This window comes from Haloechinothrix halophila YIM 93223 (assembly GCF_000504245.1).
GTDB lineage: Bacteria > Actinomycetota > Actinomycetes > Mycobacteriales > Pseudonocardiaceae > Haloechinothrix_A > Haloechinothrix_A halophila.
In genome coordinates, this window is sequence record NZ_KI632509.1 from 1,795,660 (window position 1) to 1,911,002 (window position 115,343).

The 115,343-nt window shown below is 64.7% G+C and carries 94 protein-coding genes (2 of these 94 only partly in view); 73 read left to right on the plus strand and 21 right to left on the minus strand.

Annotated features, from left to right (window positions below; all coding sequences use genetic code 11):
• The 3 genes from AMYHA_RS08270 to AMYHA_RS28175 form a co-directional block, all read left to right on the plus strand.
• Positions 1 to 308 carry the final stretch of a response regulator transcription factor gene (locus AMYHA_RS08270; RefSeq protein ID WP_034269666.1) on the plus strand. Its footprint begins 391 nt before the window's first position, so 308 of the gene's 699 nt are visible here — the last part of the coding sequence; its start codon lies off the left edge, out of view; the stop codon is at positions 306 to 308.
• Positions 289 to 1,383, plus strand: a complete 1,095-nt coding sequence (locus AMYHA_RS28275; RefSeq protein WP_084036955.1) for a sensor histidine kinase — start codon at positions 289 to 291, stop codon at positions 1,381 to 1,383. Before AMYHA_RS08270 ends, AMYHA_RS28275 begins: the two co-directional genes overlap by 20 nt.
• Before the next feature lie 165 nt (positions 1,384 to 1,548).
• Positions 1,549 to 1,680, plus strand: coding sequence for a hypothetical protein (locus tag AMYHA_RS28175; protein ID WP_269189744.1), 132 nt, complete (start codon positions 1,549 to 1,551; stop codon positions 1,678 to 1,680).
• A 796-nt stretch (positions 1,681 to 2,476) separates the two neighbouring features.
• Here AMYHA_RS28175 and AMYHA_RS08280 read toward each other — a convergent pair.
• The 3 genes from AMYHA_RS08280 to AMYHA_RS27825 form a co-directional block, all read right to left on the minus strand.
• Positions 2,477 to 3,844: a class II 3-deoxy-7-phosphoheptulonate synthase gene (locus AMYHA_RS08280; RefSeq protein WP_084036957.1), complete on the minus strand. Its 1,368-nt coding sequence runs from the start codon at positions 3,842 to 3,844 to the stop codon at positions 2,477 to 2,479.
• Positions 3,845 to 4,024: 180 nt separating this feature from the next.
• On the minus strand, positions 4,025 to 4,999 hold the full coding sequence (locus AMYHA_RS08285; RefSeq protein ID WP_034269672.1) for an NAD-dependent epimerase/dehydratase family protein: 975 nt from the start codon (positions 4,997 to 4,999) through the stop codon (positions 4,025 to 4,027).
• Between the two features lie 387 nt (positions 5,000 to 5,386).
• On the minus strand, positions 5,387 to 5,665 hold the full coding sequence (locus tag AMYHA_RS27825) for a hypothetical protein (protein ID WP_051399671.1): 279 nt from the start codon (positions 5,663 to 5,665) through the stop codon (positions 5,387 to 5,389).
• A gap of 783 nt (positions 5,666 to 6,448) precedes the next feature.
• Here AMYHA_RS27825 and AMYHA_RS26920 point away from each other — a divergent pair.
• The 27 genes from AMYHA_RS26920 (at position 6,449) to AMYHA_RS08415 (ending at position 50,748) form a co-directional block, all read left to right on the plus strand.
• Positions 6,449 to 7,633 (plus strand): hypothetical protein, encoded by a 1,185-nt coding sequence (locus AMYHA_RS26920; protein WP_157361940.1) that lies wholly within the window; start codon positions 6,449 to 6,451, stop codon positions 7,631 to 7,633.
• 327 nt (positions 7,634 to 7,960) lie between these two features.
• Positions 7,961 to 9,208 (plus strand): helix-turn-helix domain-containing protein, encoded by a 1,248-nt coding sequence (locus tag AMYHA_RS08295; RefSeq protein WP_034269675.1) that lies wholly within the window; start codon positions 7,961 to 7,963, stop codon positions 9,206 to 9,208.
• Between the two features lie 856 nt (positions 9,209 to 10,064).
• Complete coding sequence (locus tag AMYHA_RS27830; protein ID WP_051399672.1) at positions 10,065 to 10,412, plus strand: LuxR C-terminal-related transcriptional regulator; 348 nt, start codon at positions 10,065 to 10,067, stop codon at positions 10,410 to 10,412.
• 126 nt (positions 10,413 to 10,538) lie between these two features.
• Positions 10,539 to 11,795 (plus strand): beta-ketoacyl-[acyl-carrier-protein] synthase family protein, encoded by a 1,257-nt coding sequence (locus AMYHA_RS08305; protein ID WP_034269678.1) that lies wholly within the window; start codon positions 10,539 to 10,541, stop codon positions 11,793 to 11,795.
• Positions 11,792 to 12,937 (plus strand): beta-ketoacyl-[acyl-carrier-protein] synthase family protein, encoded by a 1,146-nt coding sequence (locus AMYHA_RS08310; RefSeq protein WP_034269682.1) that lies wholly within the window; start codon positions 11,792 to 11,794, stop codon positions 12,935 to 12,937. The genes AMYHA_RS08305 and AMYHA_RS08310 overlap by 4 nt, the downstream gene beginning before the upstream one ends.
• A 200-nt stretch (positions 12,938 to 13,137) precedes the next feature.
• On the plus strand, positions 13,138 to 13,893 hold the full coding sequence (locus AMYHA_RS28365) for a beta-ketoacyl synthase N-terminal-like domain-containing protein (RefSeq protein WP_407919905.1): 756 nt from the start codon (positions 13,138 to 13,140) through the stop codon (positions 13,891 to 13,893).
• Complete coding sequence (locus tag AMYHA_RS08320; protein ID WP_157361945.1) at positions 13,890 to 14,723, plus strand: alpha/beta fold hydrolase; 834 nt, start codon at positions 13,890 to 13,892, stop codon at positions 14,721 to 14,723. The genes AMYHA_RS28365 and AMYHA_RS08320 overlap by 4 nt, the downstream gene beginning before the upstream one ends.
• Positions 14,720 to 15,730 (plus strand): thioesterase family protein, encoded by a 1,011-nt coding sequence (locus AMYHA_RS08325; protein ID WP_034269687.1) that lies wholly within the window; start codon positions 14,720 to 14,722, stop codon positions 15,728 to 15,730. Before AMYHA_RS08320 ends, AMYHA_RS08325 begins: the two co-directional genes overlap by 4 nt.
• Before the next feature lie 3 nt (positions 15,731 to 15,733).
• Positions 15,734 to 16,066, plus strand: a complete 333-nt coding sequence (locus tag AMYHA_RS08330) for a DsrE family protein (RefSeq protein ID WP_084036965.1) — start codon at positions 15,734 to 15,736, stop codon at positions 16,064 to 16,066.
• The gene (locus AMYHA_RS08335) at positions 16,066 to 16,473 is read left to right on the plus strand and encodes a hypothetical protein (protein ID WP_034276378.1); all 408 of its coding nucleotides are present in this window, start codon (positions 16,066 to 16,068) and stop codon (positions 16,471 to 16,473) included. The genes AMYHA_RS08330 and AMYHA_RS08335 overlap by 1 nt, the downstream gene beginning before the upstream one ends.
• Position 16,474: 1 nt before the next feature.
• Positions 16,475 to 16,864 (plus strand): hypothetical protein, encoded by a 390-nt coding sequence (locus AMYHA_RS08340; protein WP_034269693.1) that lies wholly within the window; start codon positions 16,475 to 16,477, stop codon positions 16,862 to 16,864.
• A 34-nt stretch (positions 16,865 to 16,898) separates the two neighbouring features.
• Entirely contained in the window at positions 16,899 to 17,975 is a 1,077-nt protein-coding gene (locus AMYHA_RS08345; protein ID WP_034269695.1) for a beta-ketoacyl synthase N-terminal-like domain-containing protein, read from the plus strand.
• A 43-nt stretch (positions 17,976 to 18,018) separates the two neighbouring features.
• A complete protein-coding gene (locus AMYHA_RS08350; RefSeq protein ID WP_034269698.1) occupies positions 18,019 to 18,285 on the plus strand; it encodes an acyl carrier protein in 267 nt (88 codons plus the stop codon).
• Between the two features lie 59 nt (positions 18,286 to 18,344).
• Positions 18,345 to 18,659: a 3-hydroxyacyl-ACP dehydratase FabZ family protein gene (locus AMYHA_RS28370; protein WP_407919906.1), complete on the plus strand. Its 315-nt coding sequence runs from the start codon at positions 18,345 to 18,347 to the stop codon at positions 18,657 to 18,659.
• A gap of 11 nt (positions 18,660 to 18,670) precedes the next feature.
• On the plus strand, positions 18,671 to 19,183 hold the full coding sequence (locus tag AMYHA_RS08360) for a 3-hydroxyacyl-ACP dehydratase FabZ family protein (RefSeq protein WP_034276380.1): 513 nt from the start codon (positions 18,671 to 18,673) through the stop codon (positions 19,181 to 19,183).
• A complete protein-coding gene (fabG, locus tag AMYHA_RS08365; protein WP_034269705.1) occupies positions 19,176 to 19,916 on the plus strand; it encodes a 3-oxoacyl-[acyl-carrier-protein] reductase in 741 nt (246 codons plus the stop codon). The genes AMYHA_RS08360 and fabG overlap by 8 nt, the downstream gene beginning before the upstream one ends.
• 18 nt (positions 19,917 to 19,934) lie before the next feature.
• Entirely contained in the window at positions 19,935 to 20,636 is a 702-nt protein-coding gene (locus AMYHA_RS08370) for a 2-hydroxychromene-2-carboxylate isomerase (protein WP_034269708.1), read from the plus strand.
• An 18-nt stretch (positions 20,637 to 20,654) separates the two neighbouring features.
• Positions 20,655 to 24,599, plus strand: coding sequence for a non-ribosomal peptide synthetase (locus AMYHA_RS08375; protein ID WP_034269711.1), 3,945 nt, complete (start codon positions 20,655 to 20,657; stop codon positions 24,597 to 24,599).
• 4 nt (positions 24,600 to 24,603) lie between these two features.
• Positions 24,604 to 24,807 carry an MbtH family protein gene (locus AMYHA_RS26340; RefSeq protein WP_084036967.1) on the plus strand — a complete coding sequence of 68 codons (204 nt, stop codon included), beginning with the start codon at positions 24,604 to 24,606 and terminating at the stop codon, positions 24,805 to 24,807.
• Between the two features lie 159 nt (positions 24,808 to 24,966).
• Positions 24,967 to 25,218 (plus strand): acyl carrier protein, encoded by a 252-nt coding sequence (locus AMYHA_RS08380; protein WP_034269714.1) that lies wholly within the window; start codon positions 24,967 to 24,969, stop codon positions 25,216 to 25,218.
• A 126-nt stretch (positions 25,219 to 25,344) separates the two neighbouring features.
• On the plus strand, positions 25,345 to 32,181 hold the full coding sequence (locus tag AMYHA_RS08385; RefSeq protein ID WP_169732910.1) for a non-ribosomal peptide synthetase: 6,837 nt from the start codon (positions 25,345 to 25,347) through the stop codon (positions 32,179 to 32,181).
• Position 32,182: 1 nt separating this feature from the next.
• Positions 32,183 to 40,159, plus strand: a complete 7,977-nt coding sequence (locus tag AMYHA_RS08390) for a non-ribosomal peptide synthetase (RefSeq protein ID WP_051399676.1) — start codon at positions 32,183 to 32,185, stop codon at positions 40,157 to 40,159.
• Positions 40,156 to 47,208 (plus strand): amino acid adenylation domain-containing protein, encoded by a 7,053-nt coding sequence (locus tag AMYHA_RS08395; protein WP_051399677.1) that lies wholly within the window; start codon positions 40,156 to 40,158, stop codon positions 47,206 to 47,208. The genes AMYHA_RS08390 and AMYHA_RS08395 overlap by 4 nt, the downstream gene beginning before the upstream one ends.
• A 16-nt stretch (positions 47,209 to 47,224) precedes the next feature.
• Complete coding sequence (locus AMYHA_RS08400) at positions 47,225 to 48,184, plus strand: daunorubicin resistance protein DrrA family ABC transporter ATP-binding protein (RefSeq protein WP_034269717.1); 960 nt, start codon at positions 47,225 to 47,227, stop codon at positions 48,182 to 48,184.
• Positions 48,181 to 49,017 (plus strand): ABC transporter permease, encoded by an 837-nt coding sequence (locus tag AMYHA_RS08405; protein ID WP_051399678.1) that lies wholly within the window; start codon positions 48,181 to 48,183, stop codon positions 49,015 to 49,017. The genes AMYHA_RS08400 and AMYHA_RS08405 overlap by 4 nt, the downstream gene beginning before the upstream one ends.
• A gap of 19 nt (positions 49,018 to 49,036) precedes the next feature.
• Positions 49,037 to 49,480, plus strand: coding sequence for a cobalamin B12-binding domain-containing protein (locus AMYHA_RS08410; RefSeq protein WP_034269722.1), 444 nt, complete (start codon positions 49,037 to 49,039; stop codon positions 49,478 to 49,480).
• Between the two features lie 20 nt (positions 49,481 to 49,500).
• Positions 49,501 to 50,748, plus strand: a complete 1,248-nt coding sequence (locus AMYHA_RS08415; protein WP_034269724.1) for a methylaspartate mutase — start codon at positions 49,501 to 49,503, stop codon at positions 50,746 to 50,748.
• Here AMYHA_RS08415 and AMYHA_RS08420 read toward each other — a convergent pair.
• The 4 genes from AMYHA_RS08420 to AMYHA_RS08435 all read right to left on the minus strand — a co-directional run bounded on the left by AMYHA_RS08420 (position 50,721) and on the right by AMYHA_RS08435 (position 54,582).
• A complete protein-coding gene (locus AMYHA_RS08420) occupies positions 50,721 to 51,494 on the minus strand; it encodes a thioesterase II family protein (protein WP_034269727.1) in 774 nt (257 codons plus the stop codon). The genes AMYHA_RS08415 and AMYHA_RS08420 overlap by 28 nt on opposite strands.
• Before the next feature lie 64 nt (positions 51,495 to 51,558).
• Entirely contained in the window at positions 51,559 to 53,505 is a 1,947-nt protein-coding gene (locus AMYHA_RS08425; protein ID WP_084036971.1) for an ABC1 kinase family protein, read from the minus strand.
• Positions 53,506 to 53,521: 16 nt separating this feature from the next.
• Entirely contained in the window at positions 53,522 to 54,079 is a 558-nt protein-coding gene (locus tag AMYHA_RS08430; protein ID WP_231104663.1) for a hypothetical protein, read from the minus strand.
• 2 nt (positions 54,080 to 54,081) lie between these two features.
• Positions 54,082 to 54,582 carry a DUF3995 domain-containing protein gene (locus tag AMYHA_RS08435; protein ID WP_051400360.1) on the minus strand — a complete coding sequence of 167 codons (501 nt, stop codon included), beginning with the start codon at positions 54,580 to 54,582 and terminating at the stop codon, positions 54,082 to 54,084.
• Between the two features lie 547 nt (positions 54,583 to 55,129).
• Between AMYHA_RS08435 and AMYHA_RS26345 the strand changes: the two genes are divergently transcribed.
• The 13 genes from AMYHA_RS26345 (at position 55,130) to AMYHA_RS08490 (ending at position 68,235) form a co-directional block, all read left to right on the plus strand.
• Positions 55,130 to 56,140, plus strand: coding sequence for a peptidoglycan recognition protein family protein (locus AMYHA_RS26345; protein ID WP_231104665.1), 1,011 nt, complete (start codon positions 55,130 to 55,132; stop codon positions 56,138 to 56,140).
• A 168-nt stretch (positions 56,141 to 56,308) separates the two neighbouring features.
• A complete protein-coding gene (locus AMYHA_RS26350) occupies positions 56,309 to 56,983 on the plus strand; it encodes a M15 family metallopeptidase (RefSeq protein WP_330760648.1) in 675 nt (224 codons plus the stop codon).
• A 321-nt stretch (positions 56,984 to 57,304) separates the two neighbouring features.
• On the plus strand, positions 57,305 to 57,829 hold the full coding sequence (locus tag AMYHA_RS26925; protein ID WP_157361946.1) for an SRPBCC family protein: 525 nt from the start codon (positions 57,305 to 57,307) through the stop codon (positions 57,827 to 57,829).
• 218 nt (positions 57,830 to 58,047) lie between these two features.
• A complete protein-coding gene (locus AMYHA_RS08445) occupies positions 58,048 to 58,827 on the plus strand; it encodes an IclR family transcriptional regulator (RefSeq protein WP_034269733.1) in 780 nt (259 codons plus the stop codon).
• A gap of 24 nt (positions 58,828 to 58,851) precedes the next feature.
• Complete coding sequence (locus AMYHA_RS08450; protein WP_034269736.1) at positions 58,852 to 59,760, plus strand: alpha/beta hydrolase; 909 nt, start codon at positions 58,852 to 58,854, stop codon at positions 59,758 to 59,760.
• A gap of 22 nt (positions 59,761 to 59,782) precedes the next feature.
• Positions 59,783 to 60,430, plus strand: coding sequence for an ABC transporter permease (locus AMYHA_RS08455; protein WP_034269739.1), 648 nt, complete (start codon positions 59,783 to 59,785; stop codon positions 60,428 to 60,430).
• A gap of 34 nt (positions 60,431 to 60,464) precedes the next feature.
• The gene (locus tag AMYHA_RS08460) at positions 60,465 to 61,421 is read left to right on the plus strand and encodes an ABC transporter ATP-binding protein (protein ID WP_157361948.1); all 957 of its coding nucleotides are present in this window, start codon (positions 60,465 to 60,467) and stop codon (positions 61,419 to 61,421) included.
• Entirely contained in the window at positions 61,418 to 62,179 is a 762-nt protein-coding gene (locus tag AMYHA_RS08465; RefSeq protein ID WP_196776866.1) for an ABC transporter permease, read from the plus strand. The genes AMYHA_RS08460 and AMYHA_RS08465 overlap by 4 nt, the downstream gene beginning before the upstream one ends.
• A 28-nt stretch (positions 62,180 to 62,207) precedes the next feature.
• A complete protein-coding gene (locus AMYHA_RS08470) occupies positions 62,208 to 63,176 on the plus strand; it encodes a glycine betaine ABC transporter substrate-binding protein (protein ID WP_034269742.1) in 969 nt (322 codons plus the stop codon).
• The gene (locus AMYHA_RS08475) at positions 63,169 to 64,017 is read left to right on the plus strand and encodes a nitrilase-related carbon-nitrogen hydrolase (protein ID WP_051399680.1); all 849 of its coding nucleotides are present in this window, start codon (positions 63,169 to 63,171) and stop codon (positions 64,015 to 64,017) included. Before AMYHA_RS08470 ends, AMYHA_RS08475 begins: the two co-directional genes overlap by 8 nt.
• A gap of 2 nt (positions 64,018 to 64,019) precedes the next feature.
• The gene (locus AMYHA_RS08480; RefSeq protein ID WP_051399681.1) at positions 64,020 to 64,847 is read left to right on the plus strand and encodes a DUF6282 family protein; all 828 of its coding nucleotides are present in this window, start codon (positions 64,020 to 64,022) and stop codon (positions 64,845 to 64,847) included.
• Between the two features lie 5 nt (positions 64,848 to 64,852).
• The gene (locus AMYHA_RS08485; protein WP_084036979.1) at positions 64,853 to 67,711 is read left to right on the plus strand and encodes an FAD-binding and (Fe-S)-binding domain-containing protein; all 2,859 of its coding nucleotides are present in this window, start codon (positions 64,853 to 64,855) and stop codon (positions 67,709 to 67,711) included.
• Positions 67,712 to 68,034: 323 nt separating this feature from the next.
• Positions 68,035 to 68,235, plus strand: a complete 201-nt coding sequence (locus AMYHA_RS08490) for a hypothetical protein (protein ID WP_034269745.1) — start codon at positions 68,035 to 68,037, stop codon at positions 68,233 to 68,235.
• Between the two features lie 8 nt (positions 68,236 to 68,243).
• On the opposite strand, the gene AMYHA_RS26930 is transcribed toward AMYHA_RS08490, so the two are convergent.
• From AMYHA_RS26930 to AMYHA_RS08520, 7 genes are all read right to left on the minus strand, one after another.
• Positions 68,244 to 68,558 (minus strand): hypothetical protein, encoded by a 315-nt coding sequence (locus tag AMYHA_RS26930; protein ID WP_157361951.1) that lies wholly within the window; start codon positions 68,556 to 68,558, stop codon positions 68,244 to 68,246.
• A gap of 218 nt (positions 68,559 to 68,776) precedes the next feature.
• Positions 68,777 to 69,070, minus strand: coding sequence for a hypothetical protein (locus tag AMYHA_RS08495; protein WP_051399682.1), 294 nt, complete (start codon positions 69,068 to 69,070; stop codon positions 68,777 to 68,779).
• 138 nt (positions 69,071 to 69,208) lie between these two features.
• A complete protein-coding gene (locus AMYHA_RS08500) occupies positions 69,209 to 69,658 on the minus strand; it encodes a helix-turn-helix domain containing protein (protein WP_196776867.1) in 450 nt (149 codons plus the stop codon).
• 220 nt (positions 69,659 to 69,878) lie between these two features.
• Positions 69,879 to 71,066 (minus strand): TIGR03857 family LLM class F420-dependent oxidoreductase, encoded by a 1,188-nt coding sequence (locus AMYHA_RS08505; protein WP_231104666.1) that lies wholly within the window; start codon positions 71,064 to 71,066, stop codon positions 69,879 to 69,881.
• Positions 70,972 to 72,048 carry a phosphotransferase family protein gene (locus AMYHA_RS08510; protein WP_034269751.1) on the minus strand — a complete coding sequence of 359 codons (1,077 nt, stop codon included), beginning with the start codon at positions 72,046 to 72,048 and terminating at the stop codon, positions 70,972 to 70,974. Before AMYHA_RS08510 ends, AMYHA_RS08505 begins: the two co-directional genes overlap by 95 nt.
• Before the next feature lie 43 nt (positions 72,049 to 72,091).
• Positions 72,092 to 72,658 carry a nuclear transport factor 2-like protein gene (locus AMYHA_RS08515; RefSeq protein WP_157361952.1) on the minus strand — a complete coding sequence of 189 codons (567 nt, stop codon included), beginning with the start codon at positions 72,656 to 72,658 and terminating at the stop codon, positions 72,092 to 72,094.
• A gap of 66 nt (positions 72,659 to 72,724) precedes the next feature.
• The gene (locus AMYHA_RS08520) at positions 72,725 to 73,765 is read right to left on the minus strand and encodes an NAD-dependent epimerase/dehydratase family protein (protein WP_196776868.1); all 1,041 of its coding nucleotides are present in this window, start codon (positions 73,763 to 73,765) and stop codon (positions 72,725 to 72,727) included.
• A 334-nt stretch (positions 73,766 to 74,099) separates the two neighbouring features.
• Here AMYHA_RS08520 and AMYHA_RS08525 point away from each other — a divergent pair, with 334 nt between their 5' ends.
• From AMYHA_RS08525 to AMYHA_RS25610, 7 genes are all read left to right on the plus strand, one after another.
• Positions 74,100 to 74,681, plus strand: coding sequence for a TetR/AcrR family transcriptional regulator (locus tag AMYHA_RS08525; RefSeq protein WP_034276409.1), 582 nt, complete (start codon positions 74,100 to 74,102; stop codon positions 74,679 to 74,681).
• Between the two features lie 354 nt (positions 74,682 to 75,035).
• Positions 75,036 to 75,656, plus strand: a complete 621-nt coding sequence (locus AMYHA_RS08530; RefSeq protein WP_231104667.1) for a superoxide dismutase family protein — start codon at positions 75,036 to 75,038, stop codon at positions 75,654 to 75,656.
• A gap of 204 nt (positions 75,657 to 75,860) precedes the next feature.
• A complete protein-coding gene (locus AMYHA_RS08535) occupies positions 75,861 to 76,568 on the plus strand; it encodes a hypothetical protein (protein ID WP_051399686.1) in 708 nt (235 codons plus the stop codon).
• 23 nt (positions 76,569 to 76,591) lie between these two features.
• Positions 76,592 to 77,149 (plus strand): DUF6529 family protein, encoded by a 558-nt coding sequence (locus AMYHA_RS08540; RefSeq protein ID WP_034269763.1) that lies wholly within the window; start codon positions 76,592 to 76,594, stop codon positions 77,147 to 77,149.
• 28 nt (positions 77,150 to 77,177) lie between these two features.
• Entirely contained in the window at positions 77,178 to 77,651 is a 474-nt protein-coding gene (locus AMYHA_RS08545; protein ID WP_034269766.1) for a Rieske (2Fe-2S) protein, read from the plus strand.
• Between the two features lie 156 nt (positions 77,652 to 77,807).
• On the plus strand, positions 77,808 to 77,993 hold the full coding sequence (locus AMYHA_RS25605; protein WP_051399687.1) for a hypothetical protein: 186 nt from the start codon (positions 77,808 to 77,810) through the stop codon (positions 77,991 to 77,993).
• On the plus strand, positions 77,981 to 78,319 hold the full coding sequence (locus AMYHA_RS25610) for a pyridoxamine 5'-phosphate oxidase family protein (RefSeq protein ID WP_269189745.1): 339 nt from the start codon (positions 77,981 to 77,983) through the stop codon (positions 78,317 to 78,319). The genes AMYHA_RS25605 and AMYHA_RS25610 overlap by 13 nt, the downstream gene beginning before the upstream one ends.
• Positions 78,320 to 78,436: 117 nt before the next feature.
• Here AMYHA_RS25610 and AMYHA_RS08555 read toward each other — a convergent pair whose 3' ends face one another.
• The gene (locus AMYHA_RS08555) at positions 78,437 to 79,612 is read right to left on the minus strand and encodes an ROK family transcriptional regulator (protein WP_034269769.1); all 1,176 of its coding nucleotides are present in this window, start codon (positions 79,610 to 79,612) and stop codon (positions 78,437 to 78,439) included.
• A 150-nt stretch (positions 79,613 to 79,762) separates the two neighbouring features.
• On the opposite strand from AMYHA_RS08555, the gene AMYHA_RS08560 reads away from it, so the two are divergent.
• The 18 genes from AMYHA_RS08560 (at position 79,763) to AMYHA_RS08640 (ending at position 100,194) form a co-directional block, all read left to right on the plus strand.
• Entirely contained in the window at positions 79,763 to 81,304 is a 1,542-nt protein-coding gene (locus AMYHA_RS08560; RefSeq protein WP_231104668.1) for a sugar ABC transporter ATP-binding protein, read from the plus strand.
• Positions 81,301 to 82,344: an ABC transporter permease gene (locus AMYHA_RS08565; RefSeq protein WP_034269775.1), complete on the plus strand. Its 1,044-nt coding sequence runs from the start codon at positions 81,301 to 81,303 to the stop codon at positions 82,342 to 82,344. The genes AMYHA_RS08560 and AMYHA_RS08565 overlap by 4 nt, the downstream gene beginning before the upstream one ends.
• Positions 82,345 to 82,390: 46 nt before the next feature.
• Positions 82,391 to 83,431 carry a substrate-binding domain-containing protein gene (locus AMYHA_RS08570; RefSeq protein ID WP_034269778.1) on the plus strand — a complete coding sequence of 347 codons (1,041 nt, stop codon included), beginning with the start codon at positions 82,391 to 82,393 and terminating at the stop codon, positions 83,429 to 83,431.
• Between the two features lie 34 nt (positions 83,432 to 83,465).
• Positions 83,466 to 84,686, plus strand: coding sequence for a Gfo/Idh/MocA family protein (locus AMYHA_RS08575; RefSeq protein WP_084036985.1), 1,221 nt, complete (start codon positions 83,466 to 83,468; stop codon positions 84,684 to 84,686).
• Positions 84,686 to 85,693 carry a sugar phosphate isomerase/epimerase family protein gene (locus tag AMYHA_RS08580; protein ID WP_034269781.1) on the plus strand — a complete coding sequence of 336 codons (1,008 nt, stop codon included), beginning with the start codon at positions 84,686 to 84,688 and terminating at the stop codon, positions 85,691 to 85,693. The genes AMYHA_RS08575 and AMYHA_RS08580 overlap by 1 nt, the downstream gene beginning before the upstream one ends.
• Positions 85,694 to 85,711: 18 nt before the next feature.
• The gene (locus AMYHA_RS08585) at positions 85,712 to 86,671 is read left to right on the plus strand and encodes a sugar phosphate isomerase/epimerase family protein (RefSeq protein WP_034269784.1); all 960 of its coding nucleotides are present in this window, start codon (positions 85,712 to 85,714) and stop codon (positions 86,669 to 86,671) included.
• Positions 86,672 to 86,851: 180 nt separating this feature from the next.
• Entirely contained in the window at positions 86,852 to 88,972 is a 2,121-nt protein-coding gene (locus tag AMYHA_RS08590) for a PQQ-dependent sugar dehydrogenase (RefSeq protein WP_034269789.1), read from the plus strand.
• Between the two features lie 152 nt (positions 88,973 to 89,124).
• Entirely contained in the window at positions 89,125 to 90,285 is a 1,161-nt protein-coding gene (locus tag AMYHA_RS08595; protein ID WP_034269792.1) for an inositol-3-phosphate synthase, read from the plus strand.
• 2 nt (positions 90,286 to 90,287) lie between these two features.
• Positions 90,288 to 91,223, plus strand: a complete 936-nt coding sequence (locus AMYHA_RS08600) for an SCO3242 family prenyltransferase (protein WP_196776989.1) — start codon at positions 90,288 to 90,290, stop codon at positions 91,221 to 91,223.
• Entirely contained in the window at positions 91,220 to 92,080 is an 861-nt protein-coding gene (locus AMYHA_RS08605) for a sugar phosphate isomerase/epimerase family protein (RefSeq protein ID WP_034269797.1), read from the plus strand. Before AMYHA_RS08600 ends, AMYHA_RS08605 begins: the two co-directional genes overlap by 4 nt.
• Complete coding sequence (locus tag AMYHA_RS08610; protein ID WP_157361955.1) at positions 92,077 to 92,757, plus strand: EboA domain-containing protein; 681 nt, start codon at positions 92,077 to 92,079, stop codon at positions 92,755 to 92,757. Before AMYHA_RS08605 ends, AMYHA_RS08610 begins: the two co-directional genes overlap by 4 nt.
• 8 nt (positions 92,758 to 92,765) lie before the next feature.
• Positions 92,766 to 93,635, plus strand: coding sequence for a TatD family hydrolase (locus AMYHA_RS08615; RefSeq protein WP_034269799.1), 870 nt, complete (start codon positions 92,766 to 92,768; stop codon positions 93,633 to 93,635).
• A 45-nt stretch (positions 93,636 to 93,680) separates the two neighbouring features.
• Positions 93,681 to 94,847, plus strand: a complete 1,167-nt coding sequence (gene eboE / locus AMYHA_RS08620) for a metabolite traffic protein EboE (RefSeq protein ID WP_034269801.1) — start codon at positions 93,681 to 93,683, stop codon at positions 94,845 to 94,847.
• The gene (locus AMYHA_RS08625) at positions 94,847 to 96,256 is read left to right on the plus strand and encodes an alkaline phosphatase family protein (RefSeq protein ID WP_034269803.1); all 1,410 of its coding nucleotides are present in this window, start codon (positions 94,847 to 94,849) and stop codon (positions 96,254 to 96,256) included. Before eboE ends, AMYHA_RS08625 begins: the two co-directional genes overlap by 1 nt.
• Positions 96,257 to 96,430: 174 nt before the next feature.
• Positions 96,431 to 97,006 carry a hypothetical protein gene (locus AMYHA_RS08630; protein ID WP_051399689.1) on the plus strand — a complete coding sequence of 192 codons (576 nt, stop codon included), beginning with the start codon at positions 96,431 to 96,433 and terminating at the stop codon, positions 97,004 to 97,006.
• On the plus strand, positions 96,993 to 97,142 hold the full coding sequence (locus tag AMYHA_RS26935; RefSeq protein WP_157361956.1) for a hypothetical protein: 150 nt from the start codon (positions 96,993 to 96,995) through the stop codon (positions 97,140 to 97,142). Before AMYHA_RS08630 ends, AMYHA_RS26935 begins: the two co-directional genes overlap by 14 nt.
• Before the next feature lie 213 nt (positions 97,143 to 97,355).
• A complete protein-coding gene (locus AMYHA_RS08635; RefSeq protein WP_034269805.1) occupies positions 97,356 to 98,738 on the plus strand; it encodes an LVIVD repeat-containing protein in 1,383 nt (460 codons plus the stop codon).
• Positions 98,739 to 98,763: 25 nt separating this feature from the next.
• Positions 98,764 to 100,194 carry an LVIVD repeat-containing protein gene (locus tag AMYHA_RS08640; protein WP_034269808.1) on the plus strand — a complete coding sequence of 477 codons (1,431 nt, stop codon included), beginning with the start codon at positions 98,764 to 98,766 and terminating at the stop codon, positions 100,192 to 100,194.
• 221 nt (positions 100,195 to 100,415) lie between these two features.
• Here the strand turns inward: AMYHA_RS08640 and AMYHA_RS08645 are convergent, their stop codons facing one another.
• A complete protein-coding gene (locus AMYHA_RS08645) occupies positions 100,416 to 102,014 on the minus strand; it encodes a beta-N-acetylhexosaminidase (protein ID WP_231104669.1) in 1,599 nt (532 codons plus the stop codon).
• A gap of 191 nt (positions 102,015 to 102,205) precedes the next feature.
• Between AMYHA_RS08645 and AMYHA_RS08650 the strand changes: the two genes are divergently transcribed.
• Positions 102,206 to 103,927, plus strand: a complete 1,722-nt coding sequence (locus AMYHA_RS08650; RefSeq protein WP_231104670.1) for a serine/threonine-protein kinase — start codon at positions 102,206 to 102,208, stop codon at positions 103,925 to 103,927.
• A 17-nt stretch (positions 103,928 to 103,944) separates the two neighbouring features.
• Here AMYHA_RS08650 and AMYHA_RS08655 read toward each other — a convergent pair whose 3' ends face one another.
• From AMYHA_RS08655 to AMYHA_RS08665, 3 genes are all read right to left on the minus strand, one after another.
• Complete coding sequence (locus AMYHA_RS08655) at positions 103,945 to 104,613, minus strand: potassium channel family protein (RefSeq protein ID WP_231104672.1); 669 nt, start codon at positions 104,611 to 104,613, stop codon at positions 103,945 to 103,947.
• A complete protein-coding gene (locus AMYHA_RS08660) occupies positions 104,606 to 105,946 on the minus strand; it encodes a TrkH family potassium uptake protein (protein ID WP_034269814.1) in 1,341 nt (446 codons plus the stop codon). The genes AMYHA_RS08655 and AMYHA_RS08660 overlap by 8 nt, the downstream gene beginning before the upstream one ends.
• Positions 105,947 to 106,187: 241 nt before the next feature.
• Positions 106,188 to 107,705, minus strand: coding sequence for a dolichyl-phosphate-mannose--protein mannosyltransferase (locus AMYHA_RS08665; protein WP_157362489.1), 1,518 nt, complete (start codon positions 107,703 to 107,705; stop codon positions 106,188 to 106,190).
• Positions 107,706 to 107,984: 279 nt separating this feature from the next.
• Between AMYHA_RS08665 and rsmI the strand changes: the two genes are divergently transcribed.
• A complete protein-coding gene (rsmI, locus tag AMYHA_RS08670) occupies positions 107,985 to 108,839 on the plus strand; it encodes a 16S rRNA (cytidine(1402)-2'-O)-methyltransferase (protein WP_034269820.1) in 855 nt (284 codons plus the stop codon).
• A gap of 107 nt (positions 108,840 to 108,946) precedes the next feature.
• Here the strand turns inward: rsmI and AMYHA_RS08675 are convergent, their stop codons facing one another.
• The gene (locus tag AMYHA_RS08675) at positions 108,947 to 110,236 is read right to left on the minus strand and encodes an MFS transporter (protein ID WP_330759602.1); all 1,290 of its coding nucleotides are present in this window, start codon (positions 110,234 to 110,236) and stop codon (positions 108,947 to 108,949) included.
• Positions 110,237 to 110,317: 81 nt separating this feature from the next.
• Positions 110,318 to 111,652, minus strand: coding sequence for an aminodeoxychorismate synthase component I (locus AMYHA_RS08680; RefSeq protein ID WP_034269823.1), 1,335 nt, complete (start codon positions 111,650 to 111,652; stop codon positions 110,318 to 110,320).
• 94 nt (positions 111,653 to 111,746) lie between these two features.
• Between AMYHA_RS08680 and metG the strand changes: the two genes are divergently transcribed.
• From metG to AMYHA_RS08695, 3 genes are all read left to right on the plus strand, one after another.
• On the plus strand, positions 111,747 to 113,549 hold the full coding sequence (gene metG / locus AMYHA_RS08685) for a methionine--tRNA ligase (RefSeq protein WP_034269826.1): 1,803 nt from the start codon (positions 111,747 to 111,749) through the stop codon (positions 113,547 to 113,549).
• Complete coding sequence (locus tag AMYHA_RS08690) at positions 113,542 to 114,396, plus strand: TatD family hydrolase (protein ID WP_034269828.1); 855 nt, start codon at positions 113,542 to 113,544, stop codon at positions 114,394 to 114,396. The genes metG and AMYHA_RS08690 overlap by 8 nt, the downstream gene beginning before the upstream one ends.
• Positions 114,397 to 114,728: 332 nt before the next feature.
• On the plus strand, positions 114,729 to 115,343 hold the 5' end (the start) of the coding sequence (locus AMYHA_RS08695) for a transglycosylase family protein (protein WP_407919907.1). Its footprint extends 795 nt past the window's final position; 615 of the gene's 1,410 nt are visible here — the first part of the coding sequence; its start codon is at positions 114,729 to 114,731; its stop codon lies off the right edge, out of view.

Below are 115,343 nucleotides of genomic sequence, written 5' to 3' on the forward strand. Positions count from 1 at the left end.
ATTTGCGGCTGGACCCGGCCGCGCATCGCGCCTGGCGCGGCGATACCGAGATCTCGCTGAGCAACCGAGAATTCGTGCTGCTGGAAACCTTGATGCGCCGTCCCGGCATGGTGTACACCCGCGACCAACTGCTTGACCGGTGCTGGGACACCGCCTTCGACACCACCTCGAATCTGGTCGATGTCTACGTCCGCTACCTGCGGCAGAAAATCGACCGGCCCTTCGGCGTGCGCTCCATCGAAACCGTGCGCGGCGCCGGATATCGACTCCGCACCGACGGAGGCCACCATGCGCCCACCACTGGCTAGACTGCCCATCCGCTGGCGGCTGACGATCCTGTTCGCCGCCGTCATGGCGCTCGTGCTAGCCGGGGCGGGCACCGCGACCGTGCTGCAGTTCCGCGACGCCGTGAACGAAGGCGACCCCACCGGCGTCCTGCAACAGCACGCCAACGCCATCGTCGCCGACCTCATCCGTGAACTACTCATCGTGCTCCCGCTAGTGCTGCTCGTGGCCGTGCTTGCCGCCTACACCCTCAGCGGCGCCGCTCTACGGCCAGTCGAAGCCATGCGCAGCCGCGCAGCCACCATCGACGCCGACCAACCCGAACACCACCTCCCCGTCCCCGACACCGGCGACGAAATCGCCCGCCTCGGGCGGACCCTCAACGCCATGCTCACCCGGCTACATACCGCCCTGACCCGCGAACGCCAGTTCATCGCCGACGCCAGCCACGAACTGCGCACCCCACTGAGCCTGCTGACCACCGAACTCGAACTCGCCCTGCGCCGCCCCCGCAGCCACGATGAACTCACCAAAGCCCTGCACTCAGCGCTAGACGAAACCCAACGCCTGTCCCGCCTGGCAGAAGACCTGCTCACCCTCAGCCGCACCGACCGCCAGCAAGCCGGGCCATCGTCCACAGTTGTCGAACTTGGCCCCGTGCTCGAAGCCGTCGCCGACCGCTTCCGCCCTGCGCTTGAGCACCAGCATCGTCACGTCACCGTCGAGGCCCCCGCCGGGCTCACCGCACTGGCCAACGCCGACCACCTCGACCGCGCACTCGCCAACCTCGTCGACAACGCGCTACGGCACGCCACCGGTGACATTCACCTCACCGCCGCACGCACCAACGGCCACGTAGAGGTCCACGTCCTCGACCACGGCCCCGGCCTGCCCAACGACTTCCTGCCCTACGCCTTCGACCGCTTCAGCCGCCCCGACACCGCCCGCACCCGCCCCGGAAGCGGCCTCGGACTCGCCATCACCGCCGCCTTGATCAACGCCAACGGCGGCCACACCCAACTGACCAACCACTCCGATACCGGAGCCGACGCCTCCATCACCCTCCCCACGCCACACGACCAGCGACCACACAGATGAGCTACCAACGCCAGACACCTCATCGGCCGACCGAAAGCGAGATTTCTGTCCAATGTGGATATAGCCCTTCGCATCATCGAACTGGATCGGGAGGAGGGGCCTCGGCTGCGCAATCTCGTGTCGGTCCCGCTGTTCCGCGTCAATGGCTGAAACAGCCAGCTACTCGTGCGGCTCGCGATCGGCGGCACCACGGTGATCCTGCCGACCTTCGACGTACAGACGTTCCTGCGTGCCATCGACGACGAGCCGATCGTCATCCTCCCGAGCGTGCCCGCGATCTACGCCCCGGGATCTTGATCGACTTCGCCGAGGCAGTAGGAGCGATTGACTCGGATGACAAAGGACTGGTTGAAGGGCGCGTGGTCCACACAGAAATAATGCCCGTGTAAGTGCGTGGCACTACCGAAGTTGATGTCCAGCACCCTTGCAACAAGCTGTCAGAGTTATTGTGCATCTCTGGCCGTGATCTAAGATCTACCCTGTAGGTCAGACAAGCCTTCCTTGGCCGATCCCCCGATAGGGAAAGCCCCGGCGTTTATCCCCCTCCCCCTCGCGCCGGGGCTTTCCCATCTCTTGCGCAAAGGGTGCCATGGCCTCGCCTATGTTCAGCGGCAAACGTTTGCTCAACCAGCGTGCTGACCGGACAGCTACCACATAGCATCGCGTCACTCAGTTCGAATAGCGCCTCGGCGCCGCGAGATCATCGAGACTCGCCAGGCACGTCTGCGCACCTAACCCTAGCTATGCTGCGCGCTGAGTTTCGAGTAGGCCCAGTCCGTCAATTTCCAATCGCTGTTGCAGCAAGTTGCCAGGATTGTTGTGCGCGTCAAGTAGCAAGCAAATAATTAGCATGTTGGGTAGGTGGATGGCCTGCTCAATTGTCCATGGTTGAAAGCCCCGGCGCACGTCCCCTCGCGCCGGGGCTTTCCCTTTCGACTGCGCTGCCGCAACTTGTGTGGAACTGGCTGGAGACCAAGGTGACGCAGGTGGACGCGTTGGCTATCGCCTGCTGAGCGACGTGTGCAAACCGTGCAGTGTTAGTTTGCGAGCCCTGGTCAGAACGACCGAGTGGAGGCGCTCGGGATTTGTTGTCTCAGCTGCGTAGCATTTCCGCGACGAGGAATGCTAGCTCGAGTGACTGTTGGGTGTTGAGTCTCGGGTCGCAGGCGGTTTCGTAGCGGCCGGAGAGGTCCAGGTCGGAGATGTCCTGCGCGCCACCGAGGCATTCGGTGACGTCCTCGCCGGTCAGTTCGACGTGGATGCCGCCGGGGTAGCTGCCGAGTGCGCGGTGCACCTCGAAGAAGCCCTGCACCTCGTCGACGACGCGGTCGAAGTGGCGGGTCTTGTAACCATTGGACGACTCGTGTGTGTTGCCGTGCATCGGGTCGCACTGCCAGATGACCTTGTGGCCGGAGGCCTCGACCTTCTCCACGATCGCGGGCAGCACCTCGCGCACTTTGCCGTTGCCCATCCGCGCGATCAGCGTGAGCCTGCCCGGCTGGTTGTGCGGGTCGAGCCGTTCGACGTATTCCACCGCCTGCTCCGGCGTGGTGGTCGGGCCGATCTTGACGCCGATCGGGTTGGCCATGATCTCGGCGAACGCGATGTGCGCGCCGTCGAGCTGGCGGGTGCGCTCACCGATCCACAGGAAGTGCGAGGACAGGTTGTAGAGCTGGGCGTCGCTCGACTCCGGATCGTCGAGCCGGAGCATGGCGCGCTCGTAGTCGAGCAGCAGCGCCTCGTGGCTGGCGTAGATCTCGGTGGTGTGCAGCGAGGAGTCGTTGACACCGCAGGCCGACATGAACCGCAGACCCCGATCGATCTCGCTGGCAAGGGCCTCATAACGCTCCCCGGCTGGCGAGTTCATCACGAAGTCCTTGTTCCAGTCGTGCAGATGCGCCAGATCGGCCATGCCCGCCGCGGTCAGCGCGCGCACCAGGTTCATCGCCGCACCGGAATTGGCGTAGGCACGGATCATGCGGGCAGGGTCAGGCACCCGCATCTCGGGCGACGCCGCGAGCGAGTTGACGATGTCGCCCCGATAGACCGGCAGCCCGAGCGCGTCCGTCGAGTTGGACCGCGGCTTGGCATACTGGCCCGCGATCCGGCTGACCTTGATCACCGGCAGGCTCGCGCCGTACGTCAGCACCACCGCCATCTGCAACAGCGTGCGCAGGTTGGCACGGATGTGCGGCTCGGTGTTGGACTCGAACGTCTCCGCGCAGTCACCCCCCTGCAGCAGGAAAGCCTCGCCGTTGGCAACACTCGCCAGCCGCTGAGTGAGCCGATCGACCTCGGCGGGCACCGTGATCGGCGGAACCGACTCCAGCACACCGCGCACATGCAGCAGGTTCTCGTCGTCCGGCCACTCCGGCTGCTGGGCCGCCGGCAACGCGAGCGCGTCGTTCAACCGCTCACGCAACTCAGTAGGCAACGGCGGCAGCGGCGGCAGCGTGTTCATGGGGACGTCAACTGTCCAATTCACGAACCCCACAGTACGAGCAGAAGCGACACATACCGCGTTACTATGCACCAACTGGCAGACACCCACCCGAGATGCTTGCGATGGGCGTAACGTTTCTAGGTTGGGTGGTTTAGAACGGACAGTCCAGAAGCTGGGTCGTGTGGGGTTGGAACCAGGTCACCCTCGGTGCGCAGTGAGTTGGCGAAGCCCCTCGTCACGGGTGATGACGGGGCGGTAGCCGAGCTCGCGGTAGGCGAGGCCGTCATCCACGGTCATTTCCTGGCCGGAGAGGGCGAGGAACGTACGGGTGACCGGCGGAGTCCCCGGCATATGCAGAGGCCGCCAGATCGCCTCACCTATCGCACTGACGGCTGCGAGTAGCCAGCGCGGTACCGAACGGTCTGGTAGCTCGATTCCGGCGGTCGCGGCCAACTCGGTAAGAAAGGTGCGAAACTCGACCTTCTCCCCATCTGTGATGAAGTACGCTTGCCCACCGCGCCCGTGCTCCAACGCGCACAGAATACCTTCGCACGCGTTGGTGACGTGGCACGTCGACGTTGCGTAACGACCACCGTCGACCCACGCGAACCGGTTCTTCTCTACTGCCTCGATGATCGCTGGCAGCACCGTCGTGTCGCCGGGCCCCCAAATAAATCGCGGCCGCACCGCGACCGTTGTAAGTTTCGGTGAGTTCGCTTCGAGCGTGATCTTCTCGGCCATGGCCTTGGTACGGGCGTATTCCCCAACCGGACGCCGTGATCGGGAATAACTCTCGTCCACCTGTACTAGCGGTCGCCCAGTGGCAAGCACCGCCTCCGTGCTGACGAGTACGAGCCGGGGCACGCCCTGCCGGCGTGCGGCGTCCAGCACCGCGTTTGTCCCCTCGACATTGACTTGATCGAAACGGCGCCGCGGTCCCCATTGGTCGGTCAGCGCCGCCGCATGTACTACTGCGTCACAGCCCGTCATGCCTTCACGTAGCGCGTGATGGTCAGCTAGGTCACCGTGTATCGCGACGGCCCCGCATTCTTCGACCGCCCGCGTCGTCGCGTCAGACCGGACCAGCGCCCGTGTCTTATGGCCTGCGTTGACGAGGGCGCGCAGCAGGTGCCCGCCGAGGAAACCGGAACCACCGGTCACGAAGATGTTCATGCTTCACCGTAAGTGCTTGAAGTGTCGGACATGGCTTCTGCGCATTCGCCTCGCCGAAGAGGGGTGAGCGTAGTGTACGCATCCGGGCAGGCCACATCCGTGTCCTTGCCACCATGCGTCGCAACCCGTTGAGCGCTGGACACGAGTCGTTCTCCGGCTGTCGTTAGCAATTGTTGTCGTCAGGAGGCCCGAGTGAGAAGACCTCTATACGGTCGTGGGTCTATAGATCTGATACGAACCTGAAGGTACTGGCGCTAACGGAGGCGCGGAGTCGGGGTACGAGGCCCGCCAGGGTTGGCTTCAGATTCGCAGCGCGCCGGTCGTCGAGACGCAGCGAAACAAGGCCCATGGCAATGCCAGCGGCTTTACCCGGTGGAAGATTCCGCGTCATGCTACGGCTGTGTCCGAGGCATCGTTGGCCACTCCCAGTATCGTGTGTGCGACTTCGGTAAGCAGCGCGGGCACTCGTTCACCGGTTCGGCCAGCGCGCAGCGGAACTATCAGACGCAAGTGGGCCAGGCGGTGTGCGGTGGCTTGGTCACAGCATGCCAAGCCGTCGATGAACAGGTCAGGCTCGGCACTGCACGTGATCTCCGCGCGCCCGAGGGCGACAGCACGCAGCGTAGCTCGTTCACGATTATTCAACCGCACGAAATCGCTGTTCATGGGGCACCTCCCGAGTTCGTGCCTCCTAATGACTCGACTGTGGCACGCGGGTGAGCACCGATCTTGAAGCGTTGCATCATGTTGCATAACTGCTTACTGGTCGACCGATCACCGGTCCCAACTCACGCCGGATGTGTTCACGCGTCGGGTACGACTCGCTGATGGTGGCCGATATGGATGGTGCATTTCGGAGAACGGCGAGCCTGTTGCCTATAGGTGTCGAGGCGCGGTGTTCGAGGGCTGCTGAACGGGCGGTTGCGGGGATACCGACACAACGGACGGTCCGTCCGGGTCACGAAGGCAGGCTCGGCCGTACGGCTCAGCTAGGCGCCCTAATCACTAGCCCCACGAGTTAACTGAACACAGTCCCGGTTTGGGCGAGACCACCTATTGAGTGCCTGCGACACCAACGAAATCTGAATCGGATTCGACTTTGCGATGGAAGCTTCGCCGTCACTCGAATGGCGGTACATACCCGGAGGGCTAGTCACAGTCGGCGACGCTGCGGCCACCAGTAGTCGACCTGGGTGTTCCACCTAAGATGGGCGCTCTACCTTGATCTATGGCGCCCATGGTGTTTTCGATCGCTGTGATGCAGACTACAAGGCGCTGAATCGAATCTGACCACGACCGGATGAAACGCGTGTAGTGCTCATGTTTTTGTATACGAAGGGTTGTCGTTCAACGGAACCGTTCATCCTTGTCTAAGGTCGGACTCTACGTGGAGCTTGACGCCAGACGAGAGGGGGCCAAATGACTCAGCGTGCTGTCACGCGGTGGTCTGTGCCTGACGTGACTTTTTCGGAATCGCAGCTGGCGGTTGCTCGTTCTGTGCTCGAATGCGACATGGGTGGCTCCGCGCAAGTGGAGCTGGCGTTCCTTGGCGGCAGCCTCGCGGCCGGGCTCGGACACGCGACTTCGGATGTGAATTTGTACGCTGTCGGTCAGGCGCCGGCGGGTACCGCTGCGGTCTTTCGTTCGGGAGGTGTCGTAGTACGGGCACTCGCCTTGCGCTCATGTGCGGTACACGCGCGATTGCAGCTCGCAGACGCATACCGGATGACAGACGCGAAGCACCCGCAGGCGACCGCTTCATGGGGTGACCTATCGGCACTTGTGGACATGACACTCGGACGTGTTCTGTATGCTTCACCGCAGTGGCGGCAGCTGATGGCGGATCTGCGCACCAATGCCGTACGCGAACTGCTGATCGCCCGGCATGCCGCAGATGGTGCCGCTGCTGTGTCCGAAGCCTTCGGCGCCCTGATATCTGGTGATCTTTACACTGCGTACAGCGTGTCTGAGATGGCGCTCGTCTCCGCTTGTGAGGCTATGTTGTGCGCGGCGGGTGATCTGTACTTCGGTCGCAAGTACCTCTCACGCCGACTGTCGCGGGTGCCCATGGAGCAACAATGCCGGGATGAATTGACGCGCTTGCTCAACTTCCCATGGCTGGTCGCTGACGGCCAGGATTCGCAGGCTGTGCGCAGGCTGGTTGACGACCGGTTACTTGCTGCGAACATGTTGCTGGCATCGGCCGTGCTCGAAGGCTGGGAGTCAGACTCCGGACAGCCTGTGCACGCCGTACCAGCCGCGGGTTCCAGTGGTGGTCCGCGCCGCAGCCCGTACTTCGCTCCGGTGCGCTACGCAGACGGCTTCACGCTGGCTGGACCCGGCGCGGCGTATGACGTTTCTGAACCTACGCTTCGCCTCTGGCGCCGTCTAGACGGTCGGCCGCTCGGTGAACTGATGTGTGTGCTGGCCAAACACGAGCCACAACTCGCTGTGCTGGGGCTTGATGACATTGATCAAGCAGTACAAACCCTTCGACGAATTGGTGCCGTCGAGTCAACTCCTTCGCCACCAGGGATGCCTCAACTCGGCGCATGGATCGAGCAGGCTCCGTCACTTCGGACTGGTGCGCTCTCGGTCGCGTGCAGCGCGCGTCTCCCATTCTTTTCGTCATGACACATGGTGTTTTCTGAGGTAATGAGCATGAGCGCTTGAAGGTGTGAACGGTAACGAGTTATAGTTACTATACCTTTACCTTGGTAAACAGCCAGCGGATAGAGTGTAGTCGCGCGGACGTGGCTTGATCGGCTACGGCGCGGTGACTGATGTGGCCACGATGGGAGCAAGACGACGACGAGTCTGGCTGGCACGGCTACACTGAGCCAGTCCCAGGTAGCGAGGGCCGACGAGCGGTCTCTTTGGGCTGTGGGGTGACCTGTGCGTTGGCTACAGTTGAAAAGGGGAGCCTGATCCTCGGCCGAGTGTGGTAAGGAGATCCCCGAGGTGAGCGTCGTCCAGCAGCCCGACTTCGGGCAGCGGCTGAAGCAGTTGCGCAAGGAGCGTGGGCTGTCTCAGCGTGACGTCGCCGGTAGTGTAGTCAACCCGAGCTATATTTCCCTGCTCGAGACGGGTGTGAGGGTTCCTACGCTCGAAGTGGTGGTGCGGCTCGCGGAGGTTCTCAACGTCCCACCAGACTCGCTGATTGGATCCACGGTCGCAACGGACGGTGGCAAACCGAAGCGGCCTTGCCGCTTGGTTAATGACCTGATCGCACGGAGTTCGTTGGACTACGGTGACACCGCCGAGGCGCAGCAGCGTTACCAGGAGGCGTACCAGGCCGCGCTGCGCGATGAGTCCGTGGCGGATGTCGTTGAGTATGGCTTGGCACTGCACAACATATTCGAAGCGCAGGCGCGACATGAGGACCGTTACCAGCTGTTGGCAGAGCTCGAGGCCGTGGCTGCCAAGCTCGACGCTCCTGAACTACTCGTTAAGGTCGACTTCGAACGCGCTTCGGCCGCCCGTGAAACTGGGAGATCAACTGAGGCCGTCGAATTAGCTGAGCGGGCGGCTAGCCGTGTGACAGGTACCGCACTGGAAGGGACATCGGAACACGTTCGCTTGCTTGGGGTGTTGATCTCCGTTCGGTGTGAGTTCGGCGACGTCACGGAGGTGCCTACGCTGGTAGGTCGGATCGTCGAGGTTGCCGATGAGATCGGGCGTGACGGCGTCTGCGGGCGCGCGCACTGGGCTGCGGCTGCCGCCTACGCACAGATCGGCCATCCGGGGCTCGCTGAGGAGCACATCCGGCTAGCCAAAGGAATGCTGGGAACACCGGAGACGCCACTACGTGAGTGGGCGCGGTTCTCCCGTGCGGCTGCGGCCACGTTGCTTGATGCTGGCTCGGACTTCAATGAAGTCACACAGTACCTCCGGGTTGCCAAGACTACGCACGAGATGGTTGCCGTTCCGGGGGAAGCGGGCCTGGTCGCTGTGCTCGAGGTGCGGCACGCGCTCGCGACAGGAGCCCCGGCGAGGGCGCTGGAGCTCGCTGAATCCGTTCCCGACGACTTGCCAGAGCCGGAGCGAGTCCGACTGCATATCGATGTTGGTCGGGCTCGCCGCGCTCTCGGTGACAGCGATGGTGCGATCACGGAGCTGCGCTCAGCCGCGTCGATGGCTGAGGACCACGCACAATTCCGCCTTGCTACGAAGATCTGGCGGGAGATCGACGAGATCCGCTCGCAGTAGTTGGTGTCGGCAGACCACAAACATTACTTCGGTAAAGTTTTTGTGTACAGCTGGTGCTCAAGTGGCAACAACTAGTAATAACACCTGGTCAGACCGTTTCTTGTAGAGTCAGCAAGCATGTTTGCAGCAAGTTGCAGCGCTGACTCAACTGTTGACTCGATCATTACTCGCGGTTCTATAATCAGCTTTCTCCAGAAATGACCGAACGCGCTGAGTTAGGCACTGCACCGAGGGGTAGTGAATCGTGAGAAGGCGCTGGATCGGCTGCGACGAGCGAGCCGAGGTTCTTTACGAGACAATGTTGCGGCGACCGCGCTGGCTTGTTGATGATGTCGCGATGTCGCTGGGGTGGAACGAGTCAGAGGTACGGCGGATTCTTACATGTCTCGAGGCTGAGCGTCTGGTGACGCGGTCGACTGTGGACGCGCGAAGTTTCCGAGCAGTTGAACCCGCGCTTGGGCTTCCGTCGCTTGTGGCGAGCAAGCTCAAGCATGGATCACGCAGGTCGGAACTTCCCACTGTCGTCGCCATTGAGTCGTTTGTCTCGACGCATGAACGAATGGTGGGACAGTTCGGTGAACGTGAGACGCTTGATGATGCGGACGAACTGGCGGCTGCTACGGAACGTGTGGCCACCAAGGCACGCACCGAAGTAATGTTCTCTCTGCGGAGCTACATCCCAGGGGCTTTCGAGTTTTCTCGTCAGCTCGTGGAGTACTTGCTTCGGCGTGGAGTGCGAGTACGTGCGGTGTGGGCTGGCGAGATCTCCCGCTTGCCACCGGTGCGGCAGCACGTAGCGTGGCTCCGTGCTCGTGACATCCGGCCCCGAGTGGCGCCTGCTGTGCCCTGCCGGACGGTGATCGTGGACGGCCTTGTTGCTCTCGTGTTGGATGATGCGGGTAACGGCCGCATTGAGCGGCGCCCCGATGTCGTGCGAAGCCTGTTGTCGAACACCCAGCAGCAGTGGACTTCCGGCTGTGAGTTACAAGAAGCCGATCCTGTCCCGTCGACTGAGTTCGCGCAACGCCGCTACGAACTGGTGCTACGCATGCTTGCCGATGGGATGACCGATGACGCTGTCGCCCGCAAGCTCGGTGTCAGCGTGCGCACGGTGCGCAACGATGTGGCTTCCGCGATGAGTGCCCTTGATGCGGGAAGCCGGTTCCAGGCTGGTGCCCGTGCGGCACAGCTCGGTCTGATCTGACGCTGTTTGCAGTTTCGTGCACTGATCATTGCCTGCTTATCCACGATCGAGTGAAACTGTATCGGCTCGAATCGGCGGTTGCGAGAGATGAGTACTGACCGGTAGCAGGGAATGTGAGGCCGAAGTATGTCGTCAGAATCCCATAACCGTGGGAAGCGTAGCGCTTCGCAGCGGGTCGTTATCAGCGGTCTCGGAGTTGTTTCCAGTATCGGCATTGGAATTGGGCGATTTGCTGAGGGATTGCAGCAGGGAAAGGTCGGTGCGCGGCCCATTACGGCCTTCGATACCACCGGGTTCTCCCACGCGCTGGGATGCGAGATTGTTGATTTCGAACCGGATAGATGGATCACCGCGCTCGATCCAGCCGAGCTCGGCCGCGCTAGTCAGTTTTCTGTTGCCGCGGCCGCGATGGCGATCGCTGATGCCGGACTCGACGCTGACGTGCTGCGGGACACCCACAACGTCATCTCCATCGGTACCACCGATGGCGAGTCACGAGATCTCGATGCCCTTGTGGAAGCGGAGCTCCGCGATGGCCCCGAACACATGGATCCCAGACTCGCTAGGCACGTTCCCGCTGGCCGGTTGTCGACATCAGTTGCCAATGAACTCGGGTTAACCGATGTCGAGGCGATCACCATCCCTACCGCCTGCGCCGCGGGCAACTATGCCATCGGGTATGGGTTTGACGCTGTACGGGAGGGATCAGCGCGTTTCGCTTTGTGCGGTGGTGCTGACGCCATGTGCCGGAAGACTTTCACTGGCTTCTATCGTCTCGGCACTATCGCACCCGAGGCGTGTCAGCCGTTCGATGTCAATCGAAAGGGCATCCTCACCGGCGAAGGTGCGGGCGTACTAGTGCTGGAGAGTCTTGATTCCGCGGTGAGTCGAGGTGCGCGGATCTACGCTGAGGTCCTCGGTTACGGCATCAATTGCGACGCGCATCATCAGGTCGCACCGAATCAGGCGAGCGTTGGTCGTTGTATGCAGCTGGCGCTAGAGGATGCCGGAGTCAAGCCAGCCGAGGTGGATCTGATCTCCGCGCACGGCACCGGCACGAAGGCGAACGACATCACCGAAGCCGGAGCTATCCACGACCTCTTCGGCGAGGACGTGCCGCCAGTGGTATCCGTCAAGTCGATGATCGGCCATACCATGGGCGCGGCGAGCGCACTGGCCGCTATCGCTTGCGCGATCGCAATCGATCGTGGCTTTATTCCGCCGACCGCGAACCACGTCGAGACCGATCCGGAGTGCGGCGTGGACTGTGTTCCTAATCAGGCTATCAATGCGGATCTTCATGTCGTGCAGAACAACGGACTCGCATTTGGCGGAAACAATTCCGTTGTTATTCTCGGTAAGCATGGAGAGGCGGCGTCATGAGTCCGGTCATTACAGGGGCGAGTGCGATTACCTCAGTCGGCACGAATGTGGATGAATTTTTTTCCGCTCTTTGTTCCGGAAATACGGGTTTGCATGAGTTGCGGGGGTTCGATAAAGGGCACTTCCGGGCGACCCACGCCTATGAGATTGATGACCGACCCGCCCAGGGAGTGGATGTCCCTGGGCGGGCGAGTAAGTGGCTCTCTGAGGCTATCGCTCAGGCCGTCGCGCAGGCGGGCATCGGTGAAGATCTCTCTGATGTGCCGGTTCTGATTGGAACGGGTCTGCGTGAACTGCGTTCGCTCGAGCTGTGGTGGCGCGGCGGAGGGACGTTGACGGAAGACGACCTGCATTTTGGGCCGGTATTGCGTGAGCGGTTCGGGGTGACTGATACCCATACATTTTCGAACGCCTGCTCAGCCTCTGTTTACGCGCTGGCGATGGGTGCTGACTTGTTGGCAACAGGGCAAGCCGACACGGTGATCGTCGCTGGAGTCGACGTACTCACCGAGAGCATGCATGGGTTGCTGGAGCGAGTGCACCCCTCACCTCCCGAGCGGGTTCGCCCATTCGACCGGAACCGGACTGGGGTGTTGATGGGCGACGGTGCCGCCGCGGTCGTGCTGCGCACGACGTCACCTGGCGCTCTTGGTGCCCTGCGCGCGGTCGGTGTGAACTGCGATGCTTATCATGCGACCGCGCCCGACGCCGCTGGAATCGCCGCGGCGATGCGGGAGGCTCATCGGCTGGCCGGCGTCAAGCCCGCTGACGTCGATCTTGTGATGATGCATGGCACAGGGACCCTGCTCAATGACGAGGTCGAGGCGATAGCCACTCGTGAGGTGTTCGCCGATTGGGTGGATGTACCTCTGATGACCGCGATCAAGTCCATGACCGGGCACACGTCGGGCGCGTCTGGCCTGCTGAACTTGGTGAGCGCTTTGCAGTCGTTCGCCACAGGGCGAGTCCCGGTAACGGTCGGCTTAGTTGAACCTGTGGCGGAGGCCAGTTCATTCCGGTTGGTCACGGGGGAGACAGAACACGCGGACATCGCAGTGGCGCAGATTAACGCCTTCGGCTTCGGCGGAATTAACGCTGTGGCGATTGTTGAGGCAACGACCCAGCGGGAGGTCTCATCGTGAGAACAAAGGTCGCCACCCCACCGAGCGTAGCCGTGACAGGAACCGGTGTAGTGCTGCCCGGCGCCAGTAACGCCAGCGCGTTACTGGCCGATCCGCCGCAGTCCGCTGAGCCAGTCGATCCTGCCGCGCTTGTCGGACGAAAGGGCCTCCGTTACAAGGACCGTGCCACCAGGCTCGCCTACTGTGCGGCCGATGTGGCGTTGCGTGACGCCGGGCTTACGGCCGAGCGCGGCCTCGCCGTCGACTCCGACACGGTCGGTGTCGTCGCGAGTTCGAACTTCGGCAACGTCGACACGGTCGTTTCTGTGCTCGATACGATCCATGCCGAGACCGTTGCTGGCACATCCCCGATGGACCTGCCGAACGCATCGAGCAATGTGATCGCGTCCTCGGTGGCGATCAGGTTTGGGTTGCGTGGCCCCAACCTCATGGTGTGCAACGGTGCGACGGGCGGACTCGACGCTGTGCGGTGGGCGGTCACCATGATCGCAACCGGCAGGGTTGAGCGCGTGCTCGTTGTCGGGACAGAACCAGCCACTGAGCCTGTTCGCCGGATCCTCCACGGCGGACGACCACTTGATGGAGCGGCGGCACTCGTTGTGGAGTCTTCGCAATCTGTGGCCGAGCGTGGAGTTCCGGCACAGGCCTGGCTTGGCCACTTCGTACGCACGGCCAGCCTCGTTGAGTGTGTACTCCAGCTGGCCGAGGCAGACAGAGGGACGCAACCTTCTTCGTGGCAGGTACCACCAGGTGGTGCGCCAGGGGACTTGCTCCCCGGTGTGCCGCGCATTGATCTCACCAGCAGTTGGGGTCAATGTTCAGGGGCGCTTGGTGTTCTGCAGTGCGCCGCGGCCGTGGGCTGGTTCTCTGATCACGACACAGGAACGGTATATGCCACGGCGGGCACACCCGCTGAGTCAACTGCCGGTCTTGCTTTGACTGGAGGAGCCACGTGAAGTCTAACGTTGTGTCCGATGGGGTCGTGCTCAATTCGCACGGACCACAGGAGCGTCCATATCGGATGTTGCTGCTACACGGGTTGGCCAATTCCGCATCAGTTTGGGAGAACTATCTGGCCCAGGTGCCCGCCACACATTGTGCCTTGACGGCGGAGCTGCCGTGGCGAGCCGAAACGATCGTCTCGTTCGCGTCATCGTACGACCATACGATTGATGCCGTTAAGGCAGCGCTACGCGGGCTCGATGGCCTGGCTGATGTGGTGGTCGCACATTCGTTCGCGGCCAACTTGTTGATGGCGATGGTCGATCACGAGCTACGGCACGGCAGGAATCCGATGCCGCAGTATGGCATCAAGCAAATCGTGCTCGTCTCACCCTTTTACCGGCGGCAAGCTCACGACTTCACATGGCGAGACATGTCGTACTTCTTCAACGGCTTCCATCTGATTATGGAGGAGGGCCTGCGCGTCGCTAGTCGCGGCCGCGTCGCTGACGATGTCCTCCTGGATATGGCATATCGAGTCCGCGACCGTGTTGGCCCCTACGGCTGGACCGCGTTCTTCGATACCTACTTGCGCACCCCGTGGCTGCTACTCGACCGCGTCGACGTGCCGTGTCTCGTAGTGACCGGTGAGGACGACATTGCCGCCCCACCGGCCGAAGCGATGGCTCTCGCGCGAGAACTGCCCGATGCTCGGCTCGAAGTCTTGCCGGATTGTGGTCACTTCCCCATGGCCGCTTCACCTACGGCGTTCGCGGCTGCCGTCGCTGGCTTTCTTGGCGAACTTGACCCCATGCCCGCAGCAGAACTGGAGACGAACCTATGACCGTTGTGACCGATGAGTTGACTGTGTCCGGCGCCGTGCGGGCTCTGTGCGATCAGTCAAGCGAGGTGCATGTGCGCCCGCGCTATGAGGGAAACAATATCTGTACATGGATCGGTTTCAAGCACGTCAATTACCTGGTTGAGGAGGCCGTCCTCGAGCATTTTCGCAAAGCGGGCTTGTCAAGCAGGCGGCTATTCGAGGAATTCGGTCTCGGAGTGGACATCGTCGCACTGGATACCAGGATCCTCAACGCCTTCCACTTAGACGATAGCGGCATTGCCACAGTGGTTCCCACCATCGGAACTGATGACAACACGCTGTCCTTCACCGTCACGATCGTGCGAGATGGGTCCCGCACGAAGGATGTTACCTCGAAAGTCACCGTGTTGCTGCGGATCGATACGTACATTGAGGAACCTGCTGAGTTGCCCGCCGAGCTGTCACGGTTCGCAGTGCGACGGTTGGCGACCTCGGCGCCTGGTGAGCTGATCAAGGAAGCTGACACCACCTCCCTTGCGGCTGGGCGTGGCAGTGCCGCGGCGCCTGAGAACGACCCGGTCCTGGCTAGCCTCACGGACGGACGCAATGCGTTCGGCTGGAAATGGCGAATCCCGTATCCGTACTGTCACAACAACGAGCGGTTGCAGATGTCTGGCTACCTGCGGCAGATGGAGGAGGTCGTGGATCTCTTCCTGGCTGACCGTGGCATCTCAATTAAGACGTTGCTTGATGAGCGACGCTGGATTCCGGTAGTTCCTCATTCCGAGATCACATTCCTCGATGAAGCACTGATGGAAGAGAATCTCTACACCGTGTACACCGTTGAAGAGATCTTTAAGGATTTCACATATCGATCTCGCATGGATACCTATGTAGTCCGTGATGGCAGGTTGGTGCAGACGGCCACCGGTGTTATCACGCATGGTTATGCGGTGATCGAGAACCGCCGTGACTGGCGACTGGTGAACTTCGACCAGCGGGTGTTGAGTGCGCTAGGTGGTCGATGACCGATGGATCCGAGCAGGGTATTGCTCATAGAAACACGGGGGCCACATTCGGGTCCCGGCTGTGCTGCATTCCTTGCCGACGGGGCCGCATTGGCCGCTCACGGTTCTTCCGTACGTGTGCTGCTACTCGGGGACGCGGTGACCGGTGCCGTTGCTAATGCGGTTCCCGAAATCGCCTCGCTCATCAGGGCAGGGGCTGAGGTGGCAGTAGACGACATTTCGATCGACCGCAGGGGCATGTCTCACGCTCGGCTGTTTCCCGGCGTCACGCGTACCTCCCTGGAAAAGACCGCGGCTGAGATCGTCGACAGCGACGTGAAAGTGGTGTGGCACTGATGCGGAAGAGCTTGCCTCAGACTGACCTGCTGTTGACGTTGATGGGCGCTCCGCATGCGGATGACACGCTGACCGATACGTTGCGGCTGGTGCAGGCCTTGTTGGATTCCGGCACTCGTGTCTCCGTGTGGGCATGCGGTTACGCGACATTGCTCACGCAGCGCGCACTTGGCGAATGTAAGCCACGCAACCCAGCGAGTTGGGATACAGAATACCCGTCGACCGCTGCGATCATCGCGACGATGCTCGCAGCTCATCCAGAACACCTGTATTGGTACGGCTGCCGTTTCTGCAGTGACGACCGGGGTGCCGACGACCACTTAGCCGAAGTTGTAATGCGACCGCCCGCTCGCTATGCGGAGAATGTTGCAGCCGCTGGCAAAACGCTGGTGATCGGGGTGATGTGAAATGCAGGACAACGCGATGCTTGCCATCGTCGAGCAAGCCTATCGGGGGGCGTTGGAAAAGCAATTCTTTGACTGCTTCTGCCTCGCCGCAGAATTACACCGGCAACTTGGCGGTCTCGATATGTTGCTGCGAGGTGCGGCAGCGACTTATGCGGTACCCGCACCGGAACCTGTCTCGCTCATTCTCGGTGGGCGCGAGCTGGCAACCTTCTCCGTGCCGAGGACAAATCTCGGCACGCTCCTCGATGCGGGCGCGGGTGTGTTCGTCGAACGGGAGGGATTGGCGGAACACGGATTGACCGATGTGGAGCCGATCGACGGGATCACGGTCGTCGAGGGGCAGGAACTGGCGCGTCGATGGCCGGACTACCGGACGGTGTGCTTCCTGTGATCAGCACGCCACAACCACGACCGAAGGAGTCGTTATGACGACAACCGCAGACCCGCCGGTGCTCTCCGCGTGGTCAGCCGTTTCCGGCTTCGGTATCGGCCGAGCGGCCTTCGCCGCTGGTCTCGCTGCGGGTGCCCAGGTTGATACCGAGCTTGACCCGGATCAGTGGCAGGTCCCGGTGCAACGGGCCGCACTCGTGCCTGCCTTTGATGCCCGTGCCGAACTAGGGCGCAAGGGGACTCGCTCGATGGACAGGGCCACCGCGCTAGCGGTGACCGCGGTGGGCAGACTCCTCAATGAGGAATGTGGTGAATGGCAGCGTGAGATTGGCGAGAATACCGGTCTCGTGTTGGGAACCACGACCGGTAGCGCTCAATCAATCATGGACTTCACCAGGGATTCGTTTGAGGGCGACAAGCCGTTCTTCGTCGATCCAGCACGGTTTCCGAACACAGTTATGAATTGTGCGTCAGGACAGTGTGCGATCTGGTACGGGTTGCGCGGTCCCAACGCGACGGTGGCTGGCGGCAGGCTCGCAGGGCTATACGCACTAAACTACGCCGCGCGGATGCTGCGGGGCGGGCGAGCTGAGACGGTGCTGTGTGGTGCTGTTGAGGAATATTCGCGTGCCCGTGCTTGGTTGGAGCATCACGCTGGAAGCGGCGGCGATTCCGGGTTACTTGGCGAAGGATGCGCGATCTGGAAAGTTGAGGCCGGTGGTGGCGACGGGTTGGCAGAGTTGCTCTCGGTCCGTTTTGGTGTGCCAGATCCTTCTGATCCTGCCGCTACATTCACGACAGTGATCAAGAACGCCTTACGAATGGCTGATGCCGAGGCAGCGGATCTTTGGGCAGTATCGCCGTGCTGTGCACCTGGTGTGTACGGCGACCTTGAGCGACGAGCGTTGGAGAACGTACTCGTCAAACCAACTCCCACACGGATCGTTCCAGGCGACCTGCTTGGTGACACGGCGGCCGCGGGAGCGGCGCTACAGGTGAGTGCCGTGCTCGCCGTTGCCGAGTCGGACCGGACCGCAGCGGGTCGGCTGGCGCTGGTGACCGGCATCGACCCTGAAGGTGCGGTCGGTTGCGCTGTGCTCCGTCTGCGTTGAACGACCGTCCGGAGGAACAAGAACAGCATCGGAGGAACGAACGATGGCCACACCAGCGACACCCAAACTTGACAAGGACGAGCTGCGGAACCTCATCGCGGAGATACTCGACGTCGACATAGAAGACGTCGGCGATGAGACGAGCTTCATCGACGATCTCGATGTGGACTCATTAATGGCGCTGGAAGTCGTTGTGGTGTTGGAGAAACGGTACGGAGTGAAACTTGTCGAGTCTGAGATGACGCGGATCGGATGTTTGAACGACGCACACGCGCTCATCGAGGATAAGCTCGGCGGAGCTGACCGTTGACGGCGTCATGTAGTCCGCTACGCGGCGAAGGAGAATTGCTCGCGACGACGAGCGATACCATGCTGGCCCGCTACCACATTGATCCGAGTGAGGAGATCTTCGCGGGTCACTACCCTGGTTTTCCGATATTTCCCGGAGTGTGCCTGGTAGAGCGGGCCCATCAGACCGCACTGCGGCAGGCATCCCGCTCCTTATGGCTTGTTGCTGTGGAGTCCACGCGGTTCATCGGGCCCGCGTTTCCTGATGACACTCTCACGGTGTCGGTGCGTTTACAGGACATCGAGGAGGGCGTGCGGTGTTCGGCGGAGGCCAGTACTGATCGAGGCCCCGTCGCGAGCATTCGACTCCGCTATAGCGAGGAGGCGCCAGCATGACAGTTGATGCGATGCCCACGTGCGCCGCGATTGGCCCTGCGGAAATCCGGCAGCTGCTCCCACACCGTTACCCCATGCTTCTTGTGGACGATGTCATTGACATCGTTCCAGGTGAAAGGCTTGTGGCGCGGAAAGCGGTGTCGGTGAACGAGCCGTGGTACGCGCGTACAGATGAGACGGCGCCTGCTGCTGACTTCGCCTACCCGAAGACGCTGTTACTGGAATCGTGGTGTCAAGCCGCAGGTGTGCTCGCCACAATCAAACGACCAAATCCCGACGTCACGGCCGGCAAAGTGATGCTCTTCGGGGCAATCACCGATGTTGAGTTCCACAATGACGTGTTCCCTGGAGAAGTCGTCGAGCATCACGTCGCGATATTCCGCGCTGTGTCCGACACCGTCATCGTCACGGGGGCCAGCAATGTTGCCGGGCGCGCTGTACTGACCGTGTCGCGCGTGGTGATGGCCTTCAGGGACGCGGCGATGGTGCGCCCCTCCGAGATGAAGGAGGAAGCTGATGAATGACAACCGGGTCGCCCTGATCACAGGTGGATCGCGCGGTATCGGCCGAGCCTGCGTGCTACGACTCGCCAGCGACGGTTACGACGTGGCGTTCTCCTACCAGAGCAACGCCGAGGCCGCGGTGGAGGTCGAGAAACTCGCGGCGCAACAGGGTGTTCGGGCACGCGCGTTTGAAGCCGAGATGGCTGACGATGCCATGGTCAAAGAGCTGCTGGAGCGAGTTCGCGACGAACTCGGGGCGCCTGATGTGCTTGTAACATCCGCGGGAATCACGCGAGACGGCGCACTCGTAATGATGAGCGATGATGACTGGCATGCCGTGCTCGATGTAAACCTCGACGGCGTCTACCGAACGTGCCGGGCCGCCATCTTTGAGATGATGAAGCGTAAACGCGGAAGTATTATCAATATATCATCGGTCGCGGGGGTGTATGGCAATGCGACCCAGACGAACTATTCGGCGGCGAAGGCGGGAATCATTGGATTTTCGAAGGCACTCGCGAAGGAGACCGGCCGTTATGGAATCCGTGTCAACGTCGTAGCGCCGGGCTTCATTGACACCGACATGACTTCCGGACTAGGCGAGGAAGTGCGGAAGAAGTCGCTCGAGTCAATCCCGATGCGCCGGTTCGGTACCGCTGACGAAGTGGCCGATGTTGTCTCGTTTGTTGCCTCCGACCGCGCCTCCTACCTGACGGGGAGCGTGGTGCAGGTTGACGGTGGAATCGCACTATAGGTGGGAGGAAACGACGACATGCCTACGAAAACTCCCCGCTGGTATTTTTCCTTCCGGAGCCCGTACTCGTGGCTCGCGTACCGCGATCTCATCGACCGGTATCCGGACATCGCGGACTCGATTGAGTGGATCCCCTTCTGGGAACCGGACAGCGAATCAGCCAGCATGCTCGGTGAGGCCGGCGGGAACTTCGCATATGTGCCGATGTCCAAGGAGAAGCATCGCTACATCTTGCAGGATCTGCGCCGACTCGCGGCCGAGCGTGAACTCAATTTCCGCTGGCCAGTAGACCGCGATCCGCACTGGGAGGTCGCGCACCTCGGCTACATCGTCGCCAACAGCGAGGGACGCGGCAGGGCCTATGTCGACGAGGTGTACCGCAGCCGGTGGGAACTGGGGGAAGACATTTCTGAGTCGGAAGTGGTGGCCGCCGCGGCGCGGCGTGCTGGTCTTGACGGTGAGTTGGTCGCCTCGGCTCAGCATGATCCGGCTGTGCGTGCTGAAGGCAGGGATGTACTCCTGCGAATCGATCGCGATGGCGTTTTCGGTGTGCCATTTTTCGTATCCGGTCATGACAAGTACTGGGGGGTGGAACGGCTCCCCTCGTTCGCGGCCGTAGTGCGAGGCCAGGTGATGCAGCAAGCACCTGTCAAGGGGGACGAACCAACGTTCGCCCCCTTGGCCGGTGCGGACTGCGGCCATGCTGGCGGCTGTGGCTGAAATCGAGGAGGGACAGAGATGACTTCGTCCACGACGGTCCGATTGCCACTTACCGCGGCACAGTCGGGTATCTGGTTCGCACAACAGCTCCATCAGGACAGCGCCGTGTTCAACACCGGCGAATACGTAGAGATCAACGGTCCTGTTGATGTCGATCGGTTCGCTGCCGCGCTGCACCAGCTTGTAATTGAAGCGGAGTGTCTACGGCTACGGTTCGCTGATGATGGCGATGGGCCGTACGCTGAACTGACTGAGCCGGACTGGACACTTCGGGTCACGGATCTTCGTAACGAGCCCGATCCGCGGGGTGCGGCCGTAACCGCCATGCGTGCGAACATGGCGATCCCGCGAGATCCAGCCGTTGACGTGCTATTCGACTTCGAACTTTTCCGCGTCGGGGACCAGAACTACCTCTGGTTCTACACATATCATCACGCTGTCGTCGACGGTTTTACCGTAGCGATGCTCACTCGCCGTGCCGCTGAGATCTACACAGCTCTCGGGAAAGACACGGAAGCGACTGGAAATCCGTTCCCACCGCTGACGGAGTTACTCACTCTCGAAGCGCACTATCGCGAAGGGAATACGTACACGGCCGACGCAGAGTATTGGGCGCGAGTGCTTGCGGACCGGACGCAGCCGGTTACGTTGGCCCACACCTCACCCGTTCCCGCTCGCGACCTGGTACGGCGCACTGAGTTCCTTGATCCTGTTGCCGCTGAGCGCCTGTCGAATCTCGCGCGGGAGGCTGGGGTCAGCCTTCCCCCAGCGATCATGGCCGCGGTGGCCATCTACTTGCACAAGATGACCGGTCGCACCGACATCTTGCTTGGGGTGCCGGTGTCTACGCGCTTGGGAAAGCTCGCTCGGAGCGTGCCAGGCATGGTGTCCAATGTTGTCCCACTGCGTCTGAGTGTTCGTACAGATGCGACGGTAGGCGAATTCATGGAACACGTGGCCGCGGAGCTACGCGAGGCCATGCGTCATCAGCGCTACAGGTTCGAGGATTTGCGCCGCGATCTCCGCCTCGTCGGCAGCGAGGAGCGCATCGTTGGGCCTGAAGTGAACATCATGATGTTCGACTACGACCTCAGCTTCGATGGGTGTCGTGCTGTGGTGCATAACCTATCCATAGGTCCATCGGACGACCTTTCCTTCATCTTCTACCAGCGTTCTGATGGACGTGGTTTACAACTCGACTTCGACGCCAACCCTGAGCTATACGGTGACGAGGAGCTGGCCGCTCACCAGCGACGGTTTTTGGACTTCCTACGGATCATCGACAGCCGTCCAGACCAGCCCATCGATGCACTCGATGTGCTCACCAGTGGTGAACGTGAACTGGTGATCGATACCTACAACGCCACTGCGCACGAGGTTCCCCACGACACCCTTACCGACTTACTCAACGCGGCGGCGGATGCCACGCCAGATGCTACGTCGGTTGTTTTCGAAGGTAGTGAACTGAGCTACCGCGAGCTGCATGAACGGGCCAACCGGCTGGCCGGCCATCTTACCGCGTGCGGTGTTGGGCCGGAGAGCGTCGTGGCGCTAGCTATACCCCGTTCGGTCGAACTGATGGTTGCGCTATTGGGAGTGCTCAAGTCCGGAGCGGCGTACCTGCCAATCGACCCCGGGTACCCCGCCGAGCGTATCGCGTTCATGGTGACCGATGCCCGTCCAGTTCTGCTACTAACCACGAGCGTCACGAGCGGTTCCTTGCCCAGCGACTTGCCAACTGATGTGCTCGCACTGGACACTCCAGCCGCGGAAGAACTGCTGGCAGGGTACTCGGCTGCTAAGCCGCCAGATCCGGGGCTGCGGGATGGTCATCCCGCCTACGTCATTTACACGTCGGGATCGACCGGGCGGCCTAAAGGGGTCGTCGTACCACACCGAGGCATTGTCAACCGGCTGTGCTGGATGCAGAGCCGGTACGAACTGAGCAAGCAGGATGTCGTGCTTCAGAAGACCCCCTCTGGGTTCGACGTGTCGGTCTGGGAGTTCTTCTGGCCGCTGATTCAATCCGCAACCCTGGTGTTGGCCCGCCCTGACGGCCATCGCGATCCAGCCTACTTGGCCGATCTCATCGCCAGCGAGAAGGTCACCACCGTCCACTTCGTACCATCGATGCTGCGTGCCTTCCTCGCCGAGCCCGCCGCGGCGAGCTGCGGAGGGCTGCGGCGAGTGATGTGTAGCGGCGAGGCATTGCCGCGCGAAGTGCTCCAGGGGTTTCTTGATCTGTTCGAGGACCACGGCACGGAGCTGCACAACCTGTATGGCCCCACCGAGGCATCGGTGGATGTGACCGCATGGGAGTGCGAGCGCGGATCCGGCACCGTACCCATCGGAACGCCCGTGTGGAACACCCGAACCTACGTGCTCGATGCTGAGCTGCGGCCGGTGGCCCGCGGCGTGTCAGGCGAGCTGTATCTCGCCGGTAGCCAGCTCGCACGCGGTTATCTTGGTCGAGCGTCGCTCACCGCGGAGCGTTTCGTCGCCGATCCGTTCGGCGAGCCGGGCTCGCGCATGTACCGCACGGGAGATATCGCTTACTGGGATGAGCGTGGCCGCCTCGGCTATGTAGGTCGTGCCGACGATCAAGTCAAGATCAGAGGTCTGCGAGTTGAGCTTGGTGAGGTGTCCGCCGCGCTCGCCTCACACTCCAGCGTCGGGCAGGCCGAGACCGTGCTGCTAAGCGAACCATATGGCAGCGAACACATCGTCGGCTACGTCGTGCCGGACGATGCATCGAATCCACCGTCCGAGCAGGTTCTGCGTACGTATCTAGCGACGCGGCTACCCGAATACATGGTGCCGACGGCGATTGTGGTGGTCGGAGACTTCCCATTGACGCCGAATGGAAAGCTCGACCGGAAGGCTCTTCCTCCGCCCGATTTCTCCGCGAAAGTGGTTGGCGAAGTTCCACGCAACCCACAGGAAGAGATGTTGTGTGGTTTGTTCGCGGATGTACTAGGACTCCGTCGGGTCGGGATTCGGGACAACTTTTTCGAGATCGGTGGCCATTCCCTGCTTGCGGCGCGTTTGGTAAATGGGATCCGGGAGACTTTCGGCGTGCCGCTGACGATCCGGGGTCTCTTCGAAGCACCCACCGTGGCGGCCCTTGCGGAGACGATATCTAACGGTGGGGAATCTGGGAGCCCGCTTGACGTCCTGTTGCCGCTGCGGCCCTATGGCGATGCGCCGGCACTGTTCTGTCTGCACCCCGCAGGTGGTCTGAGTTGGTGCTATTCTGGGTTGATCAACCATCTTGCTCCCGAGATCCCGGTGTATGGGCTGCAAGCAAGAGGTCTTGACTCAACCGAGCCACTAGCGGCGACGATCTACGAAATGGCTGAGGACTACCTCGAGCAGATCCGTGCGGTGCAGCCGGACGGTCCGTATCACTTTGTCGGCTACTCCTCGGGCGGCATTCTCGCGCACGTCTTGGCCACGATGCTTACGGAACGCGGCGCGGAGGTCGGCGTGGTTACCGTCCTCGACACCTATCCCGGGCAAACCCTCGCCGAGCTTGGCGAACAGGAGGTGATGGCGGATCTACTCGGTTGGGTTGGCTATGACCGGCGATATCTGGGCCGCAAGCGGTTGCGGTTTTCCGACGTCGTAAAGATCCTGCGTAAGTTGGGTAGCTCACTGGCGAGTCTCGAAGAGCGGCACGTCGGTGCGATTAGCCGGATATATGCCAACTGCCGTGAACTGATGCACGAGTTCCGGCCGCAGCTGTACCACGGCGACATCGTGGTGGTCGTAGCGGCCATTGACAAGATCGATATCTCACCAACTCCGGCGACATGGGAACCGTATGTTGGAGGGGAGGTGCGCGTACGCACCATCGACTACAGGCACAACGACTTGATGAAGCCTGGGCCGCTTGCGGAGATCGGCCAGATCCTCGCGACTGAGCTAAACACCTACGAGTCTCACCGTAAGGAAAGGGTGTAGCCACATGGCGAATCCATTCGAGGACGACGACGGCCAGTACTACGTTCTTGTCAACGACGAGGGGCAGCACTCGTTGTGGCCAGCATTCATTGACGTACCAGCAGGATGGACGGTGCGACATGGTCCTGACATTCGGCAGGCGTGTTTGGACTACGTGACCGAGCACTGGACAGATATGCGCCCGCTCAGCGTAGTTAACGGAAAGTGACAGCTCAGCAAGGCCCCCGCCGGTTTACGGCGGGGGCCTTGCTGAGCCGTCACTATGACTGCGCCTTGCAGGAGAATGCAGCGTTCGACTGAAAACAGCGTAGTGGGGCCAATAATCGTCGGTGGACGTAGAACCTCCCACTACAAGGAGTATTCCGCGATGAGCGCAGCAGTCACTGAACGTCTTGAGCTGATCAAAGAGATCGTGTGCGACATCCTGGAGATTGACCCCGACGAGGTCACCAATACAAGTCTCTTCGCAGAGGACCACGACGCTGACTCGTTGCGCGCCATCGAGATCCTCGCCGCGCTCGAGAAGCGGTTCTCCGTCGTCATCGATCAGTCCGAATTGCCCAGGATGATCAACCTTGACGGTGTCTATGCCGTCGTCGCTGAGGCGGCTGGCTGGTAAGGGACGGCCGTCGTACGGAAGTCCGGGGTACGCCATTCCCGGGAATGGTCAGAAGCTGAGCCGTTAAAGGTGGACGCCATGCATAAGCCAGATCAGCACATCGTGCGTGGAATGGAGTATGCGGCAGTGCGCACGGTCGCCTTGGCGTGTGGAGTCGGTATCGAGCGGGTTGTCATCGCCGCGGCGGCCGCCTTTCTGCAGCCATTGTTGGACGTTCCGAGAATCAGTCTCGGTTGCCGTGGCAGTGCTGATCATCTTACCGCGCTCGTGCCGATGCCCGGGTCCACGCGAGATGCCCTGGTTGGCGCGGCGGACGTCGCGCCAACCAGCCACGCCGACCCTTATTGCATTCTTGACATCGATGCCAGCGAGCACGAGCTGCGGATCAGGTTCCCGGCACCAGCGGGCATGGCGATGCCGTGGCCACCGTATCGCGATCTGTTTTCCGGTTTCCTCATGCGCTTCGTCACGGTGGAACCGGAGACACCTATTGGCGGCATCCCGTTACTCGCTCCTGATGAACTTGGCATGGTTCTCGACGGTGGTGTCGGCACTGCCACCGATATTCCACAATGCGACCCCGTGCGACTGTTCGAGGCGTCGGCCGCGCGCCATGCCGATCGAGTCGCAGTACGGGCGCCGGATAGCGAACTGACCTACGCCGAGTTAAACGCGAGGGCGAATCAGCTCGCGGGATTACTTTTGTCACGGGGCGTCCGCGAGGAACAGTTCGTTGCGCTAGCGCTGCCTCGCACGACTGACCTGCTGGTCGGTCTGCTGGCTGTGCTCAAGACAGGCGCAGCGTATCTCCCGATCGATCCCGCTCAGCCCGCTGAGCGGCTCTCGTTTCTGCTTGCCGATGCCAAGCCCGTCCTGATGGTCGCCACACGTGAGACCGCAGGGGCCATCGATGACATGCATGACACGGCAGTCCTTCACCTCGACTCACCTGATACGACACGGGAGCTGGAGCGACAGTCCATAAGCGATGGTCAACGGAACGTCTCCGGCCTTCGCCTTCAACATCCCGCGTATGTCATTTACACCTCGGGCTCCACCGGTAGGCCGAAGGGTGTCGTGGTGAGTCGCGGTGCGCTGCTGAACTTTCTCATCACCGTGGGCGCGTGGTTCGACCTGCGATGCTCCGATCGACTGCTTTCACCCACCACGATCGCGTTCGACATGGCCGTGCCGGAAATGTATTTGCCGCTACTCGCGGGCGCACAGCTGGTACTCGTACCCGCTGCCGACGCGCGTGAGCCCGCCGTGTTGACACGCGTGATCAGCACCGATCGCATTACCGCCTTGCAGGCCACACCGAGCTTGTGGCAGGCCCTTGTCGCATACGACCCCGACGCGTTGCGCGGGCTGCGTATGTTCGTCGGTGCGGAAGCGCTGCCCCCCGCGCTCGCCGCTGCCTTGCGGGAACTTGGCGAACGGGTACTTCACCTGTACGGGCCAACCGAGACGACGGTCTGGTCAACCGCGACTCCGCTCACTGAACGGAAAAGTGGGCCTTCCATTGGTGGGCCGGTCGGCAATACGCGGGTGTACGTTCTGGACGGCGCATTGCGGCCGCTGCCGGTTGGCGTTCCTGGTGAACTGTACATCGGTGGTGCTGGGCTCGCCCGTGGCTACTTGAACCGCCCAGAGCTCACCGCTGAGCGGTTCGTCGCTGACCCATTTGGACCACCGGGCGCGAGCCTATATCGCACGGGCGACATTGTGCGGTGGGCCGACGACGGTCAACTGGAGTTCGTCGGCCGCGCCGATCACCAGGTGAAGATCCGGGGGTTCCGGGTGGAGCTCGGTGAGATCGAGGCCGTACTGGCTGACCACCCTAGTGTCGCGCAGTCGGTAGTCACGGCACGCACGGATAGCCCTGACGGCGCCACCCAGCTTGTGGGCTATGTCGTCGATAGTCACGTTGAACGTGCTGATCCAGCTGCGTTACGGGCTCACGTGGCTAGGTGGCTGCCGTCTTACATGGTCCCCGCGACCGTGGTCGTGCTTGATGCGCTTCCGCTGACCCCGAACGGCAAGCTCGACCGGAAGGCGTTGCCGGCACCTGGCCGCACGGCAGGGTACGGCAAGGCGCCACGTACACCAGCTGAAGAAGTTCTCTGTGGCTTACTCGCCGAGATCCTTGGTGTCGACCGCGTCAGCGTCGACGACGATTTCTTCACGCTCGGCGGTCACTCCCTGCTAGCGACAAGGCTCATTGGCAGGTTGCGCGCCACATTCGGCGTTGAGCTGGCGGTACGAGATGTGTTTGAGGCACCGACCCCTGAGTTGCTACTCGGCCGTATCGAAGGAGCTGACGCGGCGAGGCCACTCCTGCGACCGAAACAGCGACCCTCCCGCCTGCCGCTCTCTGCGTTGCAACGTGGGTTGTGGATAGAGAACACGCTTGCCGGGTCGGCTGCGACGTACAATCTGCCCACCGCGCTATGGCTGCGGGGGAAGCCGGATGTCGACGCGCTGCGTACCGCCCTCGCTGACGTAACCGCCCGGCATGAACCGCTTCGCACGATCGTCGCCGAACAGGACGGTGTGCCGTATCAAGAGGTGCTGGACGACGCGGTTCCCGAACTGACACACGAGAGTGTTGATCGTGCCCGACTCGACGCCGTCGCATCGACCTACGCGTATCAAACGTTCGATCTCGGTGTCGAGATGCCGTTCCGTGCCACTCTGCTCTCCTGCTCAGATGACGAGCATTTGCTATTGCTCGTCATTCACCACATCGCGACGGACGGTGCATCGGAGTTTCCCCTCGCAAGGGACCTTGCCGAGGCATACGCAGCGCGCACACGATGCGACGCTCCACAATGGAGCCCTCTCAGGGTTACCTATGCCGACTACACGATGTGGCAGCGTGAGCTGCTCGGCGATATCGACGACAATGACAGTCTCGCCGCCCGGCAGCGGCGGTTTTGGGTTGACACTCTCGCGGGCATGCCTGATGTGCTAGAGCTACCGACGGACCGCCCGCGTCCAAAGGTGGCGAGCCATCGCGGAGATACCGTCAGCTTCACTATTCCGGGAGAGCTGCGCACTCAGCTGGCCGCGCTCGCGACAAGGACAGGCACCACTGTCTTCATGGTGTTGCAAGCGGGGCTCGCCGCGCTGCTCACCAGACTCGGTGCCGGAACGGACATCCCGATCGGGACGGTGGTCGCTGGGCGGGACGAATCGGTGGACGACCTTGTCGGCTACTTCGCGAACACGGTAGTGCTGCGTACAGACACCTCGGGAAACCCAGGGTTCACTGAGTTGCTTGCCCGTGTCCGTGACATCGACCTCGCCGCGTTCGCTCACGCCGACCTTCCGTTCGAGCGGGTTGTCGACGCAGCGCAGCCGGACCGATCTCTTGCCGCGAATCCACTATTTCAGGTGGCTTTGGGGTTACACACGGATACGGCGGACTTGTTCCACCTACCTGGACTGGAATGCGAGCCGTATCCATTGTCGCTTCCGGTGGCCAAATTCGACCTCACGATCGAACTGGCCCAACACGACGATGGGTTCGCGGGCGTGCTCGAGTTCGCGACCGACCTGTTCGACAGAGATACCGCGGTGAAGATCAGCGAGCGGTATGTCCGATTGCTTGATGCCGTCGCCGCGGACGCTTCGGCGCGGATCGGTTCCGTTGAACTACTCAGTGCGGCTGAGATGCACAGCGTGCTGCAGCATTGGAACGATACTTCGGTCGAGCTTCCGGCGACGACGATGCCGGAGATGTTCACCGAGCGAGTGGTCGCTACGCCGGACGCTGTGGCTGTGGTGTTCGACCCATCCGATGGCTGTTCCGGCGATCTGGTCGAGGAACTAACCTACGCTGAGCTCGACGATCGGGCGGGCAGGCTCGCGGGTGCCTTACGAGAGTGTGGTGTGGGACCAGAACGGTTCGTCGCCGTCGCCATGCCTAAGTCGGCCGAGCTTATCGTCGCGTTAGTCGCGATCGCGAAAAGCGGTGCTGGGTACCTTCCGGTGGATCCTGCCTACCCGCCTCAGCGCATCGCTTACATGCTTTCCGACACGGATCCGGCCCTGGTTGTGACCACGGCCGCGATCGCGGAGTCGTTGCCGGAGGGGTGTCCCACCCTGGTGCTCGACGATCCCGGCACGCTAGCCGACATCACATCGCGTGAACCACAACCAGCGGTCAAGCCTCGACCGGAACATCCGGCCTACCTCATCTACACCTCGGGTTCGACAGGAAAGCCAAAGGGCGTTGTGGTCACCCACAGTGGCTTGCCCAGCCTACGCGAGCAGTGCGTGAGTGTGCTCGGACTTGGCCACGGGGCCAGGGTCCTGCAATTCGCGTCGCCCAGTTTCGACGCGGCGTTTCTTGAACTTCTTATGGGCGTGCTGTGCGGCTCGACGTTGGTTATCGCGCCGGCTGAACATCTCCTGCCCGGTGACACACTCACGCGATTGCTCACCCGCCAGAAGGTCACACACGCGATCATTCCTCCGGTCGCGTTGGCCGCGTTGCCCTCGAACGATGCGATCTTGCCGGGTGGAATGCTCATGGTCGCAGGGGAGGCCACCCAGGCGGAGTTGGTCGGACGCTGGTCGCGGGGCAGGCGAATGATCAACGGGTACGGCCCGACGGAGTCCACCGTTATGGCTTCGCACAGTGAGCCGCTTTCCGGGTCGGCCACACCACCTATTGGCAAGCCAATAGTCAACACGAAACTGTATGTACTCGACGAGCGGCTTCAACCGGTACCACCAGGGGTGCTTGGTGAGCTCTATATCGCCGGGGCTGGGCTCGCCCGTGGTTATCTGAATCGTCCCGCGCTGACCGCGGAGCGGTTCGTCGCCGATCCTTTCGGTCGTGCTGGCTCGCGCGTATACCGCACCGGCGATTTGGCGCGCTGGACCGCTGACGGTGAACTGGAATTCGCGGGCCGAGCTGATGATCAGGTGAAGATACGTGGTTTTCGGATCGAGCCGGCGGAAGTGGAAGCCGTTGTCGCTGATCATAGGGACGTCTCGGCGGCGACTGTGGTGGTGCGCGAGGACCGGCCTGGCGTTCGTCAGCTTGTCGCATATGTCATCCCCGAACCCGGTGCCGCTCTCGATTTAGCCGCGGTACGCGCACACGCATCGCGGGAGCTGCCTGACTATCTGGTGCCCGCGGCGATTGTTCCGCTCGCCGAGTTCCCGATGACTCCGAACAAGAAGCTCGATCGTGCCGCGCTGCCAGCGCCCGAGTTTGGCGGCAGCGGGGTCGTCGCGGCGGCTGAAGACGGTGTGGAGCGCGCGCTGCAGACGGTTTTCGGGGAGGTCCTCGGTGTGGCCGGTATCGGCGTCGATGAGAGCTTCTTCGAACTCGGCGGGGATTCGATCATCGCCATTCAGCTCGTTGCCAGGGCGCGCAAAGAAGGTCTGTTGTTTACCGCGCGTGAGGTGTTCGAACACCGCACTGTTCGCGCCCTCGCGGCCGTCGCCGAACGAGTACACGAGGAAAAGCTACCTAGCGCGGAAGTGGCTACTGGCGATGTACCAGCCACACCCGTCATGCGCTGGTTGGCTGAGCGAGGTGGTCTAGACAGTGGGTTCCACCAGTCGATGCTGCTGAGTACACCACCGGGGACCCGGCTGCCGGTCTTGCAACGGGCTCTTGGCACTCTCATCGGTCACCACGATATGTTGCGTGCTCGGCTACGCCGTCACCCAGAGTTGGTACTCAACGTGCCTGACCACGCGACGGTGACGGTTGACAGTTGCTTGCGCCGAATCGACGTAGCTGGCGTTGACGAAGCCTCGCTACGTGAGCTGATCGCGGGAGAGGGACACCGCGCAGCAGGTGAGCTCGACCCTGAAGCCGGACAGATGATCCGGGCTGTGTGGTTCGACGCAGGTCCCCACCGTCCAGGCAGGCTACTGCTCGCTGTTCATCATCTCGTCGTCGATGGGGTGTCCTGGCGGATCATGCTCGACGATCTCCGACAAGCCAACGCGGCACTCGCTGAGGGACATGAGCCACAGCTGCCCGCTGTGACGACGCCGTTTCGAGCGTGGTCACTCGGGCTAATACGGGCAGCCGAGGCAACAGATGGGACGTATTGGCTTTCCACTGTGGCTGGACCTGATCCGCTGTCGGCACGTGGCGCACTAGATCTGGCACGAGACACTTACGCTACCGCCGGTGAGCTGCGCGTGGTGATAGAGCCCGCGGACGCTGTGAGTTTGTTGGTCGATGTTCCTTCCCGGTTCAACGCGAGCGTTCACGACGTGCTTCTCACCGGCCTCGCCTTGGCTGTGACCCACTGGTGCAAGCACCACGGCGTGGCATGCGACGGCGCCGTACGAGTCGACGTCGAAGGCCACGGTCGTGAGGACGCGATGGTGCCGGGAGCGGATACCTCACGTACTGTCGGCTGGTTCACCAGCCTGTATCCGGTATTGCTCGATCCAGGCGTGCACGACGTCGAAGCAGCGCTCAACGCTGGCGATACCACCATGCTCGATTCGGCATTGAAACGAGTAAAGGAATGTCTACGCGCTGTTCCCTCTTCAGGAATCGGGTACGGACTACTACGCCATATCGCCGGCCAGCTCGGTGAGCATGATGAGCCCATACTTGGGTTCAACTATCTCGGACGCTTCGCAACCGGGAACGGGGAGTACTTCGTACCCGCGTCGGATGGTGACGTACTCGGTGGTACCACCACGGAGTCCATGCCGATGACACATGGCATTGAGCTGAATGCCCACATCGAGGATCGTGTCGACGGCCCGTATCTGGTGTGCGCATGGACTTACGCGAATCGTCTGTTCGACGAGACTGAGATCAATGAGCTCGCACGAACTTTCGTTCGAGTGCTCATGGCGCTGGCGACACAGGACGGCCAATCCGCACGAGGGGGACACACACCATCCGATCTGGACTTGGTGTCGCTATCCCAGGACGAAATCGACCTGCTGGAAGCAGACTGGAGGAGCTGAGATGGGGTCAGGCCTGTCGGACGTACTTCCGCTCTCGCCGCTGCAGGAGGGACTGCTATTTCAGTCGCTGCTGTCCGGTGCGGATGCCGATACCTATACCGTGCAAATCCGATTCGACCTCGAAGGCCCGGTCGACGCGGATCGATTGCGCGCCGCGCTAGAAGCCCTGCTGGATCGGTACCCCAATCTCCGCGCCGGATTTCGGTATGAGGGAATCTCCCGGCCCGTCCAAGTGATTCCACATGACACCGTTGTGCCATGGCGAGAGTTTGATCTGTCCATGATGGGCGATGATGAGGCCGAGAAGGAACTGTGCGCCGTCGCTGACGCTGATCGGCGACCATTCGACCTCACCTGTCCACCATTGCTGCGGGCGAGCCTGGTGCGCCGGTCGTCGTATCGGAGCAGCCTGGTATTGACCAACCACCACATTCTTCTTGACGGTTGGTCACTGCCTATCGTCGTGCGGGAGCTATTCGAGCTCTATGCGGGCGGCGATACGGCAGAGTTTCCCCCTGCCGCGTCGTACAAGAGCTACCTCGCGTGGCTGTCACGGCGAGACGGCCATGCCGCCTCGGCGGCATGGCGCGATGCTCTGGCGGATCTCGACGGGCCAACGTTGGTTTCCGGAGCGGATGCGGATGCCGCGGGCCGGTTCGGGGCGGTATGTGCGGTGACGACCACCGTGCCGAGAGAGGTAATGACTCGGCTCCGGCAAGCCGCGGGTTCGCGAGGACTGACGCTGAACACCGTTGTCCAGGGAGCATGGGGTCTGCTGCTCGGCAGGATGACTGGGCGAACCGACGTGGTGTTCGGAGCGACCGTTTCTGGCCGCGCACCGGAACTACCTGGTGTCGAGAGCATGGTTGGTCTGCTCATCAATACCATTCCGGTCCGGGCTCAGTATCGGCCAGCTGAGCCGATGTCGACCGTGCTGAGTCGTGTCCAGGAACAGCAGGCAGCGTTGCAAGAGCATCAGCATCTGGGCCTGGCGGACATCCAGCGGGCAAGTGGTCATAGCAGACTATTCGACACGATCGCGGTATTTGAGAATTATCCAATTGATCCAAAGGAGCTCACCCGTTCTACGGGCGAGTTGACGGTGCGCGATCTGCGGGTGGCCGACGCGACTCATTACCCACTTGGCCTTATCGCTACCCCAGGTGACAGTGGACTCGATATGCGGATCGATTACCGCGACGATGCATTCACCAGAGAGCAAGCCGAGTTGGTTGCCGAGCGGTTGACAGAACTGCTAGCAGCGCTGGCTACAGACATGGATCGCCCCGCAGGGCGGTTCGACGTTCTTACGGCCGACGAATCACGTCAAGTGCTCACCGAGTGGAACACCTTGGACGGGTTTGAGCCCGAACCAGTCACCGTAGGGATCGCGGAGTTATTCGCACGTACGGTGGCGGAGCATCAGAACTCCCTCGCTGTGGTGGATGGGGCGCGACGGCTCTCCTATACGGACCTTGATACGCGAAGCAGCCAGCTCGCCCGCGTGCTCATCGACAGCGGGGTTGAGCCTGGTGACTTCGTCGCTCTCGGGCTGCCCCGTTCCGCTGACCTGGTCGTCGCGATTATCGCCGTGCTCAAGGCCGGTGCTGCTTACGTGCCACTTGACCCACAGTATCCGGCTGATCGGATCAGGTACACGTTGGCCGACGCCCGGCCTCGGCTGCTGGTCACTGAATCGTCATTGGCGGAAAAGCTAGCGAGCACGGGCGATGTGCCCAGAGTGGAACTGGACCGGATCCATCGCCGCATGGCGGACGCGTCACCGAGTGACCCGCGGGTCACGGTGTCACCTACCGCACCTGCCTATGTCATCTATACGTCCGGTTCCACCGGGAGGCCAAAGGGAGTTGTCGTATCACACGGCAATGTGGTGCGTCTGTTCAGTGCCACCCGGCAGTGGTTCGACTTCGGGGCGGATGATGTCTGGACGCTGTTCCACTCATATGCCTTCGATTTCTCAGTATGGGAGCTGTGGGGACCACTGTTGCACGGTGGAGCTCTGGTCGTTGTGGATCACGCCACCACGCGTTCGCCCGGTGAATTTCTCGAGCTGCTTGTGCGTGAGCGAGTGACCGTGCTCAACCAAACGCCGTCTGCCTTCTATCAGTTGATGGCAGCCGACGCCGAGCAGCCCGAGCTTGGCGCCCAACTCGCGCTCAGGCGCGTCATTTTCGGCGGTGAGGCCCTGGACCTTTGGCGTCTCACCGATTGGTACGCGAGACATGCCGATGACGCGCCTGAACTGGTCAACATGTATGGCATCACTGAGACCACCGTCCACGTCTCCTATCTCGCCCTTACCACAAACGCAGCCGCGAAAGGGCAAGCCAGCATTATTGGCCGTCCAATCCCAGACCTGCGAATTTACCTGCTGGACGACAACCTGCAGCCGGTCCTGCCCGGCGTTACGGGCGAGATGTATGTGGCAGGCGCCGGGGTGGCGCAGGGCTACCACGGGCGCGTTGATCTGACCGCCTCCCGGTTCGTCGCCGATCCGTTCGCCGCCGATGGCGGACGCATGTACCGCAGCGGTGATCTCGCCCGCTTATCCGAGGATGGGAACCTGGAGTTTCTTGGCAGGGCCGATCATCAGGTGAAGATCCGCGGATTCCGGATTGAGCTTGGCGAGATCGAGGAGGTACTCGCCACCGACGATACGGTCGGCGACGTTGCCGTAGTAGCCCGTGAGGATATTCCTGGCGATCGAAGGCTCGTCGCTTACGTTGTGGCCGCGCAGAGTCACCAACCTGATCCGGCCGGGTTACGCGCGCTTGCCGCGCGTGGGCTGCCCGACTATATGGTGCCCAGCGCTTTCGTCGTTCTTGACCGGCTCCCACTCACCAGCAACGGCAAGCTCGATCGTACGGCGCTGCCCGCACCCGAGCCTGAATCAAGCGAGTTTGGCGATCTGCCCAGTGATCAGATCGAGGAGCTCATTTGTGGAATCTTCGCGGATGTGCTCGGTCGTACTCGCGTAGGACCTGGCGAGAGCTTCTTTGAACTTGGTGGACATTCCCTGCTGGCTACCCGGTTGGTCAGCAGGGTTCGCTCCACGCTGAATGCCGAACTGAGCGTGCGAACGCTGTTCGAGTCGCCGACTCCCGCCGCGCTTCGGACGGTGCTGGCCGGGGCAAGCGAGGCAAGGCCCGCGCTCACTCCGATGCGACGGCCTCCGGTGCTCCCACAATCCTATGGCCAAGGTCGACTGTGGTTTTTGAACCGGCTCGACAGTGACCAGGACAGTGCGGCGGCCTACAATATGCCGATCGCCCTGCGGCTGACCGGCGGGTTGGACGTGCCCTCGTTGCGGGCCGCCATCTCCGACGTTGTTGAGCGGCACGAACCGTTGCGCACGATCTTTCCCGAAATGGATGGGGTCGGTACGCAACATGTTCTCGAGCCGGAGCGAGCGAACCCAGAACTCTCCATAATCGCGACTAGTCATGAGCAGCTAGACAGCCAGCTACAGCACCTCTTCTCCCGTGGTTTCGACCTCACTGTTGAGCCGCCGCTTCGCGTTACGTTGTTGCGGCTCGGCCAGGACGAGCACGTGTTGTTGCTTGTCCTGCACCACATTGCGGCGGATGGCTGGTCCCTTTCCCCGCTCGCAGGGGATCTCAGCGAGGCATACACCGCACGCACGCGCGGATCGGCGCCCCGGTGGGCGCCGTTGCCCGTGACGTATGCGGACTACGCGTTGTGGCAACGGGAGTTGCTCGGCGACGATACTCAGGCCGACAGCCTGCTTGCTCGTCAGCTCGACTACTGGCGCGAGACGCTGGCCGAACTGCCTGACGAGCTGGCGCTGCCCACCGACCGGCCTCGCCCGGCTGTGGCCGACCATCGCGGCGACTGCGTTCGGTTCAGTGTGGGCCATGACCTGCATGCTGCGATTCGCGCGCTCACCCGAGCGACGGGGACGAGCCTGCACATGGTGCTGCAAGCAGGCCTCGCCGCTCTGCTCACTCGTCTAGGTGCCGGCACCGACATCCCTATCGGAACCCCGGTAGCGGCCCGTACTGATTCCGCGACAGAGCGCCTCGTTGGCTATTTCGGGAACTCCCTTGTGCTGCGCACTGACACCTCTGGCGACCCGGCTTTCAACGAGTTGCTTCGCCGGGTACGAGAGACTGATCTCGCCGCATATGCCAACCAAGAGGTGCCCTTCGAGCGCGTGATTGACGCGCTTAACCCGGATCGCTCGCCCGCGCGGCACCCGCTGTTCCAGGTTGTTCTCAGCGTGCAGAACAACCCCGAATGGCAGCTGAATCTACCTGGCCTTGTCACTGAGCGGATCGCGCTGACCCCGACTACGGCGAAGTTCGATTTGTGCCTTGATGTAACAGAGCACACCGATGGTGTGGGTGATCCTGCCGGGCTTGACTGTGTTCTCAACTACGCCGCCGCTCTGTTTGACGAAGAGACTGTATCGGCGATCAGCCGGTGGCTGCTACGGCTGCTGACCAGCGCTGTGATGGATCCGGACCGGCCGATCGGCAGTGTCGATCTGCTCGATGCCGATGAACGCAGGCAGTTGCTCGTGGACTGGAACGGCAAAGACCGTGACGTCGAGCAGGTTCCCGTTGACGAGTTGATCGCATGTCGTGCGATGGAACATCCTGCCGCGCTCGCGGTGACCGCCGATGACGGTGCACTGAGTTACGGTGAGTTGAATGAACGAGCTAACCGGCTTGCCCGGTTGCTCGTCGAGCGGGGTGCGGCCGCTGAGCGATTTGTCGGCGTCGCGTTACCCCGCGGTATCGACCTCGTCGTCACCTTGCTCGCGGTATTGCGGACGGGAGCCGGGTACCTCCCCGTCGATCCCGATTATCCAGCCGACCGCATCGACTTCATGGTGTCCGATGCCGCTCCCGTGCTGCTGGTGACGTGCTCAGGGGTTGAGCGGTTGTTGCCTGACAGCTGTCGTGACAGGCCACACGTCGTACTCGACGACTCGGCTACCGCTGCTGCTGTCGCTGACCAGTCAGCGTCCAGGGTTACCCCTGGCGAGCTGACATGCCCCCGTGACGAAACGAACCCTGCCTATGTGATCTATACCTCGGGCTCAACTGGAAGGCCGAAGGGCGTGGTCATCGAGCATCGGGCGCTGACAACGTATCTCGCATGGACGGCGCGCGAATACCCCAGCGCGAGCGGTCTCGCTCTCGTCCATTCGCCGATCTCATTCGACTTGACGGTGACGGCGCTCTACACGTGCCTCGTGACGGGTGGGCAGGTGCACCTCACGGTTCTGGAGGATGCCGACAGTACTCGCGCCGTGCTCGCCGAGCGCGAGTGCACGTTCCTCAAAGGAACCCCTAGCCATCTCGCGCTGCTACGTGCGCTTCCCGATTCTTACTCGCCCTCTGGGCATTTGATGCTCGGCGGGGAAACCTTAGTTGGCGAAGCGCTGTCCGAGTTTCGCGAGCGGCGGCCGCGGACCACGGTGCTCAATGTATATGGACAGACCGAGACCACGGTCAACTGTGCTGAAATGCGTGTGCTGCCTGGCGACGGCGTACCGCGAGGGGCGCTGCCATTCGGCAGGCCGTTCGACAACGTACGCATGTACGTTCTCGATGAGGCGCTTCGCCCGGTTCCGCCAGCGGTTACCGGCGAGGTGTATGTGGCAGGTGAACAGCTTGGTCGCGGATACCTGAACAGAGCCGCGCTGACCGCTGAGCGATTTGTTGCTGATCCCTTCGGCCCTGCTGGCACCAGGATGTACCGCACGGGTGATCTAGCCAAGTGGCGGCACGACGGCACGTTGGAATTCGCCGGTCGCGCCGACGATCAAGTCAAGGTGCGCGGCTTTCGTATCGAGCCTGGTGAGATCGAAGCCGTGGTCGCGAGCCATGATTCGGTGCGTCAGGTCGCGGTGGTTGTCCGCGAGGACATCCCAGGTGAGCGGCGCCTGTACGGGTATGTCGTGCCGCATGATGGGGCGACACCGGAACCGAACGAGCTGCGTGCGCACGTCGCGGCGGCGGTTCCTGACTACATGGTGCCCGCCACATTCGTCGTCATGGACGCACTGCCGCTGACACCCAACGGGAAATTGGATCGCAAAGCACTTCCTAAACCAGACTTCAACGCGGCTACGGGTGCCACTGGCCCCCGCACTGCGGTTGAAGCGACCCTCGCCGCGCTGTTCAAGGACGTACTCGGGCTCGACTCGGTTGGTGTCGACGACAACTTTTTCGATCTGGGTGGGGATTCGATCATTTCCATCCAGCTCGTCGCGCGAGCACGCCAGTCGGGGCTGGTTATCACGCCACGCGACGTGTTTGAGCACAAAACTGTGGCCGCGCTCGCGCTTGCTGCTCGGAGCCTAGATGCCGCGACCAGCGGTGAGCCGGATGTCGGTACCGGCGATGTTCCCATGACTCCTGCTATCGCCCGTTTCCGTGAACGTGGCGGCCCCATCAATGGCTACAACCAGTCGATGTTGCTTCGTGCGCCAGATGGACTGGCACTAGACACGCTAACCGCGGCGGTGCAGGCTGTGCTCGATCGGCACGACGCGCTACGGATGAGGCTGGACCGGGAATCCGCCGGCACGCAGTGGTCGTTGCGTATCCCTGAGCCCGGGACTGTCGACGCCGCCGAGTTTGTGCTGCGGCGAGACATCCGTGGCCTCGACGCGGACGAGGCGCGTGAGCGGATCTCGTCGGAGAGCGCGGCCGCATGGGCCCGTACCGAGCCGGAAGCAGGTCGCCAGCTGGTCGTCGTCTGGTTCGACGCCGGCGGTGACGGGGCCGATCGATTGTTGCTTGTAGCGCACCACATGGTGGTGGACGGGGTTTCCTGGCGGATCCTTATCGACGATCTGGCGGCCGCCTGGCGAGCGGTGGACGCGGGCGATACCCCGCGGCTTCCACCTGTCAGCACATCGTTTCGTCGCTGGTCGCAGCACCTGCATGCCGCTGCGTACGACGAGAAACGGGTTGCCGAGTTGGACGACTGGCTCGCGCGGCTGTCGAAGTTCGACCCGCCGCTTGGTGCGCGCCCGCTCGACCCCACCCAAGATACTTTCGCGGAACTGCGCTACCTAGTGCAGCACGTTGATGCCGATATTGCCGAGCCGCTACTGACCACCCTGCCTGCCGCGTACCGGGCCGGTCCGAACGACGTATTGCTGACGGCACTCGCGCTCGCGGTGACCCGGTGGCGTATCGAGAACGCCGGATCCGAACTCGATGAGTTGGACGAGTGGCAGGACGAGGAGCCGACAGGTGTTCTTGTCGATCTCGAGGGGCACGGACGCGAGGACATCGTCGCGGGGGCGGACACGTCCCGTACCGTCGGCTGGTTCACCTCGCGTTATCCCGTGCGGCTCGATCACGAGTCACTCGACTTCGCCGAGGTCGACGCTGGTGGCGCGGTCGTGGGGCGGATACTCAAGTCAGTCAAGGAAACCCTACGAGCGCTGCCGGACAACGGCGTTGGCTACGGGTTGTTGCGGTACCTCAACCACGACACCAGAGATGTGCTCGCCGGGGAACTTGAACCGCAGGTGAGCTTCAACTACCTCGGTCGCGTTGCTACTGGCACGGGTTCCGCCGGGCCATGGTCGGCGGTGGCAGACGCCGACACCATTGGAGGTGCCGATCTGGCTGGAGGCAGGCCGGATCCTCGCACGCCAATGGCGCACACGCTGTCGATTAACGCGGTAGCCGAAGACCACCCCGCCGGAACGCGCCTGGTTGTGGTGTGGTCGTGGCCGCGCATGGTGCTCACCGAGGACGAAGTACACGCGTTGAGCGAGGCATTTCGCAGCGCGCTGCGTGGCCTTGTGGCACATGGCGAGAGCGGGGATGCGGGCGGAATGACGCCCTCGGACGTGAATCTCGTCTCGTTGAGCCAGCACGAGCTCGACTCCTTCGAATCTGAGGTTGCCGAGGACCACGACGACGAAGACGAAGAGTTCACGACTGAGTGGGAGATGGCCCGGTGAGCACCCAACGCGTCGAAGACGTCTTGCCGCTGTCTCCGCTGCAGGAGGGGCTGCTGTTCCACACCCTGCTCGAGGACGACGGCGAAGACCCATATATCTCACAGATGTTGCTCGACCTCGAGGGCGAGCTGGATGTCGGGGCGCTGAGGCTCGCTGCGAAGGCACTACTGCGCAGGCATGCGAACCTGCGGGCAGGGTTTCGCTACGAGGGAACGGCCGAACCCATCGCCGTCGTACCCCGGGCGGTGTCACTTCCGTGGCGACAGATCGATCTCTCAGCGGTGGAGCCCGCGCGGCTGGACGACGAGCTGGAACGAGTACAGCGCGAGGAGCGGGCGCGACGATTCGATCTCAGCCGGCCACCGCTGCTGCGGTTCGCTGTGTTCCGCTTGGCGGAGGGGCGTTACCGACTCTCACTCTGCAAGCACCATCTGCTCCTTGATGGTTGGTCGATGCCGATCATCGTGCGCGAGCTCTTCCAGCTTTACGAAGCACGGGGAGACCTATCAGTGCTCCCGCCGGTGCGTCCGTACCGTGACTACCTGGCCTGGCTCGGGACGCGAGACAAGGAAGCAGCCATGGCCGCTTGGCGGGCGGCTCTGTCGGGAATAGACGCTCCGACCGTCTTGTGGCCAGACCTGCCCGCCGCTACTGAACGGCCAGCGGAGGTAGTCATCACAGCTCCGGCCGACCTGACTTCTCGCCTCAATGCTATGTCACGTCGAGTCGGCGTCACGATGAACACCGTCGTGCAGGGCTGCTGGGGAATGCTGCTCGGCAGACTCACCGGCACCACAGACGTCGCCTTCGGCAGCACAGTTTCAGGACGTCCGCCGGAGTTGCCTGGTGTTGAGTCGATGGTGGGAATGTTCATCAACACCCTGCCGGTACGCGTTCAGCTTCCGCCGTCCGTCTCGATCCGGTCTGTGCTGAGTGAGTTGCAGGGGCGCGCGTCGGAGTTGATGGAACACTCTTACGTTCAGCTGTCTGAAGTGAATGCGGTTACCGGATTCCCACAGCTGTTCGACACCGTGACCGTCTTTCAGAACTTCCCTGCCGAGCCGGGGACAAAAAAACTGGAAGCCGGTGGTCTGCGCATCACCGGCGGCACCGGGCGCGACGGCACGCAGTATCCACTCAGCTTCGCCGCGGGGCTGTCAGGTGACGAACTGCAGTTGCGATTGTTGTACCGCCGAGACTGCCTCAGCGATGCCGCGGCCGAGGAACTGCGCGACAGGTTGCTGCGGATATTCGAGGCTGTCGCGGCTGACCCGGACGCGCCAGTCGGAACGATTAACGATCTCACCGACGGTGAGCGATCCTGGCTGACCGGTGGCGCGGGCGCCAACCCTGGCGAGTCTCGCACCATCGCGGAGCTGTTCGCGGAACAGGTGGCGGCGCGCCCAGACGCGATCGCCGTGGTTCACGACGACCGCGAGTGGACCTACGCCGAGTTGGATCGTTACGCGAATCAACTTGCTCGTCTGCTCATAGCCAGAGGAATCGGTGCGGAGCAACTGGTGGCGCTGGGTGTCTCCCGGACTGTCGGCATGCTCATCGGTGTCCTCGCTGTGGTCAAAGCCGGAGCCGCTTATCTGCCGGTAGACCTCGATTATCCGCGCGAGCGGGTCGCCTACATGCTTGACGATGCCGCCCCGGAGCTGGCGCTGGTGGACGAATACACACAGGAGCCACTGGTGAGTGCCGCACCCGAATTGCCGGTGTTGCGAGTGGACAACGACGCTCTTGCCGCTGGTTACTCGGCGGAGCCGATCACCGACGCGGACCGGCTCAAGTCGGCGTCGGTGCACCACCCTGCCTACGTCATCTACACCTCTGGCTCCACAGGGCATCCCAAAGGCGTTGTTGTCAGCCACTCCGGTGTGGCAGCGATGGTGGCCACCCAACGCGACCGGATCATCGTCGGACCTGGCGACCGGGTGCTCCAGTTCGCGTCGCCCAGCTTCGATGCTTCGTTCTGGGAACTGGGCATGGCGTTGCTTTCTGGCGCGACGTTCGTGCTCGGGTCCACTGACCGGCTCATGCCGGGCGAACCGCTTGCGGGACTATTGGCAGAGCAGCGAGTCAGCCACGTGACTCTTCCCCCGGTAGCACTCGCCGCGTTGCCAGACGACGACGGGACGCTCGCGGGTGGCACGATCGTCTCCGCCGGAGAGGCCTGCTCGCCCGAATTGGCCTCCCGATGGTCGTCGGGGCGTCGCATGATCAACGGGTACGGGCCTACCGAAACAACTGTGGCCACCTCGGTGTCTGATCCGCTGTCCGGCAATGGGATGGCACCTATCGGACGGCCCGTTCACGGCGCGCGGGTGTACGTGCTTGACGCAGGGCTGCGTCCGGTCCTTCCCGGGGTCGCCGGGGAGCTGTACGTCGGCGGGTACGGGCTCGCACGCGGCTATCTCGGTCGGTCAGCGCTGACCGCGAGCAGGTTCGTTGCGGACCCCTACGGTCCGCCCGGTGCCAGGATGTACCGCACAGGGGACCTTGCCCGGTGGCGAAGCGACGGTCAGCTGGAGTTCGCGGGCCGTGCCGATGATCAGGTGAAGATTCGCGGGTACAGGGTCGAACCCGGCGAGGTCGAGACCATTCTGCTGACCCATCCGGTGGTGACCCAGGCCGCGGTGATCGCCCGCGAGGACCGGCCAGGAGAGAAGCGGCTGGTTGCCTATGTCGTGATTGGCGAGAGTGGTCAAGAGCAAGCGATTGGTGCGCTCCGGAGCCACGTTGCCACCGTATTGCCTGACTACCTGGTACCAGCGGCGATAGTGGTGCTGGACAGGTTGCCGGTGACGCCAAACGGCAAGCTCGACCGTGCTGCGCTTCCCGCTCCTGGCTTCGATTCGACCTCACGTCGCGAACCTCGCACCCATACGGAACGGGCACTGTGTGAGCTGTTCTCGGAAGTACTCGGTGTTGATCGGGTTGGGATCGACGACGGTTTTTTCGACCTGGGTGGGCATTCCCTTCTTGCCACCAAGCTTGTAGGGCGGATCCGCTCACAGCTCAGTACCGAGGTCGCGGTCCGTACGTTGTTTGAGCATTCCACCCCGGAAGCGCTCGCGAAGGAACTCGACGGTGACGACATCGGGATAGAGCGAGACGGATTGGCGCCCCGCGTCAGGCCGGAGGTGATCCCGCTATCTCACGCGCAGGCCAGGCTGTGGTTCCTCAACCGCCTCGAGGGACCGAGCGCCACTTATAATGTGCCGCTTGGACTGCGATTGTCCGGCTCGCTCGACGTCGACGCGTTGCGTATGGCACTGGCCGATCTCGTGGCACGGCATGAGCCGTTGCGCACTGTGTTCGCTGAGCGCGGCGGCACGGCGCAGCAAATCGTGCTCGATGCGGCAGAAGCTCGCCCAAAGCTTACGGTCAAGGACGTCGAGAGTGACGAGCTGGCTGCCGCTGCCGCAACGGCGGCGGCAGAGGGGTTCGATCTCGCCGTACATCCCCCGCTGCGCTGCACGTTGCTACGTGTGGGACGTGACGACCACGTGTTGTTACTCGTGCTCCATCACATCGCGGCGGACGGCGCATCAATGGTGCCGTTGGCGCGCGATCTCGGCACTGCTTACCGCGCTCGCCTCGGAAACGAAGAACCCCAGTGGACTCCACTGTCGGTCCAGTATGTGGATTACACGCTGTGGCAGCGAGAGGTTCTCGGCAGCACGGATGATCCTCGTAGTGCGTTGTCGCGACAAGTGAACTACTGGCGTAAGCAACTGGAAGGTCTGCCGGAGGAACTCGACCTACCGACGGACAGGCCACGGCCTGCGCACGCCATGTATGAGGGCGGCAGCGTACGCATGCGCGTTGACGCTGCTACCCACCGCCGGCTGGCCGAGCTGGCGCGGAAGAGCTCGGTCAGCCGGTTCATGGTGCTACAGGCGGCTTTCGCCGCCCTGCTCAGCAGACTCGGTGCCGGTGACGACATCCCGATCGGTACGCCGATCGCCGGGCGGGATGACGAACGTATTGAGGACCTAGTCGGTTTCTTCGTCAACACCCTTGTCCTGCGCACCGACACGTCAGGTGATCCAACGCTTCGTGGGCTAGTTGCCCGTGTCAAGGAGATAAACCTCGAGGCGTACGCGAACGCCGATCTGCCTTTCGAACGATTGGTCGATGTTCTACGACCAGCCCGGTCGCTGGCTCGACACCCGCTATTCCAGGTGATGCTGACTCTGCACAATAACGCAGAGGCCACGCTTGATTTACCCGGTCTCGAGGTCGAGCCGTATCTTCCCCAACGCACGGCGTCCAAGTTCGATCTGTCGCTGAGCCTCGTGGAGCGAACCGGCACGGATGGTGAGTTGACGGGGGTCGATGGGTCGCTGCAGTACAGTACCGACCTGTTCGACCATGATACTGCTGAACGGCTGGCGGCCCGTTTCGTTGCTTTTCTTAATCGAGCACTCACACTTCCTGACGAGAGACTGTCCGAAGTGGATGTTCTATTGTCTGGGGAGCGAGACGAGATACTCCGCAACGGCGATGGTGGAGGCCGGGCTACGCACCCGCCCAGCGTGCTCGCTGTGTTCGCTGAACGGGTTCGACGCAACCCGCACGCGATAGCGTTAACTGACGGGGAACGACGTCGTTCCTACGCTGATCTGGATGCGGAATCCACCCGACTAGCGGTCGAACTCGCCGGTCGCGGAGCGAACCGGGGTGGCATCGTCGCGCTGCTGCTGCCGCCATCGATCGAACTGGTTACCGCGATGCTCGCCGTACTCAAGACTGGCTCGGCGTACCTGCCGATCGATCCCAGCTATCCGGCGGAACGTGTCCGTTATCTGCTTGACGACGCCGCACCGGCGCTGGTGCTGAGCGACTGTGAGACCGCGGGGCGGTTGCCTACCACTGTCGCACCCGTACTGTGTCATGACCATCGCGAGTTCGCCGCCGCGGTTGCCGCGCGTCCAACGACAGGACCGTGGCCCGGCACTCCGTCCCGGACCGATCCCGCTTACGTCATCTATACCTCGGGATCCACAGGCGGGCCGAAAGGCGTTGTGGTCGAACACCGCGCGCTCGCCGACTATCTGTCCTGGACGGTGCGAGACTATCCGGATGCCTCGGGTGCGGCTGTGCTGCACTCCAGCATGTCGTTCGATCTCACCGTCACCGCGCTCTACACGACGTTACTCTCGGGTGGAACGGTGCATCTCGCACCGTTGCGCGAGGACGAGAACACCCTTCGCGCGCTGCGGGAACACAAGTGCACGATACTCAAGGCAACGCCGAGTCATCTGCCGCTCCTGGAGTCCCTTCCTGGGGCCTTCTCACCACAAGGAACACTGATACTGGGTGGGGAAGCACTGCTTGGTGAAGCATTGTCCGACTGGAAAGCTAGCCACCCTGACGTCCGGATAGTCAATGCATACGGCCCTACAGAGGCCACCGTCAACTGCACCCAGTACGAGTTGCCGCCGGACATCAGACCCGGGCCGGTGCCGATCGGACGCCCCTTCCCCGGCACAAGGGCGTATGTGCTCGATTCGAGGTTGAATATCGCCCCGCCGGGTGTGACAGGCGAGCTGTTCATCGCCGGAGAATCACTTGCCCGCGGCTACCTCGGGCGGTCGGCACTGACCGCGGAACGTTTCACCGCCGATCCCTATGGTCCGCCTGGCTCCCGAATGTACCGAACTGGCGATCTAGCGTACTGGACGACGGCTGGCCAGCTGGTTTACACGGGCCGTGCCGATGATCAGGTGAAGCTGCGTGGGTTCCGTATCGAGTTGGGCGAGATTACGGGAGTGTTGCGTGGCGCCCCTGGTGTGCGGGACGCGACAGCCATTGTTCGTGAGGACAGAACGGGTGATAGGCGGCTGGTCGGCTATGTGTGCGGCCAGGATGTTGACACTGTCGCGGTTGAGGCTTACGTGGCGAAGCGAGTGCCTGAATACCTGCGCCCGACGGCTCTTGTCGTGCTCGACAAGTTGCCGCTTAACCCTCACGGCAAGCTCGATCGTGCGGAACTGCCTCAGCCGGAAGCGCGGGCGAGCACAGCTGGCCGTGCGCCGTGCACCAAGCGGGAGCGTGTACTCGCGGAGCTTTTCGCAGAGGTACTTCATGTCAGCTCGGTAGCAGCGAACGACAATTTCTTCGATCTCGGTGGCCATTCGTTGCTCATTCCCCAGCTCGCAGCCCGTATCGACGACGTGCTTGGGGCGGAGACCACGATCCGCTCATTGTTCGAAGCACCGACGCCTGAGCAACTAGCGAGACGTCTGGGCACAGACACTCTCGATGACGCACTGGACGTTCTACTCCCGCTGCGCGCCGGTGGAACACGGCCGCCGGTGTTTTGTGTGCATCCAGGGCTTGGTCTCGGCTGGGTGTATTCCGGTTTGGTTGAGTCGCTAGGTCCGGATCAACCAGTTTACGCGCTCCAGGCGCGTGGTCTTACAGGAGAAGGTGACCTCCCGGCGAACATTCAGGAAATGGTCAAGGACTATCTTGATCAGATCCGCGCTGTGCAATCCCGCGGCCCGTATCACTTGCTTGGTTGGTCGTTTGGTGGCGTCGTGGCCCACGAGATAGCCACTGTGCTGCAATCCGAAGGTGAAGAAGTCGGGTTGCTTGCCATGCTCGATGCCTATCCGCCCGCGGAACATTCCCGGCACGTGCCGAGTCGAGGCGAGTTTCTCGCTGGCTTGCTCGAACTTACCGGAGGGCAGCCGAAGAATCACAGCTCGCTGACACACGCGGGAGTGGCCGAAGAACTGACTAGAGCTGACGGTCCGCTCCGCGGCGCGGAGCCTCGGCACGTCGCCGGGATCGAGCGAGTGGCACGGAACAACGGCGAGATCGCTATGGCGCACTGTCCCAGCATCTTCCGTGGGGACGTTCACTATTTCCTGGCGACGCGCAAGCCAGCGCACGCACCTGATGAATCTAGCTGGAAGTCCTTTGTCGAAGGACAGCTGCGCGTGCGCTCGATCGACTGCGCACACGACGAGATGACCAAGCCCGAAGTGATCAAGCGAATCGGCGATGAGCTGGCTCGTTTGCTCGGGTGAACAGTAAGGAGGAGCGATGGAATTCGCGATCCAGGCGGAGGGACTCCGCAAAGCCTATGGTGACCATGAGGCGCTGCGCGGGGTCGATCTCGCGGTGGAACCCGGCTCGGTTCTCGGTGTACTCGGGCCGAACGGAGCAGGAAAGACGACCATTATCCGCATCCTCTCCACATTGGTGGAAGCGGATGCTGGCTATGCCAAGGTAGCTGGACTCGATGTCACACAGCAGCCGAATGCGGTGCGTTCTCGGATTGGGCTGACTGGTCAATACGCGGCGGTCGATGAACGACTGACCGGGCGGGAGAATCTTGAGCTGATCGGGACATTGCATCACCTCGGGAGAAGTGAGGCGAAAGCTCGGGCCGCGGATTTGCTTGACCGACTCGACCTCGTAGAGTCCGCGGACAAACTGAGCCGGACGCTTTCTGGCGGCATGCGCCGCAGACTTGACCTCGCGGCAAGTTTGGTCGCCGATCCTGTGGTCATTTTCCTCGACGAGCCGACCACGGGTTTGGATCCGGTGAGCAGAACTGTGTTGTGGGGAATGATCAGAGAACAGGTGAAACGCGGCGTTAGTGTGCTACTGACGACGCAGTACTTGGACGAGGCTGATCAACTCGCCGATCGCATCGCAGTCGTCGACTCTGGCCAGGTGATCGCCGAGGGCAGCCCGGATGAATTGAAGACCAAGGTTGGCGGTGAGCGGTTGCATATCCGGATCGCCGAGTCCGCCGATATGCCGGAGATCGTGGGACGCATCAGCACAGCGACCACGGCGACACCACTGGTGGCAGAGGACGGTTGTACGGTGTCGATTCCCGTCGACACGGACTTTGCCTGCGTGTCGACGGTGGCGGCCGCACTTGATGGTGCGCCGGTCGAGGTGCGCGAGTTCGCGATGCGTCGACCGTCACTTGACGATGTCTTCCTCGCTCTAACTAAGAATTCCGATGAAAAGGAAAGGACAGTCGCATGAGTGCGATAACAACTCTGAACGGGAGTGGGGAGCTCGGGAACGTAAAATGGACCGCCCTCAGCGACTGCCGTGCGTTGATTGGCCGGCATCTGCGGCACCTTATCCGAATGCCGGAGAAACTGGTCAGTGCGACATTGATGCCCATGGGTTTCGTTGTGTTGTTCGGCCTGTTGTTCGGATCAGTGATTTCGGTTTCCGGTGGTAGCTATCAGGAGTTCATCATGGCTGGGATCTTCACTCAGGTGATGATGACGTGTGTACCGAACACCGCGATCGGCACGGTCGAAGACTTGCGCAATGGCCTGGTGGATCGGTTTCGCTCGCTACCGATGAATTCCGCGGCCGTGCTCGTCGGGCGCACCGCAGGGGATCTCGCGCTACGCGCTGTCACGGTGCTGGCGATGACCGCGGTTGGATTCGCCATCGGCTGGCGGATTGAGACTGGCTTCTTCGCCGCACTTGGTGCGTACGCGGTGCTGTTGTTGTTCGGTTTCACGATGTCCTGGATCGGCGCGGTGCTTGGCCTCGTTGCCCGAAGCGGCGAAGCGGCCGCCACGATGCCGTCGCTCCTGCTGATGCCCCTGATGTTCCTGTCGAGCGCGTACATTCCGACTGGCGGTTTGCCGGGGTGGCTACAGGCGATCGCCAACTGGAATCCGCTCTCGGCCGTGGTCAATGCTCTGCGTTCGCTGTGGGGGAACCCGGCGGCGACGGACGCGAGCGTCTTCACAGTGCAGTACGCGGTACCGCTCGCACTCGGCTGGATGGCCTTGATTCTCCTGGTGACGGTGCCGGTTGCGGTACGTCGTTACAGGCGAGCAGTCGCTCGCTGATCCGGAATGGAGGAAGCTGATGACTGCACCGCAACGCAGAATTCTGCTGTCAAGCGTGTCATCTGACGCGCATACGTGGAATTTGGCTTACTTGCAACTACTCTTGGCCGAGTCCGGGCACAGGGTCGACAATCTCGGCGCGTGTGTACCAGACTGGCTGCTCGTTTCGCGCGCTATTGCGACCAAGCCGCACGTCATCGTGATCAGTACGGTCAACGGCCACGGTTACGCTGATGGTCTCCGATTGATTGGCGCGGTGCGTGCGGAAGCAGCGTTGTGCGAGGTTCCGGTCGCGATTGGCGGTAAACTGGGCGTGTCCGGCCTGTTGACTGCTGAGCACGAGCGGAATCTCCTCGACGCGGGGTTCGATGCTGTGTTTGAGCATGATGCGAATCTGATTGATTTCCTGACGTTTGTCGACATGGCGCCGGCCACCGACATAGCGGCTGAACATCATGCCTGAACTTTTGACGCGGATGAGTGATGAGTGAAGACCGTGGTTTCTCCGGATTCATCAGCAGGGCGCGCGAGCGTGGCAAGCTCGTGGTCCAGCCCCGGATGGGGTTTTCCTCTCCCGTGGAGATGGCGCGCGGTCTCGCGGCTGTGCGGGCGGCACGCGCGCTAACGGTGGGTACCATCACCCTCGATAGCTACACCAGGACCGGGCAGCTCGATGAGGCGCGACGGGCCTTGGCTGATGGGATTCAGCTCAACGGGTACCCAATCGTTACCCACGGACCGAAAGTGACGCGGGAGATACTCGGCGGCGTCGTCAGTCAGGCGTTCCCGGTCCAGGTGCGGCACGGCTCATCGCTACCCGGCGACATCTTCAACGCGATCGTGGACTCCGGGCTCGTGACGACCGAGGGTGGTCCAGTGTCCTACTGCCTGCCGTACAACCGCACGCCGCTGCGGCTGGCTGTACAGGAATGGCGCCGTTGTACGGAACTGCTTGCCGAACGTAAGCACGCACACCTTGAGACCTTTGGCGGGTGCATGCTGGGGCAGCTCTGCCCACCGAGCATGCTTATCGCGCTATCGGTGCTTGAGGGGATGTTCTTCGCGCAGCATGGCATCAGCAGCATCTCGTTGAGCTATGCCCAGCAAACCAGTGCCGAGCAGGACAGGGAAGCATTGGCTGTACTGAACCGTGTCGCGAGTGAACTCCTTCCTGGGGTGGAGTGGCACGTCGTGCTCTACACCTACATGGGTGTGTTCCCTGCTACTCGTGCCGGTGCGCTCGATCTGCTCGGTGACGCTGCCATGCTGGCGGTAAGGGGAGGAGCGGAGCGATTGATCGTCAAAACTCCCGTCGAGACGCACCGTATTCCGACGATCGAGGAGAATGTCGAGGCGCTCGAGTTCGCCGCGGCGGCCGCAGAGCACGAGCGACTGCGTGACGAACCACCGGCGAATGTCGTTGACACTGGGCTCTATGACGAGGTTCGGGCGCTCGTGGAGCGAGTGCTTGAGCTAGACAATATGATTGGCAGCGCGCTCGTGCGAGCTTTCGAGGCCGGTTACCTCGACGTTCCGTACTGCTTGCACCCAGACAACCGGGGTGCTACATCGAGTCACTTAGACAGCGAGGGCAAGCTTGGCTGGGCGCGTACTGGATCCCTGCCGCTGCCCGCCGTGCGAGGGCCAGCAGCCGAGCTGACAAGCAGCGACTTACTTGCCGCGCTTTCGTACGTGGCCCGCAGCTATGACAGGGTACCTGTTATGGAGTGAGCGAGCTGTGTGACGACATCGGCGACCAACTCTGATTCGCATTCTGCGAGATAGAAGTGACCACCGGGGAAAACGCGGTGGGTGAAGTGAGCGGACGTGTGCGCCGTCCAACCGAGAATATGCTCCTCGGTGATGTCCGGATCATCATCACCAACATAGGCGGTGATGGGAGCCGAACTCACGCCGTCGAGCGTGGGTTTGTAGGTTCCGAGCAGCCGGTAATCGGCTCGAATGGCGGGCAGGACTAGGTCACGGAGATCAGGTTCGTCAAGCACGGTAGAACTGGTTTCGTCGAGCCTGCGGACATCGGCCATGATCGCCTCGTCGCCGCCGAGGTAAGGCGGCCGTCCGGTGAGCAGTCGTGGTGCTCGGCGGCCAGACAGTAGTAGCGCTTCGGGCGCTATCCCATGATTGTGCTCGAGCAACAACGCGGTCTCGAATGCGATTGATGCACCCATGCTGTGCCCAAATAGGACCATTGGCAGGTCAGAGAGGGGAAGTAGCGCCGTCAGCAGTGCGTCCACCATGTCCGGCATACACTCGATGGGTGGTTGCCCGAGTCGGTCCTGCCGGCCGGGATAGCACGTGGCTAGCAATTCGACATTTAGGGGTAGGTGAGCTGACCAGCCGCGGTAGGCTGCTGGCGTACCGCCAGCATGTGGCAGGCACACCAGGCGGAGAGCGGGTTCAGGCAGGGGACGGAAGCTGCGGAACCAGGCCGTGGTATGAGGGTTATGAGTCGCCACAGCGTTACGTTAAAGCCAAGTTCGCCGAGGCAGTAGCGTCGTTGCAGGGAGCGGAAGCACCACTTCACGTGCGTTGACGTGTGATGAGAAACAGGACACGGAGGAGAAGGACGCTACTCACCACCAGAAGGTGGTAGCCAATGATCTGGTGGAGACTTACATCGGGGGTGACGGCCGGGCCACCGGTCGTGCCCAGTAGTAGTACAGCCATTAGCCCGGTGATGCCGCCTAGGAACGCCGTCAACGCTGAGTGCAGCAGTCTGGTCACGATCTTGCGTTCGCGCTCGTCGGCGAGTACTCGCACCTTCACGGAGAACTCACCGCGCTCTAATGACTCGGTGATGCGGTCGATACGGCGCGGGACCCGGCGCAACATCGGCAGTAAGGCGAACATCTCACTGGCCGCCATTGTGGGTAGTGACCGCTCGGTAAACTGCTTGGTGAACAGCGACAACGCGCTGCGTCGCGCCTCAACGACCAGGTTGAACTCAGTGGTGAGGCCAGAGATGGTGCCTTCGAGTGCGAGCAGCGCGCGAAAGACAGCCGCGATCTCGGGCGGTACCTCGAGACCGAACTCAGCGGTAAGAACGAGCAGGTCGGAGAACACGCTCATATCCGGGACGGAGCCGTCGGCTAGGTTGGTGACCGTGAACCGGCCGAGCGCTCGTTCGAGTCGTTGCTTGTCGACGTCATCGTGGCAGTAGACGATCTCTAGTAGAGCATCGCGTAACGCGGCCGGGTCGCCGGAGTTGGCGGCGAGCAGGAGGTGCTGCAGGCCGGCCCGTAACCCGGCGTCGAGTCGGGCGACTGAACCGAAATCAAGCAGCGCGAGTCGGCCGTCTTCGAGTAGTAGTACATTGCCGGGATGCGGATCGGCGTGGAAGACACCGTCGGCGACGATCTGTCGTAGCAAACTCTCTAACAGCGTGCGTGCGAGTGCACCTGGATCCAGCCCGCGCTGAGCTACGAGCGATCCAGCGGAGCCGAGTGGGATCCCATCCAGCCAGTCGAGTATGAGGACCCGCTCTGTACTGAGCTGCTCGTGTGCCACCGGAAGAATGATGGGGCCGCCACCGTGCGCGGCATCTGCGGCCAGGATGGCAGCGGTGTTGCGTGCTTCTATCCGGAAATCGAGTTCGTCCAGCAGCGCGGTGGCGAACCCGTCGGCGAGGTCGGCAAGCCCGATGGCGCGGCCCCAGCGGGTGCGGTTAGCGAGGACGCTGACGAGGCGTCGCATGATATCGAGGTCGCGTTCGACGACAGCCAGAATCCCTGGACGCTGTACCTTGATGGCGACCTCTTCGCCAGTACGCAGTTGGCCGCGGTGTACTTGGGCGATCGCGGCGGCAGCCACCGGTTGATGGTCGACCCGAGAAAAGACAGTATCGGGATCGCGGCCGAAGTCTTCCGTGAGCACTTCCCTGACCCGTTCCCACGGCACGGGGCAGACGCGGTTATGCAGGCGGGACAGCTCGGTGACGAACTCCGGTGGCAACAGGTCATGGCGAGTGGCCATCACCTGGCCGAGCTTTACGAACGTGACCCCGCCCTCCTCAAGCGCGAGTCGCAGGTTTCGGGCGAGCTTCGCGGTGTCGCTCCGCCTGTTGGCACTGCCTCGGCCACGTACGTACGCTGCGAGACCGTGTCGCACAGCGATTGACATGATCTGCCCATACCGGTGGGTGCGTGCGGCGCGGGTGCGCAGCGCGCCGATCCAGTCCATCGGCCCGCCCAAGGAGCCAGACGGCGCGACCGCCTCGGCTAGCGCGAGGAACCCCATGGCGATGAGGACGCCCACCCCCAGTTGCAGGCTGATCTGTATTGGCCGGTGTCCTTCAAGTTGTACGGTGCTGCCCAGCACTGACTCCGCGATTACCCCGAAGGTCCCGGCGAGCACAGCGCGCATCAGTCCGACGCGTAGTCCTAGGATTTTGCGGGCAGCGACAGCAAGCATGGCCACCAGGAACATCGTCCCCGCGACGAACATCAGAATCCAGGTGGTCGTCCCCATGCCTTCGCCTCACAAACTAAGCGCGGCTGCCCCCGTGCGGCCGCCGCGGACTGGCCAGCGCCGAGCGCCGGATCGCCCGCAGCCACTCCCGTCGGATCTGCCCGCTTGGCAGCCGGATCAGTAACCAGTACACGGAGAACGCACGCCGGGATGGCGCATCCGTGGCCAGCACCCTCGTCTCCGTGCTCAGCAGTCCGCCGCACTGCCTGATGTTGAATGCGACGCGGTAGTAGCCCGAGCCGCTGAACTCCCGGAACTGCCGATATGGGTCCGAACCGAGTGCGAATGGCTCCGAACTGCCACCGATCGGTGCGATCGCACCGATAACCAACTCATCCGTTTCTCTTGCGAGCACCCGGAAACCGCCCGAGGTCAGCTGTGACAAGAACGTCGAGTCGGCGCAGGGCGACTTACGCCCAAGTGAAGACACTGTGATCATTGCCCGGAATATCGGCAACTCCCGCCAGGTGACGGTCTCGGCAGCAGCGAGCACGTCAGCGGCCGGCGCAGATACCGGGAGTTGATGCCGCTCCCGATGGTCCCAGTCCGGGAGCAGGTCGTCGAGTAGCATCATGATCACCGTGCCTTGCGCTGTTCAGCGTTGAAAGTCGACGCGGCCAGGATGAAGAAGATTCCGCCGAGTAACCACCATGGCTCGAAGAGAAAGGCACTGAGCCGATCTGCTTGTGATGTGGGCACATCAGCGGCGCCGAACAGCATCTTGATGTCCGTGACGATGGTGTCCGCGGCGTGCACGATCGCGAGGACTCCGGTGAGTGCGGTGAGCCACGTGACCGTCCGGCGATAGCGGCGGCCGATTGGCCTGACAAGAGCCAGAGCCAGGAGCGCGCCAGCCAAACAGAGCGGAACCGCGACGATATCGACAACGAGCAGCAAGGGATGCTCCGTGATCGAGAACCCGTCAGGCAATCCGACCGGGCCACCCATCGCCCAATACACGTGGACAGCAGCGAAGATGATCATCCAGCTCGCACACAGACTAGCGAGCAAGCGGAGGCGCATCGAACCACCGACATGCCGATGGGCGGCGTGATCACTGGCCGATGTCGCGGTCATCGCATCTCCTGTCTCGATCCGCCGGAACGTCGCGTACGACAAGTTCAGACTAGACCTGTGAGCCAGGACGAACATCATGATTGCCGCTTTCGGCAAGCGCTCTCGTTAATCCGATCGAGTGAACAGCCTCGCGTGTTCGACGAGTAACGAGGTTGGGGCGGGGAGATTGAGGAACTTCGATTCCGATACCGGCGCCGACAGCGGTCCCGGCGCGATGATGCCCGGGTGACCAATGGTTGCGGCAGGGTAACGGAATTGAGCAGCACGGTCAATATCCGCTGCGAGTTCTTGCAATTAGTCTCTATTCGTTAATTATCGAAGCTATGATGATCACATAGCTGGAAACGTCCCCTTCAAGGCGAAAATTTGGGGTTGTGCATGCTAGTTGGAAGTTCGCGGTGAGGTCCATTTACCGTTTGAGTTTCGAGGGGGTTATGTGAATTCTCGCGGTCTCCGCAGGGGTAAATATTGTGAACATACTAGTTCTGGTTATTTCGGTTGTTCATGCACGGAGACGAATCGCCGTAGTGTTATCAGCGGTGCGTTGGTGGGATTAGGTGTCCTGCTCGTACCACGTGGTATAGCGCGTGCTAGTTCGGCAAGTCCGACCATATACACCACATCTGATTGGAATGCTCGCGCGCCAGAGCGAGCGCCAACCGTCCTCGACGAGCCGGCGGGCAAGATCGTAGTTCACCACACAGTTACGGAGAATAGTGCGGACTATTCACTTGAACATGCTTTCTCGTTAGCTCGGTCGATCCAGAACTATCATATGGACAATAATGGCTGGATCGATTCCGGTCAGCATTTCACCATTAGTCGCGGCGGGTACATGACCGAAGGGCGACACGAGAGTCTGGACGCGCTGCGGAATGGCAGCAAGTTCGTGGAATCAGCGCACTGTCGCGGTCAGAACCGGATGGCCGTTGGTATTGAGAACGAAGGTACCTACACGTCAGAAGCGCTACGTACTGAACATTATTCGGCATTAGTCGAATTGTGTGTTTATCTGAGTGAACAGTACGGAATTGATCCCTACGAGATATACGGTCACCGTGACTTCAATGCGACCACGTGTCCAGGTGACGAACTGTACGCGATGCTGCCGACGCTGCGCGGCGATGTAGCGGCCACGGTCGGTGGTGACCCCACCGGGGTGAGTTGGCCAATTTCGCGCGCTGGGGACTCCGGTGAACGCGTACGCAGTGTGCAATACCTGCTCAACGAGCATGGCGACAGCATCATGGTTGATGGAATATTCGGGCCCAACACCGAAGATGCCGTGCGAAACTTCCAGTCAGGGGTGGGTGCGGCAGTGGACGGCATCGTGGGCAATCAAACCTGGAATCAAGCAGTGCGTGACCGGGAACGTGGCAGTAGCGGTCAGGCCGTACGGGCGGTGCAAAGTCAGCTTTCGAGTCGCGGGTATCAGATCGCCGTCGACGGTTTGTTTGGTCCGAACACCGAGTCCGCGGTGACTGAATTTCAGTCCAATAATCGCATTCGCGCAAACGGTGTAGTGGATGCGCGTACGTGGAGTGTGCTCGTCCAGTGAGCGAGATCTGGCGTCGCTGAAAGCGCAGAATCGTCGTTGGTTAGCTGGACGCCACCTGGGATGTGTGTAGGTACAACGGAAGTTGATAAAGGAGGAATGTTGAGCGTACGCAGGAGATTGTTACGATTGCTTCCTGGTGCTCTAGTTCTTGGTCTGGTGATGGCCGGGATGACGGCCATTAGCCCCACGCATGAGGCAGCCGCGGATAGTTGTTATACGTGGAATCGGACTCTTTCAAAAGGTGACTCCGGATCTGACGTAACTGTCCTCCAGGTTCGCGTGTCCGGCTGGGCAGGTTATGGTGATCCTATTGCTGTCGACGGGATATTCGGCTCGGAGACCGAGGCTGCGGTCAAGCGGTTCCAAAACGGGTACGGCCTCACGGTGGACGGAATCGCTGGTCCGGAGACTTATGATCAAATCTATGCGCTTCAAGATTCAGACTGTACACCGGCGCATTTTTCTTGGTCTGAATTCGACTCGCCGGACTGCAATTGTTTTTCCGGAGGTAACACCAGTACTGAACAGGTGAAGGAAAACGTACTGTTGACAATGTGGAAGCTAGAAGCGAAGCGACACAAACTGGGTGATAAACCCCTATATGTCAGCTCTGGCTTTCGCAGCGTTGCATACAACGATTCTGTCGGCGGTGCGCCGAACAGTAAGCACACCTATGGTCTCGCCGCTGATCTCACCGGATCGCCGGGGTTGTGTACGCTCGCTCGTGCGGGTAGATATGCTGGATTCAACGGCATAATCGGCCCTGGTGCCCCGAACCATGATGACCACGTGCATTTGGACACGAGGTCTAGTCGGTACTGGAACGCGCCCAGCTGTTTCTGAGTCGTCACTGTTTGACATGTTTTGAGGTCGTCTGAGGATCTGTCCTGCACAGATCGATCGTCGACGGTATGACGGCACAGTGAAGCTCCTGGTTCTGGTGTTGGTGCTCCTGGTCGACACCGCTCAGACCAGGAGCTTCACTCTTTGTTGATCACTATGCCTTTGCCCACTACCCGCCAACCGCGTCACCTCACGTGAAAATAACCGAACATGTAGGTTCATGAAGGCGGCCTGGTTTTCTCCTGGCAACTGTACTAAAGCCGGTACTTAAACTGTTTGGACACAAAAGACAGATCTGTATTGGAGCTTTACATGTTGGTTATGAGTAACGTGCATCAACGTGTCTATGACTCGGATAGCGCTCAGCTGAATGATGTCATTGACCAACTCGCCGATCCGGAAAAATCAGTGTGGCCACCGCGCTGGCCTCAGTTGATTCTTGAGGAGGGGTTGACCATTGGCTCCAAAGGCGGCCATGGGCGCATTCTGTATTCTGTCTCACGCTACCATCCCGGCCGCTTCGTCGAGTTCCGGTTTGACCCCAGTATGGGGCTGCGAGGTAGACATTCGTTTGAGGTTATTGACGATGATGATCCGAACACAACGTTGTTTCGACATTCCATTGTCGCAGTTCTTGATGGGCCAGCGAGGTGGCGATGGCCGCTGATGATCCGTTGGACTCACGATGCGTTGATTGAAGATTTATTTGATCAAGTTGGATATTCTATCGGTCAACCCCCTCAAAGGCCTGCTCGCTGGCCGGTGTGGGTTCATGTCGTTCGATGGCTACGCGGTCACGGTCGTGCGGTCCGCGCCGCCGCAGGAGGAGAACGGCCAACCGGATGATCATGTCGTTCGCCTGCCGCAAATCTTGCCCTCGCTGTGCTGCTGGAGTTGTCGGTCGGTCAGCGACTGCGCGCAGATGACGCGGTGACCGTCGCCTGTCACCGTAGAATTACGGGCGGTAACGAAAGATGCATCGCCACAGCGCCGTCTGCTAAATCGTTGCATTTTCTGCAACACGCTATTGTGGCCGATACACCGGGGTCTACAGCATCATCCGCATGGGTGGCACCGAACACACTGCGGCGGCGAAACTGGTCGCTCTCCTGGATGCCTTGTCTGGGTCGGATTCGCCGTCTCGGGAGGGGTTGACGGTCGCCGAACTGGCGCGGTCGATGCATCGGGACAAGTCGATCGTGTCCCGGCAGCTCAGGCCGCTTGTCGAACTCGGTCTGGTGGAACGCTCCGAGGATGGCAAGCACAGTTTGGGATGGCGCTTGTTCGCGATAGCGGCGAAGGCGGGGGACCAGCGGTTGCTGCTGTTGGCTCCGCCGGTGATGCGTCGGCTCACCCAACTGGTGCGGGAGCGGTGCCATTTGAGCATTCGACGTGGCACAGATGTGTTCACGATCTTGTCCGAGAGCCCCCAGCGTCCAGTCGAGGCGATTGGTTGGATCGGCCGGACATCGCCCGTGAACTGCACGTCGTCCGGCAGGGCACTGTTGTTCGATCACACCGACGAGGAGATCCGGGAGTTGTATGCCGAACGGTTCATTCCGGGGCCGGGCCCTCATGCGGCGACGAACGTGGACGATCTCCTCACCCGGCTCAAGGAGGCGCGGAGGCGCGGTTTCGCGCTGGTAGACGGGGAGTTCGACGCCGACCTCAGTGCAGTCGGTGCGCCGGTCCGCGATGTTCGGGGCAACATCGTCGCCGCGCTGAATATCTCCGCCCCTGCCTACCGCCTGCGAGACCGCATCACGGCCGCTGGCCAGAACATCGCGCAGGCAGCCGCACATCTCAGTCGTTCGCTGTCGTCGCCCCCTGCCGCCAAAGAGTGATTCACCAATGAAGGAGCACAACGTATGCCCAGGTTTTCCCTTCCGTTCTTCAGCGACGGCCATCGGCTCGATGCTGATTTGCATCTGCCGGACGACGACGGCGAGCACGCGCCTTACCCGATCGTCGTCGCCGCGAGCGGTTACCAGGGTTTGAAGGTCATCCACCCGGAACGCTTCGCACGTGCGCTTACACCGCGTGGTTATGCCGTCCTCGCGTTCGACTACCGCGGCTTCGGGCTAAGCGAGGGCGAGCGTGGCAGGTTGGTCCCGCAGGAGTGGGTTCTCGACGTGCGCGCGGCCGTTGACCGCGTCTCGTACCATCCTCGCTTGGACGGGGAACGGGTAGCGTTGCTCGGCTGGGGCCTCGGCGGCGGTGTTGTGGTTACCGAGGCTGCCGATGATCCGCGTGTGAAGGTACTCGCCTGTTGCAACGGAATCGCGGATGGTTATCGGTCCACCCGGAAGATGCACGACGACCAGACGTGGCGCAGCCTGCTGCGAAGGGTTGAAGCGGACCGCGAACGACGCACCACGCTTGGCCGTTCGGAGATCACCTCACCCTGGGACATCGTGCGTCTCGACCTTGATGATCGCACCGACGGCTACGTGGACGAAGAGTTGTACAAGGCACCCGGCTTCGGTGCCGGGGTAAACCTTGAGTCCGCTGACTATTTGTTGCGCTTCCAGCCCAAGGAGCATGCCGCCAAGCTGACGGATCAGCCGCTGCTGATCGTGCATGGCGAAAACAACCAACTGCACAAGGTGGAGGAGGCCCACACGCTTCACGACGTCGCGGCTGGGCCCAAGCGGCTCGAGATCCTTGAGGGGAAGGGCCACACGGAGTGGATGTTCGATGAGGATCCGACCTTCAAGCACATGATGGAAACCATCGACGAGTTCTTCAGTGTCGCCTTCAGTTCCGGCAAAGCTTGATGACCCCCGACTGGAGAACCTCATGAGCTTTCTCGATTACGTCGTTGAGAACTCGGAACGGATCCTGTTCCTGCTGCTTCAGCACGTGCAGGTTGTCCTGCTGGCGGTCGCTATCGCGACTGTCATCAGCGTTGCCGTCGCCATCGGAACAGAAGCTTCCCAGAGATTCCGCTCGGCGACGCTCTCGGTAACCGCCACGATCCTTACGATCCCATCGTTCGCGCTCTTCGGTCTGATGATCCCGATCTTCGGGCTCGGTGTCATGCCGACCGTCCTGGCGCTCACCATGTATGCCATTTTTCCCATCCTCCGTAATACCGTCACGGGACTCGAGACCGTGGACGCAAACGTCGTGGACGCGGCGCGCGGCATGGGGATGGGAGCGGCGGAGAGGCTCAGACGCGTGAGCCTTCCGCTCGCGTGGCCGGTGATCCTCAACGGGATCCGGGTGGCCACGATCATGGTCGTCGCGATCGCCGCGATCGGAGCCGCGGTTCGTGGTCCTGGGCTCGGCGAGCTCATCTTCCGAGGACTGTCACGGATGGGCGGCGCCAATGCGCTCAACGAGGCACTGAGCGGAGTGGTCGCGATCGTGATCGTCGCCGCTGTCCTCGACCTGGTCTTTCTGATCACCGGCAAACTCACCACTCCGCGAGGCCTTCATGCCTGACATCACCAACGACCCACGAGACCGGAGCGAGGCCATGATTTGGCTGCAGGAGGTCACCAAACGCTACCCAGGGGCAGCCGCGGACGCGGTCGCCCCACTCACCATGGAGATCAAGCGTGGCGAGTTCGTGGTCCTCGTCGGCCCTTCTGGGTGCGGCAAGACCACGACGCTGCGAATGATCAACCGTCTGGTGGAGCCATCGTCCGGCGAGATCTGGATCGACGGCAAGAATGTCACCCATACGGACCCGAATGAGCTGCGTCGCCGCATCGGTTATGTGATCCAGCAGGTGGGGCTCATCCCGCACATGTCGATCGGACAGAACATCGGTCTTGTGCCCCAGATGTTGGGCTGGGAGAAGCCGAAGATCGCCGCCAGAGTCGATGAGCTGCTCGAGCTTGTCGGTCTTGATCCTGCTTCGTATCGCTCCCGATATCCGAAACAACTGTCCGGCGGCCAGCAGCAACGAGTGGGCGTCGCCCGTGCGCTGGCGGCGGACCCGCCGATCATGCTGATGGACGAGCCGTTCGGTGCCATCGACCCGATCACCAGGGAGCGTCTCCAGGATGAATTCCTCGAGCTGCAACGACGGATCCGGAAGACGATCGTCTTCGTCACCCACGACATGGACGAAGCACTTCGTCTTGGCGATCGAATCGCGATCTTCGCGGAAGGATCTCGCCTTGCGCAGTTCGCGAGTCCACTCGAGATCCTCACCGACCCCGCGGACGACTTCGTGCGTTCGTTCATCGGTGAGGGCGCTGCCCTTCGCAGGCTCTCCCTCCTCAAGGTCGGTGACCTGACCGCCCCGGACAACGGCTACCACGGCGAGGCCGCGAGCCTCGCCGTCACGCCGGACGAGACCATCGCCGCTGTACTGGAGAAGATGCTGCTACACGGCGCCGACCGAGTACGCGTCAGTAGTGGTGGCGAGATGACCGTCCAGGACATGCTCCTCGCCTCGTGCCGGCTGGACGGGGGTGCGGCGTGAGCCAGACGGTAACCGATCGGGTCGCGCTCGATGATGAGTCGCCGATAAAAGCGACGTGGGTGCTACCGGTCGTCGCCGGAGCGCTGGTCCTCGGGACGCTGGCGTTCATCCGGACCGCGGACCTCGACTCCATTGAGGCCAGAGCACTCACGACGGACATCCTGCTGACACGACTGTGGGAGCACGTGCTCCTCGTCGCGGTGTCGACGGTCGCGGTGATCGCCATCGGTGTCCCGGTGGGGATCCTGCTCAGCCGTTCCAGGGCGCGGTTCATTCAACCGCCCGTGCTGGCGCTGGCGAACGCTGGTCAAGCGATTCCGTCGATCGGCATCTTGGTCCTGTTGGCCTTGATCTATGGGGTCGGCTTCGACATGGCAGTGATTTCACTCATCCTGTACGCCCTGCTGCCGATTCTGCGCAACACCATCGTCGGCCTCAAGCAGGTCGATCCATTCGTGATCGATGTCGCGAGGGGGATGGGGATGAACCCGCGTCGCATTCTGCTCACGGTGGAACTGCCGCTCGCTGTGCCTGTCATGCTTGCCGGGATCAGAGTGTCGTTGATCTTGAACGTCGGCGTCGCCACGCTGGCGACGTACACGAATGCGGGCGGTCTCGGAGATCTCATTGAGAGAGGGATCGTCTTCTACCGGATGCCGATATTGCTGACCGGGTGCCTCCTCACCATCGCGCTGGCGCTTGTCGTGGACTGGCTAGCCGGAATCACCGAGCGGGGTCTTCGCCCCAAGGGGCTATGAACTACATCAACAATCGAAAGGCAATTTCATGCGCAAAAGCAGCGAGCTCGTCTCCATCGTAACCGCAGGGGCGCTATTGCTGACCGGCTGTGGGCTCGGAGACTCACCACCAAGCAACGTATCGGCAGGCTCGCTGGCGGAGTCAGGTAATCTCGCTGGTGTCGAGGTGACGGTGGGTGGCAAGGAGTTCACCGAGCAGCTGATCCTGTGCGAAATCACAGCGCAGGCGTTGGAGTCCGCCGGGGCGGAGGTCCAGCGAACGTGTGGCATGTCGGGCACCAGCACCGTGAGGTCCGCGCTGGTAAGTGGGGACATCGACATGTATTGGGAGTACACCGGAACGGGCTGGATCACTCACCTCGGCAAGACGAAGCCGATCGCCGATCCGCAAGAGCTGTACCAGGCTGTCGCCGACAAGGACGAGCAGCAGAACTCGATCTCTTGGCTTGATCCGGCTCCGGCCGACAATACCTATGCCGTCGCGGCAAGCCGGGAGAAGGCCGAGGAACTCGGCGTCGAGACCCTTTCCGACTACGCAGAGCTCGCCACCAGTGACCCGGCAGCAGCAGGTTTCTGCGGCGCGGCCGAGTTCTTCGGGCGTGACGACGGCTGGCCGGGGTTACAGGACGCCTATGGGTTCGAACTCAAGGATGCTCATGTTTCCGAGCTTGCGGCCGGCGCCATCTACAACTCCATCGACAAGGGAAAGCCGTGCGCTTTCGGTGAGGTGTTCGCCACCGACGGTCGGATCGCTGCCCTGGACCTTGTCGTGTTGACGGACGACAAGGACTTTTTCACTGCATACAACCCGGCGGTGGCGATTCGTAAGGACGCGCTGGCCGCCAACCCAGCGATCTCTGACGTGCTCGCACCGCTGGCTGACTCACTCACCGACGAGACGCTGCAGACCCTCAACGCTGAGGTCGATGTCGACGGCGCCACGCCGGAGAAGACCGCGAAGGATTGGCTGGTCGAGGAGGGCTTCGTCGGTGAGTGAGCGCACTGACCGGACGTCGGAGGACACCAAACTCCGCGTCCGGCTCTTGCAAACCGACCCGAAACTGGGCGATGTGGACGGCAACTTGGCCCACCTCGACTCGTTGGTTCGCTCCGCGAGTGGATCTGATCTGGTCGTCGCACCTGAACTGGCCACGCATGGATACCACCTGAGTCAGGTGCCAGATGCGATGCCGCTCCGGCCGGATGATGAGAGGTTGCTGGCCCTCGGTGAGCATGCTCCGGCCGTGGCGGCGGGTTTCGCGGAGGCCTTCCGCCATCACACGTTCAACAGTGCCGCTCTGTTGACGGGCGGCGATGCCTGGATTCAACGCAAGATGTACCTGCCCACCTATCGTGGGTGGGAGGAACGGAAGCACTTCCGCCCTGGCGGGCAGCTGATATGCCGTGACCTGCTTGGCACGCGGCTGGCGATGCTCGTCTGCAACGACGCGTGGCAGCCCGCGATTCCGTGGCTGGCGGCGCACAGCGGAGCTGAGGTCCTTGTCGTCCCAGCCAACAGCGCGGAGGCCGAGGTAGGTGTCGCGACGCAGCGTGCATGGGAGATCCTGTTGCTGCACACGGCCGTCGTGCTCCAGTCCTTTGTGATCTTCGTCAACCGCTCTGGTACTGAGAACCAGCGCGATTTCTGGGGAGGATCGCGCGTGATCGACCCCTCGGGGGAAGTGATCGGTCAGCTCGGTTCCGAACCCGGCGAACTCGACTGTGTACTCAATCTCAAGGAGCTGCGGTTGCTGCGTCGTCGCTGGCCACTGCTGCAGGAGTCGCGCGCCGATGTCGTCGCCAGAGAGTCGGGGCGACTTGCGGCAGAGGAGTTCTGAGGGTGTTCGACAGCCACGTGCATGCCGGACCGGATGTTGTCCAACGCATCGGCGACGACGCGGACGTTGCCGATGCGTTCGACCTCGCCGGCTTCTCCGGTTTCGTGCTCAAGGCCCACTACGAGGCGACGGTGGGCAGGGCACACGCCGCCGCGAGGCTCACCGGGCAGACGGTGTACGGCGGGATCGCGCTCAACCAGCACTGCGGTGGCGTCAATCCCACCGCAGTCGCCACGGCGCTGTCGTCGGGCGGCAGGGTCGTGTGGATGCCAACGGCCGATGCGCATACCCAACGAACCGCAGGCCTGCCGCGGCTGTGCCATCAGGAGCCACGGCTGCCGTCGCGGACGTACGCCGTTCCGCCAGTGGAGCCCGCGGCTGGCGCGGACACGGAACTTGTGCTCGCGCTCGTCGCCGATCACGACGCCGTGCTTGCCACGGGACACCTCAGCGATGAGGAGTGTCATTGGCTGAGCGAGCGGTCACGCTTCTACGGCATCAACCGGCTCATGTTCACGCACCCGTCCTACACCGTCCCCGGCTTGCGGCCCGCTGAGGTTCGTTCGCTCGTCGAGGCTGGCGGGTATGCCGAGGTCACCGCCTTCCAGCTGTTTCACCAGTCAGGTTGTACGCCGGCAATGCTGGCCAGGGTGGCCGAAGCGGCCGGGGACAAGCTCATCCTCTCGTCTGACGCAGGCCAGCCGGACTCGCCGTCGCCGCCGGAGGCATTGATGATGCTGATCGACGTCCTCGCCGCTGAGGGGCTCGATCGCTCCTGGCTCGAGGCAGCTGCCTCGACCACGCCGACGTCACTCTTCGCCCCGAGGTGACCGCGATGACCGAACCGCTGTTACGAGAACTAGCTCCGAGGCTCGACGGCGATGTCCGCACCGACGACGGCACCCGTGCCGCCTACGCATCGGACGCGTCCAACCACCGAGTGGTGCCGCGCGCCGTGGTGTTCCCGCGCTGCGTCGAGGACGTCGCCAGCACCGTCCGACTGTGCGCTGAGGCCGGGGTGCCGATCACCTCGCGCGGCGCGGGCACCAACATCGCGGGCAACGCCATCGGGCCCGGTGTGGTCGTCGACTACTCCCGATACCTGAACCAGATCCGCTCGGTCGACCCTGAGACACGCACGGCAGTGGTCGACCCCGGTGTCGTGCTCGACCGGCTCCAGGACGCGGCACGTCCGCACGGGCTCCGGTTCGGTCCCGACCCATCGACCCATAACCGTTGCACCGTCGCAGGCATGATCGGCACCAACGCGTGTGGCTCCCATTCGGTGGCGTGGGGGACGACCGCGGCCAGCGTCATCGACCTCGACGTCCTACTCGCGGACGGCGAGGTCCGGTCGCTCGGGCGAGCCGCCGACCTTACCGCCCGGCTTACCGGCCTGCGCGATGAGAACCTCGCGGTGATCCGGCGGGAACTTGGGCGGTTTCCCCGGCAGATCTCCGGCTACAGCTTGCAGCACCTGCTTCCTGAACGCGGATTCGACCTCGCCAAGGCGTTCACTGGCAGCGAGGGAACCTGCGGCGTCATCACCTCGGCGACAGTCGCGCTCGTCGAGGTCCCGCCCCACCGGGCTTTGGTGGTGGCTGGATTCCCGGACGACATCGCGGCCGCAGTGGCGGCACCGCAGGTCACCATGGTGGGTCCGCTCACCGTCGAAGGAATCGACGACAACCTGGTGCGCGCGTTCGACACCCGCCCCGGCCTCCATTTCCGGCCGGAGCTACCGCGCGGTCGTGCCTGGCTGCTGCTGGAGGTGTGCGGCCAGGATCGTGAAGAAGCCGATTCGCACAGCCGGAAAGTCTCTGAAGCCGCGCACGCGGCCGGCGCCTTGGACACCCGGATCGTGACTGACGACGCTGAGCAACGAACGTTCTGGCGCATCCGGGAACGCGGCGCGGGCCTTGCCACCCGCACCCCGTCGGAAGCGGAGGCATGGCCGGGTTGGGAAGACGCGGCTGTTCCGCCGGATCGACTCGCCGACTACCTGACGGGCTTCCACGCGCTGCTCGCCGACCACGACCGGCAAGGCATCGTCTACGGGCATTTCGGCGAAGGATGCGTCCACGTCCGAATCAACCACGACCTGCTCAGCGACCAGGGAAGGGCGGCCTACCGCCGGTTTCAGGAGGAAGCGGCAGAGCTGGTCGTGGCACACGGCGGCTCGCTTTCCGGTGAGCACGGCGACGGGCGCGCACGGTCGGAGCTTCTCGGCATGATGTACGGCCCCACCGCGCTGCGTGCGTTCGCGGCCTTCAAAGCGGCGTTCGATCCGGGAAATGTGTTCAACCCAGGAATGATCATCGATCCCGAACCGCTCGACGCGAACCTGCGGCTCGATGTCAACCGGGCCCAAACCGTTGACCTGGAGTTCGGATACTCCGAAGACGACGGCGACTGGGGCAAGGCGATGCGTCGATGTGTCGGTGTCGGTGCCTGCCGCACGGAGTCCGGGGGTGGCATGTGCCCGTCGTATCGCGCTACCAAGGACGAACGGCACAGCACCCGAGGCCGCTCGCGAGTGTTGTTCGAGATGCTCGACGGTCACCTCAGCGCCGATGGCTGGCGGTCCAAGGACGTGTACGAGGCGTTGGACCTGTGCCTCAGCTGCAAGGCCTGTTCGAGCGAGTGTCCGGTGTCGGTGGACATGGCCACCTACAAGGCCGAGTTCCTGCACCAGCATTTCCGTGGCCGGATCAGACCTCGCAGCCACTACAGCATGGGCTGGCTGCCGCTGTGGCTCGCCGTGGCAAGGCGTATGCCACGGCTGGCGAACATGATGCTGAAAAGCAAAGTTCTCGCGCGCCTCGGCGGCATCGACCCCCGGCGTGCGCTGCCCGCACTGTCCACGACACCGGTAAAGGCGAACGTGGGGCAGTCACAGCGGCCCGCACCGGGCGCCGAGCAGGTCACGCTGTGGATCGACACATTCACCGCATCTTTCGGGCCCGCCATCGCCGAGGACGCACATACCTTACTGCTCGCCGCAGGGTATGACGTCACCGTGGTGGGGCCGGACGTCTGTTGCGGGCTGACCTGGGTATCCACCGGGCAACTGACCACGGCTCGGCGGGTGATGGCCCACGCTGTCACGAAGCTGGCCGAGGCGCCGGGCGGGATTGTCGTGATCGAGCCGAGCTGCGCCGCAGCATTGCGCGGCGACGCACCGGAGCTCGTGGGGACCCCACAGGCGAAGGAAGTCGGCACACGCATCCGCACCCTCGCCGAGGCTCTCGAGTGCCGCGGCATCGAGTTCGAGCCGATCGACCAGCAGGCAATCGGACAGTTTCACTGCCACCATCGCGCGGTATTCGGGACCGAACCGGACCGGCGATTGCTCGCCCGGCTGGGCGTCGACCTCACCAGCGTGGACGAAGGATGTTGTGGCCTAGCGGGAAACTTTGGATTCGAGCAAGGCCACTACGGCGTATCGGTCACGTGCGCCGAGCAGTCGTTCATCCCCGCGCTGCGAGCCGACCCCACATCGATCGTGGTCGCCGACGGATTCTCCTGTCGGCTGCAGATCGAACAGCTCGGCGGACGCAAGCCACTGCACCTCGCACAACTCCTGCGGCAGCAACTCACTGGCGCTCACTCCGTCGAGGCTGCGGAAGGCTTGGGGCGGCTTGCCCCGGACATTCTTCGGCGAACAGGGAAACGACGAAGCCGCGGCCAGTAGCGGGACAGGAAGGATGTCGTAGCCGAAGGCGTGTGGGCGCTGTGCACGCTCCGCGGCGCACGTGCCACCGCCCATGTCTGCGCAGAGATGGGCGCGAGGAGTGAGTCGAAGTAGGCCCCTGTGGGTGTTGCCTACCAGTCGCTGTGACCGGCAGGACGGAAGGACTCCACCGGGATATCGGCCATTATGACCGTGCCGACGGTGCGGGACTCGTCGTGGCCAGTCCCCACCGAGCGGTCAGGCGATGTTGCGGAGGCTGTGGCAGCTGGCTGCCCAGCCGCAGACCTGCTGAGCAGCCTGTCCTGTCGAACCGGCTAATCGATGTGGTCGTCGGTGTTGTCGCGGGCGGCTTCGGCGCGGCGGTCGGCGATGAGTTCGTCGACGACGCTGCCGGTGTGCCCGGCTTCCCGGTCCGCCCTGATCGCCTCGTCCTGTATGCGGGCCAGGAGCTGGTTCCTGGGTCCCGGATCGCTTCGTGGATGATCTGGGCGAGGAGGTCAGGGTCGTCGTGGTTGATGTGGTGATCGGCAGGTCACCGAGATCGTGGGCCTCGGTGCGCAGAGGCTGCCGGCCGCAGAGCAGGCCCACGAACTCTTGAGAGCAGGCCCACGAACTCTTGGACGACCGCGCGCCGGTTGCGGCTGCTCAAGTAGCGGGCGAGGTGGGCGTCGACGAGGTCAGCGGGGACTTCCCGCTGCGCGGCCTGCCGCAGCTCGGGAAGCCAGCCGAGTGCGAGCCGCAGCTGGTACCAACCCAGCAGCCGCAGTCTCTGGAAAGCCTCCGCGACGAGATCGAGGTGCTCGACGGCCGCTGAGATTGCTCCGTACGCGATGGTGGAGGCGGGCATTCGCATGTACTGCTTGTCGTCACCTGCTAGGCGACTGCCCGGTTCCAGTGTTAGTGGCGTGGACATCACCGTCGAATCACAAGGAGCCAACCGGCGACCAGACTCGATCCACCGACGGTGGACCTCGCGCATGGTGATACCCGCAGCAGCAGGCCCAGGGTGAGCAGGAGGCCACGGGCGATGGAGAAAGACGTTCACCGCGAATAATGGAGGACGCGTCAGTGCTGTCCGGCGTCGAGCCGGTATGCCTCTTCGCGCAGCGGGTCAGCATCGTTCGCATCGTGCGATATCTCCGCAAAGGTGCTGCTAGCGCTGTGACCAGGGACGTTGTTTTCTCCTGTGCGCAGCGTTGGCACAGCCTCGACCTCCTCGGGCTCCCCTGTCGATGACTCGGGAACAGTTCCGGTCGCCGTCTCGGCGCTGCGCCGTTTGAGGGCTTGGTTGAGCAGTTCCACCGACAGCAGCAGTGCCAGTGGTGGGCAGGCGGCTACCGCGATGGAGAAGGCGTTCAACTCGGGTGCGGAGGCGATGTTGGCGCACAGCGACAGCCCAATACCGGAAGCGAACGACAGCCACTAGGAGCGTGCATGCGCACTGCAGCCGCAGGGTTGGGTCAGGACGGAGGCTGGAGGTAGCCGTCTCGGTGACCATTAGACCTCACCTGCCCGAGGCCGCCCCTGCGGGTCGCGCATCGTGACGCCGCGCTCGCACAGACGTTGGCGCACCGTTTCGGCGGCGACATCCGTGCGTTCGCCGATCCGGGCCAGCGACCACCCCTGGTTGTAGAGGCGAATGGCGTCGTCGATCTGTTCGTCGGTCAGGCTGCGGCGGCGCATCGGCACGTTGTGGCGGTGGAGGATTGCGCTGACGGTCCGCCGCTCGATGCCGAACTGATCACCCAGTTCATGGACGGTTGCGCCCGACTTGTAGCCCTCGATCAGCTGCTGCACCTGGTCGCTGTCGAGCTGTCGAACGCGACTGGGACGTTGCCGCTTTGGTGGTGGTTGGGCGGGCTCGTCCAGGTCCGGCAGCTTCTCCCGCAAGGCTTTTAGCGCGGTGACCTGGTCTTTTGTGTTGTAATAAGTTCCCCCAACCTCCACTTGAAATCCCAGGTCCAGGCCCGGTATGTCACCGGGCCTGGACCTGTTTCTTTTGACCCGACCCACGTTTACCCCACGGTGTGGCCCCAGAAGTGGGGGCCCATGACGCATGCCGACTTCGACGTGGCCGTGCTCGATGGCGGGGGGGACATCGGTTACCCGAGGGGCGCCAGACCAGATGGCCGCCGCGATCGTCAACCGGATGGGGATTCGGCACCCTTCAGGGGCGATGGTTCCGGTAGCTATCGAGGATCGGTGTTAGTTCGTCCGGGGTTGCGCCGTGGAGGATGACTCGGTCGGCGCCGTAGTCGAGTTCGTCGCGGATGCGCTGCGCGCACTGCTCGGAGCTGCCGGTTGCGGCGGGGTGGAGCCACTCGTCGGGGATCAGTTCGGCGATGTGTTCGATCTGTGTTGCTGTGGCTTTGTGATCGATTCCGCCGCCGATGGATTGCACGATCGGGTCGTCGCGGAAGTGTTGTAGTACAGCGGGATCCCAGTCGTTGGTTCGAACCAGCAGGTCGCCGTAGCCCTGGAGGTAGGTTGCGAGGCGGGCGACGGTCTTCTTCAGCCGGAGGTCCTCTGGGAGGTGGTCCCCGACGGTGGCCAGGCATGACCACACTCGAACGGTGCCGGGGTCGCGTCCGGCTCGCTCGGCGGCCGTTTTGACCGTGCGGACGCAGCGTTGCAGGGTCTGTGGCGTGAAGTAGGTGTGCAGGATGACATCGTCGAAAGCCCGACCACCGAGTTCGAGTGTCCGAGGACCGAAGGCGACCAGTCCCAGCGGAATCTGTTCGCGAAAGTCGCTGTCGAGAAACAGGACCGGGTAGTTCCCGATCGGCCCGTCGTGGTTGACGATGGCCTCCCCGCGCCAAAGTCGTCTCATCACCGCGGCGAAGTCTTCCATCTGCGCGGTCGTCACCGCGGGGATGCCGAAGCCGGAGTAGATCGCGCTTATGCCGCGCCCGATGCCGAGGGTGAAGCGGCCACCGGAGAGCCGATGCATGGTGGTCGCCCACGACCCGGTGATGAGCGGGTGGCGGGTGTTGTGATTGGTGGCGGCGGTGGCGATGTGCATGCGTGAGGTCACCGCGCATGCCGCGCCGGTCAGGGAGGATGCCTCCTTGACATTCCATCGTTCCGAGATGAACGCGGTGCCCAACCCGAGTTGTTCACCACGACGCGCCTGCTGGGCCAGGGCGGCGGGACCCTCACTTCCGGATCCCCCGAGCAGGTAGAACCCGAGTTCTGAAAAAAACGCGGGCACAGGCGAATCGGTTCCGGATTCCGTGCGCTGTCCGATGGTTGGGGGAGATTCAGGCATCTGTGAGTCCTCGGATGAGAGTGAAGGTGTCGTGGTCGCGCAGCGCTTGGCATCCGCGCGAGAGCATGGCCAGGACCATGTCGTCACCGCGGTCGGTCTCGGCGGAGAAGGCGAAACCCAAGGTCGTGATCAACGGGACCTGGAGGAGTCCGAATCTGTAGTCGGTCCAGCATTCGTGCTCCGAATAGTCGCGTACGCCGTGCCGCCGCAGTGCCGTGTGATAGCTGGAGACCACTCGGCGTTCATGTTCGCGGCGCAGCGCCGGTTGAAGGCAGGTCGCCAGGAAGTAGGCGAGGTCGCGCCCGGGCAACCCGACCGACAGCGTCTGCCAGTCCACCACGGTGACGGAGTTGTCGGTGGGGTCGATGAGCAGGTTGTCCAGGCGGTAGTCGCCGTGCAGCAGGCTGAAGCGGGCAGGTTCGGCCAGCAGCCAGGATTCGACGAGCCCGGCTGCCTCGCACAAGGTGTGGCGATCTTCGGTGGCCATCTTCGCACCGAGACGTCCGATGGTGGTGTCGGTGGCGATGCCGGCAAGTTCGCCCAGCCCGCGGGCGAGATCGGCGTTGCCCTTGGGCATGGTTGCCGCCGGAAACTCGAGCCAGGCCGGGTCGCACCAGCGTGGTCCGTGTAATCCCGCGAGGGCCTCGACGGCGAGCCGGGCCACGTCGGCGTCGCAACCGGCGAGCTGGTCACCCTGCACGGCAGGTACCAGATCCGCCATGACGAGCACGAAATCCTCGCCGCCGCGGTCGATCGCGCAGTGATGCACCGTCGGAACGGGTACGGCGACAGTGTGGGCGACGTCGCGATAGAACGCGTGTTCCGCGCGATACCCCAATGCGACTCGCGCGCGCACCGACTCGTCCTGCGAGGGCAGTTTCACCACGAGGGTTTCCGGTCGCGCGGCCGCAGTCCGGCTCGATCGGAAGCGAACCCGGTAGATGGCACCTGTCTGCCCGGTCCCGAAGGCAGCGACCTCGACATGGTCGACAGCGATACCGAGCACGTGTGACAGCCACGGTGCGGTGATACCCGCGGGGCCGTGTGGAAATGTAGGCTTGCCGGCCATCCGTTCACTCATTCCTTCAGAAGCGGATCGGTGCCCAACGGCTTCAGGGTTGGTCCGTGGTCACCGGCCACAAGGGTGCGGGTGTCTGCCCGAGTGGGTACCAGCCCGGCAGGCGCCCTGCCGTGGCACTCTTGTTCATTCGTTCCGCGAAGTCCTCGCTCACTTTGCCCGACTTCAGTAGCCGGATGTACAGGTCGGCGACGTGCCCGAAATCGAAAAAATCGCGCTGCCAAGCCCATTTACCCTCGCCCGCATAGCAGAACCAGCTGCCGCCGAGGCCATAGACCTCGTGCTCGGCGCCTTCGGTGTCTCGGGCGATCTGTTTCCAGAAGCCCAGTACCTCGCCTACCTGCTCGTCGATCAGGACGCGCTGATAGGGGTAGCGCCAGCCGAGCAGGCCTTCCATTTCCTGGCCGAAGGCGATATCGCGGATCTCGTCGATCCCGATGCACATCACGTCGTCCTTCGGTCCGATGTTCCAACCGTAGGTCGCATCGGGGACGAAGAAATCCGCGAGAGGGCGCCAATCTCCGGTGCCCTCGGCGTCGATATTGGCTTGTAGCCAGCGCTCGACGACGTCTTCCATTTCGGCACGGGGGAAAGCGGTCACTGTGATGGTCCTTCTGTTGGTCGCGGTGTTGGTAGGCCGCCGCTGTCGATGGGCGGCCGATTCGCGTCAGGCCGGGTTTGCTGTGCGGGCTCGCCGGATTCGGCGCCGGTCGGCGAGCAGATCCTCGAGGGTCTGCCGGACCGGGCGGAATGTGATGCCGAGATCACGCTCGGCCGGAGAATTGTCGGCGGGTGGTGCGTCGATGAGGTAACGGACGCCGGCCTCGCCGAATTTGTTCAGGCTCGGCGGCAGCCGATCGCGGAATCTGTCGGCGAGCTTGGCCGCCCCCACGAGAAGACCGTCGGGAATGGGGTAATGCCGTACGGTGCGACCGGTGATCTGGGTGAGATGGGCCGCCAATTCACCCCCTGTGATGCGATGTCCACCGAGCACGTATCTGCGGGGCCCTCGCCCGGGTTCGAGGAGCCGGGAGTGGGCTTCAGCGAGATCGCGCACATCACCGATCGTGATGGCCGCACCACGCCCAGGGACACCGGACCGAGTGAACGTGGCGATGGCTTCACCGGATTCTCCGAACTGTTCTCCTGCGGCCGGTCCGAGCACGCTACTGGGATAGGTCACGACGACGGGTGCGCCTCGCTGCTGCAGTTCGCGCGCGTATTGCTCGATCCTGGCTTTGGAGCGTCCGTAGGCATCGCCGCCGCCGCCGGGCGGGAGATCGGCATGCAGTAACGGGCACTGCCGATGCCACAGCGCTGTCACGCTCGATACGTACACAATCGGGTCCATACCGCGGGCCACCGCTTGCCCGAGCACATTCTGTGCACCGGCCAGGTTGGCCCGGTCCATGTGCACGGCCGCTCGGGTGTCCAGCGCCACGACCGCTGCCGTGTGCACCACGGCGTCGCACCCGTCGAGCGCTTCGCGCACCCGCTCCGGATCGGTCATATCACCGCGCACCACATCTGCGCCGTCGAAGTCCATGGCCGCGGCGATCGAAGACAGCCGCGCCGGATCACGGACCAGCAGTCGCAGCCGGTGACCGCGATCGTGTACGGCTTTGGCCGTCCATGCACCGACGAAGCCGGTGGCCCCGGTTATCAGTACGCGCATATCAGCCCTCCTGTTTTGCGGTGTTGCCGACACCGGCCCTGCCGGCTTGTTAGGGGGCGCCTGCCGCGTGCGGCGAGGCCGGTGGGCTGGATCCCACGACCGGCGGCTGCATGTGCTTGTGCTCGATCTTCGTAGCCATGCTTCCTCTCATCATCGGAAGGCGGCGGCTGCGGTCGCCGGGGGTCCGAGTTGATCGCGAGTGAGTCTACAGTCACATTTGACAGGTGTCTATACGCGCGGATGGCGTCACTCCGGACGCGCGAGCTGCAGCGAACTCGCGCCCGTCGCACCGGGGATGGGGCTTGCCGACCGGCGGGAGGAATAGCGCAGTTGCGGTTTACACCTGTCAATCCTAGTGTCGATCGACATGACGGAAGTGACGGAAAGCGCCAGCGCTGGGCGGCGCGCACTGGCCGGGCGGTCGCCGGAGACGGTGGAGCGGTTGCTCGACGCCGGCCTCGAAGTGCTTCGCGAGCAGGGCTACGACCAATTGTCGATGCGAGAGGTCTGCCGGCGGGCTGGACTGACACATGCCACGGCCTACGGTTACTTTTCCGCCAAGCAGCATCTGGTCGCCGAGGTCTATCGGCGACGAGTCGAGCAGTGGTGCCGGCAGCCGGTCACCGGGCAGACACCACTGGAGCGACTGTCGGCGGTATTCGCCGAACTGGGCGCGCTGATGGCCGAGGAGCCGGAACTGAGCGTGGCCGCATCCGCCGCGGTGCTCGGCCGCGACCCCGACGTTGCGCAGATCCGCAGCTGGATCGGTGCGGCCATGACGAGGCGGCTACGGGACGCCGCCGGCCCGGCATGCAGTGAGGCGGCGCTGGACGCCCTCAATATTGCTGTCAGCGGTGCCATGATCCAAGCCGGGATGAACTACTCCACCTACGAGGAAATGACCGAGCGGCTGATCTCGGCGGCCAGGCTGCTGATCGAGCCCAATTGACGCTCGGTCCGGCACGCCCACCCGCGCTTTGTCATGCGAAGCTGCGCCGGTGCAGCTCTGGGAGGGTCACACCGCGGGCGGTGGTCGAGTTCGGGTAGCGCCGCGGCGCGGACGCTGGTCATCTAGCCGTCGAGGTCGCCGCGGCTGGGGGCGGGTCGGTTTCGACGGCATCCTGCTGGCCGTCATCTACACCAGCGCCGTGATCACTCTCGCGTTCTGACCGCTGTCCCGTCGCGCCATCGCCAGTGGGTGGCGGGGTAAGTCGCCCGGTGGTTGGACTAAGCCACGGTGGGGAACACCAGGGTCATGACACGTGTTGTTCGTAGAACTCAGCCTGCTCGTCACTGTGCTGTCGTGCTGGCTGCCGCTGCGCTCGCCGCGGCATCGTGTAGCGACGATTCGGCTCCGGCTGTGGACGAGGCGGAAAAGGTTCCTCCCGAGACGAATACGGACAGCGGCGATGTGAGTATTCACAGGGAACTGCGGTCGGTATCAGACACCGTGGAAGGTGCGCTCACCTACAATCCCGATCTGGCTCCGGTGGGTGCGCGGATGCTGGTCGAGTCCGTGAGCAAAAGCGGCAGCACGACGGTTCACTTTGAAATCGATGGGTTTCTGCCCAATCGCGGCTATGCCGCTCACGTGCACACCGACCACTGCGGCCCCACTGGGGACGGTGCTGGGCCTCATTACCAGCATATTGTGGACCCAGCGGCCACGCCGGATGATCCATCGCGCGATCCCGAGTATGCGAACCCGCACAACGAGATATGGCTGGATCTGACGACCGACGGCGACGGCAGTGGCGAGACGACGACGCAGGTTCCATTCGACTTCACCGACCCGGTCACCAACACCGTCCGGGCGCCGAACTCCGTCGTGGTCCATGAGCAGGAGACCACCCTCACCGGTTCGGGCGAGGCAGGGAAGGCCGGTGGTCGCGTGGCCTGCTTGACTGTTCCGTTCGGTAGCTAGGACGACGAGGTCCGGCGGCGCGTGGGTTCGCGCGCCGATGTGAGGTTGATTCCCTCGACCACACGAGCGCAGTAACGCGACCTTGACGCTTCACCACGCGCCGTCGCGACAGAACTGTCGTGACGGTGACGTTCGTTGTGTGTCCGCGGACAACGACCGCTGCCCTCCTTCGGCCCGACTATGGGTGCCGCAAGGAGGTTCGAGATGAAACTGCAGGGGCCACTGGTCACATTGTTCGCGGTCGCCGTGATCGCGGTGACGTTGTTCGCGGTGAACGAGTCGCAAGCGCCGGATCTCGCCGCCGAGCAGGCGGCACCATCGACGGAGGCGGCCGCGCCGCCCACAACGGAGACCGCGCCACCGAGCACGACAGCCGCGTCCGCCGCGCCGTCGACCACCACGACGCAACAGGTCGACAGCGCCTTCCCCGACGAAGCCGTCTACGTCGGACGTTCGCAGACCGGCGGAATCGCCGTCGCGGTAGCGGTCTCCGGTACGCGGGCAGCGGGCTACCTCTGTGACGGCGAGAGCGTCGAGTGGTGGCTGGAAGGCACGGTCTCCGGCGACACCGTGACGTTGCGTGGCCCGGATGGCACGCGGCTGACCGGGCAACTTTCCAACTACTCCGTGAGCGGCGAGATCACAGCTCCCGGCAAGCAGTGGCGGTACTCCACACAACTCGCCAACGAACCCGCTGGGTTGTACCAGGGCAGCGCCACCGTCGACGGCCAGCAGAACGAGATCGGCTGGATCGTGCTCCCTGACGGCAGCCAGGTCGGTGTGCGCACGGTGTCCGGCCAGCCCAGCCCGGCACCGGCGTTGTCGGTGGCCAAGGGCGGCGCACGGGTCGACGGCGCTTTCGTCGCTGCGGAACGCATCGACGGCGACAGCGACGTCCTTGGTGTCAGGTAACGCAGGAACGCAAGGAGCGAGCGATGACTCTCCAGCAACCCAACGCCTCGGCGTCGGACGCCTTCAAGATCGGCGTGCCGGTCGCGATCGGGGCCGCCGTCGCGATCGCCATCGGCGTCTACGGCCGGCTGCACGATCCCACCGGTTACTCGGTCAACATCGCCGGATTCGGCAGCCCGCTTGGCGTGAAGACGTGGCTCACCACGGTCGCGTTCGTGCTCGCGCTGGTGCAGGTCGGCTCGGCGCTGGTGATGTACGGCAAGGTCCGCGTCACCGCGCCGTCGTGGATCGGCTCGCTGCACCGCTGGTCCGGCCGCCTCGCGGTGCTCGCCGCGGTGCCGGTCGCGGTGCATTGCCTGTACGCGCTCGGCCTGCAGACCGCGACGCCGCGCGTGCTGACGCACTCGCTGCTCGGCAGCTTCTTCTTCGGCGCGTTCGTCACCAAGATGCTGCTGCTCACCCGCAGAAACCTGCCTGCGTGGGTGCTGCCGGTCGTCGGCGGCCTGGTGTTCGCCGCGTTGGTTGGGTTGTGGCTGACGTCGGCGTTGTGGGTGTTCTCGACCACCGGAATCCCGGCGTAGTCCGGGTGACATCGAAAGGGAGTTGACGATGAGCAACGAAACAGGACGTGCATCGCGTCGTGCGGTCATCGTGGGCGTGGGTGCGGGCGCGCTGGCCGCGGGCTGCACGACGTACGGGAGGTCGACGGACCCGCCGCCCCCTGCCTCGGCGGACAGCCCCGCGGCGGAGAGCCCCGCGGCCGATGCTTCGGCTTCGGCGGAGTCCGGTGGCGGTGGTGCCGCGCTGGGCAGCGTGTCGGATGTGCCGGTCGGCGGCGGGCGCGTGTTCGGGGAGCAGCAGATCGTCGTGACCCAGCCCAGTGCGGGGACGATCCGGGCGTTCTCCTCGATCTGCACGCACCAGGGCTGCACGGTGGCCAACGTCAGCGGCGGCACCATCAACTGCACCTGCCACGGCAGCAAATTCCGCGTCGCCGATGGCGCGGTGGCGGGCGGGCCCGCGCCGGAGCCGCTGCCGGAACGCGACGTCGTCGTTGACGGCGACGAGATCCGGCTGCGGTAGGGCCCGCTGGTGCGGCCCGGCGGCGGTGACGTCCGCCGCCGGGCCGCGTGGCGCCACGGTTGTGGCGGACATCGCGATCGTTGCTCGCCCACACGGGGCTAGGCTTGCACTATGGGGAGAAGTACTCGTTCAGTGAGGAATCGGGCACTGGGTGGCATGGCGGCCCTGTTTCGCGCGATCGCCATCCGTCGTCACGGCGACGCGCCAGAGCGGGTGCTGGCGGTGGCTCGAACCGTGATGCGAGCGAAGAAGTACTGCGTGTTGGTCACTGACGGGATGCCGGACCTGATGCGCGAGTCGTCCAGCCGTTCCGTCCTGACGAGAATTTCGTGGTCCACATAGGAACTTCGCCGACATCTCGTAAGGCCATGCAGATCGCCGCGACTGGTCGGGCCGTGCTCGTGTATGAGCGCGATCGGGACGGTGCCTGCGTCGTCGCGCGGTGTAGCGCGCGGCTACTCGACGACGTCGAAACCCGCCGCCGCTACTTCATGCCGATGTGGCGGGCGTTCTGGCCGGCTGGCCCTGACGACGCGGAGTTCGTCGTCGTCCGGTGTGAACCGGACACGCTCGAAGTGTGGGACGCGCGCCGGGCAGTCACTCCGCAACCCTTCGGGCTGCGTTCGGCCCGTATGGTCCGTACCGATGGGACGTGGCGCGCTGACTGACCTGGCGATCATGCGGCATTGTGGCGATACGTGTCACCGCACCGCATCAAGATCCATCCCGGTCGGCGGCACAGTGGTGCCGACGTCGATGTCCGCGTGGCAGGCCCCACCGCCGCGTCACGGCCCGAGCAGCGACTCCACCTGCCCCGCCGCGAGGGCATGGTCGATCACCATGAACGCCGCGCCGTAGACGCCCGCCTCGTCGCCGGAGTGCGACGGCACGATCCGCAGGTTCTGTGTCGCCAGCGGCAGGGAGCGCTGGTAGACGGCTTCCCTGACCCCGGCGATGAGGTGTTCGCCCGCCAGCGACAGCGCGCCGCCTACCGCGAGCACTGACGGGTTGAACAGGCTCACCGCCGTCGCGAGCACCTCGCCGATATCGCGGCCAGCCTGCCGGATGTGCTGCAGCGCTGGTACCGAGCCGTTGCGGGCAAGCGTGACGACGTCGGCGCTGCTCGCCGCGGGCACGCCAGCCTCGGTCAGCTTCGCCGCGATCGCCGCTCCGCTGGCCACGGCCTCGAGGCATCCGACGTTGCCGCAGCGGCAGACGACCTCGGTGTCGTGCGGTACGCGGACGTGGCCCATGTCGCCCGCCGCGCCCTGCGAACCCCGGTGCAACTGGCCGTAGCTGATCAGCCCGCTGCCGATACCGGTCGCGACCTTCACGAAGATCATGTGCGCGTACTCCGACCAGTGGCTGCGGTACTCGCCGAGCGCCATGATGTTGACGTCGTTGTCCACCAGCGTCACCGCGCCCAGTTCGCCGCCCACGAAGGCTGGCACGTCGAAGCCGTCCCAGCCTGGCATGATCGGCGGGTTCGTCGGCTTGCCTGACAGGTGCTCGACCGGCCCTGGCAGCCCGATGCCGACGCCGAGCAGGTCGCGCTGGCTTCGTCCGGCCTGGGTGAGCAGCGCGCGCCCGCGTTCGCAGACCTCGCGGAGCACCACCTCTGGGCCATCGGCGATGTCGAGCACCTTGTCCTGCTCCACCAGCACTTCGCCCGCGAGGTCGGTCACCGCGAGCTTGGCGTGCGTCGCGCCGATGTCGGCCGCGAGCACCACCCTGGCCGCCGGGTTGAACGCGAACATCGTCGGCGGCCGTCCGCCCGTCGAGTTCGCCTTATCGCTGAACTTGAGCAGTCCCGAGCTGAGCAGGGTGTCGATGCGCTCGGCGACGGTTGAGCGTGCCAGGCCGGTCTCGGCGGACAGCTCGGCGCGAGTGCGTGGCCGCCCGTCGCGCAGGAGCTGAAACAACACCGCCGTGCCCGCCGGTGACAGCTCGCCCCGAGTCATGTAATCGCCTTCCTTCCCCTCAGCACCAGGATCTGCCGTTTCAACACTAGAACATCCTCGTCTTTTCTCGAGCATCCTACGGCCATTTGGACGTCTTTCGATGAACTTCTGCTTGACTCTCATACAAAAGTCCGCCTATGGTTCCCCACCATGGGTTCGAGGGAGAGTCAGATCACAGCGCCAGCAGGGCAGGAGCCGCTGCTGCGGATGAGCGGCATCGTCAAGCACTTCCCCGGCGTGAAGGCGCTCGACGGCATCGACCTCGAAGTGCGGGCGGGCGACGTCCACTGCCTGCTCGGCCAGAACGGCGCGGGTAAGTCCACGTTGATCAAGGTCCTGGCTGGCGCGCACCAACCGAACGGCGGCACGATCAGCTGGCAGGGCGACGAGATCCGCATCGTGAACCCGCAGGACGCCCTCGATCACGGCATCGCGACGATCTACCAGGAGCTCGACCTGGTCGACGGCCTGACCGTCGCGGAGAACATCCACCTCGGGCACGAGCGCGCGCGATGGGGAGTCGTCGCGCGGGCCGAGGCGAACCGCGCGGCCGCCGAGCTGTTGCGTCGCCTCGGCCACCCCGAGGTGGCGCCCGACATCGAGGTCGGACGGCTGTCCTCGGCCGGCAAGCAGATCGTGAGCATGGCCCGCGCGCTCTCGTACGACGCGAAACTGATCGTGATGGACGAGCCGTCCGCCGTGCTTGACCAGGAAGAGGTCACGCGGCTGTTCGGTGTGATCCGCGAGCTTGCGGCGCAGGGCGTCGCGATCGTCTACATCTCGCACCGGCTCGAGGAGATCCGCGAGATCGGCGACCGCGTCACCGTGCTCAAGGACGGGCGCACCGCCGCGACCGGACTCGCGGCGGCCGAGACACCGACCTCGGAGATCATCCGGCTGATGACCGGCAGGTCCATCGAGTACGTCTTTCCCGACCGGCCGGAGCGCCAGCAGGTGGGCGACCCAGTGCTCGAGGTGTCCGGGCTGGGCCGCGCGGGGGAGTTCGGCGGTGTCTCGTTCACGGTGGCCGCCGGTGAGGTCGTCGGTCTCGCCGGGCTGGTCGGCTCCGGTCGCTCCGAGATCCTGGAGACGATCTACGGCGCGCGCAAGGCCAAGGCCGGCACCGTGACCGTCGCCGGACGTCGGTTGCGCGCGGGCAGCGTTGGCGCCGCGGTGTCCGCTGGTGTGGGGCTCTGCCCGGAGGAACGCAAGAGCCAGGCGCTAGTGCTGCACGAGTCGGTAGCACGCAACATCACGCTCGCCAGCCTCGGCCGGTTCGCCCGAGGTGGCTTCGTCAACCGGGGCGACGAGCGGCGCGCCGCTGACGAGCAGGTCCGCGCGCTCGACGTTCGCCCCGCTGATGTGCGGCGGCACGTGCGCACGCTTTCCGGTGGCAACCAGCAGAAGGTCGTGCTCGCCAGGTGGCTGCTGCGCGAGTGCCGGGTGCTGTTGCTCGACGAACCGACACGCGGCGTCGACGTCGGTGCGCGATCGGAGATCTACGCGCTGGTCAGGGAGCTCGCGGCGAGCGGGATCGCGGTCGTCGTGGTCTCCAGCGAGATCGAGGAGGTGATCGGGCTGTCCGACCGGGTCCTTGTGATCTCCGACGGCGCCCTTGTGCACGACAGTCCCGCCGAGGAGATCAACGAGCACCAGGTGCTCGACATGGTGATGGAAGGAGAGGCGGCATGAGTGTTGCTTCTGAGGAGAGAGCCGGCACCGGCGGCGCGGACGTGCCCAGCCGGGAGAGTCCGCTGCGCAGCGTCACCGCCCTGTTCTCCGGCCCTGCCGGGCGCAACCTCGGCCTGGTGATCGCGCTGGCGCTGCTCTGCATCGTCGGCATGATCACCGCTGGTGACCGGTTCGTCTCCTTCGACAACATGATGACGATCCTGCGGCTCGCGTCGGTGATCGGTGTGGTCAGCGTCGGCATGACGTTCGTGATCACCGGTGGCGGCATCGACCTGTCTGTCGGCGCGATCGTGGCGCTGTCCTCGGTGTGGGCGTCGACCATCGCCACGCAGACGCTCGCGGAGAACACCCACTGGATCGTCATGGTCTCCACGGCGTTGCTGGTCGGCGCTGTCTGCGGACTCGTCAACGGGTTGCTCATCGCCTACGGCAGGATGGCGGCCTTCATCGTCACGCTGGCGATGCTCGCCGGGGCGCGCGGTCTCGCCGAGATCATCGCGCAGAAGCGCACCCAAGTCGTCACGATCAGCGAGTTCATCGATGTTGTCGGCGGCAGAGTCCTCGGCATCCCGGTGCTGGTGCTGATCTTCGCGATCGTCGCGGTCGCGGGCTGGATCCTGCTCAACCGGACCACGTTCGGCCGCAGGACCCTCGCGGTCGGCGGCAACCCGGAGGCGGCCCGGCTGGCCGGTATCAACGTCAAGCGTCACACGACGCTGCTGTACGTCCTCGTCGGTGTCGCATGTGGACTCGCGGCGGTGATGCTGCTGGCGCGCACCACTGCGGGGACGTCGACGCACGGCATGCTCATGGAACTGGATGCCATCGCGGCCGTCGTCATCGGCGGGACGTTGCTCTCCGGTGGTCGCGGCACCATCGTCGGGACCGTCTTCGGCGTGCTGATCTTCACCACGCTCACCAACGTCTTCACGCTCAACAACCTCGACACGTCCACCCAGGCCGTCGCGAAGGGCGTGATCATCGTCGTCGCCGTGCTGTTGCAACAGCGCGTCGCGGCCCGCAACGGCTCCCCGCCCTAGCCACGGCCCGCAACCCCACCCAACCCCCACATCCGAGGAGAGAACCATGTCGCAACGCAGCAGACTCCTGCGCACGACGGGCGCCGTCGCGGCGGTGGCCCTGCTCGCCACCGCCTGCACCGGCAACGACCCGGCGAGCCAGCAGACCAACACCGAGCCGAGGGCGGTCAGCTCGAACGACGACCCCGGCAAGGAAGTCACTATCGGCTTCTCCGGCCCTGAGGCCGATCACGGCTGGCTGGCGGCGATCAACTCGACCGCCGTCGCCGAGGGCGAGAAGTATGAGGACGTCGACCTCCGCGTCGCCGAGGGCACCAACGACCCGAGCATGCAGATCAGCCACATCGAGACGTTCATCAACGAGGGCGTCGACGCGATCGTGCTGCTGCCCACCGACGGCGCCGCGCTGACGAAGGTCGCCACGCAGGCGATGGACGCCGGTATCCCGGTCGTCAACGTCGACCGCGAGTTCTCCAGCGAGTTCGCCGCCCGCACCACGATCCTCGGCGACAACTACGGCATGGGCGTCTCGGCTGGCACCTACGCCTGCGAACTGGTCGAGGAGAACGACCTCGGCGGCGACGCGGTGATCGCCGAGATCGCTGGCCTCGACTCGCTGCCGCTGACCCAGGACCGCTCGGACGGCTTCTCCGACGCACTCAAGGAGTGCGACCAGAACGTCGACCACCGGGTCGCCGCGGAGTTCACTGTGCAGTCCGGCGAGAAGGTGGCGTCGAACCTGCTGCAGGCGGTGCCGGAAATCGACATCATCTGGAACCACGACGACGACCAGGGTGTCGGTGTCAAGGCCGCGTTCGACAACGCCAACCGCGACGAGTTCTTCTTCATCGGCGGCGCGGGCTCGGCCAACGCGATGCGCTGGATCCAGGAAGGCGAGATGGAAGCAACCGTGCTCTACCCGCCGACGCAGGCCGCGGACGGCATCCGGCTCGCCCGGCTGCTCGCCCAGGACAAGGGCATGTCCGACCTGGTGCAGGTCGAGGTGCCGCGCCGGATCGTGCTGAACGCGCCGGTCGTGACCAAGGAGAACGTCGAGGAGTACCTCCCGCTTGGGTTCGAGTCCTGACGCACCGCACCAACGAACCGCCCAGGGAGGGCTGATGACGCACGCGGACAGAGCGCCGATCGGGATCGGCATGATCGGATACGCCTTCATGGGGATGGCGCATTCCCAGGGATGGCGCAACGCCAAGAGTTTCTTCGACCCGAAGCTCGAACCACGGCTGGTGGCGCTCGGCGGGCGCGATCGCACCGCGGCCGAGGAGATGGCACGCCGGTTCGACTGGCAGCAGGTGGAGACCGACTGGCGCGCGCTGATCGCCAGGGATGACGTCGGCCTCGTCGACATCTGCACTCCAGGCGACACCCACGCCGAGATCGCCATCGCCGCGCTCGCGGCGGGAAAGCACGTGCTGTGCGAGAAGCCGCTGGCCAACTCGGTCGCCGAAGCCGAGCGGATGACCGAGGCCGCCGAGCGAGCGCGGGCAGACGGTGTCAAAGCGATGGTCGGCTTCACCTACCGGCGGGTGCCAGCATTGGCGCTGGCGCGGCGGCTGGTGCTCGGTGGCCGCATCGGCAGGCTGCGGCACGTCAGGGCGCAGTACCTGCAGGACTGGCTCACCGACCCGGACGCGCCGTACTCCTGGCGGCTCGACGCCAACCGGGCCGGTTCCGGCGCGCTGGGTGACATCGGCGCCCACGTGATCGACCTGACCCAGTTCCTCACCGGTGAGCACATCACCGGGGTCAGCGCCACGATGGATACCTTCGTCCCCGAGCGCCCGCTGCCGGGCGGCGATGGCACGGGCCAGGTCACCGTGGACGACGCCGCGGTGTTCCTCGGCCGCTTCAGCGGCGGCGCGATGGCCACCTTCGAGGCCACTCGCTACGCCACCGGACGCAAGAACGCCATCCGCATCGAGCTGAACGGGACAGAGGGCAGCCTGGCGTTTGACTTCGAGGACATGAACACGCTGCGGTTCTTCGACTCGTCGGTGCCGACCGAGACGCAGGGCTTCACCCGCATCCTCGTCACCGAGCCGACACACCCGTACCTGGGCGCGTGGTGGCCGCCCGGCCACTTGCTCGGCTACGAGCACGGTTTCTCCCACCAGGCCGCCGACCTGCTCACCGCCATCGCCGACGGCACCGACCCCGAGCCCTCGTTCGCGGACGGGCTGCGGGTGCAGCGTGTGGTCGCCGCGGTGCAGGCCAGCGCGGCGACCGACAGCCAGTGGGTGCCGGTCGATGGCACTGGCAGTGGCGACACCGGCAGCACGGGCACGACGGATAGCGCGGGCACAGCGAGGGAGGTTGCGTGATGGGCCGACACGTCACCCTGTTCACCGGGCAGTGGGCGGACCTGCCGTTCGAGGAGGTCGCCCGGCTGGCGTCGGAGTGGGGTTACGACGGGCTGGAGATCGCGTGCTGGGGTGATCACCTCGACGTCTGGCGCGCGGTCGAGGACGACTCCTACCTCCAGTCGCGTGTGGACATCCTGGACAAGTACGGCCTTGGTGTCTGGGCGATTTCCAACCACCTCAAGGGCCAGGCGGTCTGCGACGATCCGATCGACGCACGGCATCGGGCCATCCTGCCGGACCGGATCTGGGGCGACGGCGAACCGGAGGGTGTGCGCCGCCGCGCCGCCGAAGAGATGAAGCACACCGCACGGGTCGCCGCGAAGCTCGGCGTGAACACGGTCGTCGGCTTCACCGGCTCGGCGATCTGGAAGTACGTTGCGATGTTCCCGCCGGTGCCCGCCGAACTGGTCGAGGCTGGCTACCAGGACTTCGCCGATCGGTGGAACCCGATCATGGACGTCTTCGATGCCGAGGGCGTGCGGTTCGCGCTCGAGGTGCACCCCTCGGAGATCGCCTATGACTACTGGTCCACCGTGCGCACCCTCGACGCGATCGGCCGCAGGGAGTCCTTCGGGCTGAACTGGGACCCGAGCCACATGGTGTGGCAGGACATCGACCCAGCCGGGTTCCTCGTCGACTTCGCCGACCGGATCTACCACGTCGACTGCAAGGACACGAAACGCAACACCGGCAACGGCCGCAACGGAAGGCTCGGTTCCCACCTGCCGTGGGGGGATCCCCGGCGTGGCTGGGACTTCGTGTCCACGGGGCGGGGCGATGTGCCGTGGGAGGCGTGCTTCCGCGTGCTCAACGCCATCGGCTATGAGGGTCCGATCTCGATCGAATGGGAGGACGCGGGTATGGACCGCCTGCGAGGCGCTCCCGAATCACTGCGCTACGTGCGCGAGCAGTTGTTCGACCCACCTGACGCCGCGTTCGATGCGGCTTTTAGTACTCCGCAATAGAACGAAGGAGTAGGAATCATGTGTTATGGATTCGACGGTGAGGGCGCGATACGTCGTTCCCTCGGAGAAAAGGGGCTCGACCGGCGAAGCGCGCTGCGAACGGCGCTGAGTGGCGCGGTCGGTGCTGGCCTGCTCGCCGCCGGTGTCGGGGCGCCCGCGGCGAACGCCACCGTCAAGAGCACCGGACTGCACCGGGTGCCGCCAGGGCTGATCAGCATCCAGCTGTGGACGATGCGCTCCGCGCTGTGGGGCGAGCCCGGCTTCGATGAGACGTTGCGAACGATCGCCGACATCGGCTACCCCAAGGTGGAGCAGGCGCTCGGCTACTTCGGCCGCACCGCGAGCGAGCTCCGCGACTTCTACGACAGCATCGGCATCTCGGCGACGTCCAGCCACGATGGTATCGCCGACTCCGAGCAGGCGCTGCACACCAAGATCGACAACGCGCTCACGCTGGGCCAGTCGTACATGGTGGTGCCGTACCTGAACTCGTCGGACAAAGCCGACTGGCAGCGGTGGGCCGAGCGGATGAACCATGAGGCCGAGGTGGCCCGTTCAGCGGGGCTGCGCTACGGCTACCACAACCACGCCCACGAGTTCACCATCGACCTCGGTGGCGGCGTGACGCCATGGCAGGTGCTGACGTCCGAACTGGACCCGAAGCTCGTACACCTCGAGATCGACATCTACTGGGCGGTGCGCGGGGGCATCGAAAGCGGCGACGGGGCGAGCGACCCCGAGGGCTTCACCATCGACGTGATGCGGTCCGCGCCACAACGGGTGCTGCAGTACCACGTCAAGGACCGTCACGCCCATGACGGCGACATGGCCGACCTTGGCACCGGCCACATCGACTTCGGTCGCATCTTCCGCGCCCACTCGGCGCTGGAGTACATCGTCGAGAACGACACTCCTGACGTGAGTCCGGAGCAGACCGCCGACGTCGGCTACTCCTACCTGCGCAAGCTGCGCTTCTAGTTCCCACCCGGCCCGTGCGAATGGCGCCAGCGCGGGTTCCGGCAACCACTACAGCACCGAATCGCGACCGGCGACGAGTTCGCCGGTGGGGCCAGTGCGCCCATTTTCGGGCTGGCCCTGCGTATCTCGTCCGTACCTATGGCGACATAGGCACGGGGTCCCCACCGAGGAGAGGTTGTCATGCGAAGAATCCCCGTCGTGGCGGTTACGGCCGCCATGGTGACGGCGTTAGTGACCGGGTCCGCGACATCCATGGCCCACGAGGGCCACGAACCGCCGGCGGACTCGCTGTTCCAGAAGGTCGTCCTCGACGACACCCCCGGCGAGCCGATGGATCTCGCCGTGCTGCCGGACGGCAGAGTGCTGCACACGACGAGGCCGGGCGAGGTGCGGCTGCACAACCCGGACACCGGCCGCAACATCGTCGCTGCCGAGGTCGACGTCTACGAGCACGACGAGGAAGGCCTGCAGAGCATCGCCATCGACCCCGGCTTCAACGGCACCACGAACCGCTGGGTCTACTTGTACTACTCGCCGCCGATGGACACCCCGGTGGACGATCCGTCCACACCGGACACCAACGAGGGCGACGCGCCCGGATTCGGTACGCCGGAGGAGTTCGCCGCGTTCGAGGGCGCGATCCGGCTGTCGCGGTTCCAGCTCAACGGCGACACGCTCGATCTGTCGAGTGAGCAGCAGATCATCGACGTTCCGGTGGACAGGGGCATCTGCTGTCACGTCGGCGGTGACATCGCCTTCGACAGCGATGGCAACCTGTACCTGGCGACCGGCGACGACACCAACCCGTTCGCATCGGACGGCTACACGCCGATCGATGAGCGGGACGAGCGCAACCCCGCCTACGACGCGCAGCGCAGCTCGGCCAACACCAACGACCTGCGCGGCAAGGTGCTGCGAATCAAGGTCGGCGCTGGGGGCCAGTACAGCGTCCCTGAGGGCAACCTGTTCGAGCCGGGCACGGCGAAGGCCCGCCCGGAGATCTACCTGATGGGACTGCGGAACCCGTTCCGCATTGACGTCGACCCGCAGACCGACGCGCTCTACGTCGCCGACTACTCGCCGGACGCCGGTAGCGCCGACCCGGACCGTGGCCCGGCAGGGCAGGGCAAGTGGTTCGCCGCGACCGATGCGGGCAACTACGGCTGGCCGTACTGCGCGACCGCCGAGATGCCCTATGTGGACTACGACTTCGCGACCGGCGAGTCCGGCGAGGCATTCGACTGCGCCGCGCCGGTGAATGAGTCGCCGCACAACACCGGGCTGACGGAACTGCCTCCTGTCGAGCAGCCGCAGGTTTGGTACGGCTACGGCCAGTCAAGCGAGTTCCCCGAGCTGGGCACCGGCGGCATCGGCCCGATGGCCGGTCCCGCGTACGACTTCGACCACAGGAACCGTCGTGGCCGCGCGCCGGTCGGCTGGCCGAAGCACTACGACGGGATGCCGCTGTTCTTCGAGTGGACCCGCGACTACATCAAGGGATTCCACCTCGACGACTCCGGTGCGGTGACCGGCATCGAGGACGTCGTGCCGTCCATCCCGCTGTCCGCCCCGATGGCCATGGAGTTCGGCCCGAACGGTGCGCTCTACATGCTGGAGTACGGCAAGGGCTTCTTCGCTGAACTGCCCGGGGCGGCACTGTCGCGGATCGACTACATCGGCCCGAACGGCAACCACGTCCCGCACGCGCAGGCCACGGCCAGCGTCGACAACGGGCAGGCGCCGCTGACGGTGTCGTTCTCCAGCGACGGCACTGAGGATGCCGATGGCGACCGGCTGCGCTACGCCTGGGACTTCGACTCCGACGGCGAAGTCGACTCGCGGGAGCAGAACCCGACGCACACCTACACCGAGAACGGCGTCTACACCGCCACGCTGCAGGTGACCGACGTCGGCGGCAGGCACCGGGGTAAGAGCGGTGTCGACGAGGTGGAGATCGTCGTCGGCAACCAGGCGCCGGTGGTCGAGTTCGTCACGCCGGTCGACGGGCAGGAGTTCTCCTTCGGCGACGTCGTCGAGTATGAGGTCTCGGTGACCGACGACCAGCCGGTGGACTGCTCGCAGGTCGAGGTGACCTACATCCTCGGTCACGACGATCACGGGCACCCGCAGACCACGGCGTTCGGTTGCTCGGGGTCGATCCAGACCAGCGAGCCGGAAGGACACGACCCGGAACACGATGAGTTGCACGGCGTGTTCAACGCGAGCTACACCGACCCGGGCGCCGACGGACTGCCGTCGCTGTCCGGCAGCGACGAGGTCGTACTCGAACCGTCTGAGTGAGCCCTGACGGGGCCTCGGGTGCGCCGCGCCCGAGGCCCCGATCAGCAGGTCGCGGCTAGTGGATCTTGAGGCGTTCTGGTCGCCGGGACGACCAGAACGCCTCAAGATCCACTCCGCCCGATCTCAACCACGACGCAAGGGAAGGCCGGAGGATGGCACCAAAGATCGGACTGTGGTTCATCGGCGCACGCGGGTCCGTGGCCACCACCGCCACCGTCGGCGCGCTCGCGCTGACCGCGGGGCTGACGCGGCGCACCGGCTGCGTCACCGACCTCCCCGAGGTGGCGGCTGCCGCGCCGCCGGGCGTGGCCGACCTACTCATCGGCGGCCACGACATCGTGACCGACTCGCTACCCAAGCGCGCCGAGGCGCTCGCGGACGGCGGGGTGTTCGGCATCGAACTCGCCCGGGCGGTGCACGACGGGCTCACCCAGGTGGACACCCGCATCCGGCATGGCATCGCCGCCGACGATGGCACTCAGCGTGACGCCATCGAGCGGGTCAGCCGCGACCTTGCCGGGTTCCGCGCGGCGCACGCGCTCGACCAGGTCATCGTCATCGACGTCGCTACCACGGAACCGCCCGTCGAGCTCACTCCCGAGTTGTCCGATTTGGACGCACTGGAACGGGCGCTCGCGGCGGACGAGGCGCCGCTGCCGCTCAGCTCGGTCTACGCCTACGCGGCGTTCCGAGCAGGCTGCCCGGTCGTCGCGTTCACACCGAGCCCCGGCCCCCGATTGCCCGCGCTGACCCAGCTCGCCGAGCGGGTGGGGCTGCCGTGGGCTGGCTCGGACGGCAAGACCGGCGAAACGCTGATCAAGTCGGCGCTCGCACCGATGTTCGCCACCCGTGCACTGCGGGTGCGGTCCTGGGCGTCGTACAACCTGCTCGGCGGCGGCGACGGTCGCGCGCTGGCCGATCCGGTGACGGCGTCGAGCAAGACCCAGTCGAAAGGCAAGGGGCTTACCGAGATGCTGGGCGAGCCGGTGGACGGCCCGCTACACATCGACTACGTCGAGGATCTCGGTGACTGGAAGACGGCATGGGACATGGTGTCCTTCGAAGGCTTTCTCGGCACCAAGATGTCCATGCAGTTCACCTGGCAGGGCTGCGACTCCGCGCTCGCCGCGCCGTTGGTGCTCGACCTCGCGCGGCTGGTGGCGCGTGCCCGACAGGCCGGGGAGTCCGGCCCGTTGGGCGCGCTCGGCTTTTTCTTCAAGGACCCCGCTGGGGATGGTGGGCACGATCTGGGCGGCCAGTGGCGTGCCCTTGTCGAGTGGTGTCAGCGACTCGGTGCGGGAGGTGACCGATGAAGGTGCGGGATGCGGTCGAGCTGGTGCGGCTACCTGCCGTGCTGACCATTCCGGGCGACAGCTTCGCGGGGGGCGCGGCGGCGGGCTGGCCGTATGGCAAACGGGGTTGGGCGATGCCCGCTGCCTCGGCGTGCTTCTACCTGGCAGGCATGGCGCTCAACGACTACGCCGACCGGGAGCTGGACGCCGTCGAACGCCCGGAGCGGCCGATCCCGTCCGGCAGGGTGTCTCCGGGGGAGGCGCTGGCGCTTGCGTCCGGACTGACCGGCGCTGGCCTGGGCATCGCCACCGCCGTGGGAGGCCGTGCCGCGCTGCGAATCGCGGTGCCGGTCGCCGCCGCGGCGTGGACGTACGACCTCGCCGCGAAGGACACCCCGGCCGGTCCCGCCGTGATGGCGTCCGCGCGCGGGTTGGACGTGTTACTCGGAGCTGGGGGTCGACCGCGCAGGGCGGCGTTGCCTGCTTGCGCGGTCGCCGGGCACACGCTCGGCGTGACCACCCTGAGCAGGGGGGAGGTGCATGGTGGGTCGCGGCGCACAGGCTTGGCGGCGCTCGCCACGACGGCGTCGGCGGCAACGGCGGCGGTGGTGGCCGCGCTGCCCCGCCGTCAACGCACCGGGCCACACGACACGGCACCCAGCGGGGCCGCGGTGCCGCACCGTGCCACGGCATCCAACCGCGCGAACGCCATTCGCCGTGCCACGGCTAGTGCCGCGTTCGCCGCCACCTACGTGGGCACGGTCGGCCGCGCGCAGGTCCGCGCGGCACGCAACCCCGACGCCGCCACGGTGCGCACCGCGACCGGTGCCGGCGTGCGGGGTGTCATCGGGCTGCAGGCCGCGTTGGTGGCGGGCACCGGCGCGATCGGACTCGCAGGAGGACTGCTCGCCGCTGGTCCCATCGCACGGCTGGCGTCCAAGGTGGTGTCGCCGACATGACCCTGCGGTTCGGCTATGGCACGAACGGATTCGCCGGGCACCGCCTGGACGACGCCCTCGGCGTGATCGCCGACCTCGGCTACGACGGCGTCGCGCTCACCCTCGATCATCCGCACCTCGACCCGTTCGCCCCCGATCTCGCCGCCCGCACCGACCACGTGCGCCGTCGCCTCGCCGCGTACGGGCTCGCCGTCGTCATCGAGACCGGCGCGCGCTATGTGATGGACCCGTGGCGCAAGCACGAGCCGACGCTGGTATCCGACGTCGACCGCGAGCGCCGGGTGGACTACCTGCACCGCGCGATCCGTGTCGCCGCCGATCTCGGGGCGGAGGCGGTGTCGTTCTGGTCGGGCACGCTGCCCGAGGACGTGGCTCCCGAACAGGGTTGGCACCGGCTGACCAGCGGCGTCGCCGAGGTGCTTGCCGAGGCGGAGCGCCGCGACGTCCGGTGCGCGTTCGAGCCGGAGCCGGGCATGTTCGTCGACACGCTCGCCGGGGTGGCCGAGCTGCGGCGCAGGCTGGGCGAGCCAGATCGACTGGCGGTCACCGTCGACATCGGACACTGCGTTTGTAATGAGCCCGCTCCGCCGCAGGACCGCGTTCGCGATTTCGACGGGCTCATCGGCAACGTGCAGATCGACGACATGCGCCCTGGCGTGCACGAGCACCTGGAATTCGGCGACGGCGACGTCGACCTGCCCGCCACGCTCGGCGCACTGCTCGACGTCGGCTATCAGGGCCTGGTCAGCGTCGAGCTGCCCCGGCATTCCCACGCCGCACCGGCCGTCGCCGCGCGTTCGCTCGACGCGTTGCGCACCGCGCAGGCAGCGGCACTCGCGGCGGAGGTGACGCGGTGACCGACCGGCTGGACGACCTGCTCGACAACGAGGGCAGGGCCAGGTTGAGAGAGCTGATCGACGAGGTGACGTCGACGCCAGCGCGGATCGCGGTGCTGTTCCCCGCCGTGGCGCGTGCCGTCGGCAGGGGCCCGGTCGACCCGGACGACCCTGACGGGTTGGTCACGCCCCGCGTCGAGGATCAGGCCAGGGTCGCGTTGCTGCGTGCCGCCGCGCGGGGCTGGGACCGGGACGGCCTTGTCGCGGAGGTCGCCGCGCTCTACCGGCACGGCGACGCCGACGAGAAGCGCGCCGTGCTGCGGGCACTGGATCACCTCGACCTGGCCGACGCCGCGCTCGACCTGGTGGGCGACGCGCTGCGCGGCAACGACACCCGGCTCATCGCGGCGGCACTCGGCCCGTACGCGGCGCGTCATCTTGACCCGCACAACTGGCGGCACGGCGTGTTGAAGTGCCTGTTCACCGGCGTTCCGCTGGCTGCGGTGTCCGGGATCGCGGAGCGTGGCGACGCCGAGTTGGCCCGCATGGTTGATGGCTTCGCCGCCGAGCGCCGTGCGGCGGACCGCGACGTGCCCGCCGATGCGACGTGGCTGCTCAACCAGTTGACCTCGCGGCGACCGGACCTCGATGCGACGTCGGGAACCGTCCCTGACCAGCAACGCGTGCGGCACGACTAGGAGGACTGATGCGCATCTTCGACCCCCATATCCATATGACCTCCCGCACCACAGACGACTACGAAGCCATGTACGCGGCCGGGGTCCGCGCGGTCACCGAACCGGCGTTCTGGCTCGGCCAGCCGCGCGGCAGCGCCGCGTCGTTCTACGACTACTTCGACGGGTTGCTCGGCTGGGAGCGGTTCCGCGCGTCCCAGTTCGGCATCCGGCACCACTGCACGATCGCGCTCAACCCCAAGGAAGCCAACGATCCCCGCTGCGTCGAGGTGCTGGACGTGCTGCCCCGGTATCTGGCGAAGGACGGGGTGGTCGCCGTTGGCGAGGTCGGGTTCGACTCGATGACCGACGACGAGGAGAAGGCGTTCGTCCGGCAGTTGGAGCTGGCTGGCGAGCATGACCTGCCGGTGCTGGTGCACACCCCGCACCGCGACAAGGTCGAGGGCACCCGCCGCAGCCTCGAGCTGGTCGCCGCGTCTGGCCTCCCGCCGGAGCGAGTCCTGATCGACCACCTGAACGAGGTCACCGTCGATCTGGTGGCCGAGTCCGGTTGCTGGCTGGGTTTTTCCATCTACCCGGACACCAAAATGGACGAACATCGGATGGTGCGCGTCCTCAGCGACTACGGCCTGGAGCGGATGATCGTCAACTCCGCGGCCGACTGGGGTCGCAGCGACCCGCTCAAGACGGCAAAGACCGGGCAGGCGATGCGCGAGGCCGGGTTCAGCTCCGACGACGTCGACCGGTTGCTGTGGCGCAACCCGGTCGCGTTCTACGGCCAAAGTGGACGACTGCTGCTCGATCCGATCGACAACGCCGCCGTTGATCAGACCGCGACATTCGAGGGCAACTCGGTGCTGCGCGGGCAGCGCCCGGCGTGAGGGACCGCGTGGACGTCCCCGCGACCCGCGTGAAGGGAGCCCGCCGTGCGCTTCACCCATCCTGACGGCAGCCGCGTCCATCTCGCGTACTGCACCAACGTCCATCCCGCCGAGGACATCGATGGCCTGCTGCGTCAACTCCGGGTGTTTGGCGGGGGCATTCGCGCGGAACTCGACGTCGACCGGCTCGGTGTCGGGCTGTGGCTGCCCGCGCCGCTGGCCGCGCACCTGGCCGACCATCCCGACCTTGACCGGCTCCGGGCAACGTTGGACGACCATGGCCTTGACGTCGTCACGCTGAACGCCTTCCCGTACCAGGGGTTTCACGCGCCGGTCGTGAAGAAGGCGGTCTACAGCCCCGACTGGGTGGAGACTCGGCGGCTGGAGTACACGCTGACCTGCGCGCAGGTGCTGGCGCGGCTGCTGCCGGACGACGCCGTGCGCGGCAGCATCTCCACGGTGCCGCTGGCGTGGCGTGCGCCGTGGTACTCCGACCGGCGGCTGCGCGCTCGCGAGCTGCTTGACCGGCTCGCGGAAGGACTCGCGAAGCTGACCGCCGAGACCGGCAGGACGATCCGTGTCGGGCTGGAACCCGAGCCGGGCTGCGTCGTGGAGACCATCGACGACGCGATCGAGCAGTTGTCCGGCATCGATACCGACCACATCGGACTGTGCCTTGACGCCTGTCATCTCGCGGTGGGCTTCGAGGACCCGGCGTCCTCCGTGCGGCGGTTGGTCGATGCCGGGTTACCGATCGTGAAGACACAGGCATCGGCGGCGCTTCACGCCGCGGCTCCCGCAGACGCCGCCACCCGGCAGGCGCTGGCGTCCTACACCGAGGACCGGTTCCTGCATCAGGTGCGGGAGCGCGGACCCTCGCGGATCGCCGCTCGCGACGACCTGCCCGACGCCGTCGACGGCCATCGCGCCCTTCGCGGGGAAGGGCCGTGGCGGGTGCACTTCCACGTGCCGATCCACCGGCAGCCAGAGCCGCCACTGGAGTCCACTCAGGACGAACTCGGCGCCACGTTGGACGCCCTGCTCGGCGGGCCCGCCGCACTGACCGACCATGTCGAGATGGAGACCTACACCTGGTCTGTGCTGCCCGCGGCGCAACGACCGGGCAGTGACGCCGAACTGGTCTCCGGGCTCGCCGCAGAACTGCGCTGGGTCGTCGACCGGATGCGGCGAGCCGGATTGGAGGACGCGTGATGACTGGACCGACGTCGACGGGAGCCGACGTGAACAAGATCCTGCTGCTCAACGTCGTCGGGTTGACTCCCCGGCTGCTGGCGCACGCGCCCCGGCTGCGCGCGCTCGCCACGGACGGCTGGCACGCCGAGCTGGACACCGTGCTGCCCGCGGTGACCTGCGCGGCGCAGTCCACGATGCTTACCGGGCGCCCGCCGAGCGAGCACGGCATCGTCGGCAACGGCTGGTACTTCCGCGACCTCGGCGAGGTCTACTTGTGGCGGCAGCACAACCGGCTGGTGCAGGGGGAGAAGGTGTGGGAGACCGCCCGGCGCGCCCACCCCGGCTACCGGGCTGCCAACGTGTGCTGGTGGTACGCGATGGGCGCGAGCACCGACTGGACCATCACACCGCGCCCGGTCTATCACGCCGACGGCCGCAAGTCACCGGACTGCTACACCCGCCCGCCGGAGCTGCACGATGAGCTGACCGGGGCGCTCGGTACGTTTCCGCTGTTCAACTACTGGGGCCCGACGGCGTCGTTGCGCTCGACCGAGTGGGTGGTCGCGGCGTCCCGGCGACTGTTGCCTGAGGCCGACCTGACGCTGGGCTACGTGCCACATCTGGACTACGACCTGCAACGGTACGGCCCCGACAGCCCAGAGGCGCTCGCCGCGGTGCGGGACATGGACCGCGCCGTCGCGCCGCTGCTGGACGACGCGCAGGCGTCCGGTGCCACCGTCGTCGTGGTGAGCGAGTACGGCATCACACCGGCGTCCCGGTCCGTCGACGTCAACCGGATGCTGCGGCGGTCCGGCTTGCTCGAGGTCTACACCCAGCACGGCATGGAGTACCTGGACCCGTGGACGTCGCGGGCGTTCGCGGTTGCCGACCATCAGGTCGCCCACGTCTACGTCGACGACCCCGCCGACGTGGCGTCCGTGGCGTCGCTGTGCCAGGACCTGCCAGGTGTCGATCTCGTGCTGGACCGCGAGGCACAGGCCGAATTCGGCATTGACCACGAGCGCGCGGGCGAGCTGGTGCTGGTCGCGGAGCAAGGCGCGTGGTTCACCTACTACTACTGGCTGGATGACGCCCGCGCGCCGGACTTCGCGCGCGGCGTCGACATCCACCGCAAACCCGGCTACGACCCGGCCGAACTGTTCCTCGATCCAGCGGATCCCACGGTCAAGGCGCGTGCCCTGCTCGGGTTGGCGCGGAAGAAGCTGGGATTGCGGTACGCGATGAACGTGGTGCCGCTGGACGGGCGCTGGGTGAAGGGCACCCACGGGCGGCTGCCCGACGATCCGAAAGACGGCCCGCTGCTGCTGTGCAGCGACCCTGCGACGCGCCGCGACCGTCTCGCCGCCGCCGACGTCCGGGACTTGGTGCTGGAGCTGGCCGGGGTGGCGGTGTCCGACGTGCGGTGATCTTGAGGCGTTCTGGTCGCTATAGCAACCAGAACGCCTCAAGATCGCGGGAGCCAACGACCATTCGGCATCAAGATCCACCGCAGGGGCGCCGGGAGCGCGTCGCTGGTTCCTCCGCTTAGCTCGTTCGCGTGACCAGGTGCCAATCTACTCGCGAGTAGGTATGGTGTTCCGGTGGCCGGCTACGACGATGCGCAGCCGGAGTTCTGTTCCTACGAGCGGTTCGGGCTCCGGTTCTTCCAGCACGCCGTCACCGTCGAGCGGATCGCCGCAGGGGTGTCCGGCCTGACCGGCACGCCGATCGAGTTCGGCCCGATCGCGGCCGGACCCGCCAAGATCGCCAAGGTGCACGCCACCGGCGCCATCGGCGATCCGGTGGTCTCGCCGCTGGCCGAGCAGGAGCCGCTGCGATTCAGCCTGCATGTCCCGGTGAACCTCCGGTTCGCGGTGTCGCTGCCCGCGACGGTGCACCGGTTCCGCGCCGACGTCGGCATCGACTTGACGTTGACCGCACGCGCCGCCGAGCCGCTGCGCGTCCTCATCGACATCGACCCGCCGGAATCAGGCGACATCACGGTCCTGCTCAAGGCGGAGGGCCTGACGTCGTCGGTGTTGCAGTGGATATCTGGAATGGACGCCGAGCTGAAGCGGTTCCTCGTCCGCTACATTCGTGCCGAGATCGCGAAGCCGCACATCGCGCAGGCCCGTTCGGTCGACCTTCGGCCGTTCGTGCTCAGTGCCGATTCCTGAGGGGGCCGCGCTGCTGGGAGTGATCGCCGTCGGCTGGTGCCGGTTACTGATGGGCTGGCGGCCGTTGTCGCCGTGGCTGCTCCTCGCACTACCGATGCCGATGGCGTTCGCGTTCGGGCTACTCGGAGCCTGGTAGCACCTACCCCCCGGCCGGGTTTGCCGAGGTCGTTCGCTGCGCCTTCGCACCGAGACAATCACCCTCCGTCACTATCGCGGCGAAAGCATCACCCGTCGTACCCGACGCTGGGCCATTCAGGTGGTGTACGTCACATTTTGAGCCGGGTTCGCGAATCACCCAGTTGGGGGTGGCATGCACGCCGCCCTCGTTTGCGTGAGAAAGGAACCTGTCGTGACACAATCATGGCGGCGTACGGCCATCGTTATCTGTGCGGCCGCGACACTGATCGTGCCTGGCACCGCCAGCGCGCACGACCCGGACCTCGACCATCCCGGATCGAGCTCCCCTGAGGACAGTCAGCACAGCAAGAACATGAAGCTGCTCGCCAATGTCGAGCGTTCGGAAGTGGCGACACAGTCGGACCTGGCGTTCGACGGCGACCTCGCCTATGCGGGTAACTACCTCGGTTTCCGGGTCCTCGACGTCTCCGAGCCCGGCGAGCCTGAAGTCGTCACCGACTTCCGGTGTAATGGGGCGCAGAGCGATGTCTCGGTGTACGAAGGGCTGCTGTTCCAGTCCGTTGACTCGCCACAGAGTCACGGTGGTTGCGACAGCACCGGTGTGACCGCGTCGACTCCTGGCATGTTCGAAGGCGTCCGCATCTTCGACGTCAGCGACCCTGCCAACCCGCAGCACCTTACCTCGGTCAGCACCGACTGCGGTTCGCACACCAACACCCTGGTGCCCGATCCCGCGAACAACCGGGCGCTGATTTACGTCTCGTCGTACCCGATCGGCAGCTCCGCGCTTGGCCCGAACTGCGTGCGGCGTGAGGACGGCGGTGGCCACAGCAAGATCTCCATCATCGACGTGCCGCTGAACGATCCGACCAGCGCGACGGTCTCGCCGTACCACCTCGATGACGACACCGAGTGGGCCACCTACCTCGGCTCCTACACGCTCCGGGCATGCCACGACATCTCCGTGTTCACCGAGATCAATCGCGCCGCGGCAGCCTGCCTGTCCGAGTCGCAGGTGTGGGACATCTCGGACCCGGCGAACCCGGAGTTTCTGTACCGCTACGACAACCCTGTCGTCAAGCCGGAGAACATCGACCTGTTCCACTCCGCCACCTTCAGCTGGGACGGCGAGGTCGTGGCGTTCGGTGACGAGTCAGGTGGTGGCGGTGCGGCGCGCTGCACCGACCCGAACGACGATCAGGGCCGCATCTGGTTCCTCGACCTGGCGACCGGCCAAGAACTGGCCAGCTACAAGATCCCGCGCGCGGTCGAGGGCACCTGCACCATGCACAACTTCAACTTCATTCCGCGCAAGGACGGCAGCAAGGTGCTGGTCAGCTCGGCCTACACCGGCGGAACGACCGTGGTCGACGTCGACAAGCTGCTCGCGGGCGCGAGTGAGGCGGACGCCGAGGTGGGCTTCTATCAGCCCGGCGGCGGCAACGCATGGTCCAGCTACTGGTACAACGGCTTCATTTATGCCAATGACATTCAGCGCGGGGTGGACATCTTCCTGCTCAGCGACAAGGCCCGTGCCGGGGCGATGAAGCTGCCGTACCTGAACCCGCAGACGCAGGAAAGCGTCATCAACTAACTCCTATCCCCACCGGAGATTCATCATGTATCGATCACCACGACGGCTCCTTGTCGTAGCGGCCGCCGCAGCACTACTGATCACGCCGGGTGCGGCGCTCGCGCACCCGGACGAAGACCACGACGACACGCCCGGCGAACCGGGCAGCTACAGCGAACGGGTAAGCACGCAGAACATGCACGCGCTCGGCCACAGCGAGCACCCGGCGCAGTTCTTCGGCGTGCCCTCCGCCGAACGCACGATCAGCTCGGACATCGCGTTCTGGGGTGATCTGGCCATCCACGGCAACTACGACGGGTTCCGCATCGTCGACATCTCGGCACCGGGCAACCCGAAGCTCATCTCGCATCCGAAGTGCAACGGCGACCAGGGCGACATCGTCGTCTGGAACGACATCGTGGTGCGCTCGTGGAACTCGCCAGCGCCGGAGGGCAGGCAGTGCATGGGCGAGCCGGTGCCGGTCGGCTTCGAAGGCGTGCACCTTTTCGACATCGGTGACCCGGCGAATCCACAGCTCATCGGTGAGGTCGAGTTCAGCGAGGCCGGTGCGGCTACGCGCGGCACGGCGGATGGGTGTGGCTCGCACACCCAGACCGTCGCGCCTGATCTCGACAATAACCGGCTGATCATCTACAGCAACAACTCCTCAGGCGGCGGCAGGCCGATCTGCGACACCATGAACGTGCTCGAGGTGCCGCTGGACGACCCGGCCAGCGCGGCGCACATCGGTTATGTGCCGCTCACTGGTGGCTCGCTCGGCAGCAACAACGGCTGCCACGACGCCAGCGTGATCCTGGGCGACGTCAACAAGCTGGCCTGCGCCAGCGGCCACGCCGCGAACGTGTTCTCCATCGGAGGACCTGGCGGCGGCAGCCTGGAGAACCCGCTGTTCCTCTACAACATCGAGGAAAGCGACGATGCGGGCAACAAGGTCGGCGTCGGCGGCAGGTGGCACTCGGCCGCGTTCACCTGGGACGGCGAAGTGCTGGCGCTCGGCTGGGAGCCGGGTGGTGGCGCCGGAGCGGAGTGCGAGGCAGATGACCCCGCGATCAAGAAGAGCATGTTCTTCTACGACGCCAACACCGGCGAGAAGCTCGGTCAGTGGACGCTGCCTCGGCCACAGACCGACAAGGAGAACTGCACCATTCACAACTACAACATGGTGCCGCTGCGCAGCGGCAAGTACGTCGTTGTCGGCGGGCACTACCAGGCTGGCACCTGGGCCGTTGACTTCACGGATCCGGCGAACCCGACGACCATCGGTTTCTCTGACCCGTCACCATTGGAGCCGGCCAACATCGGTGGCGCCTGGTCGACGTACTGGTACAACAACTTCATCTACGAATCGGAGATCCAGACGGGGCTGAACGTGTTCCGGCTCAGTGACAAGCGCACCGGCGGTGCGATGAAGCTGGATCACCTGAACCCGCAGACGCAGGAGTTCTCCCTGCCGTAAGCGGACGGCGTGGTTCCCGCCGCGGCTAGTGGATCTTGATGCTGTGTGGCGATACGGATCGCCACACAGCATCAAGATCACGATCCGAGCCGGTGCCGTCGCACTGTGCCTAGTGGATCTTGAGGCGTTGTGGTCGCTATAACGACCACAACGCCTCAAGATCTGGGCGTAGCGACGGACTCAGCCTGCCATGGCGCGCGGCGCCCCGGCCATTCACCGCATCAGGACCACGGCACACCGGAGTCGCGGTGGAACGCGATGCCCTGGGCGGTCATCCGCTTCGCCTGGCCGGACAGCCGCTGCCGGAAGTCCTCCCAGCGCGTGTCCTTTGACCAGCCCACCTCGGCGATCGCCTGCATCCGGGGGAACGCCATCCGCTCGATCTCGTCCTCGGTCGTCACCAGCTCCGTCCACAGTGGAGCTTCAACGCCGAGCACCTCGCCGTCACCTACCCCGGCGAGGGCCTGCGTCGGTTCCCACTCGTACGCGGTGCGCACGTTGACCGGCCCGGCCCACGAGTTGCCCCACGGGTTGGATTCCTCGTACTTCATGTCCAGGTACGTCTTGTTCGCCGGGGACATCAGCACCCGCCTGCCGCTGTCGGCCTGACGCCGGGTTGGCCCGTCCTTTGCCTCGATGCGCCAGTACTGCACGACGCCCGAGCGTGGCACGTCCGCCTTGGCGAACTCGTGCCAGCCGACCGGGCGTTTGCCAGCCTTGACGATCATCGGCAGGACCTTGCTGAAGAACTTGCGGTAATCGGCGTCGCTGGTGTTGTTCGCCTCGTCGCCGCCGATGTGCAGGTATGGGCCCGGTGTCATCTCCGCCACCTGGGTGATGACGTCGCGAGCGAACTCATAGGTGACCTGCTTGTCGATGCACAGCGAGGAGAACCCGACCTTGGTGTCGGTGTAGGGCGGCGGGGCCTTGCCGTCGCAGTTCAGCTTGGCGTACGAGGTCAGCGCGGCGTTGGTGTGGCCGGGCATGTCGATCTCCGGCACGATCGTGACCCCGCGTGACGCCGCGTACGCCACGATCTCCCGGTACTGCTGCTTGGTGTAGAAGCCGCCCTTGCCGCCCCCGACCTCGTTGCGGGCGCCGACCTCGGTGAGCTTGGGCCAGCCGTCGATCTCGATGCGCCAGCCCTGGTCGTCCGCGAGGTGCAGGTGGAGGTGGTTGATCTTGTACTGCGCCACCCGGTCGATGTAGCGCTTGACGACGTCCACGCCGAAGAAGTGCCGCGCGACGTCGAGCATCGCGCCCCGGTAGCCGAACCGGGGCGCGTCCTCGATGACGCCGCCTGCCACCGCCCACTCGCGGTCGACGGTCTTGCCTCGCTCGATGTCGGCTGGCAGCAGTTGCCGCAGCGTGTGCGCCCCCGCGAACAGGCCCTTGGCGTTGTCCGCGCTCAGCGTGACGCCGTCGCGGGCGATCTCCAGCCGGTAGCTCTCGTCCTGCTGGTCGCCGCCCTCGCGCAGCACCAGCCGGATATCGGCGGTGTCGTCTTCGCCGGACGTCACGCGCAGCGGGAAGCCGGTCGCGGGGCGCAGCACGTCGGCGAGGTAGTCGCCGGCCGCCTTCGCATCGCCGGGCGCGGAAATCGTGGTCCGCTTGGTCAGCGCGAAGTTGTCGTCGTCAGCGGCTCGAACCGTCGCCGGGGCGGGGATGACATCGGACAACGACGGCGCGTCGTCCGGTAACCGCACCGGTTCCGGCGTCGGCGACGGCGTCCCGGGCCGAGGCGACGTCGCCTGGGCACTCACGGACGGCGTGCCCTGCGTCGGGGGGTCGTCGGTGCATCCATTGACCACTAGGCTCACCACAAGAAGGCTCAGGAGGATCGCGGCGCGTCGTGACTTTATCCTCGCTCCCACGCGCCTATCGCACCATGTGGCGGCAGACCGCGCGTTGCGGGGCCCATTGTGGCGGGTGGCGACATACTGTGGGTGAATCTGACGTGTCGCGCGTGTCGTGATTCGCACCCGGAATCCTGTTCGGTGAAGGAGCATTCGTGGACCTGTTCTCGGACCTCGCGAGCGGGCTGCTCTCGTTCTCGAAGCAGCTGTTTGGTCCGGGTATCTGCCCTGGTGACTGGGTATGGGCCACTGGCACGGCCGGTGCGCTCATCGCCTTGCTGCCGATCATTGGCGCGCTCGGCGTCAGCGTCATCCGGAAGGTCACCGGCAATACCTACACCGCCGTCACGCTGAGTGTGTTCGGCGGGATCGGCGTCGTGTTCGTGTTCGTGCTGCCGTGGATTCTGATGGCCGGGGTGTCCGAGACGTTCCGGGTTGTTGCCGCCGGTGGCCGCGGTGGGCTGAGCCAGGGCGAGGTCTCCGCCCTCAACACCACCTACTGCGAGTTCATCGGTGACCAGAGTGTCTATCTCGGCAAGGGCCCTGGCGTGTTCGACACGCTGTTCTACCCGGGTGGCAACGAACTCGCCTACGGCTTCTACCTCGGCGCACTGGTTGGTTTGCCGATCTTGTCGCTGATCTTCGTGATGTTGCAGGGCAAGCTCGCGTTTCGCCGTGGTCCCGGATGGCCCGCGCGGTTCTTCTGGATGCCGTTCATCGGGCTGATGCTGCTCAGCGTCACCGTCAACGCCAACACCGCCATCCACCTGTGGCTCGGGTTCCTGCCGGTCACCGTGCTCGGGCTGATTCCTATCGCCGTGCTCGGCCCGCCGAGCTGGCACGCCATCCGCAGGGCGGACGCCCGCAAGGCCCGCCGCGATGTGGCACCACCCCCGCCGCCGCAGCGCCCAGAGCCGTCCGCGCAGCAGGCACCGTCCCCGCCGCAGGGGAACTACCCGCCGACGGTGGTGGCACCGACGTCGGGGGAGTCCGCCATGGCAGGTATCGCGCCGGTGCCGATCCCCGCGAACCCGAGTCCGGCGACGTCCGGCACCCGCTACCAGCGCACCCGCAGGCTCGGCCACGGCGGCTTCGGCACCGTCTGGCAGGCCTACGACTCCCAGCTCAACCGCACCGTCGCGCTCAAGGTCGCACACGCGCCCGACCACGACACCGTGGAGCGGATGCAGCGGGAGGCTCGCGCGCTGGCCGCCGTGGATCACCCCAACTGTGTGCGGGTGTACGACCTCGTCGAGCAGGCGGACGGCCTCGCGCTGGTGATGGAGTACCTCGACGGCGACGCGCTGGCCTACGCCGTCGACGAGCGCGGCCCGGTCGACGACGTCGCCGCCGCCCGGCTGTGGTCCACAACGGCGAGCGCGCTGATCGCGGCGCACGAGAAGGGCGTGCTGCATCGCGACGTCAAGCCGTCCAACATCATCGTCGACCCGCGCGGCATCCCGCACCTGATCGACTTCGGCATCGCACGGAGCAAGGGCGACGCGGCGATGACCGCCACCGGCATGATGATCGGTACGCCGGATTACACCGCGCCGGAAATCGCCAACGGCGCGGGGGCCAGCCCCGCGTCCGACGCCTGGCAGCTCGCCGCGACCGTGAGCTTCGCGCTCACCGGGCATCCGCCGCGTGGCGAGCGGGAGAACGCCATGGCGGCGCTGCTCGCGGCGTCTCGCGCCGAGCCCCCCGCGGAGTTGCCGAGTGGCAGCGTCCACGCCCGGCTGCTGACGGCGGCGCTGGACGCCGAACCGCGCAACCGGCCGACGCTGAACGCCGTCGTCGAGGAGATGAACGCGTGGCTGTCCGGGGTGGGCGAGTCGCGCGAGGGCCCGGTCACCCGGGTGATCCCCCGGCAGTGAGGGTGTGCCGACCGCCCTCACGTCAGCTCGGCGAATCGCTCCGTGTCCGTTGCCTTCCCCGCCACGATCAGCAGGTCGCCCCTGCGGACGACGGTGTCCGCCGTGGCGTAGGTGAAGCCCTCGCCGCGCCGCTTGATGCTGACCACGGTGATGCCGTACTTCGACCGCAGCTCGCTCTCCGCGAGTGGCCTGCCGACCGCCTCGGCAGGCGCGACGGTCTTGACCATGGCGTAGTCGTCCTCGAACTCGATGTAGTCGAGCATCCTGCCCATCACCAGGTGCGCGACGCGCTCACCCATGTCGTGCTCCGGAAGCACCACGTGATGCGCTCCGACACGCTCCAGGATCCGCGCGTGCTGCCGCGACAGCGCCTTCGCCCAGATGTTGGGGATGCCGAAGTCGGCGAGCAACGACGTCGTCAGGATGCTCGCCTCCAGGTCGGCGCCGATGGCGCACACCGCACGGCGGAACTGGTGCACCCCGAGTTGCTTGAGCGCGTCCTCGTCCGTCGAGTCAGCGACGACGGCGTGGGTGACGTCCTCGGCGTACTTGTCGACCAGCTTGGCGCTGGTGTCGATCGCCAGCACATCGGTGTGCTGCCGTGCGAGTTCGAGTGCGAGCGAACCGCCGAAGCGGCCGAGGCCGATGATCACCGCGCGGTTGCCGCTCGCTCCGTTCCTAGCCAACGATGGGTCGCTCCTCAGGTAGTTCGTAACGCCGTGGTCGGTCCCGCAACGCTAGCGCGGTCGCCAGTGTGATCGGTCCGAGGCGTCCGATGAACATCAGTATCGACATCAGCACATGCATCTCGGGCCGCAACTCGGCGGTGATTCCGGTGGACAACCCGACCGTGGCGACGACGGACACCGACTCGAACAGGACGTCGTCGAGCCGGTGGTTCGAGATCGACAGCATGGTGATCGTGGTCAGCATGACCAGCGCGACACTCAGCAGCGCCACGGTGAGCGCCTGCCGCTGCACGGTCGCCGCCAGCCGCCTGCCCATGACGTGCACTGTCGGCTCGCCGCGAATCTCCGCCAGGATCACGAAGGCGAGCAACGCGAAGGTCGTCACCTTGATGCCCGCCGCCGTGCTCGCACTGCCGCCGCCGATGAACATCAGCACGTCGGTGACCAGCAGCGTCGACGACTCCATGTCACCGGTCGGCACCGAGTTGAACCCGGCGGAGCGAGGCATCGTCGCGGCGAACAGGCCGGCGAGCAGCTTGCCTATCACGCCGAGCCCGCCCATCGTGGCTGGGTTCTGCCACTCGTTGATCGTGATGTAGAGGAATCCGATGGTCAGCAGCACGCCAGTCGTGAGCAGGGTGATCTTGCTGTGCATGCTCCAGTGGATCTTGCCGCGTAGCCTGCGGCCCAGCTCGAACAGGACGGGGAAGCCGAGCCCGCCGATGATCACCGCGATGATCACCGCCAGCGAGATCCACGGGTCGCTGACGAACTGCTCCATGCTGTCGGAGTACAGCGAGAAACCCGCGTTGTTGTACGCCGAGATGCCGTGGAACACGCCGGAGTACAGCGCATCGCCGAACTCGTAGTCGTAGCCGGTGATCAGCCGGGTGGTGAACACGGTCGCGACGATCAGCTCGACCGTCAGGCTGATCAGCACGATCCTGCGGACGACGTCGCGGACCTCGCCCAGATCGAGGCTCTTGGTCTCCCGCTGCGCGCTGAGCTGCATCCGCAACCCGAACCGGCGGGAGACCATCAACACGAGCAGCGATGCCAGGGTCATGATGCCGAGCCCGCCGATCTGGATCAGCGCGATGATGGTGATCTCGCCGAACGTCGACCAGTGCCCGCTGGTGTCAACCACGATCAGACCCGTGATGCACACCGCCGACGTCGCGGTGAACAGCGCCGTGACCAGGTCGGTCGCCTGGCCGTTCTCCGCCGCGATCGGCAGCACCAGCAGCACGGTGCCGAGGGCGATCGTCGCGGCGAAGCCCATGATGACGGCGCGAGCCGGATGGCCCGTGGTCGGCAGTGCCTTCCGCATGCCGAACAGTGTCCGTCCCAGGGCGGTCCTCGGCTTGGATGATCCAGTCCGTGTCATGGCGCCCCGCGCGCTCGGCGGCAGCCGAGCAGGGTCAACGCGCGCACCCGTACGTCTCCTTCACCTACAGCGGTGGGTGGCCCACCGCGCCCCGACGGTGTTCTCCTGCGGTTTCGTGGCGTGTGGCCGCTCCGCTGGCCGTGGAGGGGCGACGCCGAGACGGGAGCCTATCCCCGCGCGGGAGTCACCGCCACGAGGGCAGCCACATTTCGGCTTCCCATCGCGCGGTCGTGATCGAATCGCCATTCAATACCGGCCACAGCCAGACGAAGTTGGCCACGACGAGCCCGATGTAGAGCGAGAGCACCAGCAGCCCTGTCCCTCTGCGTTCGGCGCCGTCGCGGGCGGTGCCGAGGATCTGGCCAAGCACCAGCGTCAGTCCGAGTATGAGGAACGGCGCCAGCGGCGTCGCGTAGAAGTAGTACATCTGCCGGTCGAGATTGAGAAACCACGGCAGGAACCCGGCGGCGTAGCCGACCAGCACCATGCCGTAGCGCCAGTCCGAGCGGAACACCGTGCGCCACAGCCCCCAGACCAGCACAGGCACCGCCAGCCACCACAACGCTGGCGTGCCGATCAGCATCGTCGCGCGCACGCATTCCGCCTGGCCGCAGCCAGCGGCTTCCTCACCGGAGCCGTAGTAGTACAGCATCGGCCGCAGCCCCATCGGCCACGTCCATGGCTTCGACTCCCACGGATGCGGGTCACCGTCCGGTGTGGCGAGGTTGGCGTGGAAGTCGAAGACGTTGGCGTGGTAGTGCGCGAGCGAACCGAGTGCGTTCGGCAGCACGGCCGCGAGGCTGTCCGGCATGATCCCGGCCAGCGAGGCAGGCAGGAAGCCCCAGTAGCCGCTTTCCGGGTTGGCGATCTCCAGGTAGTGCCGGTCGGTGGCGGTCTCGCTGGCGAACCACGCCCACCAGCTGCCCAGGTAGAGCGCGACGGCGAGCACGACGAGCGCGAGCACGGCTGGCAGTGCGTCTCTGGCCAGGACACCGCGCAGTGGCCGGGCGATTCCCGCTGCGCGGCGGGCGCTCCAGTCCAGTACCAGCAGCATGAGCAGGAACGCCACGACGTAGTAGAGGCCCGACCACTTCACGCCGCACGCGATGCCGAGCATCACGCCAGCGCCAAACCGCCACCAGCGGATACCGAGCTTTGGGCCGTACGGTGACGTCGAGAGCCAGTCGTTGCGCAGTGCGTCGGCGAGCCGTTCCCGCACCTGGTCGCGGTCGCGGACAAGGCAGCCGAACGCGGCGAGCACGAACACCGCGAGGAAGATGTCCAGCATCCCCATCCGGGACTGCAAGTGCAGCACACCGTCGGCGATGACAAGCACCCCGGCGACCGCGCCGAGCAAAGTGGAGCGGGTGAGCCTGCGGGCGATCCGGATGACCAGGAAGATGATCACGATGCCCGCGATCGCGGCGCTGAACCGCCAGCCCCAGCCGTTGTAGCCGAACAGCCATTCGCCGATGGCGATCAACTGCTTGGCGACCGGCGGGTGCACGATCAACTCGTAGCCGTAGTTGTCCTCGTAACCGCCGTTGCGCAGCGCCTGCCACGCCTGGGGGACGTAGTGCTTCTCGTCGAAGACCGGCGTGCCCTTGTCAGTGGGGAAGCCCAGGTTCCACAGCCGGATGACCGCGCCGATGCCGGTGATGACGAGGGTGACGAGCCAGGCGCGCAGCCGGTCGTCCGGCATCTGCCTGCCAAGCAGGGTCAGTTCGGCGTCGGACGGCGGCTCGATCTGTCGCGCTGGGAGCTTGCGCGTCACGGTCAGCGCGTTGTCGGGCAGCACCGTGGTCACGAGGCTCAATGCTAGGCCCGATGGTGTGAGGACGGTGTGGGGGTGCCGGTTGCGGTCCTGGTGCGGTGTGGGGCTGTGCGATGAATGACCCTTTCGCCGCGGTGGGTGCGGTGACAGCGCCATTGGCCGCGCCCAGTGCGGCGACGGCGGCATTCACCGTGCGAAGCTGGCGGCGTGGACACGCCGACAGATGACCAGGGCAGGCTGGTGCTGGCCGCGACACCGCTTGGCGACTCCCGCGACGCGTCGCCTCGGCTGGTCGATGCGCTTGGCAGCGCCGACATCATCGCGGCGGAGGACACCCGCAGGACGCGTGCGCTGGCCGCCGCGCTCGGCGTCACCCTCGCCGGACGGTTGATCAGCTTCTACGACGCCGTCGAGATCGCTCGCATCCCCGCGCTGCTGGATGCCATCCGGGAGGGCAAGACGGTGCTGCTGGTCACCGACGCCGGGATGCCCAGCGTGTCCGACCCGGGGTTTTCACTGGTCAGCGCCTGTGCGGACGCTGAGTTGCCCGTCACGTGCCTGCCTGGGCCGTCCGCGGTGACCACGGCGTTGGCGTTGTCCGGGCTCGCCTCCGACCGGTTCTGCTTCGACGGCTTCGTACCCCGCAAACCGGGCGAACGAGAGAAGTTCCTCGCCGCGCTGGCCGAGGAACCTCGGACGACGGTGTTCTTCGAATCGCCACACCGGATCGCCACCACGCTGGCCGACGCCGCGCGGGTGCTTGGCGGCGAGCGGCGTGCCGCCGTGTGCAGGGAGCTGACGAAGCCGTACGAGGAGGTGCTGCGCGGCACCCTCACTGAGCTGGCCGAACGCGCCGCCGCGGGCTTGCGCGGGGAGGTCACCGTCGTCATCGCGGGCGCCACCGCGCGGCAGCCGGACGTCGCGGACCTGGTCGCCGCCGTTCGGCAGCGGGTCGACGCTGGGGATCGGCTCAAGACGGCCGCGGGTGAGGTCGCCACGGCGCACGGCGTGTCCAAGAAGGAGCTGTACGACGCCGTCCTCGCCGCACGGAAGACGGACTAGCTCGGGCCCGACCGGCCTTGGCCCGTGGATCATGAGGCGTCGTGGCGATATGGATCACCAGAACGCCTCATGATCCATGCGGGACGGGTGCTCGGTGCCAGCGGCCCCTAGGGCTGGCGCCGCGCGTCCAGCTCGCAGGACTGCTCCGGCGTCGGGTGGTGCGGCTCCTCCTGTTTGCGCGGCAGCGTCTCCCGCGCTGGCACCCACACCAGCGCTGCGATCAGCGCGAGCGCGCCGGTGAGACCGAACGCGAGGCCGAACGAGACGTCCTCGGCCAGCGCACCGCCCAGCAGCGGCCCGAGGATCGCGCCGACGTCGGCGGCCATCTGGAACGTCGCCAGCACCGGCCCGCCACGTCCGCGCGAGCCGACCACATCGGCTACCGTCGCCTGCATCGGCGGGGTGAGCAGGCCAGCACCGAGGCCAGCCACGACCGTGGCCGCCATGAACTCGAGCAGCGAGGACGTCAGGCCCATCCAGATCGTGCCGGTCGCGGTGACCCCCAGCCCGGCGAGCACGAACGGCTTGCGGCCGATGGTGTCGGCGAGCTTGCCGGACAGCAGCAGCATGGCGACGTTGGCCGCGGCGAACACGCCGAACGCGATGCCGACCAGGCCCTCTCGCTGCTGGAGCACCTGCACCAAGAACAGCGGCACCAGCGCCACCCGCACGCCGAAGACCATCCACCCGAACGAGAAGTTGGCCAGCAGCGCCGACCGGTAGGCGTGGTCGCGTAGCGCGGCGGGAAGGGTCAGTGCGGGCGCGTCATCGCTGTCCGCCGCGCTGATGAGGGTCGAGTTACGCAGCATCAGCCACACGAACAGCGTCGTGATCAGCAGCGCCAGCGCGTAGACGAGGAACGGCGCACGGATGTTGATCTCGATCAGCCCGCCGCCAGCGAGCGGCCCGATGACGTTGCCGATGAGGAACCCGGTGCCGAACAGGCCGGCCGCCCTGCCCCGCAACGGCGGCGGGGTCAGGTGGATCAGCAACGCGATCGCCGAGACGGTGAACATCGTCGAACCGATGCCGCCAGCCGAGCGGAACACCAGCAGTTGGACGTAGCCGTTGGCGAACGCGGTCGCGCCGGTGGACAGCGCGACGATCAGCAGTCCGGTGAGGTAGACCTTGCGCTCGCCGAGCCGGGAGACGAGACCGCCGGCGACCGGGGCGAACAGCAGCCGCGCCGCGGCGAAGGCGCTGATCACGAGCGATGCCGCCGTAATGCCGACGTTGAAGCTGTCCGCGAAGATCGGGATCGCGGGCGCCACGAGCCCGAACCCCGCCGCGATCAGCACATTGGCGATGACGAGCACCCACACCTCGCGCGGGAGGGTGTCCGCGACCGCATCGGCGGGGGTGCCGCCGTCAGCGGTCCGGTCGGTACTCATCGTCATCGGTGCCCCCTAGCTGGATCAGTCGTCCGAACAGTAGGCAACGTGACGTGCTAATCACAAATTCCATTCAGCTCCCGGCTGTTACGCGGGCTCGTCCGCGAAATGCCGCAGTAACGCCTCAAGCGGGGCCGCTTTGTGCAGGCATTCCTGCCATTCGGCTGCCGGATCGGACAGCGCGGTGATGCCGCCGCCAACACCGAGCGCGACCGTGCCGTCAGCCACTTCGAGCGTACGGATGGCGACGTTCAGCTCCATCCCCGCCACGGGGGAGACCAGCCCCGCGGCACCGCAGTACACCCCGCGCGCCGCTGGCTCGAGTTCCGCGATCAGGTCCAGCGCCCGCAGTTTCGGCGCGCCGGTGACCGACCCGGGCGGGAACGCGGCGCGCAGCAGGTCGGCGTCCGTCATGCCGGGCGCGAGCTCCGACGCGACGGTCGACTGAAGGTGCCACACCCCGGGCGCCTCGGTGACGCTGAGCAGTTCGGGCACCGTGACGCTGCCGACCGCGCTGACCCGGCCAAGGTCGTTGCGCACCAAGTCGGTGATCATCACGTTCTCCGCGACGTCCTTGGTGGAGCGGCGCAGCAGGTCGGCGTTGGCCGCATCGGCGTCGCCTCGGCGGGGGAGCGTGCCCTTGATCGGCGTCGACCGCACCCGACGTCCGGTGCGGGCGAGGAACAGCTCCGGTGACAGCGACACCACCGCGCCCCAGCCGCCAGCCAGGTACGCCGCACGCCGGGGCCGTAGCCGCCGCACGCCGACGGTGAACAGCTCGCACGCCGAGCCGTCGAACTCGCCGTGGAAACGAGCGCAGATGTTGGCCTGGAACAGCTCGCCGTCCGCGATGGCGTCCATGCAGGCCGCGACCGCCTTGGTGTGCGCGCTGCCGTCCGGCCTGCGCAGCCTGGTCGGTGTCCAGCCGTGTTCGGCCGGCTCGCCGCCAGGGGTCCCGACGTCGAACAGTGCGTCGAACTCCGCGGCGAGCGCGTCCAGGTCAGGACCGGGCTCGCCCGCGTCAGGCACGAGCGCTTCGCACCACCACTGCCCGGTCGTGTCCAGCCGCAGCACGTGGTCCGCCCAGCCCCACGCGGCTGGCGGCAGCATCCCGGAACGACCGGCCGGATCGGTCAGGTCGTAGCCGAGATAACCGAACCAGCCCCCGCCGATGGCGCCATCGACAGGGGAGTTCACCGGAGTAGTCACATCGGGCTGCCGGGCTGGCGTAGCGAAGGCGTCAGCCACCTCGGTGACCGGCCGCAGCTCGACGGTGGGAGCGATGACCGCACGCGAGCCGAACCAGTCCCCGGTCAGTGCGGCGGGAGCGGGTAGCTCGCGCCGCCGGGCACGGGCGTCGAGCAGGGACAACACCTGCTCGGGCCGTGTGCCGGTCCGCAATGCCGTCCGCTCCAACCGCATGCGGCCATCCTCCCTTGTGCCGCCAGTCCTAGCTCGAATGGGGCATACCTGGCCGGTGTCAGCCGCGCGCGGGTTGTCCGTAGGCTACGCAGGCATGAGCACTCCCGTTCTCACCGCGGTGGCCTGGCCCTACGCCAATGGCCCCCGCCACATCGGCCACGTGTCCGGCTTCGGAATCCCCTCCGACGTCTTCGCGCGGTACCAGCGAATGGCGGGGAACAAGGTGCTCATGGTCAGTGGAACCGATGAGCACGGCACCCCGATCCAGGTCCAAGCCGACAAGGAGGGCATGACCGCCCGCGAGCTCGCTGACAAGTACAACCGGCAGATCGCCAACGACCTGCACGGCCTCGGGCTGTCCTACGACCTGTTCACTCGCACCACGACCGGCAACCACTACCGCGTGGTGCAGGAGCTGTTCACGGCGCTGTGGCGCAACGGCTACGTCGTCGCCAAGACCCAGCTCGGCGCGATCAGCTCGTCGACAGGCCGCACCCTGCCGGACCGCTACATCGAGGGCACCTGCCCGATCTGCGGGTACGACGGCGCTCGCGGCGACCAGTGCGACAACTGCGGTAACCAGCTCGACCCAGCCGATCTGCGCAACCCGGTGTCCCGCATCAACGGCGAGAAGCCGGAGTTCATCGAGACCGAGCACCTGTTCCTCGATCTGCCCGCGTTCACCGAGTCGTTGGGCGAGTGGCTGTCCACCCGCACCCACTGGCGGCCGAACGTGCTCAAGTTCAGCCAGAACCTGCTGGACGACCTGCGCCCCCGCGCGATCACCCGCGACCTCGACTGGGGCGTTCCCGTGCCGCTCGACGGCTGGCGGGAGGCTCCGATGAAGCGCTTCTACGTGTGGTTCGACGCGGTGATCGGCTACCTGTCGGCCAGCGTGGAGTGGGCGCGGCGCAGCGGCGACGACGACGCGTGGCGCGAATTCTGGACCTCGCCCGATGCCAAGGGCTACTACTTCATGGGCAAGGACAACATCGTCTTCCACTCGCTGATCTGGCCGTCGCTCCTGCTCGGTCAGAACGGCGCGGGCGACAAGGGTGGCACCCCGGGCGCGTTCGGCACGCTGAACCTGCCGACCGAGGTCGTCTCCAGCGAGTTCTTGACGATGAGCGGGTCGAAGTTCTCCACTTCGCGCGGCACCGTGATCTACGTGCACGAGTTCCTGGAGGAGTTCGGGGCGGACGCGTTGCGCTACTTCATCTCAGTGGCGGGGCCCGAGAACCAGGACGTCGACTTCACCTGGGATGAGTTCGTCCGCCGCACCAACTATGAGCTGGCGAACGAGTGGGGCAACCTGGTCAACCGGTCCATTTCGATGGCGCACAAGAACGTCGGCGCTGTGCCGAGGCCGGAGGCCCCACAGCAGGCCGATGCCGACCTGACGGCGCTGTCGGCGCAGGCGTTCGACACCGTCGGCGAGCACCTGCGACGCTCGCGGTTCCGGCAGGCGGCCACCGAGGCGATGCGAGTGGTCACCGCGGCCAACCGGTACCTGTCCGAGCAACAGCCATGGCAGCTCAAGGACGATCCGGCCCGCCGCGACACCGTGCTCCACACCGCGCTGCAGGTCGTCTCGGACGCCAACACGCTGCTGACGCCGTTCTTGCCGCACGCGGCACAGCAGGTGCACGAGGCGCTGGGCGGCACCGGCGTGTGGTCGGCGCAGCCAGAGCTGCGAGACGTCGAAGACCTGGATGAGCCAGGCAGGTCGTACCCGATCCTCACTGGCGAGTACGCCGCGGAGCAGGCGCGGTGGGAGCCGGTGCCGATCGAGGTGGGTCGTCCGCTGGCCAAGCCGAGGCCGATCTTCGGCAAGCTGGACCCGTCGTTGGCCGAGACCGGACCGTCCTGGGCGCCCGTCAGGACCGCCGATGAGTGACAAGCGTCGCGAGCGGCCGCCCGTGCCCGAGCGGCTGCCAGTGCCGATCATCGATGCCCACACGCACTTGGACGCCTGTGGCGCGGAGGCAGCCGGCGACGTCGCGGTGATGCTGGACCGCGCCGAGGCGGCCGGGGTGACCCGGGTCGTCACCGTCGCGGATGATCTCGCCGCCGCGCGCTGGGCCGCCGAGGCCGCGGACTGGGACGAGCGGCTCTACGCCGCCATCGCGATCCACCCCACCCGCACCACGGACTTCGATGACGTCACCCGCGCCGAGATCGAACGCCTCGTCATGGGCGAGCGCGTGGTAGCGGTCGGGGAGACCGGTCTTGACTACTACTGGGACTACTCGACGCCGGAGTCCCAGCAGACGGCGTTCCGCTGGCACATCGACCTGGCCAAGCGGGTCGGCAAGCCGTTGATGATCCACGACCGCGACGCGCACGAGGACGTGCTCCGGATCCTGGCCGAGGAGGGTGCACCGGATCGGGTGATCTTCCACTGCTTCTCCGGGGACGCAGACGTCGCGCGCCGTTGTGTCGACGCGGGGTACGTCCTGTCGTTCGCCGGGCCCGTCACTTTCCGCAACGCGCGTCCGCTGCGGGAAGCGGCCACGCTGGTGCCGCGGGATCAGTTGCTGGTGGAGACCGACGCGCCGTTCCTGACGCCGCATCCGTACCGGGGCAGGCCGAACGAACCCTACTGCGCCGCTTACACCCTGCGTGACCTCGCTGAGCTGCGGGAGGAAGACGTTTCCTCGCTGGCAGCGGCCGTCAACGCCACCGCGGAGCGGATCTTCTCATTGCGCAGCGTCACGGCGAGTGTCACGAAAAGCGACAACTAGCGCGGGACTGGTCCACCCGAGGGAGTGATCAAGTTCACGACATCGCTCAGGGTGTTTGCGCAACGCCCTGGACTCCGTTATGGTCTCGTGACCGTAGTGAGTGGGCTTGGTGATGGGTTGATGTCGCTGAGTTCGCTCATGGAAACCCTCAGTCGCGTCGGTGCACGTCGGGGAGATGGGGCAACGGTTCAGAGCTGGTGCCACAGACGACGCCGACTGCGGGAGTCCGTGCGTACGCGCCCGCGTGCGTTGAGGAAGACCGCTGTGCGAAAGGGATCGGCTTCGTGACTGTTGACCAGTGGCGTGCCCCGCTGCGCCCTGAGCGCTCTCCGGTGGCTCAGCTGGACCGGCCCACAACCGATTTTCACTGGCCGCAATACGACGCGGACATCACCGAGTTCTCGACATCGCCCGCCGTCACGCCGCAGGACGTCCACGCGGTGCTCGGTCCGCAGGCGGAAGAGATGCTGCGGGACCTCGACGTTGATGTCGATCAGCTCATCCGGTTGGTCAACGCCGAGACGACGGTGCTGCCCGTCATCCCGGACTACATCCCGGACGACATCGTCAGGGAGCACAGCCCGGCGAGGGAGCCAGAGCCGGAGGAGTCTGGGCTCGCCACGGCGATCAGGACCTGGAAGCAACGCTTCCTCAAGGGCGCCGTCGTCGCGGTGCTCGTCTCGCTGACCGGCGGCGGTGCCGCCGCGCTCGCGATGAACAAGAGCGTCACGCTCAACGTCGATGGCAAGACGCAGACCGTCAACACCTTCGGGTCGACGGTCGGCGATGTCCTCGACGACGCGGGTATCACCATCGGCAAGCACGACGCGCTGTCGCCGTCCCCGAACGCCGCCGTCGGCCACGGCGGTGTCGTCAAGCTGGAGCGCGGACGGCAGCTCACTCTCGTCGTCGACGGCAAGCAGCGCGAGACCTGGGTGCGCGCGACC

Coding starts and splice junctions, on each gene's coding strand:
- AMYHA_RS28275 (WP_084036955.1), top strand. CDS start 289: ATGCGCCCACCACTGGCTAGACTGCCCATCCGCTGGCGGCTGACGATC.
- AMYHA_RS08280 (WP_084036957.1), bottom strand. CDS start 3,844: ATGAACACGCTGCCGCCGCTGCCGCCGTTGCCTACTGAGTTGCGTGAG.
- AMYHA_RS08285 (WP_034269672.1), bottom strand. CDS start 4,999: ATGAACATCTTCGTGACCGGTGGTTCCGGTTTCCTCGGCGGGCACCTG.
- AMYHA_RS27825 (WP_051399671.1), bottom strand. CDS start 5,665: ATGAACAGCGATTTCGTGCGGTTGAATAATCGTGAACGAGCTACGCTG.
- AMYHA_RS08305 (WP_034269678.1), top strand. CDS start 10,539: ATGTCGTCAGAATCCCATAACCGTGGGAAGCGTAGCGCTTCGCAGCGG.
- AMYHA_RS08310 (WP_034269682.1), top strand. CDS start 11,792: ATGAGTCCGGTCATTACAGGGGCGAGTGCGATTACCTCAGTCGGCACG.
- AMYHA_RS08325 (WP_034269687.1), top strand. CDS start 14,720: ATGACCGTTGTGACCGATGAGTTGACTGTGTCCGGCGCCGTGCGGGCT.
- AMYHA_RS08330 (WP_084036965.1), top strand. CDS start 15,734: ATGGATCCGAGCAGGGTATTGCTCATAGAAACACGGGGGCCACATTCG.
- AMYHA_RS08335 (WP_034276378.1), top strand. CDS start 16,066: ATGCGGAAGAGCTTGCCTCAGACTGACCTGCTGTTGACGTTGATGGGC.
- AMYHA_RS08340 (WP_034269693.1), top strand. CDS start 16,475: ATGCAGGACAACGCGATGCTTGCCATCGTCGAGCAAGCCTATCGGGGG.
- AMYHA_RS08345 (WP_034269695.1), top strand. CDS start 16,899: ATGACGACAACCGCAGACCCGCCGGTGCTCTCCGCGTGGTCAGCCGTT.
- AMYHA_RS08350 (WP_034269698.1), top strand. CDS start 18,019: ATGGCCACACCAGCGACACCCAAACTTGACAAGGACGAGCTGCGGAAC.
- AMYHA_RS28370 (WP_407919906.1), top strand. CDS start 18,345: ATGCTGGCCCGCTACCACATTGATCCGAGTGAGGAGATCTTCGCGGGT.
- AMYHA_RS08360 (WP_034276380.1), top strand. CDS start 18,671: ATGCCCACGTGCGCCGCGATTGGCCCTGCGGAAATCCGGCAGCTGCTC.
- fabG (WP_034269705.1), top strand. CDS start 19,176: ATGAATGACAACCGGGTCGCCCTGATCACAGGTGGATCGCGCGGTATC.
- AMYHA_RS08370 (WP_034269708.1), top strand. CDS start 19,935: ATGCCTACGAAAACTCCCCGCTGGTATTTTTCCTTCCGGAGCCCGTAC.
- AMYHA_RS08375 (WP_034269711.1), top strand. CDS start 20,655: ATGACTTCGTCCACGACGGTCCGATTGCCACTTACCGCGGCACAGTCG.
- AMYHA_RS26340 (WP_084036967.1), top strand. CDS start 24,604: ATGGCGAATCCATTCGAGGACGACGACGGCCAGTACTACGTTCTTGTC.
- AMYHA_RS08380 (WP_034269714.1), top strand. CDS start 24,967: ATGAGCGCAGCAGTCACTGAACGTCTTGAGCTGATCAAAGAGATCGTG.
- AMYHA_RS08390 (WP_051399676.1), top strand. CDS start 32,183: ATGGGGTCAGGCCTGTCGGACGTACTTCCGCTCTCGCCGCTGCAGGAG.
- AMYHA_RS08400 (WP_034269717.1), top strand. CDS start 47,225: ATGGAATTCGCGATCCAGGCGGAGGGACTCCGCAAAGCCTATGGTGAC.
- AMYHA_RS08405 (WP_051399678.1), top strand. CDS start 48,181: ATGAGTGCGATAACAACTCTGAACGGGAGTGGGGAGCTCGGGAACGTA.
- AMYHA_RS08410 (WP_034269722.1), top strand. CDS start 49,037: ATGACTGCACCGCAACGCAGAATTCTGCTGTCAAGCGTGTCATCTGAC.
- AMYHA_RS08415 (WP_034269724.1), top strand. CDS start 49,501: ATGAGTGAAGACCGTGGTTTCTCCGGATTCATCAGCAGGGCGCGCGAG.
- AMYHA_RS08425 (WP_084036971.1), bottom strand. CDS start 53,505: ATGGGGACGACCACCTGGATTCTGATGTTCGTCGCGGGGACGATGTTC.
- AMYHA_RS08430 (WP_231104663.1), bottom strand. CDS start 54,079: ATGATGCTACTCGACGACCTGCTCCCGGACTGGGACCATCGGGAGCGG.
- AMYHA_RS08435 (WP_051400360.1), bottom strand. CDS start 54,582: ATGACCGCGACATCGGCCAGTGATCACGCCGCCCATCGGCATGTCGGT.
- AMYHA_RS26350 (WP_330760648.1), top strand. CDS start 56,309: ATGACGGCCATTAGCCCCACGCATGAGGCAGCCGCGGATAGTTGTTAT.
- AMYHA_RS26925 (WP_157361946.1), top strand. CDS start 57,305: ATGAGTAACGTGCATCAACGTGTCTATGACTCGGATAGCGCTCAGCTG.
- AMYHA_RS08445 (WP_034269733.1), top strand. CDS start 58,048: ATGGGTGGCACCGAACACACTGCGGCGGCGAAACTGGTCGCTCTCCTG.
- AMYHA_RS08450 (WP_034269736.1), top strand. CDS start 58,852: ATGCCCAGGTTTTCCCTTCCGTTCTTCAGCGACGGCCATCGGCTCGAT.
- AMYHA_RS08455 (WP_034269739.1), top strand. CDS start 59,783: ATGAGCTTTCTCGATTACGTCGTTGAGAACTCGGAACGGATCCTGTTC.
- AMYHA_RS08460 (WP_157361948.1), top strand. CDS start 60,465: ATGATTTGGCTGCAGGAGGTCACCAAACGCTACCCAGGGGCAGCCGCG.
- AMYHA_RS08470 (WP_034269742.1), top strand. CDS start 62,208: ATGCGCAAAAGCAGCGAGCTCGTCTCCATCGTAACCGCAGGGGCGCTA.
- AMYHA_RS08485 (WP_084036979.1), top strand. CDS start 64,853: ATGACCGAACCGCTGTTACGAGAACTAGCTCCGAGGCTCGACGGCGAT.
- AMYHA_RS26930 (WP_157361951.1), bottom strand. CDS start 68,558: ATGCCCGCCTCCACCATCGCGTACGGAGCAATCTCAGCGGCCGTCGAG.
- AMYHA_RS08510 (WP_034269751.1), bottom strand. CDS start 72,048: ATGGCCGGCAAGCCTACATTTCCACACGGCCCCGCGGGTATCACCGCA.
- AMYHA_RS08525 (WP_034276409.1), top strand. CDS start 74,100: ATGACGGAAGTGACGGAAAGCGCCAGCGCTGGGCGGCGCGCACTGGCC.
- AMYHA_RS08535 (WP_051399686.1), top strand. CDS start 75,861: ATGAAACTGCAGGGGCCACTGGTCACATTGTTCGCGGTCGCCGTGATC.
- AMYHA_RS08540 (WP_034269763.1), top strand. CDS start 76,592: ATGACTCTCCAGCAACCCAACGCCTCGGCGTCGGACGCCTTCAAGATC.
- AMYHA_RS08545 (WP_034269766.1), top strand. CDS start 77,178: ATGAGCAACGAAACAGGACGTGCATCGCGTCGTGCGGTCATCGTGGGC.
- AMYHA_RS25605 (WP_051399687.1), top strand. CDS start 77,808: ATGGCGGCCCTGTTTCGCGCGATCGCCATCCGTCGTCACGGCGACGCG.
- AMYHA_RS08555 (WP_034269769.1), bottom strand. CDS start 79,612: ATGACTCGGGGCGAGCTGTCACCGGCGGGCACGGCGGTGTTGTTTCAG.
- AMYHA_RS08560 (WP_231104668.1), top strand. CDS start 79,763: ATGGGTTCGAGGGAGAGTCAGATCACAGCGCCAGCAGGGCAGGAGCCG.
- AMYHA_RS08565 (WP_034269775.1), top strand. CDS start 81,301: ATGAGTGTTGCTTCTGAGGAGAGAGCCGGCACCGGCGGCGCGGACGTG.
- AMYHA_RS08570 (WP_034269778.1), top strand. CDS start 82,391: ATGTCGCAACGCAGCAGACTCCTGCGCACGACGGGCGCCGTCGCGGCG.
- AMYHA_RS08575 (WP_084036985.1), top strand. CDS start 83,466: ATGACGCACGCGGACAGAGCGCCGATCGGGATCGGCATGATCGGATAC.
- AMYHA_RS08580 (WP_034269781.1), top strand. CDS start 84,686: ATGGGCCGACACGTCACCCTGTTCACCGGGCAGTGGGCGGACCTGCCG.
- AMYHA_RS08585 (WP_034269784.1), top strand. CDS start 85,712: ATGTGTTATGGATTCGACGGTGAGGGCGCGATACGTCGTTCCCTCGGA.
- AMYHA_RS08590 (WP_034269789.1), top strand. CDS start 86,852: ATGCGAAGAATCCCCGTCGTGGCGGTTACGGCCGCCATGGTGACGGCG.
- AMYHA_RS08595 (WP_034269792.1), top strand. CDS start 89,125: ATGGCACCAAAGATCGGACTGTGGTTCATCGGCGCACGCGGGTCCGTG.
- AMYHA_RS08605 (WP_034269797.1), top strand. CDS start 91,220: ATGACCCTGCGGTTCGGCTATGGCACGAACGGATTCGCCGGGCACCGC.
- AMYHA_RS08615 (WP_034269799.1), top strand. CDS start 92,766: ATGCGCATCTTCGACCCCCATATCCATATGACCTCCCGCACCACAGAC.
- AMYHA_RS08625 (WP_034269803.1), top strand. CDS start 94,847: ATGACTGGACCGACGTCGACGGGAGCCGACGTGAACAAGATCCTGCTG.
- AMYHA_RS08640 (WP_034269808.1), top strand. CDS start 98,764: ATGTATCGATCACCACGACGGCTCCTTGTCGTAGCGGCCGCCGCAGCA.
- AMYHA_RS08660 (WP_034269814.1), bottom strand. CDS start 105,946: ATGCGGAAGGCACTGCCGACCACGGGCCATCCGGCTCGCGCCGTCATC.
- AMYHA_RS08665 (WP_157362489.1), bottom strand. CDS start 107,705: ATGCCGGACGACCGGCTGCGCGCCTGGCTCGTCACCCTCGTCATCACC.
- AMYHA_RS08675 (WP_330759602.1), bottom strand. CDS start 110,236: ATGACGATGAGTACCGACCGGACCGCTGACGGCGGCACCCCCGCCGAT.
- AMYHA_RS08680 (WP_034269823.1), bottom strand. CDS start 111,652: ATGCGGTTGGAGCGGACGGCATTGCGGACCGGCACACGGCCCGAGCAG.
- metG (WP_034269826.1), top strand. CDS start 111,747: ATGAGCACTCCCGTTCTCACCGCGGTGGCCTGGCCCTACGCCAATGGC.
- AMYHA_RS08690 (WP_034269828.1), top strand. CDS start 113,542: ATGAGTGACAAGCGTCGCGAGCGGCCGCCCGTGCCCGAGCGGCTGCCA.